The organism is Plantactinospora sp. KLBMP9567, assembly GCF_033446045.1.
In the GTDB taxonomy this organism is placed as follows: Bacteria; Actinomycetota; Actinomycetes; order Mycobacteriales; family Micromonosporaceae; genus Plantactinospora.
Map to the genome: position 1 here is coordinate 1 of NZ_JAWQRR010000039.1, position 114,747 is coordinate 114,747.

The following is a 114,747-nucleotide window of genomic DNA, read 5'->3' on the forward strand; positions in this document are numbered from 1 at the left end:
TGTTCAGTCCCATGACATCTGTCGCAGGTTGTGTCCCGGTACATGTGTCACATGATCGGTCTGGTGGGCGGTATGACTGCTGGGCATGGCGAATCGACGTCAGGTCATGACCGCGATGGACGCCCTGCTCGCGGCGGGCGTGCGGATCGACAACGTGCAGCAGTGGTGCGATGACAACAACGTCAACCCACGCACCTTCTACCGGCACCGCGCCCGGGTACAGGCCGAGGGTGTCTGGCGGGAGCGATCCCGCCGGCCGCATCACAGTCCTGGTATCACCCCGCCGGAGCTCGACGCGTGGATCTGCAAACTCCGCAACGATCTTGGTGTCGACAACGGCGCGGACCAGATCCGTGACGAGCTGTTGCTGATCCACGCGTTCACCGACCCTGGCTGGAGGGTGCCGTCACGGTCGACGATCAACCGGGTCCTGTCCCGCCACGACCTGCTCGACCGCAACCCCGCGAAACGACCCCGCGGCACCTGGCGCCGCTTCGCCTACGCCCAGCCCCGCGACTGCTACCAGATCGACGCCACCAGGATCCGCCTCGCCAACGGCCAACTCGTCGCGGTCTTCGACGTCCTCGACGACTGCACCCGCATGCTCGTCGCCTGCCGGGCCGCGCCGGCCGAGACCAGCACCGCCGCGATCGCCGCCATCGGCAGGGCCTTCACCGACCACGGCCCACCCGCGATCGTCCTGTCCGACAACGGCACGATCTTCACCCACCGACTCCTCAAGGACAACGCCGGCCCGTCCCCGTTCGCCGAAACCGTCCACCATCACGGCACCCGACTCATCCACTCCAGCCCCTACCACCCACAAACCTGCGGCAAAGTCGAACGCCACCACCAAACCCTCAAAAGATGGCTCACCGCCCAACCCCACCAACCCCACACCCTGCGACAACTCCAACGCCTACTCGACACCTACCGCCACCACTACAACCACCACCGCCGACACAGCGCCCTACCCGGCCGCGTCACCCCACACCACGCCTGGACCACCGCACCCCACCACGGCGGACCACAAGCCCTACCCATCCAAACCGACGCCACCGTCCACCACCCCACCGTCTCCGACACCGGCGCAATCAACGTCGGCTACACCCGCATCGGTCTCGGCTGCATCTGGCGCGGCCACACCGTCACCGCCATCCGCGACGGCAACCACATCACCGTCTACGCCAGCAACGGCCACCCCATCGGCCACACCACCGCCCCACGAGACAAGAAGACCTACACACGCCTCACCCCAATATCGAACATCATCAACTGACACATGTCCCGGGACACACCCTTGACACATCTACCGGGACATGACAGCGTGTGACGAACCGCAACTCGCCAAGGATCTTGACGTACGGGGGTGCTTGCCGGTCGGCGTTTCAGCGGAGGGTGAGTTGGCGGCCGAGCAGCCCCTGCTTCGCCCGGCGACCGGCGGCGTCCAGCGGAGCCGGGTCGGCCAGGGCAGCGGCGTACCGCTTCGCGAAGTCCGCCAGCGGGGCCCCCCAGGACTCCGGCGTGGCGTCCCGGGGGATGTCCCAGACCGGTACGAGCCGGCCGTGCGCCCGAAACATCCCGGCGAACTTGGTCTGCGGGCCGAGCGGCAGCTCACCGGCGGCGGAGAGCCGGGAGAGGGCGTCCAGCGCGGCGTCCTCGTCGTCGGGCAGTACCCAGCGGACATGGCTCTTGTCGGTGACCTGGCACCAGTACGCGGCCGGCGCGGCAGCCAGCCGGACCGTCGGGTAGATCGAGGCGTTGGCCCGCTCCAGCGACGCCTTGACGTTGGGGTCGTCGCCCGCCCCCGGGTCGAGCCAGAACTCGAACCCCTCGTGCATGGTGATGTCGAGCGGCCCGTCGACCAGCACGTCCGGCAGCCGGGGACCCTCACCGGGCAGCGCCGGCACCGAGACCGTGCCGCCGGGCTCGGTACGCAGGGCGCAGAGCAGCGCCTCGGCCAGGTCCCGGGAGACATCGCCGGACTGCACGTGCCGCTGGAGACCGATCATGATCCGGCCGTCCGCCTTGGTGATCGCGGGCGTGGCCATCGGCAGCACGGTGGCCAGAGTGACCGAACGGTCCCCGAACTCCTCGACCAGGTGGGGCGCGAGGGTCAGCGGGGCGGAGGCCGCCGGCACCAGCTCACGGAGGGCGATCCACTCCGCCTCGTCGGTCAGCCCCTCGAAGGGTCGGGGCACGAAGATGTCCCGTACCTTCTGCCGCTTCTCGGCCCGGTTCTCCCCGCTCGCGGAGCTGCTGGCGTCCGCTGCGGCGGACCGGGAACTCTTTCGACGCTTGCCCACGGCGAGACAGCCTAGGCGCAACCGGGCGGGCACGGACACCCGGCGGCACTACCGGCGGGTCACCTGCGGCTGACCGTCGGCGGCTCGCCTGTCGCCGGCCGGCCGGCGCGTCACGGGACGGCGACGGTGTGCCGGACCGGATGCACCAGCCGGGCCCAGACGCTCTGCCCCAGCCCGTCGCGCTCGACCCCCCAGTCGGTGGCGAGCGCGGCCACCAGGAGGAGTCCCCGACCGTCCGTCGCCTCCGGCCCGACCTGGCGCACCCGGGGCGGGCCGGAGGCGCCGCCGTCGGTCACCCGGATCTCCACGGTGTGCGCGGTCGGGCTGGTACGCAGCAGCCAGGTCAGCCGGATCATCCCGCCGGGCAGCGGCGGCGCGTGCCGTACGGCGTTGCCGAGCAGTTCGGCCGCCACCATCTCGGCGTCGGCGAGCAGCGCCGCCGGGACCGCACCGTCGAGTTCGGCGCCGAGCCGGTGCCGGGCGGTACGCGCCCCCTGGGCGTGCTGCGGCACCAGCAGGCACCACGATCGTTCTGTCGAGACGCTCGGCATTGAACCTTTTTCCACCTCCCCTTGCCGTCCGACGGACCGCAAGGTCGGACGCGGTGCGTGAGCGCCGCGCGGTCCAGGTGGGAAAAGGTTCACTCCAGGCGCCTCCTCGACGGACCACCGGGGCACGGCGCCACCGGGCGACCTCGGTTCAGCCTCGGGGCAGCCGTACCTCTGCGACCGTACCGCCCCCGTCGCGCGGGCGGAGGGAAACCCACCCATTCTGTCGCTCGACGATTCGGCGTACGAGGTAGAGCCCCAGGCCAGCGCCGGGATAGCGGCGTCGGTCGCCGGACTCCCCCTGCCAGAACCGTTCAAATGCGCGCTCGACATGCTCCGGACGTACCCCGATTCCCCGGTCGCTCACCCGGAACGCCACCGTCCGCCGGTCGGCCTCGGCGGTCAGCAGCACAGGCGAGCCGTCCGGCGAGTACTTGCCGGCGTTGGTGGTGAGCTCGGTCAGTACCGTCGCCAGGCTGGCCCGGTCGCCGAGTGCCTTCGGCAGGTTCTCCGGAAGCTGGATGACCAGCCGGTGGCGCAGCTCGGCCGGGAGGTCGGCGGCGGCCGCCCGGAGCGTGTCGAGCAGGTCGAAGGGGATCGGCGGGGAGCCGCCGACCGGGCCGGCCTCGTTGGTGGTGGCGAGCAGCCGGTCCACCAGTCGGGCCAGTTCGCCGGCCCGCTGGCCGATCACCCCGGCCGCCTGCCGGCGATCCGAGTCCGAGAGCGACTCCCAGTGCGTGCCGAGCGTGTCGGCGTACCCCTTGATGACCGTGACCGGAGTACGGAGTTCGTGGCTGGTCACCGCGACGAAGAGGTCCCGGTCGTGGTCGCGGATGTGCTGGTCGCTGCTGTCCCGGAAGGTCACCACCCGGGACGCCGCCGTGCCCGGCAGCTCGCCAGAGGTGATCTTGAGCCAGCGCCCGTCCGGCAGCCGGTGGTCGAGCACCTGCCCCGGTGGCGGCACCGGAAACGGCAGCGGCCGGTCCAGCAGTTCGGCGGCGCGCAGCCCGGTGACCTTCTCGGCGGCCGGGTTCCAGAGCTGCACCGTGGCGTCGCGGGTGACGATCGCCAGCCCGTCGGCCAGCGCCGCGACCACCGTGCCGTCGCCGTGCACCGGCAGTCCGGCCTGGTCGCCGTACATGTGCGCGGCGGTGGCGGCCAGGAAGCCGAGCGCCGAGCGGTGTTCGGGATCGTCGGGGGACTCGGCGTCCCGATAGAGCGCGTACAGGTTGCCGATGGTCAGTCCGCCGATCTCGACCTGGGCGGCGAGCATGTGTCGCAGCCCGCGCCCGTCCAACTCCTCGGCGAGGTCGGGCGGGAGGACGTCGACGCTTATCGCGCGTACCCCCGGACCGCAGAGCAACTCGTCGGCCGGGTGCTCGACGATCGGGATCGGTCGGCCGACCGCCCAGTCCAACTCCCCGTTGCCGGAGACCACCCGGCCGCCGTTCGGGCCGAACTCGACGAACGCGACGCCGGGCGCGCGGAGCGCCCGGGCGGCGACCCGTAACAGCCGGTTGAGCACCGGAAGACCTACCTCGCCCGTGTTCAGCATCTCCATCACCTCGGCGTGGCCGGCGATGAGGCAGGGGTAATCGGGGCGTTCCGGCATGCCCCGAGTCTGCCCGTTCGGCGGGGCTTTCGGCAGTACCGTCATCCGGCCGGCGTGCTCCGGCCGAGGCCCTGCCCGGCGGTCGCCCGGGTCCGGCCCAGCGGTCGGACCCCGGCTCGGTTCAGCGATCCGACCCGGCTCGGCCCAGCCGGTCGAGGACCATGGCGGGCCGGTCGGTGATGATGCCGTCCACCCCGTAGGCCAGCGCCAGGTCCAGCTCCGGGGTGTCGTTGACGGTCCAGACGTAGACCCGGTTGCCCGCCCCGTGCAGGGCCGGGACGAGCTGCGGGCGGGTGCGGAGCAGCTTGAGGCTCGGGCCGGCGATCCGGGCGCCGAACGGCAGCCGCCCCCGGCGCAGCCCGGGAGGCGCGAGCTCCAGCAGCAGTACCGTCGACAGTTGCGGCGCCAGCCGGTGGATCTGGCGTACGGCCAGTGGGGAGAAGGACATCACGGTCGCCCGTACCGGATCGTCCGGCCTGGGATCGGCCAGCCCGTGCCGGTCCAGCAGCGCGATCAGGCGGCGCTCGACGCCGGAGCCGTACCGGACCGGGTGTTTCGTCTCGATCAGCAGCTCGACCTCGCGGTCGGCGGCCCGGACCGCCCGGAGCAACGTGTCGAGGGTGAGCAGCCGGGTCCGTTCCGGATCCGGCGGCAGATCGCCGCCGGGTGCGGCCCCGCTGTGCCACGAGCCGTAGTCGAGCCGTTCCAGCTCGGCCAGGGTGTACGCCCCGACCGGCCCCCGGCCGTTGCTGGTCCGATCCAACCGCCGGTCGTGTACGCAGACCAGGTGCCCGTCCCGGCTCAGCCGTACGTCGCACTCCAGCCCGTCCGCGCCCTCGGCCAACGCCCGGAGGTACGCCGCCAGGGTGTGCTCCGGCATCGCCGCCGAGGAGCCGCGGTGCGCGAAGACCAGCGGGCGCGTCCGGGGTTCCGGCGCCCCGCCCGCCCCCCGGGGCCGCAGGACCCCCAACCCCGGCTCGCGCTGCGGGGCTCGCGACCCCGGCTCACTCCTCGCGCTCACGGTGCTGCCTTCTTGTTCGCGCTGCGGGGCTCGCGACCCCGGCTCACTCCTCGCGCTCACGGTGCTGCCTTCGGTCGTGTTAGATGACCCGGGGCGGCTGCCCGTCCTCGCTGGCCAGCGGACGGCCGGCGGCGGCCCACTGGCGCATCCCGCCGTCGAGGTTGCGGACGTTGTCCCAGCCGTTCTTCATCAGGTAGCCGACCACCTGGCCGGAGCGGCCGCCGGAGCGGCAGACCACCACCACGTCGGCGTCGGTCGGGATCTCGGACATCCGCGCGGGGACCTCCATCATCGGCAGGTGGTGGGCGTCGGGCGCGTGCCCGGCCGTCCACTCGTCCGGCTCCCGTACGTCGAGCAGGTAGGCGTCGGCGGGTACCTCGGCGGCGGTCACGGCGGGAATGTTGGCTGCGAACACGGTTACCAAGAGTAGAGCCTGTCCGGGACATCGCCGGAAGGCTAGAGCTTGTTGACCCACTTCGGGTGCTGCTGTGCCCAGTTGTCCAGGTCCGCGGCGTGCATCGAGTCGAACAGGGTGTTCGCCGGCTCGTCCAGCAGGACGTACGAGACCTCGTCGATCATCTCGGAGTGGGACGGAAGCTGGATGCCGCGCAGCACGTCGGAGCGGATCCGGCGCAGACCGAAGATCAGGTCCTCCAGCGGTACGCCGTTGGTGTCGACGGTGAACGAGGAGCCGATGGCCCGGATCACCTGGTCCAGCCGGAGCGGGTTGCGGAGCATGTCCGTGGTGGTGGCCTTGTCCATCATCGCCCGTAGCAGTTGTTGCTGGTGTCGCTGCCGGTCGAAGTCGCCGTTCGGCAGGTCGTACCGCTGGCGGGCGTAGTCCAGTGCCTGTGCGCCGCTCATCTGATGGCAGCCGGCCTCGAAGACGTGCCGGGTGTGTATCGACCGGACCGGGGTGTCGACGCACATCCGCACCCCGCCCAGCAGGTCGATGGCGCGCTGGAAGCCGGCGAAGTTCACCAGGGCGGCGCCGTCGAAGCGGATTCCGGTGAGCCGGCTCAGAGTCGCGGAGAGCAGTCGGGTGCCGCCCTGGCCACCGCCGCCGTACTGGAACGCGGAGTTGATCTTGTCAGAGCCGCCGGGCCAGCCGGCCGCCGGTGCGGGCGGGATCTCGACGAGCAGGTCCCGGGGGACCGAGATCAGGTAGGCCCGGTCCAGCCCGGCGGGCAGGTGGGCGATCATGATCGTGTCCGATCGGTGGTCGTCGCCGGGGCTGGCGGCGGGGCGCTCGTCGGAGCCGACCAGCAGGTAGTTGAGCGGGCCGTCGACGTCGCCCTGCTCCCCCCGGGCGGCCGGATCGAGGAGTAGTTGCTTGACCACGCTGCTGTCGTAGCGGTTGGCCAGAATGTGCAGGCCGGCACCGCCGGCTGCGGAGACCAGCAGCAGGACCAGGCCGAGTCCCAGCGCCACCTTCGCCCAGACGGGCGCCTTGCGCCGGTGCCGTCGCGCACGTACCGGTCTACCGATACGTGCGGTGCCGAAGACGCGCCCAGGCTGCCCGGGTTGGCCCGGAACTGCCCGCTTCGGTGTGAACGTGACCCCTCCCCGGACCCGGCTGAGTGAAGCTTCCTCACCTCAGGCTAGGGGCCCGGTTTGAGCGTCTAGTGGCTTTTGGGATTTTCGCTGGCGATGTCCGCCGTCGCCTACTTGCTCGGTGCGAGCACGGTCGGATTGTTGATGATGAACTCGTCCAGCCTGTCGTTCTTGACCGCCGTGAACATCTGCTGGCTGATCGGCTTGAGGGTCTCCCGACCGTTGTCGTTGCCGGCGAAGTTGCCGCCGTTGGTACGCAGCAGCACCAGGTCGTTGGCGGCCACGCCGCGCATCGTGAAGATGAAGTTGGCGATCGGGGTGCCGCCGGTGTCCAGGATCAGCGCCTCGCCGGCCGCCTTCATCAACTGGTTCAGCTTGCCGATGTCGGTCATCACGCCGTCGCTCATGGCCTTCTTGGCCATCGCCTTGATCAGCTGTTGCTGGTTCTGCTGGCGGTCGTAGTCGCCGTGGGTGAGTCCGTAGCGCTGGCGCGAGTAGTCCAGCGCCTCCCAGCCCTGCATCTGCCGGCAGCCCTTCTTGTGCACCACCGGCTTCTTGACGCCGTTGGCCTTTTCGGCCTCGTGATTCCACATCGGCTTGCCGTCGACCAGCTTCATGTGGTGCGACTTGACCTCCTGGCGTACGCACATCGGGATGGTGCCGAGGGCGTCGATGATCTTCTTGAATCCGCTGAAGTTGATGATCGCCGCGCCGTCGAAGCTGATCCCGGTCAGCTTGTTGATGGTCAGCGCCATCAACTGCGCGCCGCCGGAGAGCCCGCCGCCGTTCTGCGCGCCGTGGTAGAACGCCTCGGTCGCCTTGGCGGTGCCGCCGCCGTACCTGCTCTTCTTGAACGCCGGCACCTGCACCTCGGTGTCGCGCGGGATGGAGAGGAGATAGGCCTGGTCGTGGGTGGCCGGGATGTGCAGCACGATGATGGTGTCGGCCCGGACGTTGTCGGCGTCCAGCCGGGCCCGCGCGTCGATGCCGAGCAGCAGCAGGTCGATCGGGCCCTCGAGGTCCTTGCCGCCCTCGGCGTCGGACTTGCTCGCGGCGCCGAGCAGGTTCTCCTGCTGGATGGTGCTGGTCGCCTGGCCGATCACGACCTGCATGCCGACGATGGCCACCCCGCTGGAGAGCATCAGCACGGCGCCGAAGACCAGCGTGAGGCGAGCCCAGAGCGGGGTCTTGCGGCGCCGGGCGCTCTTGCCGCCCTTGCCCGCACTCCCCTTGCCCTTTCCGCCGGTGCCGTTCGGCGCCTCCGCCCAGTCGTCGAGAGCCGCACCGGACCCGACCGACGCGGCCGTGCGGGAGGGCGGGATCGTCGCGGCGGGCCGTGGGGGACGTCGGCGGGATTGCACCGGCATGCCTGCTCCAGGGTCAGGGGGTGAGGAGCGGGACGCCGTGACATGGTGCGGACACCCGCCAGTCGCCCCGAATTCAACTACGTTACCTGCTCCTGTTCATCTACGGGTGAGCGCGCGGATCGGTTCAACCGCCGTTGGCCGGCGTGGACTTCGGGGCGACGTTCGCCGCGACCCAGTCGTCCATTGTGTCCGCCGCCATCGCGCGGTACATGGCCAGCGCCTTCTCCCGGTTCGACACCACCACCGACTCGCCGTTGATGGTCTCGCTGCCGTTGTGCGGGCTGGTGATGAACTGGAGGTTCTCGCCGCGCAGGTTGCGGAACTGGATCGCCATATCGACCAGGGAGAAGCCCTCGTCGACGGTGACCGCGCTGGTGACCGACTTGAGAAAGGCGTTCAGCTTGCCCGGGTTGGTCAGCGTGTCGGTGCTGGCCGCCTTGTCCATCAGCGCCCGCAGGAACTCCTGCTGGTGGCGCATCCGGGCGAAGTCGCCGTCCGGGAACTGCTTGCGCTGGCGGATCCAGTCCAGCGCCTCGGCGCCGTCCATGTGGTTGACGCCCTTCTTGAACTTCCGGTACGGCTTGTGGATCGAGGTGGTGTCGCGTTCCACCTTCAGGTCGACCCCGCCGAGTGCGTCGGTGACCTCCTTGAAGCCGGCGAAGTCGATCGCCATCACGTGGTCGATCCGGACGTCGGTGAAGCACTCCACGGTGCGTACCGCCAGGGGCAGGCCGCCGAACGCGAAGGCTGCGTTGATCTTGCCGCGTTCGCCGCTGCCGCACTCCGCCTTGGCGTTCTCCGGAATCGGCACGTAGAGGTCCCGGGGTACCGAGACCAGGTAGGCCTTGTCGTGACTGGCCGGGATGTGCATCACGATGATGGTGTCGGCCCGCCACTTGCTGGCCTGGTCGATCGGGGCGTCCGGATCGCGGGAGTCGCTGCCGACCAGCAGGATGTTCAAGGCGCCGCTGACCGACTTGGGCCGGCCGTCGGCCAGCTCGGCGAACGGGTCGGTCCGGGCCAGGTCGTTGTCGAGCCCTCTGACGTAGAGCCAGAAGCCACCGCCGGCGAGCAGGCCCAGCACCAGCACGGCGACGCCGACGACCAGGGCGATCCGACCCCACCGGGGCCGTGGGCCGCTTCGGCCGGGGCCGCCGGGCAGGCCCGGACCGCCGGGACCGCCGGGGCCACCGCCGCCGGGACCGGGCGGTGAGTCGTAGGGACGGGCCTGACCTGGTACGCCGGAGACGTGCGCCCGGCCGGAGATCCGGCTCGAACCGGTCGCCTGGCCCGGGCCGGGCACCGAGGCCCGGCCGGCGGATCCGCCGGCCGTCATCCGGTACGAACTGCTGGCCGCGTTCGGTGCAGGGCTCTCGAACATGCCCTCAGGGTACGTAGCGGAACCAAGAAACCGCCGTGTGCCACGGCCGGGCTGGCACGGACCCGGTATCCTCCGCTACCCCGCCAACCGCTGGCTGAAGTGCTCGATCGTCCGGCGCAGCCCCTCGGCCGGAGTCACCTCGGGTTCGTAACCGAGCCGCTCGCGGGCCAGGGTGAGATCCGGCCGGCGCATCTCCGGGTCGTCGGCGGTCCGGGTGATATAGGTCACCTGGGAGCGGCTCCCGGTCAGCTCGGCGATCGTCTCGGCCAGTTCGCGCATCGACACCTCGTGCTCGGTGCCGCAGTTGATCGGGCCGGTCTCGGTGGAGTCGAGCAGCAGCAGAATGCCGCGGACCAGGTCGCTGACATAGCAGATGGACCGGGTCTGCGCGCCGGTGCCGTGCACGGTCAGCGGCTCGCCGCGCAGTGCCTGGGTGATGAAGGTGGGAATCGCCCGCCCGTCGTCCGGCCGCATCCGGGGACCGTACGTGTTGAAGATCCGTACGATGCCGACGTCGAGCCCGTGGTAGCGGTGGTACGCCATCGTGCTCGCCTCGGCGAACCGCTTGGCCTCGTCGTAGACGCTACGTACGCCGATCGGGTTGACGTTGCCCCAGTACGTCTCGACCTGCGGGTGCACCTGCGGGTCGCCGTACGCCTCGGAGGTGGAGGCCAGGATGAACCGGGCCCGGTCGGCGACCGCCCGGTCGAGCAGGTGCAGGGTGGCGAGCGAGCCGACCCGGAGGATCTCGATCGGCAGCGCGGCGAAGTCGGTGGGGCTGGCCGGCGAGGCCAGGTGCATGATGGCGTCGAACCGCTCGGTCATCGCCGGGTGGTGCCCGGGGAGTCCCTCCGAGACGTCGGCCTCGACCAGGGTGAACCGGGGATGGTCGGCCAGCTGGGCGACGTTCTCCTTGGATCCGGTGACGAAGTTGTCCACCGCGACCACCGTGCAGCCCCGCGCGATGAGCGCGTCGACCAGGTGGGATGGGACGAATCCGGCACCGCCGGTGACGAGGACGCGGTGTTCCGCTCCGAAACGCTGGGCTACCACCATATGGTCAGCGTACCCAGAAAGCTGATCACCGGCTGGCCGAGGGACCTATCCGGGACGGTCGGATCGGGACAGCGGGACGGGTGGTGCCGGGTCACCTTCGTGCCCGACACCACCCGTTGCGCAGATCTGACTATTGGTGATCGTCGAAAAGCGTTGACGGTACGCCGGTCAGTGCGCCCCGGCGCCGGTGAGGGCACGTACCTCCAGTTCGGCGTACTTCTCCGCGTCCGTCTCCTTGGAGATGATCGTGCCGATCCAGCCACAGAGGAAGCCGATCGGGATGGAGATGATGCCCGGGTTCGACAGCGGGAACCACTGCCAGTCCTGCTCCGGGAACATTGCGCTGGGCGCCCCGGAGACCACCGGGGAGAAGAACACCAACCCGACGGCGCTGATCAGGCCGCCGTAGATCGCCCAGACCGCGCCGGAGGTGTTGAACCTCTTCCAGAACAGGCTGTAGAGGATCGCCGGCAGGTTGCCGGAGGCCGCCACCGCGAAGGCCAGGGCCACCAGGAACGCCACGTTCAGGTTCTGCGCGAAGATCGAGAGCACGATCGAGATCGCGCCGATGATCAGTGCCGAGATCCGGGCGACGTTGACCTCCTGCCGCTCCGACGCCTGGCCGCCCTTGACCACGTTGGCGTAGAAGTCGTGCGCCAGGCTGGACGAGGAGGCCAGGGTGAGCCCGGCGACCACCGCGAGGATGGTGGCGAAGGCCACCGCCGCGATGACGGCGAGCATTGCGGCCCCGCCGACGTCGCCGCCGAAGAAGTCGACCCCGAGCGCCTCGGCGAGCTGCGGTGCCGCGGTGTTGCCCGCCGCGTCCTGCGCGGTGATCGCCTCCCGCCCCACCAGGGCCGCCGCGCCGAAGCCGAGGGCCAGGGTGAACAGGTAGAACGTGCCGATGATGCCGATCGCCCAGAGCACGCTCTTCCGGGCCGCCCTGGCGGTCGGCACGGTGTAGAAGCGGATCAGGATGTGCGGCAGGCCCGCGGTACCGAGCACCAGGGCGATGCCGAGGGAGAGCAGGTCGACCTTGTTGTAGAAGGTCTTCGTCGCGTCCCCGGCGACCTCGACGCCGTAGCGAAGCCCTGGTTCGAGGAACGCCTGGCCCTTGCCGGAGGCGTTCGCCGCGTCGCCGAGCAGGGTGGAGAGGTTGAACTTGTAGTGCGCCAGCACCAGGATCGTCATCACCAGGGCGCCGCTCATCAACAGGAACGCCTTGACGATCTGCACGTAGGTGGTGCCCTTCATGCCACCCACCGTGACGTAGATGATCATCAGGGCGCCCACCATGATGATGGTGGCGATCTTCGCCGCTTCCGCGTCCATGCCGAGGAACGTGGTACCCGGCCGGATGCCCAGCAGCAGCGCGACCAGCGCGCCCGCGCCGACCATCTGGGCCAGCAGGTAGAAGATCGAGACGGTGATCGTGGAGACCGCCGCCGCGGTCCGGACCGGCTTCTGCCGCATCCGGAACGCCAGCACGTCGGCCATGGTGTAACGGCCGGAGTTCCGCAGCAGCTCCGCCACCAGCAGCAGGGCGACCAGCCAGGCGACCAGGAAGCCGATCGAGTAGAGGAAGCCGTCGTAGCCGTACAGCGCGATGATGCCGGCGATGCCGAGGAACGAGGCGGCGGACATGTAGTCGCCGCCGATCGCCATGCCGTTCTGGAAGCCGGAGAACGAGCGACCACCGGCGTAGTAGTCGGTGGCCGTCTTGGTCTGCCGGCTGGCCCAGATCGTGATGCCCAGGGTCACCGCGACGAAGACTAGGAAGAGCGTGATGGTCAGGGTACGGGCGGTGCTGCTCCCCGCCTCGGCGGCCAGGGTGAACCCGGCCAGGACGTCTCGACTCATGACGTCGCCTCCTTCTGCTCGTCCGTCGCGCCGTTGAGCTCCTCACGGATCTTGTCGGCGATCGGGTCCAGCTTCCGCTCCGCGTGCCGGGAGTAGAGCCAGGCGATCAGGAAGGTGGAGACGAACTGCAACAGGCCGAAGACGAGGGCCACGTTGATGTTGCCGACGAGCTTGGTACCCATGAAACCGCGCGCGTACGCGGAGAGGATCACGTAGAGCGCGTACCAGAGGAAGAACGCCACGGTCATCGGAAAGACGAAGCCGCGTAGCGCCTTGCGCAACCCGGCGAACTCGTCCGATTGCTGTACGGCGACGTACCGGTCCGGCGGTGCGCTGGCCGGTGCGGGAGTATCCGTAGACATGCTGGTCTCACCACCTTCGCAGGGGCAGGGGAGTTTCCGCGCACCGTATGGAGCAGTCCGGATATCGGAAAGCAGTGATCCGGAGCCCGGTCGCCGGCTGCGCCGAACGGGCCGGTGGCTGCGCCCAGTGACCCCGGTCACGCCGCTTGGCGACAGCGGCCGATCCTGGCGACGGCCGGCCGCTCGCCCCTGTCCCCGCCGGGGCGAGCGTCGCTAGTCGGCCAGCTCGCGGTAGCGCCCGCGGTGGTGCAGCAGCGGTGCCGCCGTACCCGCCAACTCGACCGTCTCGATGGTGGCCTCGACCAGCAGCGCCCAGCCGTACTCCCGGGCGCCGTCCAGCCGGCAGCCGGCCCAGCCGCCGATCCCGGCCCCGCCCGGCACCGGCCCGTACGGCGAGGGCGTCCACTCGCCGGTGGCGAAGAGCCCGCCCGGGGCCGGGAACAGCCCGGCGAACCGGTCGGCGAGCTGCCGGTGCGCCGGGCCGAGCAGGGTGACCGCGAACCGCCCGCTGGCGGACGCCGCCGCCCACAGCTCCGACTCCTCATCGACCAGTCCGAGCAGCCGACCCGGTTCGCCGTCCGCGACCAGCGTGGACGAGACGGTCAGCCCGGCCGGGCCGCCATCCGTCGACGCGTACGCCGTCCAGAGCGTCACCGGCGCGGGTAGCCGGCCGCGCAGCCGGCGCACCGGGGAGCGGTCCCGCTCCGGGGTGGCGAACGGGTCGGTGTGGTGGATCTGCCCGCCCGGCGGCTCGGCTCGGCTCACCGCACCATTGTGCCGGCCCGGATCGGGTTGGCGGTCGGCACCGGGACCTTCCGGCAAGCGGACATACAGGTTCAGAGGCGGAGCGCCTCCGGGGCGTGCAGCCGCAGCATCGTCGCGGCGACGTCGGTCGGGGCCCGGCGCCGGGTGGCCCAGGAGACGGTGACCATCACGGTGAAGGCCAGCGGCACGGTCCAGGCGGCCGGCTGGGCGATCAGGACGGCCGGCCAGCCGGCCAATTCCGGCCCGACCACGGTGAAGAGCACCGCACCGACCGCCGCACCCCCGCCGGCCAGGATCCCGGCCGCCGCCCCGGCGTCGGTCAGGCCGCGCCACCAGATGCCGAGCACCAGCAGCGGGCAGAAGCTCGACGCGGCGACCGCGAAGGCCAGCCCGACGACCTGGGACACGTCCAACCCGGAGACGTTCAGCGCCAGCACCATCGGCACCAGCCCGCCGACCACCGTGGCCAGCCGGAAGTCGCGTACCGAGCCGCGGCCGAGCACGTCGGTGGAGAGCACCCCGGCCACGCTGGTGAGCAGGCCGGAGGAGGTGGAGAGGAAGGCGGCGAACGCTCCGGCGGCGACCAGCGCGGCCAGCAACTGCCCGGTCAGGCCGTCGCCGAGCGCCGCACCGGGCAGCAGTACCACCGCCGCGTCGGTCCGCCCGGTCAGCAACAGTTGCGGGGTGTAGATCCGGCCGAGCACGCCGTACAGGGTGGGGAACAGGTAGAAGGCGCCGACCAGGGCCAGCACCACCAGGGTGGTACGCCGGGCCGCCGCGCCGTCCGGATTCGTGTAGAACCGCACGAGTACGTGCGGCAGCCCCATCGTGCCGAGGAAGGTCGCCAGGATCAGCGAGTAGGTGGCGAAGAGCCCCCGGTCGTCGTTGCCGGCCATGCTCGGCAGCAGCCAGTCCGCCCCCCGGGCGGCGGCCACGCTGGAGATCTCCGGCACCGGGTCGCCGGCCGCGAACGACAGCTCCTCGCCGGGGCGTACCTCCCGGGAGGAGCCGTCCGGCAGGGTGAGCTTCGCCGGCTCCTCGACCACGACGGTGGTCGCGGCCGCGAAGACCGGACCACCGACCGGGGTGACCGGCGGTCGGGCGTCCGCCTGCCACTGCAACACCAGGAAGATCGCGGGTACGGCCAGCGCGGTCAGCTTGAGCCAGTACTGGAACGCCTGCACGAAGGTGACCGCCCGCATCCCGCCCAACGCGACGTTGGCGGTGACCACCGCACCGACCAGCAGCGCACCCAGCTCGTACGGTCCACCGGCGACCGTGGTCAGGGTCAGCCCGGCCCCCTGCAACTGCGGCACCAGGTAGAGCCACCCGATGAAGACGACGAAGGCGGTGGCGAGTTTGCGCAGCCGTCGCGAGCCGAGCCGCAGCTCGCAGAAGTCGGGCAGGGTGAACGCTCCGGAGCGGCGCAGCGGCGCGGCCACGAAGAGCAGCAGCGCCAGATAGCCGGCGGCGAAACCGACCGGATACCAGAGCACGTCCACGCCGTACTTGAGGATCAGGCCGGCGATGCCGAGGAACGAGGCGGCGGAGAGGTATTCCCCACCGATCGCCGCCGCGTTCCAGGTCGGGCTGACCATCCGGGACGCCACCAGGAAGTCCGAGGTGGTCCGGGCCAGGGTCAGCCCGTAGAAGCCGATCGCGACCGTGACCAGGGTGACCACGATGATCGCCGGCACGGTGTAGACGTTGCCCACCTCAGCGCTCCGGCCGCTGGACCACGTCGGTGAAGTCCTGCTCGTTGCGCTCGGCCAGGTGCACGTACGCCCAGCCGACCGCGACCAGGAACGGGAAGGCGGCCACCCCGAGCAGCAGCCAGGGCAGGTTGACCCCGAACAGCTTCGCCGCGCCGATCTCCGGGGCGATCGCGAAGAGCAGCGGCAGGCCGCCGAGCCCGATCCCGACCACCAGCGACAGCCGCAGCGCGAGGGCGAGCTGGGCGCGGATCAGTCCCCGGAGCAGGGCCTCGCCGACCTGGGTCTGCTGGGTCAGCTCGGCCCTGGTCCGCTCGGCGCCGTTGCCGCCGCGGACCACCTCGGCCAGCACCACCCGGGTCCGGCGGGGCGCTCCGGGCGGCCCCGGCTCCGGTTGCCGATCGATGGGGATGGCCACCCCGGCAGTCTCACCGGCTGGCCGGGAATGTCAAGTCACCTTCGGGGCTGCGCCGGGCAGACCGTCTGGTTGGCCGGCGGTCGGTCGGCCTGGATCCGCCGGTACACCTTCAGCTCGTCGAAGCAAGGGCCCGGCACGACGCCGAAAGCCCTGTGGGGTGCTGCGGTCAGTGCTGCCTGGCGAGGCTGACGAACGCCTGCCAAGCGGCTGGCTCGAAGGTCAGCGTGCCGCCGTCCCGGTCCTTGGTGTCCCGGACCAGCACCCGGCCGGGAAGATTGTCGGCCACTTCGACGCAAGCACCCTGGTTGGACCCACTGCGGGTGCTCTTGCGCCACCGGGGCGTGAGGTCAGTCATGGTCATTGATCGCTTTCGCTATAAGGTCTATCGACGGCTGCACCGGCAGAGCAAGGCCGGCGACGATCTCCCACGATACTTCCAACTGGTCCAAGTCTCCCCCATCCGTCACCACCCGCCCCCGAAGCTGGTCGTCCACGTAGCCGGCGCGGCCCCTTGCCGGGAGCGAGGCCAGCACGAACGCACCTTGCAAGCCACCATGTAGACCGGCGGACCGGGGCACGACCAGCACCTGCACTCTCGGTCGGTGGCTGATTTCGAGCAAGTGCTTTAGCTGCTCACGGCCTATTTCGGGCGGTGCACACATCAGGGCAAACTCGCCGATGATGGCCGTCAGGGCCGGAGGTACGGGCCTGTTAACGGTTGCGGCCTGCCTGTCGTGGCGAACCTGAATGGTCCGGTCAACCGCGTCGTCTACCACCCAGCCACCGCGTAGGACGGCCCGCGCGTACTCTTCGATCTGGAGCAAGCCCGGCATTAGCAGCGGCTCCCACCACCTGAGCAGGGTCGCACGCTGCTCATGATCCGTCCAGGGGCGCAGCCACGGCGGCCGGGAGTCTTCTCGGGCCTCGTTGACGGCCCGCCGGACTTTCTCGCCGGTCTTGAACAGCTCGTCCAGGAGCCTCGCCGTGTCCGGCTGGGGAATCATCCGGCCCTGCTCGAATGACGCGATTGAGGCGCCGCTGAGACCGACGGCCGCGCCGACCTGGTCACGGGTCAGAGCAGCCTGTGCCCGCTGTTCTCTGAGGATTTTCCGTAGATCGCTCATGTAGTCCACCCGACTCCAGATCGGCTAGCAAAGCTCCATTAGGACTCTCGTTCATTCATCTTCCGCTCCACCCGGGTCCTAGTCCACGGTGGATTTCAAGCACCCCGTCCGGGCGTCCCGCAGGATTCACACTTGACCGGGTGGGGTGCCAAAACGGGGGCGTTGCCTGTGTGTCGGAGCCTGGCAGCGCCCCCGTCCCATTCCGCCGACGGGAGGCACCATCGTGAAACTGTTTCGCAGACCGCGTCCGGCACATCGCCGGGACTGGCGTCGTCTCTGGCGCTATTGCCGGTGCGGCTGGCGCTGGACATGCCCGGACGCGGTCGAGCTGGTGCCGATGCCCTACCAGCCGGCGCCCGTACCGTCGCTGTCCCGCGCCGAGTTCCGCCGGACCGTCCGCGCCGCAGTCACCGACACGGTGATTGCCCAGGCCAACTCTGCCCGCAACCACACACCCGCCCGGCCGACCAACCGGCGTCCGATGTGGAACGCGCCCACTCGTGTGTACCTCTTCAACGGCCGCGCGGGAAGCCTGACGCCCGCCCAGGAACACCGTTCCCGGCACAGCGAGCGGGTCTGACCAGTGATCGGGCCGTGGGCGCGTTGGGATCGGCACATCGCCCGGCGGCGCCGGCTTGAGCGCCAGATCGGCCAGCATCTCCCCGGAGCCACGTATGCCTGTGTGGAGTGCGAGCAGGACTGGCCCTGCCCACACGCCCGCCTGTCACTGCTGATCGGCTTCGACGGTAACCGGGTGGGGCTGATGATGTACCTCGCCGCGCACCTTCCCCGCGCACTGGAGGCGTTACCCGACCGGCATCCCGCGCTGATCGTCGGCCAGATCCTCTACTGGGTACCGCGCCAGCGATGACGAACGTGCCTCATCACCCAACACCTGCCCCGGGCCGCCAGTTCGTCCCCCATAACGGTGGCGGCCCGGGGTGGGCATCCTGCGCGGGAAAGTGAAGTCGTTGTCAGGGCTGGGTCAGGTCACCATCCGGATCGGGTTGGGCAGAACCTTCGGCTGGTCGCCGGGCGTTCGGCCAGAATCCGCCGGGCCTCGATCCGGGCGAGATTGGTCTCCCGCCAGTCGTCTGGTCGGGAACCGGCCGCCAGGCTCCACAGCGCGCAGTCGCGCAGCGAATCCGGCAGCCGGTCGAGCGCCGGTACCGCGTCGGCGGAGAGCCCGGACAGGTAGGCGACGTCGATCTGGCCGCTCTGCCAGTACCGGTCGACGTTGTGCTCGGCGATCAGCCGGTCCGGGTTCGCCACCGCCAGGGCGAGCAGCGCGACCACCGCCGTACCGATCGCCATCCCGGGCAGCCAGCGGGCGGCCAGCCGTACCCCGGCCACCGCGATCAACACGAAGACCAGCCCCAGCCACCCCTCGCAGACGGCGACCAGCAGCCGGAGCCGGGTCGCGCCGTACGCGTCGGCGTAGACCTGCATCCGGAACAGCGCCGAGGCCACCACCACCAGGCTGAGCAGGGTGAGCCCGCCGAGCAGGATTCGGATCAGGGCTCGGTCGGCCCGGCTCTCCCGGGGCGCCCAGCGGGCGGCAGCACCGATCACCAGCAGGGTGAGCAGGGAGACGGCGAGCAGTTGCCAGAAGCCGCGCCGGGCATACTCGGCGTAGGTGAGGCCGGCGGTCCGCAGTACGTGGTCGGAGCCGCCGAAGAGGGTGGTGACCTGGACTGCCACGAAGCCGGTGAAGAGCACGTCGAGCAGCCCGACCGGCAGGATCCACTCGGCCCGGCGCAGACGTCGCCGGCTCGGGCCGGACGACAGACCGGTCAGGTCCGGCGGCGCCGCGAGCACGTACGCGGCGCCGAGCAGCGCCGCGCCGACCGTCCCGAACACGAACACCCAGCGGAGTCCGGTGGAAACCGACAGCTCGGGAAGGAGCCGGTCCACCAGCCCGGCGAAGGCCGCGTCGGCGGAGGAGAACAGCAGGCCGAAGACCAGCAGCAGGCCGACCGAGACCAGGACGCTGACCAGGGTACGGCCGACCGCCGGTCCCCGGCCTGAGCGCGGCGACCGGGCCAGCCCCTTGACCAGCCACGGCACCGACCGGACCAGGGCTGCCGGTGGTACCAGGGCGGAGAGCAGCATCGCGCGTACCGACCGGCCGTCGGCGAGGGTCAGCGTCGCGGTGACCGCCGCGGTGAGCACGCAGAGGACGAAGAGCCAGCCCGCCGCCCGGATCGTGCCGACGCCGAGCAGCGCGACGGTGGTGGCGGCCCAGAACGGCCGGGCCCACCCGATCCGTCGCCATCCACCGACCGGCCGACCCGCCGCCCCGGCCGGTGCCGCCGTCCCGTCGAACCGTGCCGCCGTTTCTGCTGGGGGCGGTGTGGCGGTGGCTGGTGGGGGCGGTGCGGCTGTTGCTGCTTGGGGCGGGGTGGACGCCGGGTGGGTGGGGCCGTTGCTCGCCGGGGCGGCGGACCCGGGGGTGTTCGCCGGTCGGCCGGGGGCGGGGTGGCTGGTCGGGTGAACGGCGTCGGAGGTGCTCGCGGTACCCGCGACGGGCCAGGCGGCGGTGACCAGCGCCGCCGCTCCGGCGACTCCGGCGACCAGCCAGCCGATCCCGGGCCGGGTCAGCGGGAGGCTCACCGCGGCGACGGCCGCCGACGCGGCAACTCCGACCAGTACCGGCCGGGTCGGACCGCCGGCCGGTCCGGGCCAGCGGGTCGCGATCCAGGAGGGCGGGGGCGGTGGGGGCGCCCACCCCGGCGCTGCCCAGGTACCGGGCGCGGGCGACCCCGGTGAAGGGACCGCCCTCTGCCTCGGAGCCGGTGCCGTCGTCCTGCCCGGGGTCGGTCCGGGCGTCGATGCGGTCGTTGTCGTGGCCGGGGTCGGTTCGGGCGCCGCCGCCATGGTCGGAGTAGCCGTCGGTGTAGGTGTCGGTGCTGTGCCGGTGCTGGCCGCCGCCACGTCCGGCTGCCCCTGCCGGGTCGGTGCGTTCGTGGGCCCGGTCGGCTGGTCGTTCATCCTCGGTTCCACCTCGTTCAGCGCTGTTCTACCAGGACGGCGGAGTGGTCGCCGGCAGCGGGCGCCACCACCGGCAGGCTGACCCGGATCTGGCAGCCGACCGGACGGTTCGCGCGGTTTGCCGGACCGGGCTCGACCAGGGGACGGTCGGCGACGGCGATGCTGCCGCCGTGCAGATCCACCACCCAGTGCGCGATCGCCAGGCCGAGCCCGGTGCCGCCGTCGCTGGTCCGCTCGCCCCGGGTGAAGCGCTCGAACACCTCCGGCCGAAGCCGGGCCGGAATTCCCTCGCCCTCGTCGGTCACCTCGAACCGCAGCTCGTCGCCGACCCGCTGCGCGGCGACCAGTACGGTGCCGGCGGGCGGACTGTGCCGGGCGGCGTTGTCCAGCAGGTTGGCGAAGACCTGGTGCAGCCGTCGGGGATCCGCCTGCACGGTCAGCTCCGCGGACTGCTGGCGTACCTCGAACCGGACGTCGCGCCCGGCGCCGGCCGCGGTGACCCTGGCCTGTTGGACCACCTCGTCCAGGAACTCCGCCACGTCGATGTTCTGCCGGCGCAGCGGCAGCACCCCCGCGTCCAGCCGGGAGAGGTCGAGCAGGTCGGCGACCAGGTGCCCGAGCCGCTCGGTCTGGGCCAGCGCGACCCGCAGCGTCGGCAGGTCCGGCTCCGCCACCCCGTCGACGATGTTCTCCAGCAAGCCCTGTAGGGCGGTGATCGGGGTACGCAGCTCGTGCGACACGTTCGCGATCAGCTCCCGGCGGCGCCGGTCGGCCTCGGCCAGGTCTCCGGCCATCTGGTTGAACGCGGCGGCCAGCGTGCCGACCTCGTCCCGGGAACTGGCCCGGACCTGCCGGGTGTAGTCGCCCCTGGCCATCGCCCGGGCCGCCGCCGTCATCTCGCGCAGCGGCGAGGTCATCCCGTGGGCCAGCACCTGCGAGGTGAGCAGCGCCAGCCCGATGGCCGTCCCGGTGGTCCAGGGCGGCAACCAGCCGATGCCGAGGATGAACACGGTCATCCCGGCGGCACCCGAACCGACGATCAGGATGCCGAGCTTCAGCTTGATCGACCAGATCGGGTCCAGCGGTCGGGGCAGTACGTCCATCGTCCGGTTGACGGTGGTCCAGAAGCTCGTCACGGCCGTACCTCCAACGCGTAGCCGACACCGTGCACGGTGCGGATCAGATCGGCGCCGAGTTTGCGGCGCAGGGCTTTGACGTGGCTGTCGACGGTGCGGGTACCCGAGCTGTCGGCCCAGCCCCAGACGTCGGCGAGCAGCCGTTCCCGGGGCAGTACCATCCGGGGCCGGTTGGCGAAGTGCGTCAGCAGGTCGAACTCGGTCGGGGTCAGGTGCGCCTCGACCCCGTCGCGGCGGACCCGCCGCTCGGCCTGGTTGATTTCGAGGCTCCCGATCCGGAGGATCTCCACGCCGTTGCGCGCCGCGGCCGTGGCGCGGTCGACCCGGCGCAGCAGCGCGTGCACCCGGGCGGCGAGTTCGCGCAGCGAGAACGGCTTGGTGAGGTAGTCGTCGGCACCGACGGCGAGCCCGACCAGCAGGTCCGTCTCGTCGTCCCGGGCCGTCAGCATCAGCACCGGGACGGGCCGGTCGGCCTGGATCCGCCGGCACACCTCCAGGCCGTCGAAGCCGGGCAGCATCACGTCGAGGACTACCAGCTCCGGCCGGCCGCTCCGGAACGCCTCGACGGCGCCCGGCCCGTCCCGCGCGATCTCCACTACGAAGCCCTCGGCACGCAGCCGGGCGGCCACCGACTCGGCGATGGTGCGCTCGTCCTCCACGACCAGGATCCGGCGTTCCGTCATCAAGAGCCGCCCGAGAAACCCCTGGCTTTAGCCATGGGGAGGAAAGGGCGGTCCGGCGTTGTGTTGGTTTTCGGCATGGCGTCGACTCCTCTGCGGGGCCAAAACTGTCGGATGCGGCCGAGATGGTTGCCGATGTGGGCGAGACGGTGCGGTACACCTACCGGTTGCGTCCCGGCGCGACCGCGAAGGCCGCGCTGCTGGCCGAGTGGGGGCGGTGTCGCTGGCTGTGGAACGAGGCCGTCCACCAGCACAGGACCGGCCGTAAACCCACCTTCTGCAAGCTGTCGAAGTTGTTGACCGAGGCGCGGGCCCGGTCGTCGTGGTTGCGGGACGGGTCCCAGGTCGTCCAGCAGCAGACGTTGCGTACCTACGCTCTGGCCCTCCAGCACTCCTTCAACGTGAAGGGTCGAGGGAGGCCGAGACCGAAGCGGCGTAAGGACGCCCTGCCCAGCCTGGAATACACCAGGCGTGGGTTCTCGATCCGCGACCGTCGGCTGCGGCTGCCCGGCGGCGTCACCATTCCGGTCGTCTGGTCCCGTGAGCTGCCGTCCGATCCGACCAGCGTCCGCGTCTACCAGGACACGATCGGGCACTGGTACGCCTCCTTCGTCGTGCGCCGCGACACCACGCCCGCGCCCGACGTCGAAGGTGCGATCGGTGTCGACTGGGGTGTCATCACGACCGCCACGACCACCGACCCGGCCTACGACTTGCCGTATCTCGCCCACCGGAAACGGTGTGCCGCCGAACTCGCCAAACTCCAGCGCCGGATGGCCCGCCCTCGGCGCCCAAGGGGTGTGAAGTCGTCGAGCGGCTACCTGCGGGCCAAGCGGCAGGCGGCGAAGCTGGCCAGGAAGGCGGCGCGGCAGAACATCCACGACGCCCGCGTCTGGGCGAAGAAGATCGTCGACAACCACGCGACGATCGCCGTTGAGGATTTCAAGCCGACGTTCCTGGCCAGGTCCCGGATGGCGGGTAAGGCTGCTGATGCGGCGATCGGGGCGGCGAAGCGGGAACTGGTTGACCGTGGCTTGCGGGCGGGCCGGAGGGTGGTGTTGGTGCCGCCCGCCTTTACCACGATGACCTGCTCGCAGTGCGGTACGAGAGCCAAGTACCGCCTCGGGCTGGGTGTCGGAGTCTTCCGGTGCGACATCTGCGGGTACACCGCGTGTCGGGACCGGAACGCCGCGAGGACGATCCTCGCCACGGCAGAACGCGGCCGTGCTGGTGCCGACGACGTGAGACATGCGATCACCTCCTTCCGCGATGGTGGTCGGGTGCGGTCCGAGCCAGAAATCCCCCGGCTTCCAGCCACGGGGAAGCGTTAAGCCCTGACTGTAGAAAGCCTGCGTGCGGGAACGTGGATCACGTTGTGAACAACCTGTGCAGAACAGCGCCGCCCTGTGGATAACCGTCCGACCAGGGGAAAACGGTGGCCGGAAGGTACGTCCCGGGGATGGCACGGCTGCGATAGGTTGGGCCGCCTTGAGGACGCCCGGACGGGAGGTGGGCATGCCGGACCGGGAACTGAAGCTCAACTCGGTGTCGAGGTACGCCAAGGAGTCCCCGCTGTTCATCCTGGAGGAGCACGGGCACTGCGAGGTGCCGGCCGGCTGCGGTGGCGTGGTGCTCCGCTGGCGTGACCCGCTCGCCGGGTTGCCGCTGCGGATCCAGCTCTACGCCGCCGGGGAACACCGGCTGCTGCTCGACGGCGCGGAACCGCCCTCGGCCCGTCCCGTCGTCCCGTACGGCGAACACGTCCTGGCCTGTACCGTCACCGAGGTCGACCCCGCGTACATCGCGCTGATGTTCGCCGCGGTGCACCGTCCGGCCGGCGACCCGTACGTCGGATCGACCCCGGAGCAGGCCGGTGAGACCTCGGTTCTGTCCAGTGTGGATGACACGTGGCGGTGGTCGCCGACCGAGCCGGCGGACGACGGCTGGACCCGGCCGGGCTTCGACGACACCGGCTGGGCACCGATGGAACTCCGTGCCGAGCATCGCCCGCCGGAGGGGACCGGCTGGGACCAGGCCGGCTACCAGGTCCGGCGGCTCGGTGAGCTGGGCGCGGTGGGGCTGGGCGTGCCCGTCGGCCCCGGACCGATCTGGATACGCAAGACCTTCCGGCTCTCCCCGGACGGCGTGACTGACGCCTCCGTCGACGGCGTGACTGACGGTTCCGTCGACGGCGGGGTGGCACGGTGACGGACGGAGGAGGTCGGGTGCCCCCGCTGGTGCTGATTCCCGAGTACTTCGGCAGCCTGGTCTTCGACCGCCGCACCTCGCGGTACCTGCCGTTCGACGCCGAGGCGACCGCCCTGCTGCGTCGGCTGATCGGCCGGTCGATCGGCGAGATCCTGTCGGAGGTCACCGACGACGGGCAGCGGATGCGGATGCTCCGCTTCTACGAGCACTTCTACGAGCTGGGCTTCTTCACGGTGCGGCACCGGTTCGCCGGGGTCGTACTCGACGGTCCGGAGCCGCCGGCCGACCATCTGGCCGGGCCGCTCGCGGTACACCTGGAGGTCGTCTCGGCCTGCAACCTGAGCTGTACGCACTGCTTCGCCGGTGACCTGCCCCGCCGGGAGCAGCGGTTGAGCCTGGCCGAGATCGACCGGCTCTTCGCCGAGATGGCCAGCCTCGGCAGCTTCCGGCTCGGGCTGACCGGTGGCGAGCCGCTGCTCCGCAAGGATCTCTTCCAGATCATCGACCTCGCCACCGCACACGGGCTCGCGCCCTGCGTCACCACCAACGGGCTGCTGGTCACCGAGGAGATCGCCCGGGAGTTCGGCCGGCGGGAACTGGTCTGGCTCAACGTCAGCCTGGAGGGCGCCACGGCCGAGACCAACGACCGGGTACGCGGTGCCGGTACCTTCGCGAAGGTGCTCGACCGGCTGGCGGTGCTCCGCCGGTACGCCCGGTTCACGCTGGCCTTCACCATCATGCGGTCGAACGTCGAGGAGGTCGAGGCGTGCGCCCGGCTCGCCCGCGAGGTGGGCGCGGACACGGCGGTGTTCCGGCCGCTCTACCCGGTCGGGGTGGCACAGCGGCACCTGGAGCTGATGCCGAGCTTCGCGGAGTACAACACCGCGTTGAACACCCTGGCCCGGATGGACGACGACCGGATGGAGCTGCGCCAGATCGACCCGTTCGGCCCCCAGACCCGGCGGGAGGCGCAGTCGGTGATCCAGCAGAACTACGGCTGCGGGGCCGGCAACCTGGTCTGCTCGGTCTCCGTATCCGGCGACGTCAACCCGTGCAGCTTCCTCGGCCCCCGGTTCGTCGCGGCGAACGTCCGGGACCGGTCGCTGGCCGACATCTGGCGGCACAGCACCGGTTTCCGGGCGATCCGGGCGCTGCCGCACACCGAGCCGGCCAGTACGCGGGGCGGGACCGCCACCTTCGGCGGCGGCTGCCGGGCCCGGGCCCTGGTGCTGAACGGCTCGGTGAACGCACCGGACCCGTGGATCGAGGGCCAGGTGGCGCTGGAACGGCGGTCGCCGGATCGGGTCCGCAACCCGCTGGTCGTACTGGACGTGTCGGCGGGGGCCGGTCGGAGCCGTCCGGGCTGCGGGGGGTGACCGCCGTGGGTGCGACCGAGGAGTGGCTGCGCGCCGAGCGGGCGGCGACCGGCGGTCCGGTCCGGCTGTGCCGGCTGGCCCGCAAGCTGGTCCGGGTCGGCGAGTTGCGGGCCGCGGCGGCGGTCTACGACCGGGCGTACGCGCTGGACCCGGGTGACGCCGACCTGGCCGGGGCGCGCCGCGAGCTGCTGGACCGGTTGGCCGTCGAGGAGCACGGCCTGACCTTCCGGTACGTCCCGGCCGGCACCTTCCTGATGGGCTCGGACACGGCCGACCCGGACGAGTGGCCGGTGCACCGGGTGCGGCTGGACGGCTACTGGCTCTCCGAGACTCCGGTGAGCTGGTCGGCGTACTGCCGGTTGATGGGTTGGCGGCCGCCGCCGGACGGACGCCCGCCGGAGGACGGTGCCGAGGCTGCCACGATCGACCGGGGCGGGTGGTTCGTGCTGGACGGGGCGAACCGGATCCGCCTGCAATATTGCGAGGACGAGACCACCCGGGCGATCGACTGGCACGCGCACCATCCCCGGATGGCGCTGACCCGGGGCGGCGAGCCGGTCGACCCGGCGTCTGTCTTCGGCGTACCGCCCCGGGCGGACCCGGGCCGGCCGTGGGGGTACGACCACAAGCCGATGGTCTGCGTCGCCGCGCAGGAGGCCGAGGAGCTCGGCGAGCGGATCTCGACGGCGGCGATCCGTTACCGGCTGCCCACCGAGGCCGAGTGGGAGCGGGCGGCCCGGGGTGGCCTGGTCGGCCGCCGCTATCCGTGGGGGGACGAGCCGCCGACGCCGCAGCGGTGCGACTTCGACCGGTTCGACGAGTTGTCGATCCTGCCGACGCGCCGGCTCCCGCCCAACGGCTACGGCCTGTACGGAATGGCCGGCTCGGTCTGGGAGTGGACCGCCGACTGGTACGACGCCGAGTACTACCTGCAGAGCCCGGTGGACAATCCGACCGGACCGGTCGACGGGGAGCAGCGGGTGCTGCGCGGCGGTTCCTGGGCGGACTGTGCCGGCGCGGTCAGCGTCTCGTTCCGGATGTCCCGCGCCTCGACGAGCTGGCGGGACGGCGACTGGGGTGACCACTTCGCCCCGAACATCGGCTTCCGGCTCTGCCGCACGGAACGCCCGGCACCCGACGCCTGACAGCTGCGCCGGCCGGGACCGCAGGTGCGGGACGTCGTCGCTGCCGGCGGACGGTCGACGCCGAAAGCGGGCGGGGCGGTCAGGGGTCGAGGTCGGCCGGGGTCAGCAGGCTGTCGAGCCGGAGTTCCGCCACCACCTCCGGTGCGGCCTCGGCGACCAGGCACGTCGTGCCGAGGACGGTGGCTCCGCGCCGGGCGGCGATCTCGTGCAGGGCGCGTACCTGGGCGCCGCTGGCCACCCAGTCGTCCACCACCAGTACCCGGTCCCCGGGCCCCAGGTGCCGGTCCCGTACCCCGAGAGCCAGCCGGCGGCCCCGGTAGTCGGAACCGGTCCACGCCCAGGTGGTCGGCTCCGCGATCCGCCGCTCGCCGGTGTTCTTGTACGCCGGGACGAAGCCGGCGCCCAGCGTGGTCGCCACCAGCGGCCCGAGCAGCAGACCGGTGACCTCGGGCGCGACCACGACGGTGGGCGGGTCCGCCCGGAACGGCTCGGCCAGGGCCGGACCCAGCCCGGCGAGGATCGCCGGGTCCCGCCACCAGCCGGACACGTCGCTGACCAGGTGCGTGCTCTCCGGCCCCGGGTCGGTCCACCGGAACGCCCCGACCAGCCGCCTGCTCAGCTCCGCCCGCACGGAGACCATCTTGCGGCATCTCCGGCCCGCCCCGGGTACGGGCACGTCCGACCCACCCAGGGTCGGATGATCGGCTACACGTTTCACCCCATACCCGGGCGAAAGCAGATGATCACATTGACTTCCGAAGTACCCCCCTCGTTACGGTCCGACCCGATCTCTGTTGTTCCTGGGAGAGGACGGTGTGGTGGCTGGGAAGCATGCCCGAGTTCGGATTCCGCACTGGTCAACCGGCATGGTGGCGGCCGGTGCGGTTGCCGTTGCGCTGGTCGGCGCGGGTGCGGCCGGTGTGGTGAAGCTCGGTACGGAGCCGGCCGCCAACTCCACCTCGGTGCCCGCCCTGGTCGACGCGACCACCCCGGCCACCCCGAGCGGGCCGGTGACGACGTCGCCCACCCCGGACGCGGTCACTCCCACCCCGGACCGGTCGCCCGAGCGCGCCTCGCGGGCCAGTTCCCGTCCCTCGCCGAGCCAGACCCGGACCACCACCGCGAAGAAGCCCGCCACGAAGCGCCCGGCGACCAGCCCACCGGCCCGGGTGGTGCAGAGCGGCTCCTGCGGCGCCTCCTACTACGACCAGGGGCAGGTCACCGCGAACGGTGAGGCCTTCGACCCGAACGCGCTGACCGCCGCGCACAAGACCCTGCCCTTCGACACCCGGGTCCGGGTGACGAACCCGGACAACGGCCGGTCGGTGGTGGTCCGGATCAACGACCGGGGCCCGTTCATCGAGGGCCGCTGCATCGACCTGTCCCGGGCCTCCTTCGAGGCGATCGCCTCGCTGAGCCTCGGCGCCATCGACGTCCGGTACGAGGTCCTCGGCTGAGCGGCGGGCACGGAGTACCGGTGGCAGGTGGCGCGGGTCCGGTGACGGTGGCGCCGGTCCCGGTCGAGATGCGGCGGTGCGACCGGGCGGGTGCGCGACGTGAGATAGGTGATCTAAGAATGTTCATTCGACTTGCAACGGTTGGCTGACCCGTCGACAAGATCCGGCGGGTCCGGACCGCTGGGATGCGCCAGGTGGCCAGAACCCGATCGGACGAGGAGTCAACTTCGTACAATCGCGGTCGTCGATCAGGCATGCTGTTCCGCGTACCCATGCGACTGATGCCACCGGGCCGTCGCCCGCTGAGCCAAGGTTCCCGCGCCGGTCTCGGCGCGGCCCTCGTGCTGCTCGCGCTCGTCTCCGTGGTGGAGTTCGCGGACGAATCCAAGGTTAACTATGTCGGCCTGGTCGCGGCGGCCCCGTTCCTGGCCGCCGCGTTCGCCTCCTGGCGGGTGGTACTCGCGGTCGGCGTGATCGCCACCGTGCTGGCCGGCTCGCTGGCCTGGGGCGGCCGCGTGGTGCCGCTGGCCACCACGGTCAATCTGATCGGCGTGGTGCTGGCCACGGCGATCGCGGCGCTCTTCGCGGTGATCCGGCAGCGGCAGGCGGAGCGGATCGCCGAGCTGTCCAAGCTCGCCTCGGTGGCCCAGCAGGCGGTGCTGCGGCCGGTCGGACCGCAGGTCGGCAGCCTGGCGGTGGCCGGGCACTACATCTCGTCGACCGCCGCCGCCGACATCGGCGGCGACCTGTACGAGGCGATCGACACCCCGTACGGAGTGCGGATCATCATCGGCGACGTCCGGGGCAAGGGGCTGGACGCGGTCCGGCTGGCCAGCATCGTGCTCGGCTCGTACCGGCACGTGGCGTACGAGCGGGCCGACCTGCGGGCCATCGTGGCCGACCTGGACCGGGCGGTGGCCCGCAACGTCGGCGACGAGGACTTCGTCACCGCTGCCCTGGTCGAGGAGCGCGGCGGCACGCTCACGATCGTCAACTGTGGTCATCCGGCACCCCTGCTGCTCCGTCGCGGCCAGGTGATTCCGATGGAGCCGCCGGCTCCCGCGCCGCCACTCGGGTTCATGCCGGTGGTCCGGCCCCGGGTCGAGCGGCTCGAACCGGGCGACCGGCTGCTGCTCTTCACCGACGGGCTCGGCGAGGCACGCCGGGACGGGGAGTTCTTCCCGACCGTGGACCGGGCCTGGCGGCTGCTCGGGCACGGCACGGTCGCCGACGGCCTGGCCTCGCTGGAGACGGCCCTGGTCGAGTGGGTACGCGGCCGGCTCGACGACGACATCGCGCTGGTCCTGATGGAGTACCCGGGACCGCACTCGGCAACCGCGTCGGCGGTGCCGAGCTGGGAGGTCGGCGCCGCCGACAGCTGACCGGCCCGGCCCGGTGAGCGGACGCGGCCGCACGTCCGGTCCGGCACCGGTCGTCAGGTTGCCGTCACTGTGGTGCGGGTCACTGAAGTCGGCGCTTCGCGGTGACTTACCCACGAGTAATATAACCACTGTTACTGCCGGGTAACCTGTGTTCGCGAGTCCGGGGGGCAGAGGCGTATGAGCCACTACAGGAGCAATCGGCGAGACCTCGAGTTCAACCTCTTCGAGGTCTTCGGCGCGGATCAGGCGTTCGGCGTCGGCCCGTACGCCGAACTTGACGCCGACACCGCGCGGAGCGTGCTCGCGGAGGTGGAGCGGCTGGCCCGGGAGGACCTGGCGGCCAGCTACTCCTCCAGCGACCGCAACCCGCCGGTCTTCGACCCGGCCACGCACAGCGCGCCGCTGCCCGAGCCGTTCAAGAAGTCCTACCAGGCGATGATGGACTCCGAGTTCTGGCGGATGGACCTGCCGGCCGAACTGGACGGCACGATGGCGCCCCGGGCGCTCTGGTGGTCGGCCGCCGAACTGATCCTCGGGGCCAACGCGCCACTGTGGATGTACGCTGGCGGCCCCTCCTTCGCGCACACCCTCTACCGAGAGGGCACCGAGCGGCAGAAGAAGTGGGCCAAGCTCTTCGTCGAGAAGCAGTGGGCCGCGACCATGGTGCTCACCGAGCCGGACGCCGGTTCGGACGTGGGCGCCGGCCGTGCCCGGGCGATCCCGCAGCCGGACGGCTCCTGGCACATCGAGGGCGTCAAGCGGTTCATCACCAGTGGTGAGCACGACCTGACGGAGAACATCATCCACTATGTCCTGGCCCGGCCGGTCGGGGTGGAGGGTGCCGGCGGCCCGGGCACCAAGGGGCTGTCGCTGTTCGTGGTCCCCAAGTTCCACTTCGACTCCGAGACCGGCGAGTTGGGCGAGCGCAACGGCGTCTACGCGACCAACCTCGAGCACAAGATGGGGTTGAAGGTCTCGAACACCTGCGAGATGACCTTCGGCGAGCACGGCGTACCGGCCAAGGGCTGGCTGCTGGGCGACGTGCACGACGGCATCCGGCAGATGTTCCTGATCATCGAGTACGCCCGGATGATGGTCGGTACCAAGGCGATCGCCACCCTCTCCACCGGCTACCTCAACGCACTGGAATACGCGAAGAGCCGGGTACAGGGCGCCGACCTGCTCCGCTCGACGGACAAGAACGCGCCCCGGGTGACCATCACGCACCACCCGGACGTGCGCCGTTCGCTGATGCTCCAGAAGGCGTACGCCGAGGGCCTGCGAGCGCTGGTCTGCTACACCGCGACCTGGCAGGACCGGATCAACATCGCCGAGGCGAACGGCGACGAGTCGGCCGCCAAGCTGGCCAAGGGCGTCAACGACCTGTTGCTGCCGTTGGTCAAGGGTGTCGGCTCCGAACGCGCCTACGAACTGCTCGGCCACGAGTCGTTGCAGACGTTCGGCGGCTCCGGTTTCCTCCAGGACTACCCGCTGGAGCAGTACGTCCGGGACGCGAAGATCGACACTCTCTACGAGGGTACGACCGCGATCCAGAGCCTCGACCTGTTCTTCCGGAAGATCGTCCGGGATCGCGGTACCAGCCTGATGGCGGTGGCCGGCGAGATCGCGGCGTTCGTGGAGTCCGGGGGTGGAGAGCCGGCCGGCGCGGACTCGACCGAGCCGGGCGACGGGCAGCTCAAGGAGGAGCGGGCCGCGCTGGGCCGGGCGCTCGGCGAGGTGCAGGCGATGCTCGGCACCATGACCGGGTGGCTCGGCGACGCGCAGGGCGGCGAGGCCCGGGCGCTCTACAAGGTCGGGCTGAGCAGCCGGCGCTTCCTGCTCGCCGTCGGCGACCTGGTGGTCGGCTGGCTGCTGCAACGGCAGGCCGAGGTCGCGCTGCGGGCGCTGGGCGGCGAGGTGAGCGCGGCCGACAAGGCGTTCTACACCGGCAAGCTGGCCGCCGCGCGGTTCTTCGCCCGGGAGGTACTGCCCCGGATCGGTGCCGACCGGCGGATCGTGCAGGGCGCCGACCTGGAGCTGATGGAGCTGCCCGAGGAAGCCTTCTAGCCGGGCCGCAGCGAGCGTTCTTTCGGCGGCCGGTGGAGCTGTTGCTCCCCGGCCGCCGCGCTATTGTTGAGGCGGTGCTAGGAGCAGTTTGACCTGATTTGTCATGAAAGCCCACGACCCATCGCACGGGGGAGTGCAGCGGACATGGGCATCGGTACGGGAATTTTCCTCATCACCCTGGGAGCCATCCTGACGTTCGCGGTCAGAGCGAATGTCTGGTGGCTCGATCTTCGGGCGGTCGGCTGGGTCTTCATCCTGGCCGGGGTCGCGGTGCTGGCCACCACGATGTGGTACTGGCAGGACCGCAAGAAGCGGGCGCGGACCCTGATCGTCGAGGAGAACCGGCTGTCGCATCCGACGGCGATGATGCCGCCGCCGCCGGATCCGCCGCCGCCGAGCGCGCCACCCACCTGACAGTCCCCGGTGCCCGGCCTGGTGGCGATGTCACCGGTCGGGCACCGACCCGTCCCGGTACGCGATTCGATCGTCGGTCCAGCCCCGGGCGGTGTGCCACTTCACGATCGGTCCCGCCTGGGCGCGCATGTCCGTCCACTCGCCGGCGATCCGGTGGATGACGATTCCGCTGGTACGCAGCCCCTCCGGGTCGGCGTGCACCGGATCGAGCAGAGTGGACAGTTCCGAGATGGCCGGGTTGTGCCCGATCAGCAGCAGGGTGCTCGCCTCCGGATCCGTGGCACGGACGAGTTCGAGCAGGTCCGCCGCGTGCCCGTGGTAGATCCGCTGGTCGTACCGGACCGACGGCACGTCGCTGCGGCCGGACGGGCTGGCGGCGGCGGTCTCGGCGGTCTGTCCGGCCGGGACGCCGAGCGGGCGGATCGGCGGTGCGGCCATGCCCAGCGCCACGTCGTGCCAGGTCTGCCGGGTGCGCTTGGCGGGCGAGCAGACGACCACCGTCGGCAGGTAACCGCCGTGGCCCAGCCAGGCACCCGCGGCGGCGGCGTCCGCGTGCCCACGAGCGGTGAGCGGGCGGTCGGCGTCCGGCGCGGTCGTGGGCCGCTCGGCCTTGGCATGCCGGAGCAGCACCAGGCTCCGCCCGGGTACGTCCGGCCGCCCCGCGCCGCCCGGGTCGCTGTGTCCGCCGGTCCGGCCGGCCGCGCTGGTATCCGTCACGTTGGTCTCCCTGGGTCGCGTGGCGTGTGCGTCCCGTCGGCCCGGTTCCGGCGGCCCGGCCCGGCCCGTCCGGTCCGGCCGCCGTCCTGCCGGTTCGGTACCGACAGCGACGCTCTTTCCAGCTTGCCGGATTCGGATTTGAAACGCCTGGGTATGTCGATGGGTGCCGCGACCGTAGCCGGGACCGGCACGACCGGTACCAGTGAACCTTTTTCAACCTGAACCGCGTTGCGCTCGGGCACCGCGTCCGAGCCTGCGGTCCGCCGAACCCCCATGGGGAGGTTCAAGAAGGTTCAGTCGACAGCCTAGGAGGGCGGCACAGTGGGCATCGGTGGAAGCATCTTTCTCATTGCTCTCGGCGCGATCCTCGCCTTCGCGGTGCGCGTCGAGACGGGCTGGCTCAACCTGAACGTCGTCGGCTGGGTACTGATGCTCGCCGGCCTGGTCGGGCTGATCATGACCAGCTACCTCTGGCGCAATCGCCGCCGTACCGTCGTCACCCCGGTGGTCGACCCGCGCGTGCCGGGGCGGGAGGAGCAGATCGTCGAGGAGTACCACGAGGTGCGGCGTCCCGGCCCCCCGCTCTGACCCGCGGACCGCCCACCGCCCGGCGCGGCTGTGCCGTCCCCATCGCACTGCGCCGGCTGGCGGCCGGTCCGGGCCGTTCCGCCGACGGGTCGGCCGGACCCGGGGACGGTCAGGCGAACAGGGCGAAGTAGATCGCGACGTGGTGGCAGATCGCCGCGACCAGCGTGCAGGCGTGGAACAGTTCGTGGTGCCCGAAGACGGTCGGCCACGGGTTGGGGCGGCGTAGCGCGTAGCAGACGGCGCCGACGCTGTAGGCCGCGCCTCCGGCGACCAGCAGCGCGAGCACGGTGACCCCACCCCGGTCGAGGATGTCCGGCAGGACCGCGACCGCCACCCAGCCCAGTGCGAGATACAGCGGCGCGGAGACCCAGCGGGGCGCGTGCGGCCAGACCAGCTTCAACGCCACCCCGGCCACCGCGCCGCACCAGACGATCAGCAGCAGTACGGCCGCGCTCGTCGCCGAGAGCACCAGCAGGCAGAACGGGGTGTACGTACCGGCGATGAACACGAAGATCATCGAGTGGTCGAGCCGGCGCATCACCCGGTAACCGCGTTCGGACCAGACCCTCCGGTGGTAGAGCGCGCTGGTGCCGAAGAGGCCGCAGACCGTCACGCTGTAGACGACGCAACTGACCAGGGGCGTCCAGCCCGGCCGGGTGGCGGCGATCGCGCAGAGCACGACACCGGCCACCACCGCGACGAAGAAGGCGTACGCGTGCAGCCAGCCTCGCATCCGGGGCTTGCCCAGGTCGACGGGGCGCAGCCGGATCGGGGCGGAGGTACTCACCCGATCAGGTTACGGCACCGTAGGTTACTCGGAGGTAGTGATTCGGGCAGTGGTTCCGGTCACGTACCTGGTCGACGGTCAGCCGTCCAGGCCCCGCAGGATGAGCGGCAGCCGGCGTACTCCGTCCGGGGTGATGCGGACCGGCACGCCCCAGTCCTGGCGGCTCAGGTGGCAGGCGGCGTGCTCGGCCTCGGCGTCGCAGGTGGCGGCCTGCGCGACGACTTGGAGCACACCCGAGCCGACCCGGTCGTTCAGCACCAGCCGACGGGACAGCTCGGTGCCCACCCCGGCACCGTCGAGCAGCAACTCGGGCGGGGAGGCGGAGACCTCCAGCCGGGTGGAGGGGCCGAACGACTCATCCAGCTTCTGCCCGGGCGGCGGCTCGAAGATGACCTCCAGGCTCAGCTCACCTGCGGCGAGATCGGTCGGCGGGCGCTCCGTACGGTGTCGACTTCCGGCGATCGTGCTTGCCCCGGCGGCGGAGAGCGCGCCCGGCGCCAGCCGGCTCAGCCGGTGTCCGGCGGACTCGACCACCAGCACCTCGCCGTCCGGGGTCAGCACCACGTCGCTCGGCTCGGCCAGCCCGGAGGCGACCGTCGAGACGGTCCCGGTCTCCGGGTCGAACCGCCGGACCGCGCCGTTGTAGGTGTCGGCCACCAGCACCGAGCCGTCCGGCAGCGCGCCGACCCCCAGCGGATGCTGGAACAGCGCCTGCTCGGCCGGGCCGTCGACGTGGCCGAAGTCGAAGAGCCCCTGCCCGACGGCGGTGCTCAGCACCCCGTCGGAGACGAACCGCAGCGCGCTGGTCTCACTGTCGGCGACCCACAGCCGACGACCGTCGGCAGAGGTCGAGAGTCCGGACGGCTGGGCCATCCAGACGTCCGGCAGCGGCCCGTCCCGCAGCGCCTCCACGGTGGTGCCGGCGTAGACGCCGACGGTCCGCTTGATGGGGTCGAACCACCAGAGCTGGTGGATGCCGGCCATCGCCACGATGACCCGGTCGTCGTACCAGGCCAGGTCCCAGGGGGAGGAGAGGTCGGCGGCGAGCGCGTCGTGCGCGTGGTCGTCCACCGTGGAGCGCCACTGCCGGCCGGTACCGGCCACGGTGATCACCTCGCCGGTCGCCAGCCGTACGCCCCGGAGCATGTGGTTGACGGTGTCCGCGACCACGATGTCGTAGCCGGCAACCTCGGCGGCGTGCTCGGGCAACCGGCACAGGCCCTGCGGCTCGGCGAACCGGGCCACCTCGGCCGGGCCGTCCGACCGGCCCCGCTCGGCGGAGCCGATCCGGCGTAGCACCGTCTCACCGTCCGGGGCCAGCTCGACCACGGAGTGCCGGGCCGAGTCCGAGACCAGCAGGTTTCCGCCGTCCAGCACGATCGCCTTGCCGGGGAACCGCAGCGCGGTCTCCGGCTCGGCCGGCGGCACGTACGGCCCGTCGCCCCGGTGCAGCGTGCCCTTGGCCTCGTGCGTGGCGATCAACTCGTCGAGCAGCCGGGAGAGCCCCTCGGCGTGCCCCTCGCCGGCCATCGAGGCGACGACGTAGCCCTCCGGGTCGATCACGTTCAGCGTCGGCCACGCCTTCGCGGCGTACTGCTGCCAGACGGCCATCTCCGCGTCGTCGAGTACGGGGTGGGCGACGCCGTACCGCTCGACGGCGGCGGCCAGGGCGTCCGGATCGCGCTCGTGCTCGAACTTCGGCGAGTGCACCCCGATCACCACCAGGGTGTCGCCGTACTTCTCCTCCAGCGGGCGCAGCTCGTCCAGTACATGCAGGCAGTTGATGCAGCAGAAGGTCCAGAAGTCCAGAATGACTATTTTGCCGCGAAGGTCCGGCAATGTCAGATCCGTCCCGCCGGTGTTGAGCCACCGGCGGCCCCTCAGCTCGGGCGCACGGACGCGGGGCGAAGTAGCCATACGGCCACCCTGCCATGTCGTCGCCGAGAACGTTCCCGGGCCCCGCGCAATGTGGTACGCCGAACCGGCCGCGCCCCGGCCCCCGCCCACCGGGACCGGCCGTACCGCCGGACCAGCGGACCGGCCGGGGGCTACGACGACGAGTTGACCCGTGGCCGTGCCCCGGTGGACAGGACGGTGCCGGCGCGGCGGAGCATGTCGGTCAGCGCCTCCGCCAGGGCACCGCCCTGCTCGACGGTGATGTGGAAGACCTGCCGGTCCTCGAAGTCGGTCCGGGCGAACCGGATGAAGGGTCGCGGCTGGGGGTCGTCGACGTACTGCACGAGCTGAGCCCTGACCTCGACCGCCTGCCGGTCATCCTGCGGATTGCAGTCGTACCACCGGCTGGCGTGGGTCGGTGGTGAGGAATCGGGGTGGATGCCGCGAAAGTTCGCGGTGCATTCGCCCGGGTCACACCAGCCCGGATGAGGATCGGTGGCCATCGGCGGCTCCTTGCGAAACTGTCAGGGTCTCGGACGCGGAAGTGCGTGGCTGTCGTGGCGAGGTCCCCGCACGGACGGACTCCAGACGCCACGTCGTGCCGGTCCGCTGCCGTAGTGGGCGTTACGCTGCGTGACTCGATGGCGTCGGTCGGCAGCGCCGGATAGACCCTATCCAATGTGTGCTGCCACCACTCGGTCAGGTGTCGGGCAGGTTGCCGGTATTCGGGGTGATTGTCTCCTCGTCGATTCCGCCCCGACGATTTCCGGTCCCAGCCGGTCCGTGCTCAACGCGGGCGCCGCCCGATGGTGGACAGCGCGAGATTGCTCTTGACCCTCAGCTCGGGGACGAGGAGCAGTTGCCGGAAGGCGTCGAGGTCCGCCGGCGACATACCCGCGTCGATCAGCTTCTGGCGGATGGCACCGGCGGTCCCCCACGGGAGCAGGCATCCATGGCTGCCGCCGGCCCAGGTTCCGGTGTACCCGACCGTGTCGCACTCCGTCAGGCCGAGGTCGAGCATCGCACCGTGCACCCGGCGGCTCCACTTCGCGCGGTTCCCGGCGTCCTGCAACGCGGTCTGGAACGCGTCGTGATAGGCGCCGAACAGCCGGTCGGCCTCGTCGGGGTCCGGCGCGGCCAACACACTCGTACGCCAGGTCGGCTCGAACTCCTCGACGGCCAGGATGCCGTGCGGGTTGAGGGCGTCGACGAGTTTCCTGAGGACGTCGAGCCGCTGCGGCAGGTGTCCGAGTAGGAGCCGGACGTGGATGAGGTCGAACATCCCGGGCAGGGGCTCGGTCACGACATTGTGCTCGCGCAGGTCGACCCGGGGATCCCGCTGACAGGGGCGCAGGTCGACATCGGTGGCGATCACCTCGCCGCGCGGAGCCAGCCCGGCGATCGTGGCGGCGATGCTGCTCGCGCCCACCGCGACGACCAGACAGCGGGCGTCCTGGGCGATTCCCGCATCGCGGAGCCGGCGCTCGCTGAACGGGTCGTACATGCCCGCCAAAGCCCGGAGCATCACGTCGTTGTCGGTTTCGGCGTCCTGGAAGATGTACGTGGTCGTCACGGTGTCTCCTCGTTGCTGTCAGGCGGTGGTGTGCCGGATCCAGGGGGCGAGCGCCCGCAGGGTGGCGGTGAGTGCGTAGAAGAGGTTGATGCTCATCGCGGCGAGCACGACGATGGCCGCCCAGGCCAGGGCCGCGTTGGTGCCGGCGTTCTGGATGACGACGCCGAGCCCCTCGGTCGCGCCGAACAACTCGGCGACGGTCGCGCCGATGAGCGCGAGCGGTAGGGCGATCCGGAGGCCGCCGAAGATGTGCGGGAGCGCGGCGGGCACCCGGAACTTCAGAAAGGTGGTCCACCGCGAGGCGTTGAGGGACTTGGCCAACTCCACGAACTCCGCGGAGGTGGCGGTCAGCCCGGTACTGGTGGCCAGGGCGATGGGGAAGAAACACATCAGCCAGACCAGCACCACCTTCGGTCCTGCCCCGAACCCGCCGATGGTGATGAGCAGCGGCGCGAAGACCGGCTTCGGCGTGCTGCTGAGGGTCAGCAGCATCGGGTACAGGGCCCGTTCGAGTCGCCGTGACGCCGCGAGGACGGTCCCGAGCAGCACGGCGGAGGCGATCGCGAGAGTAAATCCCGCCATCGCCTCGCCGAGGGTGACGGCTGCGTTCCGCAGCAGATAGCCCGGCTCGTCCCGGATCGCCGCGGCCACCGCCGGTGGCCCCGGCACGATGTACGGCGCGACGTCCAGGGCGACAACCGCCGCCCACCAGGCGGCGACGAACCCGGCAATGCCCACCAGCGGCGTTCCGACGGTGGTCAGCGCGGTCCGCCAGCGGGGGAGACGCGCGGAGCCTGCGCGGCTTGGCATGCCGAGCCGGCCTACCCGACCAGGTCGGACGCGATGATGTCCTTCGGGGTGAGGCCCACCGGAATCGTGCCGGCAGCCTGGAGGATCGCGATGTTCTTGGCCATCCGCGTCTCGCTGAAGTGGCCGAGCGGGCCGTCCGAGATGCCCTCGACGTACGCCCGCAGGGCCTTGACCTCGGCGACCGCCGCCGCGGGCGGCTGTCCCTGCGTCTCCTTCTCCGACGCGTAGATCTGGCCCGCCTCTTCGGGATGGTTGATCGCGTACTCCAGTCCCCGCAGCAGCGCCCGGTTGAAGCGGCGGACCAGGTCCGGCTTCTTCTGCGCGGTCTCCGTGGTGACACCGATGGCGGAACCGTGCAGGTCGCCGATGTAGTCCGTGAAGGGCAGGGTCACGAGATCCTGTTTCGCCACTGTCCGGACCGACTCCACCGCCGGGACGAACTGGCTGATCGCGTCGACCTTCTTCTGGGCCAGCATCGCCGCGTGCTGGGTCGCGATCGGGTTGCTCACCCACTTGACCTTGGAGGGGTCGAAGCCGGCCAGTCGGGCATAGGTACTGAAGAGGAGGTAGTTGATCCCGCCGGGTAGGTAGGAGAGCGTTCTGCCGGCGAGGTCGCGCGGCGTGGCGATGCCGCTCGACTTGAGCGCGACGAAGCATGCCAGGTTCCGCTGATGCAGCACGGACGTCAGCCTGAAGTTCTTGATGCCACCGCCACGGGTGAACTCGATCATCGCGCCGTTCACGTCCACCGTCGCGAAGGTGGCCTGACCGCCGGCCAGGGTCTGTAGGTTGCTCGTGGTGCCCTTGCCCGGAAGGACCTGCACCTCCAGCCCGACCTCGGTGAACCAGCCCTTGGCCCGGGCCACGAAGATCGGGGCTTCGCGTCCCTGGAAGCCTGCCCCGCTCAGGATCGAAACCTTCTCCACCGGCAGTTCGCTACCGCCGCTCCCGTCGCCGTCGCCGTCGTTGCAGGCCGCTATCGCCGCGGTGGCGGTAACCGCCGCACCGGCCAGCAGGCGGCGGCGGGTCAGTACGAGCGTCATCTGATCTCCTCACACTTGTAAAGCTTGGTAAACCAAGTCGGTGGTCGGGATCCTCCGGCCAAGGGGGCGCCGCCCGCGGGTTGGGCGCGGATGGCATGCGATGCGGGTCATGGTCGGGCCGTTGTGGTGGCACGACGGAGGAGCGGGTGCGGACGGACTCGGAGGAGCCGCCTGCCGTGGAGATCACCCGGACCTGCCCAGCCAACTTAGATTGCCAGGTAAGCCAAGTCAACGTCGATGTCTAGGCTTGCTTGTGTCGCCAGGTCAGTCGTGGTCCGATCTTGGTTGACTACACAAGGGGACCTCATATGCCTGCACCTGCCTCGCCGGCCGAGCCGGTGTACCGCCGCGTCATGCGAGACGTAGAGGCCAAGATCGCGAGTGGCGAGCTTCGGCCGGGCGACCAGCTACCCTCGATCAGCCAGCTCCGGGAGCAGTACAAGTGCTCGGCGCCGACCATCAAGCAGGCGTTGGCACGGTTACAGGAGCGGGGTGTGCTCCAGGGGCATCAGGGCAGGGGCGTGTACGTGACCCCCGCTCCCGACTGACCCCGGCGACCGGGGGCGCCGGATCGGCACAGCGACGAGCAGCGCCCCGCCTGGAAGCCAGGCGGGGCGCTGAACCGGGTCAACCGTTCCCGGGCTGCTATCCGCCGGCCGGAGCCGCCGCCGGTTGCAGGCAGAGCACTTCCCTGCGGTCCGGTACGACGATCGTCTGCGGGGTGTCCGCCGGGCACTCGTTCTTGTCGGTCACCTTCGAGGCGACCTTGAAGACGCCCTGCTCGGCGCAGTCCGCGATCACCGGCGTGCCGCCGGAGTCCTTGACACAGGCGCCCACCGCCGGGTTGAACGGTGGTGCCGCGTCGTCGCCGATCTTGCCGAGCAGCCAGAGCGTGCCCAGCGGGATCGCCAGCAGCAGTACCGCCACGACCAGCACCATGAACAGCACCTTGCCGTTGCGTACCTGCGGCGTCGGCGGCTCGGTCTTCGTCTCCGACTCCGCCGCCTCCGGCTTGAACGAGTCGAACCGGCCCTGCTCGCCCTCGTTCGCACCGCCCCAGCCCGGGCCGGCGGACGCGGGTGACCCGTACGGAGGCGCGCCGCCAGGCGCCCCGTACGTCCCCGGTCCCGCCCCGGGTGCTCCGTACGCCGTCGGTGCCGCACCCCCGGTACCGGACCGGCCGAATCCGGGGCCGTCCCCGGCCGGCGGCGGACCGAAGCCCGGTTGCCCGGGCGGTGGTCCGAAGTCGGGTTGCCCAGGGGGTGGCCCGAAGTCGGGCTGCCCGGGCGGTCCGCCGAACCGGTCGGTGCCGGGCGGGGCGGACGCGCCGAACTGGCCGGCCGCGGCCGGGCCGGGGCCACCGAAGCGGTCCCCGTCGAAGGGGGCAGGGCCGGCACCGGCCGGTCCAGGGCCGAACTGGCCACCACCGGCCGGTCCAGGGCCGCCGAACCGGTCGGGCTCGCCCTGGCCGGGGCCACCGAACCGATCCCCGTCGAACGGGGCCGGGCTACCGAACCGGTCCTGTCCAGCCTGGCTCGGGCCACCGAACCGGTCCTGCCCAGCCGGGCCGGGGCCACCGAAGCGGTCCTGATCAGTTTGGCCTGGGCCGCCGAACCGGTCTCCGTCGAACGGGGCCGGCCCATTCGGACCGCCGGATCCGTCCACCCCGACCCCGCCCTGGCCGGGCATGCCACCGGGACCGATCAGATCGGCGAAGGGCGACCCGCCCGACGGGTGGTTCGGGGCGTCGGATTGCGGCGTCCGGGCGCCGGGAACCGCTATCCGGGTCGCCGGTGGGTCGTCGGGGAAGCCGTCGCCGCGCTCGCCCTGCCCTGGTTGGGCCGGTGGCGCACCGTAGACCGTTGGCCCGGCCCGACGCGCGTCGGCACCACCTGGCCGGTCGCCGTCCCAGCCACCGCCGGGTGCACCACCTGGCCGGTCGCCGTCCCAGCCACCGCCGGGTGCACCACCTGGCCGGTCGCCGTCCCAGCCACCGCCGGGTGCACCACCTGGCCGCTCGCCGTCCCAGCCGCCAGGACCGGCTGGCGACCCCGGTTGGTTGGCGTCCCAGCCGCCAGGACCGCCGGTCGGCGCCGGCTGCTGGTCAGGCTCGTCCGCGCCGGCCGGGCGGCCGTACACCCGAGGCTTGGGCGCCGGTACCGAGGCCGCGGCGGCGAGGTCGGCGGGGGGCAGTACCCGGCTCGCCGCGGGTACGGCCGCACTCCCGGCCACGGCGCGGCCGGTCGGCCGGTCGGGTGAACCCGCCGACTCCGGCTGCCCCGGTACGCCGGGTACGGAGACCCGGCCGGCCACCGCCGAATCGGTCGGAACCCGCGGCTGCGGTACGACCGGTGCGGCGCCGGGTGTGGGCACGGGCGACTGCGGTGCGGCGCCGGGTACCTCGGGCGCCCAGCCACCCTGTTCCCGGGCCGGCGAGCCGTACTCGCCCGGCGTCTGGCGACCGGCGGACGGGGGAAAGTCGGCCGGTGGTGACGCCGCCAGGCTGGCCCCGGGGATCCGGGTCTCCTGCGGCGGCAGCGGTACGGCGTTTCCTGGCGAGATCCCCGGCGCAGGGCGCGGCTGGTACGCCGGTCCGTCCGGCTCGCGCCGGTCGAGGTCGGGCTCGCGCCGCTCGAAGTCCGGCTCGCGCCGCTCGAAGTCCGGCTCGCGCCGGTCGAGGTCGGGCTCCTGACGGTCGAACTCGGGTCGGGACGGCTCGAACGGGCCGGGCCGGCCGTCGCTGGGTCCCGTCGACCAGGTCGGCGGCTGGGGTGCCCAGGCGGAGGATTGCGGTGCACCGCCGTGCGGCGCGTCCGGCTCGGCGGGGTGGGGGCGGTCGGCGGGGTGTTGTGGATAGTCGCTCGGCGGTCCGCCGGAGTCCGGGCGGGACCCGGAATCCGCGCGGGACGCTGCGGCACCCCATACCTCGGATGCCGGCCACGGCTCACCCTCCGGAATGGCCGGGCGGTTGACCGGCGGATAGCTCGGCGGCTCGGCCGGCTGGGCGGGGCTGCCCGGTGCCGCCGACGGATAGGCGGGGCTGCCAGGCGCCGCCGCCGGGTACGCCGGTCCGTACTGCTGGCCGGGGTAGCTCGGGGCGCCGCCGGCCGACGGGTCCGGATAGCCGGGCGGTCCGGCGGGCGAGCCGGGCTGGTCGGGGTAGCCCTGCGGGCCGGACACGGGCGGATATCCGGGCGGGCCACTCGACGGCTCGGCGGGCTGGCCGGCCCCGGCCCAGCGCGGCGGGCCGGACTGGTTCGGCGGGCTTCCCCACTCCGGCGGGAAACCCGAGCCCTCCGAGGGCGTCGGCGGTGGGCCGGCGGACTCCGGGGGCGGACCCCACGGGCCGTCCGGGCGGGGGCCGGGCGTACCCGGGTCGTCGCCCGGCGCCGCCCAGCCGGCCGGGCCGGGGTGGCCCGGGGCACCGCCGGGTGGTTCGTTCCAGGCCACCGGCGTACTGGCCCGCCCGGCGGGCGGCGGCGGAGCCCAGCCGAAATCGGCCGGTGGCGTACCAGCGGAACCCTGGGGTGGGAACCGGTCGTCGTGGTGTGGTGCGGGGTTGCCGTACGGGGCTGGGCCTGCGGCGCCCGGCGCAGCCTCGTCCGGCCACCGGCCGGGTTGCTGCGGATCCTCGGACGTCATGCGCGCGCCTCCTCCATCACATGTAGGCCGCGCCGGTCTCACGCGCCGATCGCCAGCCAGGTTGCCGGCGACTCCGGCGTGACACCGGGCTGGGCAAGCTCCCCGCACGGTAGCCGGTCCAGGCCGGCACCGCCCGGGCAGCGCGGGTCGCCAGGCCCGGTCGTTCAGGGCGAGCCGAACTCACATCTGCTCGGCGCACGTCCTACCGGCCGGTCGGGGCGGCGACCGAGCCCCACCGTACCGGGCGGTGCAGTGGGGGCGGTACTCCGGTGGCGTGCGGGTGGAAAACACCGACGGCCCGTCCGGAGCGCTCCGGACGGGCCGTCGGTGTGGTGCGGAGGAGGTGAGGAGTCTGTCGAGGTCAGCCGTAGTAACGCTGCGCGGCGATCAGGATCTCGTCCCGGACGGCCGGCGAGCTCGTCGCCCGCAGCGCCCGCTCGATCGCCCGCGCGCGACGCGCGCTGTCCCGGCGGTTACGAAGTCGGTTGAGCATGCTCATGGTGTTGCGCCCCCTGGCTATTCGGTTGTGCCCGCGTCTGTTGAGTCCATTGAACCTCGCCAGCACGGCATCTGCCACCGATTATAAGGTGAGCTGAGACACCAGCCGAAGAATCAAAGGTCTGAGGGCCATCATGGCGATGGTTCTTCGTAACCTTACGGAAACAGCCGGTGTGCCCGGGAGTAACCCGGGGCACACCGGCCGCCTGTGACAGGTGCTGCCGTGTGGTGGAGGTCAGGTCCAGCCGAGCAGCGCCGCCTCCGGATCGGCCAGGAAGTCACCCACGTCGCGCAGGAACTTCGACCCCAACTCGCCGTCGATGATCCGGTGGTCGAAGGAGAGCCCGAGCGTGGTCACCCGACGGACCTTGATCCTGCCCTTGTGCACCCAGGGCATCTCCCGGATCGCGCCGAACGCCAGGATCGCCGACTCGCCCGGGGGCAGGATCGGCGTACCGGTGTCGACGCCGAAGACGCCGACGTTGGTGATGGTCAGGGTGCCGCCGGACATGTCCGCCGGAGCCGTCTTCCCCGCCTTGGCGGTCTGCACCAGTGCCGTCATCGCGTCGGCCAGCTCGCGCAGACTGAGCCGGCCGGCGTCCTTGATGTTCGGCACGATCAGGCCGCGCTCGGTCGCCGCCGCGATGCCCAGGTTGACGTACTCCTTGACGACGATCTCCTCACCGGCCCAGGTCGAGTTGACCATCGGGTGCCGGCCGACCGCGAGCAGCACGGCTTTGGCGACCAGCAGCAGCGGGGAGACCCGGACGTCCTGCCACTCCCGGCGCTTGCGCAGCCGGTCGAGCGCCTTCACCGAGCGGGTCACGTCGACCGTCAGGAACTCGGTGACGTGCGGCGCGGTGAACGCCGACGCGGCCATGTTCTGCGCGGTGAGCTTGCGAACGCCCTTGACCGGGATCCGCTGCTCCCGATCCGGCCCGAAGGCCGGCGCCGTCCCGGTGCCGGTCGCCGACGCCGGTTCGGCCGCCGTTGCCGTGCCCGCCGCCGCCAGGTGTACGTCGTCCCGGGTGATCGAGCCGAGCGGCCCCGACCCGGTCAGGGTACGCAGGTCGACCCCGAGATCCTTGGCGAGTTTGCGCACCGGCGGCTTCGCCAACACCAGTCCACCCGGTGCGGCGGCACTCCCGCCGGTCCGGGGTGCCGGGGCGGCAGCCGCCGGATGCACCGGCTCGGCTGCGGCCGGGCGTACCGGCTCGGGCGCCGGAGTCGCCACCGGAGCCGGCGCCGAAGCTGCCACCGGCACACCGTTCGAGGCGGGTACCCCGGCGCCCTTGCGTGGGCGGCGCTTCGCGGCACCGGTGCGCGGGCCGTACCCGACCAGCACCGCCGTCCGGCCACCCGGCGCGGGTCCGCCGATCAGGCCGGGCTCGACGGCGCCCTCGGCGGGCGCGATCTCGACGGCGGCCAGCGAGGCCGCCGACGGCTCCGGCAGGTCACCGGCGCCCGGGTCGGTGTCCACGGCGAAGATCGGCGAGCCGACGTCGACCACCGTGCCCTCGTCGTGGAAGATCGCGGTGATCTTGCCGGCCCACTTGGCCGGGATCTCGACGGCCGCCTTCGCGGTCTCGACCTCGACGACCGGCTGGTTCAGCTCGACGATGTCGCCGACTGCGACCAGCCACTTGAGGATCTCGCCCTCGGTCAACCCCTCGCCGAGATCGGGCAGGGGGAACTCCCTGACGCGCGACATTCCGCTCACCACCCGAAGGTGCGGTCGACGCCGTCGAGCACCCGGTCGAGGTTGGGCAGGTAGTCCTCCTCCAGCCGGGCGGCCGGATAGGGCGTGTCGAAGCCGGTCACCCGGAGTACCGGGGCCTCCAGGGAGTAGAAGCACTCCTCGGTGATCCGGGCCGCGATCTCGGAACCGAGGCCGAGGTTGGCGGGGGCTTCGTGCACCACCACGCACCGCCCGGTGCGCTTCACCGACTCGTAGACCGGGCCGAGGTCCAGCGGGGAGAGGGTACGCAAATCGATCACCTCAAGGTCCCGACCGTCCTCCTCGGCGGCGGTGGCCGCCTCCATCGCGGTACGCACCATCGGCCCGTACGCCAGCAGCGTGGCGTCCCGGCCCGGCCGGACCACCCGGGCGGCGTGCAGCGGGTACGCGTCGCCGAGCGGGGCGTCCAGGTCCACCTGACCCTTCTCGTGGTAACGCCGCTTCGGCTCGAAGAAGACGATCGGGTCGTCCGAGGCGACCGCCTGCTGGATCATCGTGTACGCGTCCTGCGGCGACGAGCAGGCGACCACCTTCAGCCCGGCGGTGTGCGCGAAGTACGCCTCCGGGGACTCCGAGTGGTGCTCGACCGCGCCGATGCCGCCGCCGAACGGGATGCGGATGACCATCGGCACTCTGACCTTGCCCTGCGAGCGGTAGTGCATCTTCGCCACCTGCGACACGATCTGGTCGTACGCCGGGTAGACGAAGCCGTCGAACTGGATCTCGCAGATCGGCCGGTACCCCCGGATGGAGAGCCCGACCGCGGTGCCGATGATGCCGGACTCGGCGAGCGGGGTGTCGATCACCCGGTTCTCGCCGAAGTCCTTCTGCAGCCCGTCGGTGATCCGGAAGACGCCGCCGAGCTTGCCGACGTCCTCGCCCATGATCACGACCTTGGGGTCGTGCTCCAGCGCGCGACGCAGTCCGCGGTTGATCGCCTTGCCCAGGGTGAGGGTCTCGGTGGCCATCAGTGCACGCTCCCCTCGAACGAGTCCAGGTAACGGGCGGTGAACTCGCGCTGCGCGTCCACCTCGGGCGAGCCGTTCGGATAGACGTGGTCGAAGAGGGTCAGCGGCTCGGGGTCGGGCATCTCCAGCACCCGTTCCCGTAGCCGCAGCGCCTCCTGCTTGGCCTGTTCCTCCACCTCGGCGAGGAAGGTGTCGTCCGCGATGCCCTGCTTGGTGAGGAATGCCCGTACCCGCGCGATCGGATCCTTCGCCTGCCACGCCTCGACCTCGCTGGCGATCCGGTAGCGCGTCGGGTCGTCCGTGGTGGTGTGCGCGCCCATCCGGTAGGTGTACGCCTCGATCAGGGTGGGGCCCTGACCGTGACGCGCGTTGTCCAGCGCCGCCCGGGTCACCGCGTACGTGGCCAGCACGTCGTTGCCGTCCACCCGTACGCCGGGGAAGCCGAAGCCGGCGGCCCGCTGGTAGAGCGGGATCCGGGTCTGCCGTTCGAGGGGTTCGGAGATGGCGTACTGGTTGTTCTGGCAGAAGAAGACGATCGGGGCGTTGAAGACGGCCGACCAGATGAAGGCCTCGTTCACGTCGCCCTGCGCGGAGGCGCCGTCGCCGAAGTAGGCGATCACCGCCTCGCCGTCGTCGGTGCCGGTCCGGCCGTCCATGTTCACGCCCATCGCGTAGCCGGTGGCGTGCAGCGTCTGCGCCCCGATGACGATCGTGTACATGTTGAACTTGAACTCGTTCGGGTCCCAGCCGCCCAGGTCGACGCCGCGGAACAGGCCCAGCGGCATGATCGGGTCGATGCCCCGGCAGTAGAGCACGCCGTGTTCCCGGTAGGTCGGGAAGGCCATGTCCTGCGGCCGCAGCGCCCGACCCGAGCCGACCTGCGCCGCCTCCTGGCCGAGCAGGCTGGCCCAGATGCCCAGCTCGCCCTGCCGTTGCAACGCGGTCGCCTCGGCGTCCAACCGGCGGACCAGCACCAGGTCCCGGTAGAGGCCGCGGTACTCCTCGTCGGTGAAGTCGACGCGGTACTCCGTGCCGTCGGACCAGGTGACCTTGTCGATGCGGTCGCCCTCGGGCGTGAGTAGTTGCACCAGGTCACCGGTGCCGGGGGATTTCCCGCCAGACCGTGCGGACCGGGGTGTGGCTCGCCTGCCGCGGGCCGTACCCGCGGGATCGCCCTTCGCCATCCCTATCTCCCTGTCGTTCGTGCGTCGGCACCGGGGGTGTCCCGACCGCGCAGCTGGTGCGCCCGTCCGGCTGCTGCCGGACCGGGGGTGGCTGCCGCGCCTGTCCCCGGTAGGGGTAGCCACGCGGCATGGACCAGATTCTGGCCGAGCCTGGTCCATCGAGCGCCGGCACCACGTCCTGCCTGCCGCGGGGGTGCGCGAAGGTCGCGGCCGCGTTGCCGTCGGCTCCATATTCGCAGAGCAGGTCGGTACCGCTACAGTTCGGCCTCCGTCGGATCCGGGCCGCCGCCGGCTTCGCACCACATCAACCGATTTGATCGGGTACGAACATCGAGTCGACCGAAACTCGATCGCTGACACGCTGTGTAACGCTGGCCAACGCAGGGTTACTCGGCCACTGTAGGTAGCGGCGGCGTCACCCTCGCCGCGATCCGTACCACCCGGCCGACGCCTGCCCCGCGCCGCCGACGACGAGGAGTTTTCCGTGCCCAACCACGGTTACGAGCCCCCGGCTCCCGTGCTGCTGGCCCGGCACCGCCGGTCCGGCGGCGCGCACGTCGGGTATCGGAGGGTGACCGGGGTGCATCGGGCGGAAGGGCTCGGACGCCCGGCCCGCCGGTACCTGTTCACGGTCGCACTGCTGGCCGGCACCTCCTCGTTGCCGATCCTGGCTGCCATCGGCAGCGGCTCGGCGACCGTCTCCGACGGGATGCGCCCGGCCGACGCGACCCCGTTCGCCCCACCCTCGCCGGGTGCACTGCCGGGCTACCCGACCGTCCCGCCGCTGGTGGAACCGGGACCGGCCGGTACGGGCGCCAGATCCGGGCGGACCGGCTGGCTGCCGTTCCTCGTCCCGACGAGCGCCGTGCCCGACCGCCCCAGCCCGACCGGAAGCGAACCCGGCCGGGTGCCGTCGCAGCTCGACCCACCCGCCGGGAACGAGCCCGGCACACCGCCGTCTCCGACCGTCCGGCCGCCGACCCAGTCGCCCACCCCGGCCCCACCGCCGGTGACGTCGCCGTCTCCGGTGCCGTCGGCGTCGCCCGGGTACCCGACCGGGGCGCCCTCCGCCGGGCCGACCAGCTCACCCGCGCCGACGGACGCCCCGTCCGCCCCCGCCGCGCCGGTGCCGACCAGCACCGTGCCGACACCCGGCACTACGGCCTCGGCCGGACCGGTCGCCACCCCCGGGCCGACCGGCCATCCGGCCACCCCCGCTCCGACCCCCGCACCGGTACCCAGCACCCCGCCCGCCGCAGCGCCGTCCTGAGCCGGCGCCTCCCGGGGTGGCGTGCCGGACCGCCCTCTCGCGGTGCCCCCGGCCGGCGCTGGCAAGGCATTCGGAAAACGGCAGAACACCGCCGCCGCCTGACTCACGACCAGCTCTGCGCGTTTCTCCAGGTCAGATACTCATCGAAGATCTTAGCCAGGCCACCATGCTCTGCCCGTCGCTGCAGAAACTCGTCAAGCAGCAGAAACAGCGTTTCAACGGCGGCCTTGTTGAGCTCAGGATCCGCCTGAAGCTCCTCGGGTTGCGGCAGCCTGTCCGGGAACGCCTGCCACAACACCAGCGCCTCCCAGATCAGATTGTCGCCGTGCCCACACCGGGCCACGAGCCACTCCCGGAACCCGGCAAGCAACTGCCGGTCGTTGCCGGCCTCGCAACCTCGGATGAAGACCGTGAAATCGTGGAACGAGCCGTCCAGCGTGAACGGGCCCGGACGTCGGTGCACGTCCGCGAAGAGCTTCCGGTAGTCCATCCCGCCATCCAACCAACCCCCGCCACTTGACCCCTGAGAAGATCGGAGGTCTTTTGGTCGTCCCCAGCCGGGCCCCGTCCGTGCCTTCGCCCGGGTGGTGGCCGACGACGGATGCGGCAAGGGAGAGGCACGGCTCAGTTCCGGCTGACCGACGGACGGAGCATCGGCGGGTGCAGCAGTCCGGCCGGACCGCGCCGGAAGAGCTGGGCGGGCCGGCCCCGGTCGCCCTCGGTGACCCGGCCGGCCGGCTCCACGAAGCCGGGGGTACTGGTGACCTTGCGGTGGAAGTTGCGCGGGTCCAACCGGCCGCCCCAGACGGTCTCGTAGACCGTACGCAGCCGGGCGATGGTGAACTCCGGCGGACAGAACGCGGTGGCCAGCGGGGTGTACTCGAGCTTCGCCCGGGCCCGTTCGAGACCGTCGGCCAGGATGACGTCGTGGTCGAAGGCGAGTCGGGCGTCGGCGACCCGGGACACCGGCAGCCAGTCCGCCGCTGCCGCATCCGTGCCGGCCACCGGAGGCGGTAGGTCCGGCAGCAGCGCCAGGTACGCCACGGTGACCACCCGACCCCGGGGGTCCCGCTTCGGCGACCCGTACGTGCCCAACTGTTCGAGATGGCCGATCGGCTCGGGAACTCCGGTCTCCTCGGTCAGTTCCCGGGCGGCGGCGTCCGGCAGGTCCTCGTCGAAACCGACGAACCCGCCGGGCAGCGCCCAGCGATCGTGGTACGGCGGCACGCCCCGGCGTACCAGCAGGATGCAGAGCTCGTCCGCCCGCACGGTGAGCACCACCAGGTCGACGGTCACGGCGAACGGCGGAAATTCGGCCATCTGAATTATCACCACCTTGACGAGAAGCTATCACAGCGGTTATCGTCAGTAGGACGAGAAAGGATTCGGTCCCGCACTCACCGGCCGGACCGAACTACCGGGACAAGGTCGTCGACCGGCAACGACGGCCTTCGGCGGCGCTGGCCTCCGGGCCAGCGCCGCCGCCCGGATCGGCTGGCGGGGGGGCCAGGCCGCTCACCGGTGGTGTCGGCGGGCCCGGCCTGCTCTCCCAGGTCGTGGCCCGCCGGCCATCGATGGCCGATCATTCGCCGCGGTCCCGCACTACCGGGCGGTAAGCACACTCGTGCGGACTATTCACCGGCCAGTGACGCGTAGCTATGCTGACCTCCCTCGATAAGACCGGTAACCCCGGTGACCCGACAGGAGGCAGCGTGGGTCGCACCAGCAAACGGTGGAGTCGTGGTCTACTCGCCACCACGCTCGTGACAGCGCTCGCGGTGGTGGCGGCGCCCGCGCCGGCACAGGCCAGTTCCGGCCTCGGGAGCCTCGGCTCCTGGGTGCTGCGCAAGGCCGTCACGGCCAAGGGCGTACACAAGCATCTCAAAGAGCTACAGAAAGTCGCGGACCGCAACAACGGCAACCGAGCCTCGGGCGCGCCCGGATATGACAAGTCGGTCGACTACGCGGAAAAGGTGTTCCGGAAAGCCGGATACCGGGTCACCCGGCAGGCGTTCGACTTCCAGACCTTCCTGATCAACACTCCGTCCGAACTGGACCGGGTCTCGGCGCCCGCCGGCGACCTGCCACATCGGATCATGAGCTACTCGGGCAGCGCCGACGTGACCGCCCCGGCCAGCGTGCCGGCCGGTGACTCCCAGGGCTGCGAACCGGGCGACTTCGGACCGGCCAACGTCGGCACCATCGTCGTGATCAGCCGGGGCACCTGCCCGTTCGGGCAGAAGGCCAGTACGGCGGCGGCGGCCGGCGCGGCGGCGGTGGTCATCTACAACAACATCCCGGGCGACCTCTCCGGGACCCTCGGCAACGACTACACCCTGGACTTCGCCGCCGTCGGCGTCTCGCAGGCGCTCGGCCAGGAGCTGGTCGGCCAGGTCGCCGCCGGTCTGACCCTGCGGGTCTTCACCGACACCTTCCGGGGCCAGGCCACCACCGAGAACATCTTCGCCGAGTCGCGCTGGGGCGACCCGGGCAACGTGGTGATGGCGGGTGCGCACCTCGACTCGGTACCGGAGGGTCCGGGCATCAACGACAACGGCAGCGGCAGCGGGGCCCTGCTGGAGATCGCCGAGCAGCTGCGCTGGTTCCCCACCAGGAACAAGGTCCGGTTCGCGCTCTGGGGCGCCGAGGAGGCCAACCTGGTCGGCTCGACGTACTACATCGCCAACCTGCCGCAGGCGGAGCGGGACAAGATCGCCCTCTACCTGAACTTCGACATGGTCGGCTCGCCGAACTACGTCCGGTTCGTCTACGACGGCGACAACTCGGCCTTCCCGCCCGGCACCGGGTCCGCGGCCGGCCCGCCCGGCTCGGGAGCGATCGAGAAGCTCTTCCACGACTACTTCCGGTCGCAGCGGCTGGCCTCGGCCGAGACGCCGTTCTCCGGGCGCAGTGACTACGGACCGTTCATCGCGGCCGGGGTGGACATCCCGTCCGGCGGCCTCTTCACCGGGGCCGAGCTGGTCAAGACGGCCGAGGAGGCCCAGGTCTACGGCGGCACCGCCGGTGCCCCCTACGACTCGTGCTACCACCAGGCCTGCGACGACATCGACAACATCAGCCTGAAGGCGATCGACGAGATGTCCGACGCGGTCGCGCACGCGCTCATCACGTACGCCTACGACACCCGCAGCCTCCACACCCCGCTGACCGGACCGACCCGCGGCACCACCGCGCCGGCCGGTGGCGGTGGCGGCCTGCACGACGACCACGAGGTCGCGATCTGATTTTCGGTACCGGACGACGGGGCGGCGCACTCGCGCCGCCCCGTCGCCGTTACGTGAAACTGTCGGTGCTCCGGAGTTGGCGTGGCGCTCGTGAACGTCCCACCCGTAGCCTTGACCTCGTGGCTTCTCCGACCGATCCCGGAGGTCCGATGACCGCCGCCCCGATCGCCCTCGACCGGCCCGGCCCGCACGGCTACACCACGGCAAACCGCCGGTCCGGATGGACCTGCCCGCGCTGACCGCCCGCCGGGCAAAGTTGCTGGGTCAGCCGGTCAGGGAAGGCTGACCGGCGGCTACGCCGGCTCGTCGTCCATGCGCTGCCGGTTCGCCTCGATCCAGGCGTCCAGCGCCGCCGGGTCGTTCGGGTCGACGCCGTCGGCGATGAGCTGGGCCACCGCCGCCGTCGCCGGGCTTCGCCGCTCCCCGGTGGTGTAGAGCCGGACGAACTCCGGCACCATCTCCTCGATCGAGGTGTCGGTCTGGGACGCCGCCTCGCCCGGCAGTCCCCGCAGCCGGGCGGCGTACGCGGCCCAGCTCCGGACGACCCGGGGCAGCATCGCCGCGTCGTCCATGTCGAGTACCGCCCGCCGGTGCACCCAGTCGAGCAGGAACAACCCGGCCACCGCCGGGCTCCACCGCAGCGGGTCCGGGTCGGAGAAGGTCGCCGAGTGGTCCAACACCAGGCTGAGGCAGAAGTGCAGCGAGGCGAGGTCGGCCTCGGGCACCTCGGGCAGCCCGAACCGGGCGGCCTCGGGCGAGGCGAGGAAGGACCGGACCAGCCGGTCCCGCTCGGCCGTGGAGAGCGGTTCCGGCTCGTCGTCGACGGTGGCGGCCGGTGAGGGCCGGGGCAGCAGCGCCAGCCGGGCGCCGACCAGGGTCCGGTCGGTGGCCAGCGAGCCCTCGTCGGGCAGGTCCCCCAGCTCGTCGGTGATGACCAGATGCCGGGCCACCTCGCCGCGCAGCCGGGCCGGATCCTCCTCCCGGAACCAGGTCAGCGCGTCGCCGGCACACATCTCCCGGACCTGACCGAGGATCCGCTCGGCGGGACCGCCGACGAAGACGTCCTTGGTGATGCCGATGTTGTGGTCCACCAGGGCCACCACGGCGTGCTCCGGCCCGCCCGACGTGCTGTCGTCGTAGGCGAAGGTGGCGAGGTAGGAGGTCTGGTCGCCGTACACGTCGCCGTAGGCGTAGCTGCCGGTCAGGCGTACCTTGCCGAGCTGGCCCGACCAGGACGGCGCCTGCGCGCCGGGCTTGACCGAGGCGGCGCCAGCGGCGTCCGGCACCAGGGCCGCGAAGACGGTCCGGATCGTGGTCGCGGCGGCGGTACGCCGACGGGACGTCGCGGAGAGGAAGTCGCCCACGAAATCCCGGACGGCATTGTTGCGATCTTCCTCCGCGATCGCGTAGACGCTGCCCAGCAGTGCGGTGCCGAGCATCTCGGCGTCGAGTGCGCAGTCGAGCTTGGTCACGTCGCGGGCGGCATGCAGCACGGCTTCAAAGGGGGTCCGAGGCGAGGCCATGGACCGACCCTACGCCCGAGGACGCCGGTGCAGCACGAGCAGCGCGCCGGGGCCGAGCACGCCGAGCAACAGCGTGCCCCGGCTGGCGAGCAGATCGGCACTGCTCAGCGTGCCGATGTGCGCCAGGTGGAAGACCAGGTGCACGGTACTGAAGATCAGCAGCCCGCTCAGCACCACGACGGTGACCCGCCGGTCGTCGAACCAGGCGGCGGCCAGCAGCATCGCGCCCAGGGTCAGGAACGCCGCCCCGACGTCGGTCATCAGGTGTGAGTTGTACGGCGGGTAGCCGGCCGTCCAGGAGAGCCCGAAGCCGGGGAAGTTGTCGAAGAACCAGCGCGGTGCCAGCACGGCGGGCACCCCCCAGGAGATGTGCAGCACGCCGAGCAGCACCAGCCCGCCCCGGACGAGTATCGCCCGCCACCTGCCCGTGGTCGTCCCGCTGTGCCGCTCGCCGAGGACGCGGCGGCTCATCGGCGCCCGGCGGCGACGCCCAGCGCGGAGCGTGCCTCGGCGTACGCCCGCAGCACCTCGCGGACCGGGGTCACCACGTAGCCCCGGGCGGCCTCGGCCACCGCGTCGTGCATCCGGCCCTCGGCCCGCCACCGGGCCCGCCGGGCGGCCCACCTGATCACGGGCTTGACCAGCAGCGAGAGCAGTGCACCGCAGAGCAGGCCGCCGAGCAGCGCGACGGTGGGCAGCGGCGCCACCCCGACCATCGGATAGTCCAGCTCCGGCAGCCCGAGGGCGCGTACCGCGTAGCCGAGAAGCAGCCAGCCCAGGCCGACGACCGCGGTGACCGTGACCAGCCACTGCACCGCGTTGACCAGCCGCCACCAGACCGGCTGGCGGTCCATCCCGAGATCGGTGGTGGCGACGGCCCGGTCGAGCGCGTCGGGCAGGTCGGCCAGCCGGGACCGGGCCGCTGCGGTCACCGCCGCCGGCCAGGGGCTCGGCAGCGTCGCCCCGGCCCGGTCGGCGACCGCCCGGACGGCGAGTCCGACGGCGGAGCGCTGTGCCGCGCTCGGTTCGGGTACCGATGTCGCCCCGACCGACGGGCGCTCGATGATGCCCAGCAGCCCGCCGGGCTCCGCGGGACGTTCCGGCTCGGCGGGCGCCCCGGCCAGGTGCAGCCGGCGCAGCGGGTCGGGACGGAGCCGTCGCAGGCCCCGGGCCAGCGGCCAGCCGGTCGCGGCCACCGCCCGGTGCCGGTACGCCTGCTCGGTCGCCTCGGCCACCGCCGGTACGCCGGCCGCGGCGGCCAGCGCGTCGATCAGCCGGCGGATCGTCGGCCGGTCCACGTCGTCGTCGGCCCGTCCGGGGTCGACCAGTCCGGCGAGCCCCTCGATGACCGTGTCCACGTCTCCGGAGAGCCGCCGCAGCGCCGCCTGCCGCTGCGCGACCGCCTGCTCCAGGGCGCCCCGCAGCGGTGCCGTGCCGGCGTCGCCGAGCGCCGAGGTGGCGAGCACCGGTACCCCGGTGAGCTGGTCGGCGTCGACCAGCCGGCGCAGGTCGGCGAGCACCCGGGGCAGTTCGTCCGGGGACAGCCGGTCGGCCTGGTTGAGCACCACCACGGTGACGTCCCGGTGCCGGTGGAACTCGCGCAGGTAGCTGCGGTGCAGCACCTTGTCGGCGTACTTCTGCGGGTCGACCACCCAGACGACCAGGTCGACCAGGCCGAGCAGCCGGTCCACCTCGGAGCGGTGCGACCACTCCACCGAGTCGAAGTCGGGCAGGTCGAGCAGGACCAGGCCGTGCAGCGCCGCTTCGTCCGCACCGTCCAGCGCGCTCTCCCGGACGAACCGGTGCCGGGGCAGTACGCCGACCCAGTCGAGCAGCCGGGTCGCGCCGTCCAGCGGCCCCCAGACGCAGGCATGGGTGACCCCGGTGGTCGGCCGGCGTACCCCGACCGGCGACATCTCGAACCGGGCCAGGGAGTTGAAGAGGCTGGACTTGCCGCTGCCGGTGGCACCGGCCAGTGCCACCACGGTGTGGTTGAGCGAGAGTGCCAGCCGGGTGCCGGCCCGCTCGATCAGGGTGTGCGCCGCGACCAGCCGCTCGTCGGGCAGGTGGCCGTCGACGGCGCCGAGGAACCGGTTGACCGCGTGCAGGCGTTCGACCAGCCGATCCGGGTCGGCCCGCTGGTCGGGGCGGAACGCGTCCCGAACCCTGCCCAGGATGTCGGTCATCGGGCCTCCGCTCCGACCGTCCCGGCGGCGCCGGCCCGCGCGGCGTGGACCAGCCGGGCCGCCTCGCGGAGCTGGTCGCCGTGGCCGGCGTCGACGCCGGCCGTCGCGGTGCGGGCCAGGTAGCGGGCCGCCTCCTCGTCGAACAGCCGGTCGACCATCCCGAGCAGCTCGGCCCGGGCCCGGGTGGCCAGGCTGCGGGTCGCCTGGTCGCCGAAGATCGCTTCCAGTACCTTCTGCGCGGCGACCGTGGTGCCGCCGGCCGCCGCCACCTCCAGCCCGGTCGGGATGAACGCGGTGGAGGCGAAGGCGGCGATCATCACCGCCAGTCCGGTGGCGTTCACCGCGTACGCCGCGCTGCGGGCCACGAAACGCTTGTCGCCGCCCTGGGCGCGGACCAGCTCCAACACGCCGCGCTGCCAGTCCCGGACCAGCCGCTCGGCCCGTTCCGGCAGGTCCTCGCCCGGTCGGGACAGCTCGCTGGTGAGCAGCGCGGCGCCGGCCGGATGGGTCTGCCAGGCCGTGGCGGTCTGCTCGGCGGCCGTGGCGGCGGACTCCCGCAGCAGCGTGACGAGCTGCGACTCGATCGCGCTCCGGAGCTGGGCGTTGGGGGCGGGGCGACCGGTCACCGCGGCGACGAGCCGGTCACGGAGCTGGCCGACCCGGGCCTCCAGGGTGCGGAAGAGTTCACCGGTGCCGACGAACTCCTGCCAGCGGGCCAGCACCTCGCCGCGGAGCAGCCGGCCGTCCCGGAGCGCCTCCTCCACCGAGCGGCGGGCGCCCCGGTAGCCGCTCCGGACCCGTTCGTCCAGCGTCTGTGCGGCGTTCGCCTGCTGGTCGGCGGCGGTGGCCAGGCTGCCGACGGCCGGGCCGAGTGCGGCGACGGCACCGTCCAGGGTCTGCCGGATCACCGCCGCCCGGGCCTCCGAGTCGGCGGCGAGCCGACCGAACCAGGAGCGCAGCGGCTCGGTCAGCCGCCCCGGCAGCAGCCCCTGCCCGTCGACCACCGTCTCCGGGAGTACGAACAGCGGCGCGGCGCCGAGCTGGTGTTCGGCCAGCATCTCGGCCAGGTGCGCGGTCACCTCGTCGGTGGCGGCCGGTGGCACCCGGTCGAGGACCAGCGCGATCGCCGTACCGCGGAGTCGGGCGGTGTGCAGGAGTTCCCAGGGCACCGCGTCGGCGTACCGGGCGGCGGTGGTGACGAAGAGCCACAGGTCGGCGGCGGCGAGCAGTTGGGCGGCGAGCGCCCGGTTGGCGTCCACCACCGAGTCGATGTCCGGGGCGTCCAGGAAGGCCAGCCCGGCGGGCAGGGCGGGTGCGGTGACCAGGTGCAGGGTGTCCGGCAGGTCGCCGGGGGTGGTGGTCCGGGTCAGCCCGGGCAGCAGTTCGCCCTGCCGGAACCAGGCCGCGTCGAGCGGGCTACAGACCAGCACCGGCGAGCGGGTGGTCGGCCGGAGCACGCCGACACTGCTGACCCGGGCCTGCACCAGGCTGTTGACCAGGGTTGACTTGCCGGCGCCGGTCGAGCCGCCGACGACCACCAGCAGCGGCGCGTCGAGCCGGGCGAGTCGGGGTAGCAGGTAGTCGGCGAGCTGGGCCCGCAGCGCCGAGCCGAGCTGGCGGGCCTCGTCCGCTCCCGGCAGGGTCAGTGGATAGGCGGTGACGTCGATCGCGGTCCGCAGCCGGGTGAGCGCCCAGCGCAGGTCAGAGGCAGCGTCGCCGGCCGGGGGCCGGCCCTCCACGGCGGCGGGGACGGTCTCGGGCGGCGTGGGGACGGCCGGGGGCACCCGGTCCGCCGGACCGGCCGGGTCGCCGGCCGGTGGGTCCTGGAGGGTGGTATCGGCCTGCTCGCGATCCGCGTCGGCGATGGGGTTTTCCGGGCCGACCAGGGGCGTGCCGAGGCCGGTGGCCGGTTCGCCGTGGGTCGTCACGGGGTAAAGACTGCCCGATCCCTGCAACACAGACAACAGGCACCGTTGCTCGCGGATCAACGCACTGCCCGCCGTCGGTTTCCTGGCCGGCTGTCCGGATCCCCACGACCACTGTCGATGCCCGGCCGTGTCGAGGCATTCGCGGTGGTGGAAGCCGTGGTACGGGTTGCGTCGATGTGACTCAAGTCCGACTTTGCGCGTACGGCGGATCGTGGCACTATTGAGTCCGGTCCACTCAACTTGCGGTGGGTGTGCTGCGGGCGGTGCCCGTCACCTGCCTTGTAACGAAGCGAGGAAGCGAAGATGGCACGTGCGGTCGGAATCGACCTCGGCACGACGAATTCCTGCGTCAGCGTTCTCGAAGGCGGTGAGCCCACCGTCATCGCGAACGCCGAGGGCTCGCGGACGACTCCTTCGATCGTCGCGTTCGCCCGCAACGGCGAGGTGCTCGTCGGTGAGGTCGCCAAGCGTCAGGCGGTGACCAACCCGGACCGGACCATCCGGTCGGTCAAGCGGGAGATGGGCACCAACTGGTCCGTCGACATCGACGGTAAGAAGTACACCTCACAGGAGATCTCCGCCCGGACGCTGATGAAGCTCAAGCGGGACGCCGAGGCGTACCTGGGTGAGCGGATCACCGACGCCGTGATCACCGTTCCGGCGTACTTCAGCGACGCCCAGCGGACCGCCACCAAGGAGGCCGGGGAGATCGCCGGCTTCAACGTGCTGCGGATCGTGAACGAGCCGACCGCGGCGGCGCTGGCGTACGGGCTGGACAAGGGCTCCAAGGAGCAGACCGTCCTGGTCTTCGACCTCGGCGGCGGCACCTTCGACGTGTCGCTGCTGGAGCTGGCCGAGGGGGTCATCGAGGTCAAGTCGACCAGCGGTGACAACCACCTCGGTGGCGACGACTGGGACGAGCGGATCATCGACCACCTGGTGAAGACCTTCCGGGGCCAGCACGGGGTCGACCTGTCCCAGGACAAGATGGCGATGCAGCGGCTGCGCGAGGCGGCCGAGAAGGCCAAGATCGAGCTTTCCGCCGCCACCACCACCAGCATCAACCTGCCGTACATCACCGCCGGCCCGGCGGCTGGCGACGGTGCCCCGTCGGCGCCGCTGCACCTCGACGTGACGCTGACCCGGGCGGAGTTCCAGCGGATGACGCAGGATCTGCTCGACCGCTGCAAGGGTCCGTTCGACCAGGCCATCAAGGACGCCGGGGTCAAGGTCTCCGACGTCGACCACGTGATCCTGGTCGGCGGCTCGACCCGGATGCCGGCCGTCTCCGAGCTGGTCAAGCAGCTCACTGGCCGGGAGCCCAACAAGGGCGTCAACCCGGACGAGGTCGTCGCGGTCGGTGCCGCGCTCCAGGCCGGTGTGCTCAAGGGCGAGGTGAAGGACGTCCTGCTGCTGGACGTGACCCCGCTGTCGCTGGGCATCGAGACCAAGGGCGGCATCTTCACCAAGCTGATCGAGCGCAACACGACCATCCCGACCAAGCGCTCCGAGGTCTTCACCACGGCCGACGACAACCAGCCGTCGGTGCTGATCCAGGTCTTCCAGGGCGAGCGGGACATCGCGGCGTACAACAAGAAGCTCGGCACCTTCGAGCTGACCGGCCTGCCGCCGGCACCGCGCGGTGTGCCGCAGATCGAGGTCACCTTCGACATCGACGCGAACGGCATCGTGCACGTCAACGCGAAGGACCTCGGCACCGGCAAGGAGCAGTCGATGACGATCACCGGCGGCTCGGCGCTGCCGAAGGACGACATCGAGCGGATGATGCGGGACGCCCAGGACCACGCCGACGAGGACAAGCGGCGCCGGGACGAGGCGGAGACCCGCAACCAGGCCGAGCAGCTCCAGTGGCAGACCGAGAAGTTCCTCGCCGAGAGCGGGGACAAGCTGCCGGCCGAGCCGCGCGACAAGATCAACGAGGCGCTCGGTGACCTGCGCTCCGCGCTCGGCGGGACCGACCTGGAGAACGTCAAGTCGGCCCACGAGAAGCTGCTCAAGGTCTCCCAGGAGGCCGGCTCGCTGCTCTACGCGCAGCAGCAGGCCGAGCAGCCGGGGCAGCCGGGTGCCGCCGACGCGGGCCCGGAGGCCGGGCCGACCGGCGCCAAGAGCGGCGCCGACGACGTGGTGGACGCGGAGATCGTCGACGAGGACGACAAGAAGTGAACCCTTTTCCACCTGGACCGCGCGGCGCTCACGCACCGTATCCGACCCTACGGTCCATCGGACCGCAAGGGGAGGTTGAAGAAGGTTCGGTGATGACGCGTTCCCCGCGTACCCGGGCTGGCCGTAAGCACAACGGATCGAGGTAGCTGAATGACGGACAAGCCACGAGCCGCCGAGCCGGAGTCCACCGGATCGGCGCCGGGTGGCTCCGCGCCCGCCGGCCCTGCCTCGGGCACGGACGGCGAGGGCGTCGTCATCCGGAACAACCGGAAGATCAACCCGACCGGCGACCAGCCGGGCTCGGGCGGTACGACCGACGGGACCACCCTGGCGGCGAAGGATCCGAACCCGGATCCGGAGCCGCCGGGTGACACCGAGCCGGTGGTGGCCGCCGGAGAGGTGGACGACACCGCGTCAACCGGTGCCGCGGCTTCGGTCGACGACGCGAAGTCGGCCGAGGGCGGGTCAGAGGTGGCGGACGACGCGACCACCGGTCCGGGCGACGTGACCGTCGACGACTCCGGGGCGGCGACCACCGACCCGGCCACCCCGGTGGTCGACGACACCGAGCTCGCCGAGGTGCTGGCGGCGGAGCGACCGTCCGGCGCCGACGGACCGGTGGTGGACGCCCCGGCCACGCCGGTCACCGAGGCCACCGCCGACGTCGACGGTCCGGGCCCGCTCGGCGCCGAACTCGCCGCGCTGCGGGCCGAGCTGGACGAGCGGACCAGGGACCTCCAGCGGGTGACCGCGGAGTTCGCCAACTACCGCAAGCGGATGGACCGGGAGCGGGCCAGGGACGCGGACCGGGCCACCCGGGTCGTACTGGCCGCGCTGCTGCCCGTACTCGACGACCTGGATCGGGCCCGCGAGCACGGTGACCTGGTCGGGCCGTTCGGCACGGTGGCGGAGCAGTTGAACACCGCCCTGGCCAAGTTCGGGCTGACCCCGTTCGGCGAGAAGGGCGACCCGTTCGACCCGAACCAGCACGAGGCGGTCGCGCACCAGACCTCGGCCGAGGTCACCGAGCCGACCTGTGTCGAGGTGTTGCGGCGGGGCTACCAGGTCAACGATTCGCTGCTGCGGCCCGCGCTGGTCGCGGTGGCCGATCCGGAGCCGGAGTGAGCGCTCCGGCGGTCGAGGAAACCGGGTCGAAGCGAGGTTGAGCCGGTGCGCCGCGGGGGGGGGGGGGGCGCCCCCCCCCCCCCCCCCCGCCACAGGGGAAGGAGGTGGACGACCGATGAGTTCCAAAGACTGGCTGGAGAAGGACTTCTACGCCGTACTGGGGGTGGACAGGTCCGCCTCTCCTGACGAGATCAAGAAGGCCTACCGCAAGCTGGCCAGGGAATCGCACCCGGACCACAACCCGGGTGACGCCCAGGCCGAGGAGCGGTTCAAGGCCGTCTCCGAGGCGTACGACGTGCTCGCCGACGCGCGCAAGCGCAAGGAGTACGACGAGATGCGCTCGCTCTTCGGGTCGGGCGCGTTCCGCCGCAACGCCCGGTCGGGCGGGCCCGGCGGATATCCGTTCGACGTGTCGGACCTCTTCGGCGGTGTTGGCCAGCCGGGCGGTGCGGCCGGCGGGGACCGTCGGTTCGGTGGGGCGGGCTTCTCCGACCTGTTCAGCTCGATCTTCTCCGGCGGGGGTCCCACCCGGACCCGTGGCCCGGCCCGGGGCCGGGACGTGGAGGCCGAGGTCATGCTCGACTTCGACGACGCCGTACGCGGGGTGACGGTGCCGTTGACGCTGCGCGCTCCCGGTGTCTGCGACACCTGCCACGGTGACGGCGCCAAGCCGGGTACGCTGCCCCGGACCTGCCCGCAGTGCCGGGGCGCCGGAGTCGTCACCCGCAACCAGGGCTCGTTCAGCTTCTCTGAGCCGTGCCGGGAGTGCCAGGGCGTCGGCACGATCGTGGACGAGAAGTGCCCGGAGTGCCGGGGCACCGGCGGGGTGACCAAGTCCCGCACGCTCAACGTGCGGTTTCCGGCCGGGGTCGCGGACGGCCAGCGGATCCGGCTCGCCGGCCGGGGTGAGCCCGGTGACCGGGGCGGCCCGCCCGGCGACCTGTACGTCCTGGTCAAGGTCCGCGAGGACGACCTCTTCGGGCGCAGCGGCGACGACCTGACCCTGACCGTGCCGATCACCATCGCGGAGGCGGTGCTCGGAACGGACCTGCGGGTGCCCACGCTGGACTCGGCGGTGACCCTGCGGGTGCCGCCGGGCACCCCGAGCGGCCGTACGCTGCGGGCCCGGGGCAGGGGTGTGGTGAGGCGGGACGGCCAGGCCGGTGACCTGCTGGTGACCGTGGAGATCGTGGTCCCCGAGCAGCTCTCCCCGGAGGCCAGGAAGGCGCTGGAGGAGTTCGCCGCGCAGACTCCGGCGGCGGCACGGGAACATCTCGACGTCCGGGTGCGTCGTTTCAACTGAGCTGTTGGCAACGCGGAGGTGATCAAGGTGGCCGAGGAGTATGTCGTCGTCTCGATCGAGCAGGCGTCCGACGCCAAGGTTTTGATGATCTCGGTCGCGGCCCGGATGGCCGGCATGCACCCGCAGACCCTGCGCCAGTACGACCGGATGGGGCTGGTGCAGCCCGGTCGCGCCCCGGGCGGCGGTCGCCGGTACAGCGCCCGGGACGTCGCACTCCTCCGTGAGGTGCAGCGGCTCAGCCAGGACGACGGTGTCAACCTGGCCGGCATCAAGCGGATCATCGTGCTGGAGCAGATGGTCGACGAACTCCAGCAGCGGATCGCCGGCCTACAGGCCGAGCTGGAGGCCGCCTATCGCCGGGTGGCCGAGCTGGAGGCGCTCGGCGGGCTGCCCCGCCGGGACCTGGTGCCGACCAGCCGGCCCTCGACCGCGCTGGTGGTCTGGCGCCCCCGCCGCACCTCGGGCCCGTCGGCCTGACCTCTCCGGCTGCTCCGAAAGCACTACGCCGGGTGTTTCGGGAACATTACGCCCGATTCTCGGAATCCGTTAGCCAGAAGGCTCGGAAACCATTACCCCGGGGAGCCCGGGAGGCTTCACCGTACATAGCGGTGGCGTCGGAGTCCGCTGTACCGCCGGTCTCCGGCATCTTTCTCCGTACGCTCCCGGTGAAGGTCATGAAGCGTCTTGTCCATCCGGCCCGGTCCGGGTAAGGGGTGGCGGGCCGCCGAGTCGTGTCTTGGTGCCGCGCTATGACGCGGCTCTGCGGATGCTTGTGACCCGAGCGAAGGAACTGATCAACAGTTTCCGGAATGTGCACGGTTACAAGATTGTTTAATTGACGGCTATCAATGTTCTGACTATGGTGGGCTGCGGGCGCGACCGCATCGCGACGACCGGAAGGGAACTACCATGTCCAACGTGATGGCTGTCGGCGGCGTACTCGCGGCATTGTTTGCCTCGACGGTAGCTACCGAGCCTTTGGTGACTCCTGCCGAAAGGGTCACCATCAGCGTGGAGACCGTCAATGGATCGGGCTGCCCGGCGGGGACGGCCGAGGTGAGCACCGCAGCCGACAACACGGCCTTCACGGTGAGCTACAGCGACTACTTCGTGCTGGCCGGTGCCGGGGCGAAGCCGACCGAGTTCAGGAAGAACTGCCAGCTCAATCTGCGGGTCAACATCCCACAGGGGCTCACCTTCGCGGTGGCCCAGGTGGACCTGCAGGGCTTCGCGTACCTCCAGCGGGGAGCCAGCGGCTCGCAGCACTCGCACTACTACTGGATGGGCAGTTCGTCGACCGCGCAGACCAGCCACGAGTTCACCGGGCCGTACAGCGGCGGCTGGCGCACCTCCGACCGGGCGGCTGCCCTGGTCTACGCACCCTGCGGCGAGGCGCGCAACCTCAACGTCAACACCGAACTGCGGGTCGATGGCGGCAGCGCCGACAACGGCACGAGCTTCATGACCATGGATTCGAGCCGGGGCAGTGTGCGCAGTGTCTACCACCTCAGCTGGAAAGAGTGCTGACCGCGCCGCCGTAAACGCGTCCCCCGGCGGCAGTTTGTCGGGTTAGCGCGAATCAGGGCCCCCGGGCCGGCCGATGGAATTGTGAATGTCCATCGAGCCTGGCCCGGGGGCCCTGTGTATTCGGTTGCGGGTCGTAGTACCACCCTTTCGGTCAATACGCATTCAACTTTAAGACATTGACGCAGTTCAATAAATAGAGTTAAGGTGTGCCTGCGCGCGCGACATTATCGCCACGATCGGGAGGGAACCCATGATCAGTGTGCTGGCCATTGGCAGTCTCGTTGCCTCGATGCTCGGCGGGATTGTCATCCCGACGGATCCGCCCGTGGAGCCTCCGGACGAGAAGATTGTCATCGAGGTTATTACCATCAATGGTTCGGGTTGCCCGGCCGGGACCGCGGCCGTCGCGGTCGCCCCCGACAACACCGCCTTCACGGTGACCTACAGCGACTATCTCGCCCAGGTCGGCGTGGGGGCGCGGCCGACCGACGCCCGGAAGAACTGCCAGTTGGCCTTGCAGGTGCACGTCCCGGAGGGCTTCACCTACGCCATTCTCCAGGCCGACTACCGCGGCTACGCCTACCTGGCGAACGGTGCAACCGCGGTGTCGCGGGCCAACTACTACTTCCAGGGCTCCTCGCCGACGACGTACAAGAACCACAACTTCAGCGGCCCGCTGGACGACAGTTGGCAGACGACCGACACCTCCGAGCTCACTTCGGTGAGCTACGCGCCCTGCGGCGAGATGCGCTTCCTCAACATCAACACCGAGCTGCGGGTGAACGTCGGGACGTCCAACCCGGCGACCACTACCAGCTTCATGGCGATGGACTCGACCGATGGTGGCATCAACACCATCTACCACTTCGCATGGAAGAAGTGCGAAGAGTCCTGACGTGAAGCCTCCGGGTTGGGATGCGGGAATCTGCTCCGGCATCCCGGCCCTGGGGACGGGGCCCGCCCGGTCGGCGTTGTCCGGGCCGTGCGGGCACCGGCGAAGAGGGTCATCCGATCGTTGGATGACGTTTGATACATCGCGCGGGCAACGGCTCGCGCGACGGTGACCGAAGGGAGCCCCGGAAATGTTGCACACATTAGTCATCGGCAGCCTGGCGGCGTCGTTAATGGGTCTGCCGGTACTCGCCGATCCCGTACCGACCACGAATCCGCCGGCAGAGCGCATCACGATCGAGATCGTGACGGTCAACGGGTCGGGTTGCCGGCTCGGCACGGCGGCGGTCGCCACGGCGCCGGACAACACCGCCTTCACGGTGACCTACAGCGACTATCTCGCCCAGGCCGGCGCGGGTGCCCTGCCGACCGACTTCCGGAAGAACTGCCAACTGGTCCTCAAGGTGGACGTCCCGGGTGGCTTCACGTACGCGATCGGGCAGGCCGACTACCGCGGCTTCGCCCATCTCGAACGCGGTGCCAGCGGCATGCAGCGGGCGAGTTACTACATCCAGGGCACGTCGCCGACGGCGGCCCGGACGCACAACTTCGCCGGCCCGGTCAGTGACAGTTGGCAGACGACCGACACCACGGACGTAGCCTCGCTGGTCTACGCCCCCTGTGGCGAGGTGCGGCTGTTCAACATCAACACGGAGCTGCGGGTGAGTCGGGGTACGTCGGACCCGAAGTCGACCAGCTTCATGATGATGGATTCCACCGACGGCGGAGTCAGCACGACGTACCACTTCAACTGGATGCGGTGCGAGTAGACCTCGCCGGGACCGGGTCCCGGCGTGCCCGAGCCAGGGCAACATCCACGCGCACCGGTACGGCAGCCGCCGTCCGGCGTCGCGACGGCTCAAGCGAAGAACTCGGCTGGCGCTCGTCGAGAGGTGCTTCGAGCGCCAGCTCTTCCTGCCGGACCTCCGGGCCAGTGACCCCGAAGGGTCCTCTCCCGGCCCGCTGCCCGGTTTCCGGCACACGGGACCGGTGAGATCAGTAACCTGACCCGTGGTGCGGCTTCCGCAGTTCGCGGTCCTCCGGTATGCAGGTCAGGTCCCGTGCTCCGCACCGGCACCAGAGGTGGCCGGTGGTCCGGGGTCCACGGGGGGTCCCGGCCCACCGCTCGTCCGGCCGACCCGGGTCAGCTCAGCCGGCGGGACTGCCGGACCAGGCCGCCCTCGCACCAGTCGCGGTAGTCGAACAGTTCCGGCCTGGCCTGGAGCATCCGGGTGTTGTGCGCCCAGATGACCATCGGCTCGTCGCCGAGCCGCTCGGCCTGCTCGACCAGCTTCCGCAACCGCCGCTTCGGATGGGCCTGGAACTTGGTCCGGATGCCGTCCGCGGCATAGATGTAGAGGCAGTGCAGCGCGAACCGGCGGGCCGGACACGACCGGTCCATCGCCAGCTCGAACAGCGTGCCGATCAGCCGGTCGCCGGAGACCAGCAGGTCCCAGTCCTTCGGCATCGTATGCAGCGGGACCGAGTCCGGTTCGTAGGCCCAGGCACGAAGCTCGGTGGGGGACGGGTCTACCGGGTTGGCAAAGCCCCGGAACGCAGAGTCCTGCACGCTCAACGGGCCGCCTTTCCGCTCGCGCGGCTGCCGGGCACCCCGGCCCCCGCAAGACCTGTGGCTACTGCGGCGACACGGTAACGCGCTGTTGCCAACCTGCGAAAGGGCCGCCAAGTGCTATTTCATCAACCCGTTACGCGTTGGTGGAACCGACCGAACGGTGATCCCGACATGTGGAGCGCGGCACCCGCCGCGCCCCAGCTCACTCCGCCGCCGGAGCCGGTGTCGGCGCGGCGGCGGCGGCGGACCGCCGCAGCCACCGCTTGAACCAGCCGAAGTCGGGCAGCCGGGCCAACATCGGACCGGTGATCACCGTGATCAACACGTACGCGGTCGCCAGCGGACCGAGTTGCGGATTGACCACACTGGTGGTGACGGCCAGCCCGGCGATGACGATGGAGAACTCGCCGCGCGGCGACAGCGCCAGTCCGGTCCGCCAGCGGCCCGGGCGCCCGATGCCGACCCGTTTCGCCGCCAGGTAACCGGTCAGCACCTTGGTGGCCATGGTGACCACGGCCAGCGCGAGCGCCGGCAGCAGCACCGGCGGGATGGCCCGGGGGTCGGTGTTCAGGCCGAAGAAGACGAAGAAGACGGCGGCGAAGAGATCGCGCAGCGGCGAAAGCAACTCCGTCGCGTTGTGTGCGACCGGACCGGAAAGCGCGATGCCGACCAGGAAGGCGCCGACCGCCGCCGACACCTGGAGCCCGGCCGCGAGTCCGGCGACCAGCAGGGTCAGCCCGAATACGCCGAGCAGCAGCGCCTCCGGGTCCCGGGCGGAGAGCATCCGGGAGAGGAAGTTGCCGTACCGGATCGCCACCACCAGCACCACGACCACGGTGAAGACCGCGATGGCCAGCGCGATACCCCCGCCGAGCAGGCTCTGACCGCTGAGGATCGCGGTGACCAGCGGCAGGTAGAGCGCCATCGCGAGGTCCTCGATGACCAGCACCGACAGGATGACCGGAGTCTCCCGGTTACCGAGTCGGCCGAGGTCGGCCAGTACCTTGGCGATGACGCCGGACGAGGAGACCCAGGTGACCCCGGCCAGCACTACCGCACCGACCCAGCCCCAGCCGAGCAGCAGCCCGAAAGCCGCCCCCGGCAGCGCGTTGAGCACGCCGTCGACCAGTCCGGCCGGCGCCGCGGCGCGCAGGTTGCCGACCAGTTCGCCGGCGGAGTATTCCAGGCCCAGCATGACCAGCAGCAGGATCACACCGATCTCGGCGCCGACCTCGAAGAATTCCTCGCTGGCCGAGAGCGGCACCAGCCCGCCGTGCCCGAAGGCGAGCCCGGCGAGCAGATAGAGCGTGATCGGTGAGAGCCCGATCCGCCGGCTGAGTCGGCTGAGCAGTCCGAGGACGAACAGCAGCGCACCGACCTCGATGAGCAGGACAGTGGTGTGATGCATTTCCCGTCAGCCGTCCGGGTCGGTCTCGGCGAGGATCGCGGTGACACCGTCTAGTCCCTGGCGGGTGCCGACCACGACCACGACATCGCCGGCCTCGAACCGGAAGGTCGGATCGGGTGAGGCGATCACCTCGCGTTCCCGGAGGACAGCGACGATGGATGCGCCGGTACGGGTGCGGGTCTGCGTGTCACCCAGCCGCCGGCCGACGTACCGCGAGCCGGCCGGGATGGCGATCTGCTCGGTGAGCAGCCCGGCGGCCTGCTGGCGCAGCCCGGAGAGCTGGCCGAGCATCAGCGAGGCGCCGAGAATGTCGGCCAGCGCCTCCGCCTCGTCGTCGGTGAGGGGGACATCGGCGGTGCAGGCGTCCGGATCGTCGGGGTCGTACAGCACCAGATCCCGTCGGCCGTTGCGATGCGTGACCACACCGAGCCGGCGTCCGGAGGCGGTGACCACGTCGTGGCGTACGCCGATCCCGGGCAACGCCGTCTGCTCCACACGTACTCGCACGTAACCAACCGTACCCGTCCGTCGATCGAGGGCTGCATGGGCCGGGCCCGCCCCGGTGGCGGATCGGTCCGGAACCGTACCGTCGGTCGGGGGTCGGTGCTCTGTGGAGGTGACCGATGCGCGTTTCCGAAGGACGTACCGGGTCGGTGCCGGCGGCGGTCCTCACCGTCGCACTCGTCGCCGGCTGCGCCGCCGGCCCGATCGGGGACGCGTCGGTCTCGCCGGACGGCGGGTGGATCTGGCGGACGACGGCGCTGCCCGAGGTCGACGGCGACCTCGGGGACGTGCTGCCGGTGTTGGCGGCCGACGGCGACGCCTGGCTGGTCGGGTACCACGCCGAGGACCGGACCCGGGCGCATCCGCCCGGCGGCGGGGTGTGGCTCGGGCTCGGCTCCGGTACCGAGCGGCGGTGGGTCGAGGTGCGGTTGGCTCGAATGTGACCGACGTCACGACATTGGAGTTGAGTGGAATAGACTCAACTCTGGTTGTGTCGTTCGTACTGGAGGTGGTGTCGCCGGGCGGCGGCGTCACCGCCCGCCACGCTGCCGATGCCGGCCCGTGCCACGGCCGGCGAACCGTATTGGGAGCCCATGAACGCCGAACGTCTCACCACGAAGAGCCGCGAAGTCATCACCGGCGCCGTCGCGACGGCGAACCAGCGCGGCCACGCCACCGTCGAACCGTGGCACCTGCTGCTGTCCCTGCTGGACACCGGCGGGTCCACCGCCGCCGGGCTGCTGCGGGCGGTCGGGGCGAATCCGGCCGACATCCGGCGGGCCGCCGCCCGGGCCGTGGAGAACCAGCCGGCCGCCCGGGGATCCAGTGTCGCCGAGCCGAGCCTGTCCCGCGAGTTCGTCAACGCGATCGGCGCGGCCGAACAGATCGCCCGGCCGCTCGGCGACGAGTACACCTCGACCGAGCACCTGCTGGCCGGGCTGGCCCGGGTCGGCGGCGCGGTCGCGAACACCCTCAAGCAGGCCGGCGCCACCGAGGAGAACCTGGTCGCCGCCTTCCCCACGGTACGCGGCGGCGACCGCCGCGTCACCACCGCCGACCCCGAGCAGACCTACCAGGCGCTGGAGAAGTACGGCGTCGACCTGACCGCGAGCGCCCGGGACGGGAAGATCGACCCGGTGATCGGCCGGGACGCCGAGATCCGCCGGGTGGTCCAGGTGCTCTCCCGGCGTACCAAGAACAACCCGGTGCTGATCGGCGAGCCGGGCGTCGGCAAGACCGCGATCGTCGAGGGGCTGGCCCAGCGGATCGTCGCCGGTGACGTCCCCGAGTCGCTCCGGGACAAGAAGCTGGTCTCGCTCGACCTCGGCGCGATGGTCGCCGGTGCGCAGTACCGGGGGCAGTTCGAGGAGCGGCTGAAGTCGGTGCTGGAGGAGATCAAGAACTCCGACGGCCAGGTCATCACGTTCCTCGACGAACTGCACACCGTGGTCGGCGCCGGCCGGGGCGAGGGCTCGATGGACGCCGGCAACATGCTCAAGCCGATGCTGGCCCGGGGTGAGCTGCGGATGGTCGGCGCGACCACCCTCGACGAGTACCGCGAGCACATCGAGAAGGATCCGGCGCTGGAGCGGCGTTTCCAGCCGGTGCTGGTCGGTGAGCCGACCATCGAGGACACCATCGGCATCCTGCGTGGACTCAAGGAGCGCTACGAGGTGCACCACGGCGTACGCATCACCGACGCCGCGCTGGTCGCCGCCGCCAGCCTCTCCGACCGGTACATCACCGAACGGTTCCTGCCGGACAAGGCGATCGACCTGGTCGACGAGTCCGCCTCCCGGCTCCGGATGGAGATCGACTCCCGGCCCACCGAGGTGGACGAGATCGAGCGGGCGGTACGCCGGCTGGAGATCGAGGAGATGGCGCTCGCCAAGGAGCCCGACCCGGCCTCGGCCGAGCGGCTCGAACGCCTCCGCAAGGAGCTGGCCGACAAGCGCGAGCAGCTCACCGCGCTCAGCGAGCGCTGGCGGCTGGAGAAGGAGCACATCACCCGGATCTCCACCGCCAAGGAAGAGCTGGAGCGGCTCGGCGGGGAGGCCGAGCGGGCCGAGCGGGACGGCGAGCTGGAACGCGCCGCCGAGCTGCGCTACGGCCGGATCCCCGAGCTGAAGGCCGCGCTGACCCGGGCCGAGGGCGAACTCGCCGGGTTGCAGACCGACGGGGCGATGCTCAAGGAGGAGGTCGGCGCCGACGACATCGCCGCGGTGGTCGCCTCCTGGACCGGCATCCCGGCCGGCCGGCTGATGGAGGGCGAGACCGCCAAACTGCTCCGGATGGAGTCGTCGCTCGGCGCCCGGGTGGTCGGCCAGGCCGAGGCGGTCGCCGCGGTCTCCGACGCGGTACGCCGGGCCCGCGCCGGGGTCGCCGACCCGGACCGGCCCACCGGCAGCTTCCTCTTCCTCGGCCCCACCGGCGTCGGCAAGACCGAGCTGGGCAAGGCGCTCGCCGAGTTCCTCTTCGACGACGAGCGGGCCATGGTCCGGATCGACATGAGCGAGTACGCCGAGAAGCACTCGGTGGCCCGGCTCGTCGGTGCCCCGCCCGGCTACGTCGGCTACGAGGAGGGCGGACAGCTCACCGAGGCGGTGCGTCGCCGGCCGTACTCGGTGATCCTGCTGGACGAGGTGGAGAAGGCGCATCCGGACGTCTTCGACGTACTGCTCCAGGTGCTCGACGACGGCCGGCTCACCGACGGCCAGGGGCGTACCGTCGACTTCCGCAACGCCATCCTGATCCTCACCTCCAACCTCGGCTCGGCGGTCGTCTCCGACCTGACCCTGGGTGAGGAGGAGCGCCGGGAGGCGGTGCTGGCGGTGGTCCGCTCGCACTTCAAGCCGGAGTTCCTCAACCGGCTCGATGACATCGTGGTCTTCGCCTCGCTCACCGGGCAGGAACTGCGCGGGATCGTGGACATCCAGCTCGACCGGCTGCGGCGGCGGCTCGCCGACCGGCGGCTCGGCCTGGACGTCACCGACGCGGCCCGGAGCTGGCTGGCCGAGCACGGGTACGACCCGATCTACGGTGCCCGGCCGCTGCGCCGGCTGGTGCAGTCGGCGATCGGCGACCGGTTGGCCAGGGCGCTGCTGGCCGGCGAGGTGCGCGACGGCGACACCGTCCGGGTCGACCTGGCGGACACCAAGGAGTCGCTGACCGTCGTCCGGGTCTGAGCACACCGCCGGCGGGGCCGGCCCGACCCCATGGCGGACCGGGCCGGCTCCGCCGTCCGTCGGTGAGCCTGAGCGCTCCAGCGCCCCGCCCGGCGAGCGCTCCGGGCCGGGCCGGGTCACCATTGGTGGCATGACCGAGTTTCCGGGACAGGTCGACGACCTGACGACGGCGGTACGCGAACTCGCCGGTGCCGACGTCGTCGCGTTCGGCGGAGTGGGCCTCGCCGGCCAGGTGCTGGTGCCGACCGAGGCGTACCGGACCGTCGAGGCGGCACTGCCCGACCGGGCCGAGGAGATCCGTCCCCGGCTGACGTGGTTGCTGGCGAACGGCTCGGCCGCCGGCAAGGCGTACGCGGCGACGCTGCTCGACCGGGTGGACCCGGCGGCCGCCCGGGAAGCCTGGCGGGGACTGCTCGGTGACCGGGCCGAGCTGACCACCTTCAGCGGCTGCCTGATGGACCGGACCACCCTGGGCGAGTACGCCGCCGCCCGGCTCGACCAGGACTGACGCCGGTCCGGCCGGCTCCCCGCCGCACGGGCGGCGGTTCACCCCCGGTCGACGGGACCGATACCGATACGGTGGTCCGGAATCTGGGAGTTTCGATCCGGGAACACTCGACCCGCACAAACCGGTCCCGGGACCCCGAGCCGGGGACCCGAGCCAGGAAAGGAGAGCCGTGTCGGAACCAGCCAATCCCGCGCCGACCGCGAGGCCGCGCCCGGGCACCGTCACCAACGCCAGCTATCTGCTCTATCTGGCGGCCGCCCTGATCGCCGTCTCGGCGGCGGTCAGCCTCGCCACGCTCGCCACCGTCTCGACCATCTTCCGCGAGGAGTACGCCGGCACCTCCGCCGAGGGCGCCGAGGGCTTCGCCGTCGGCGCCACCGTGTTCAGCGCCGTGCTGCAACTGCTGATCGCCATCGGCCTGGTGGTGCTGGCTCTGCTGAACAACCAGGGCCGCAACGGCGCCCGGATCGCCACCTGGGTGGTCGCCGGGATCGGAGTCTGCTGCACCGGGTTCGGTGCCGCTGGCACGGCGCTCTCCGGGATGGGCGCCGGCGGCGGCTCCACAGGGGACCTTCCGGACGGGGCCGAGATCCAGCGCCGGCTCGAGGCGGAATTGCCCTCGTGGAGCGAGCCGCTCACGCTGATCTGCTCGATCGTCGCGCTGCTGGCGCTGATCGCCGCGATCATCCTGCTCGCACTGCCCGCGTCGAACGAGTTCTTCCGCAAGCAGCCGGCCGGCTGGGAGCCGCCGGTGCCGGGCGCGGCGTACCCGGGCCAGCCGCCCTACCCGGGCCAGGGGCCGACCTCCGGCACCGACCCCGGGTACCCGCAGTATCCGCCGGCCGGACCGCCGTCGAACCCGCCCGGCAACCCGCCGTCGAACCCGCCCGGCAACCCGCCGTCGAACCCGCCCCCCAACCCACCGGCGAGCTGAATTCCCGCACCACGGATCCCCCGGTCGGCACCGGCTGCCGGGGGATCCGGCACGTCCGGCCGTCGGCGGCGACCGGGGGGGGGTGCGGCGGGTGCGGCGGTCGGCCTCCGATCGCGCCGGCGGAGCCTCTCCTCGCCCGGTGACGGTCTTTTCCGATTCGGGGCGCTCCGCTACGTTGTGGGAGCGGTACCGCCGCTGCGGTGGGCCCCGCAGGTGCGGCCGTACGGTGCGCCTCGCGTCGCGGTCCGCCCCGACCGGTGCCCGGTCCCGCCGTACGCCAGCGAAGTCGTCGAGGTGAGGAAGCCAGTGGCAGAAGCCGTTTCCCCGTCGGGCGCCGGTTCCGGGGCCGGTCAGCGTCCCGGGGCGGGCCGGAGCGGAACCCGCCGCGCCCTGATCACCGGCGCCACGGCCGGGATCGGTGCCGCGTTCGCCCGGCGGCTCGCCGCCGACAGGTACGACCTGCTGCTGGTGGCCCGGGACGGCGAACGGCTCGCCGAGTCCGCCGCCGAGCTGACCGCCCGGCACGGCAACACGGTCGAGGTCCTCTCCGCCGACCTGGCCACCGACCAGGGGTGCGGCTCGGTCGAGGAGCGGCTCTCCGACGCGTCGGCGCCGGTCGACATGCTCGTCAACAGCGCGGGGATCAGTCTCAACCGCTCCTTCCTGCACTCGACGGTCTCCGACGAGTCCCGGCTGCTCCGGCTGAACGTGCACGCCGTGCTCCGGCTGACCCTCGCCGCCCTGCCCGGGATGACCGAGCGGCGCCACGGGGCAGTGATAAATGTCTCTTCCGTCGCGGGCTTCGGGCCGGTCATGCCCGGGTCGACGTACCCGGCCAGCAAGGCGTGGGTGACCAACTTCAGCGAGTCGGTGGCCCAGTCGGTCCGGCCGATGGGCGTACGGGTGATGGCGCTCTGCCCCGGCTACACGCGTACCGAGTTCCACGACCGGGCCGGCATCAACATGTCGAAGACGCCGGACTGGATGTGGCTACGCGCCGACGACGTGGTGCGGGACGCCCTTCGTGACCTGGATCGGGACCGCATGGTCAGCGTCCCGGACTGGCGGTACAAGGTGGCGGTCTTCGGCCTGCGGCACGCCCCGGGCCGGATCTGGCGGGCGGTGGCCAAGGACGCCCGGGGCCGGACCGGTCGCGGAGAGTTGTGATCCGGCCGCACGACGCGGTTCCGGCGTTCCTACGGCTGCGATGACGACGGCGCGCGTAGGCAAGATTCAGTGCGGAGAGTAGCCGATTTTTCGGCCCATCGGCCACCGTCAGACCGACGCGAACGGCCCTCCCGCCGGGTCGGCCATTCGGCTCTCACCTTGGCGCAGTACCCTTACCGGCCATGGGGGACCACGACGACCTGCGTAAATTCATCACTGACCTTGCCGTCGTGCACGGTCGGGTGGTGCTGTCCTCTGGTCGTGAGGCGGACTGGTACGTCGATCTGCGGCGCGTGACCCTGCATCACGCGGCGGCACCGTTGGTCGGCCGGATCATGCTCAGCCTCACGGCGGACTGGGATTACGACGCGGTTGGCGGCCTGACGTTGGGTGCGGACCCGATCGCCGTCTCGATGCTGCACGCCGCCTCGGCGACGTCGCGTCGACTCGACGCTTTCGTGGTGCGCAAGGCCGGCAAGACGCACGGGTTGCAGCGCCGGATCGAGGGTCCGGAGGTGAGTGGTCGCCGGGTGTTGGCGGTGGAGGACACCTCCACCACGGGAAGCAGCGTGCTGACCGCAGTGGAGGCGTTACGGGAGGCCGGAGCCGAGGTCGTGGGCGTGGCGGTTATTGTTGATCGTGGTGCGGGCGACGCCGTACGAGCCGCCGGATTGCCATACCGGGCAGCCTATACGTTGGCTGACCTCGGCCTAGTGGCCTAAAAGTTTGCCGATTCGGATCTGCTGATATGCAGGCGGGTCGATGCTGCTGGTGGAAGGATGGAATACGTGGGAACTGCGTTGGCCGAAATGACTATGCCTCAGATCTCGCCGCTTGCCGGCGAGCCGATCGAGCGCGCCGACGCTGAGCGGCTGGCGGGGGTCCTCAAGGCCCTTGCCGACCCCGCTCGGCTTCGGCTGCTCAGCCTGATCCAGTCGGCACCGGAGGGCGAAGCGTGCGTGTGTGACCTCACCGCGCCGCTTGGTCTCTCCCAGCCGACGGTCAGCCATCACCTCCGTATCCTCACCGAAGCCGGCTTGCTGGAGCGGGAGAAGCGGGGCGTGTGGGCTTACTACCGCCTGGTGCCGACGGCGATCGCCACGATCGCCGATCTGCTGACCCCGCCGCGTAAGCGGGCCACCAAGAAGGCCCGCTGAATCAGTGGCCGGCCCGTCTGGTGTCCGCCCTGTGCAGGACGGCGCCAGACGGTCCAACCGCTGCTGACGCGGTGGGGCGGAGCGGGCTTCCGGCGTGAACTATCTCCAGGGAGACCTGCGAGATCAGCTCGCGTACGTCGGGCAGGACGTCGTCCGGACCGGTCTCGTGGTCGGTTCCGGCGGCAACCTGTCCGCCCGGTTGCCCGACGGCGATTCCTGCTGGGTGACCGCTGGCGGCACCTGGCTGGATCGGCTTGACCGTCCATCCTTCGTCCGAGTGCGCATCCCGGATGGTTCCGTCCTTACGGACTATCCGGCTCACTCAGACGTTTCGCTCCGCCCTGGGGAGCCGGCCGCCGACGGTGGCTCGGCGCAGCCGAGCCGGCCCGCCGGACAGGCCCGCCAGGACGGTGCCGCCCTCCCGGACGGTACGACGCTGCCCGTACCCCGGGGCCCGGACGCCGTAGCCTCGGTTGCCGGTGGTGCCTCCGCGTCCGTCGGTGTGCCCGCTTCCGGCATCGGTGCTACTCCGACGCGGCATTCCGTGCTCCCGCACGCCCGGGGCGCGGGTGGCCCGTCGATGCCGGCGGTCGTGCCGACCAGCGAGGTCGAGCTGCACCTCGCCACCTATCGGGCCCGGCCGGACGTGAACGCGATCGTGCACCTGCACCCGCAGACCGTGTTGCTGCTCGATGCCCTCGGCGAAGAGATCCAGCTGGTCACCACCGACCACGGCTTCTATCTGCGCCGGGTCACCCGGGTGCCGTTCCGGCTGCCCGGCACCACCGAACTGGCCGAGTTGGCCGCCGACGCGACCCGGGACGGCACCAACTGTCTTGTGTTGAGCCGGCACGGCTGCTCGGTGCTGGCCGACAGTGTGGAGCTGGCGCACAAGCGGGCCGCCAACCTGGAGGAGGCGGCCCGGCTGACGTACCGGGCGCTCGCCGCCGGCCGGCTCGCCGAGCTGCCGGAGCTGCCCGCCGAGTTTCTGGCCCGGATCGATGGCGGCGCCACCAGCGTCTGAGCCGGATTCCTGGCCCGTTGGGTCGGGCGTGTGAGCAACGTTCCGGGCGCTCCGGACAGGGGGCGGCGCGGGCGGCGTGTGCCGGCCGCGCCGCTGCGGGCTTCCGTCGGGACTGCCGCCAGGCTCCGCTGATCTCGTTGGCCTAGTAGCCCTGGCGGTGCCGCTGCGCCTCCTGGGCCGCGTGTTCCAGCTCGGCCCGCTCGGCCGGGGTGGTGCCGCGCCGGGCGGCCATCCGGGCCCGGAGCAGCTCGATGATGATCGGGACAACCGAGACGAAGACGATGGCGATCAGGATCAGCTCGATGTTCGTCTTGACGAACGGGATCTGGCCGAGGAAGAAGCCGAGCACCGTGACCCCGGTGCCCCAGAGGATGCCGCCGATCACGTTGTAGACCACGAACGTGCGGTACCGCATCCCGCTGACCCCGGCGACGATCGGGGTGAAGGTACGGACGATCGGCACGAACCGGGCCAGCACCACCGATCGGGCGCCGTACTTCTCGAAGAACTCATGCGCCTTGATCAGGTTTTCCTGCTTGAACAGCCGCGAGTTGGGGCGGCGGAACAGCGCGGGACCGACCTTCTTGCCGAACGCGTACCCGACCTGGTCACCGGCGATCGCCGCGATCGTGATCAGCAGGCAGACCAGCCACAACGGGTAGGTGATGTATTCACCGTCGGCGGTCAGCAGGCCGGCGGTGAACAGCAGCGAGTCGCCGGGCAGGAAGAAGCCGATCAGCAGCCCGGACTCGGCGAAGACGATGGCCAGGATGCCGAGCAGCCCGAAGGTGGAGATCAACCACTCCGGATCCAGCCAATCCGGACCCAGGGCCAGCGTGGTGGTGGGCGTCGGCACGAGGAGACCTCCGGAACTCTCGGCATGGCGCGGTGAAGGGTCCGCCAGCAAGGTGGCGGGTACCACCGCAGTCTAGGCGGACGTTCCCGACTGCCGCCGCGCGATGCCGCCCGCCGGGCCGTACCGGACCGGACGCTGACGGCGGTTTCTGGACGAGCGCCCTGGTCGGCGCCGGAATGACCGGCCGCCGACCAGGGCGGGGACGGACCTAGAGTCTCGGATCGACCGGTTCCGACTCGCAGGCGAGGATCGCGAAGACCAGCTCGTGCCGCCGCCAGAGCGGGGCGCCGTCGGCCAGCCGGTCCAGCGCGGCCAGGCCGAGCCCGTGCTCGCGCAGGGCGAGCCCGCGCTTGCGGCCCAGCGACCGCTGCCGGAGAACGGCCAACTGGTCCGGTTCGGCGTACTCCGGGCCGTAGATGATCCGCAGGTACTCCCGGCCCCGGCACTTCAGGCCCGGCTGGAGTAGCCGGCCCTCGGCGTCCCGGGCACCGAGCCCGGCGTACGGCTTCACCACCATCCCCTCGCCGCCGGCCCCGGTCAGCTCCAGCCACCAGTCCGTCGCCGCCTTCTCCGCGGCGGAGTCGCCGAGGTCCACCACCCGGCGCCGGGTCGGGGTGAACAGCTCCGGATCGGCGCCGTGCAGCCGGTCGGCCAGGGCCAGGTGCCAGCCGTGGTCCCGGCCGGCGTGCGAGGCGCCCTCGCTGGCGAGTACGGCGAACGGCGCCAGGGTCACCCCGGCGAGGCCGTCGGTCGGTCGCACGTAGCTCCGGTACGCCTCGGTGTAGCGGTCGAGGTCGGTCGCGCGGCGGGCCATCCGGGCCCGCAGGTCGGCGACCGGCAGGTCCCGGCCGGCAGCCCTCTCCAGCGTGTCCAGCACGGCTGGCAGCGCGGCCCGGCCCGCCGCACCGACCGGGGCGTACTGCTCCCGGATCAGCGCGCCGGCCTTGGCCGACCAGGGCAGCAGTTCACAGTCGAGCAACAGCCAGTCGGTGTCGAGTTCCGCCCACAGCCCGGCACCGCCGACGGCGGCGCGTACCCGGGCCAGCAGCGCCCGGTCGAGCCCGCCGCCGAAGAACGGCCGCCCGGTGCGGGTGTAGATCACCCCGTCGCCCGGACCGAACCGGCCCGGACCGAACCGGCCGGCGCCGGCCGGTGCCGCCGGATCGACCTCGTCCCGGCAGACCAGCACCACCGCCCGGGACCCCATGTGCTTCTCCTCGCAGACCACCCGGTCGACCCCGGCCCGCCGGTAGTCCGTGAACGCCTGCGCGGGATGCTCCAGGAAGCCCTCGACGGCCGAGGTGGAGCAGGGTGCCATGGTCGGCGGCAGCCAGGGCAGCCAGCGCGGGTCGACGGCGAACCGGCTCATCACCTCCAGCGCCGCGGCGGCGTTCTCGGCCGGTACGGTCAGCGTGCCGTAGCCGTAGTCGAGGTGCCGGCGCCCGGTGACGTCCCGCAGGTCCAGCCCGAGGTCGTCCCGCTCGCCGGCGCCCAGCCGGCCGGTGGAGCCGGACGAAGCCGCCGCCCCGGACGCCAGCGCAGCCGGCCGCCCGGTGAACGGCCGGGCCGGCGGGTAGTACTCCTTCGCCGCCGGCACCGAGACGAGTTCCCGGCTCGGGTAACGCAGTGCCGTCAACGTGCCGCCGAAGACGCAGCCGGTGTCGATGCAGATGGTGTTGTTGACCCACTCGGGGGCCGGGGTGGGGGTGTGGCCGTAGACGACCATCGCCGAACCGCGGTAGTCCCGGGCCCACGGGTAGCGCACCGGCAGGCCGTACTCGTCGGTCTCGCCGGTGGTTTCGCCGAAGAGCGCGAACGCCCGGACCCGGCCGGACGCCCGACCCTGGTATTCGGCCTTGAGGCCGGCGTGCGCGACCACCAGCCGGCCGCCGTCCAGTACGTAGTGGCTGACCAGGCCGTCGACGAACGCGGCGATCTCGGCGACGAACCCGGGTTCCTCGCCGTCGAGCTGGGCCAGCGTCTCGGCCAGGCCGTGCGAGACCGTGACGTTGCGGCCGCGCAGCTTGCGCAGCAGCTTCTGCTCGTGGTTGCCGGGCACGCAGAGCGCGGTGCCGGCACCGACCATCCCCATCACCAGCCGGAGTACGCCGGGCGAGTCCGGCCCGCGGTCGACCAGGTCACCCACGAAGATCGCGGTACGACCCTCCGGGTGCGTCGCGTTCACCGGCCGCCCGCTCCCGTCGCGGTGCAGCGTCCAGCCGAGCCGGAGCAGCAGCGCCGCCAACTCGGCCCGGCAGCCGTGCACGTCGCCGATGATGTCGAACGGTCCGGTCAGCTCCCTGCGGTCGTTGAACAGCTTCTCGTAGCGGATCTCGGCGGTCTCGATCTCCTCGACGCCGCGCAGCACGTGCACCTTGCGGAAGCCCTCCCGCTCCAGCCGCCCGACACTGCGCCGCAGGTCCCGCTGCATCCGCCCGAGCACCTGCCGGCCGAACGACCGCTCGGACCGGGCCTGCGTACGCTCCCAGCAGAGCGGCTCGGGCACGTCCAGCACGATCGCCACCGGCAGTACGTCGTGTTCCCGGGCGACGGTGACCAGCCCGGCCCGGGCGTGCTGCTGGAGGTTGGTGGCGTCCACCACGGTCAGCCGACCGGCGCGCAGCCGCTTTCCGGCGACGTGGTGCAGGACCTCGAACGCGTCGCCCGAGGCGGACTGGTCGTTCTCGTCGTCGGCCACCATCGCCCGGAAGGTGTCCGAGGAGAGCACCTGGGTCGGCGCGAAGTGCCGGCGGGCAAAGGTCGACTTGCCCGAACCGGAGACGCCGACCAGGGCCACCAGGGCCAGTTCGGGAATGTCCAGCGTGCTCATCGGGCGTCTCCTCCGTCACCAACGGTGCTGTCACCGGTCGTACTCGTGCTGGTCGTGCGGTCGGTGCCGGCCGTCGGCGGTGCCGTGCCGGGCGGAGAGGTCGGTGTACCTCCCGATGGCGCGGTGCGGGCGAAGACCGCGAGCTGGGTCGGGCTGCCCACCTCCGGGTCGTCGGCGCCGACGCCGCTGATCGTGACCGCGTAGCCGTAGCTGGCGCCGACCGCGTCGGCCCAGGCCGCGAACTCGGCCCGGGTCCACTCGAACCGGTGGTCGGTGTGCCGGAACGCACCGGTGGCCAGGCCCGGGTACCGCACGTTGTACTCGACGTTCGGGGTGGTCACGACCACCGTCTCCGGTCCGGCGTGCCCGAAGACGGCTGCCTCCAGCGCCGGTAGGCGCGGCGGGTCGAGGTGCTCGACCACCTCCATCAGCACGGCGGCCTCGTACCCGCGCAGCCGGTCGTCCCGGTAGGTCAGCGCGGACTGCCACAGCTTGATCCGGTCGCGCTGCCGGGGCGGCAGCCGGTCCAGCCGCAGCCGCCGCTGCGCGATCGCCAGCGTCCGGGAGGAGACGTCGGTGCCGACGATCTCGGTGTACCGGCGATTCTTCACCAGCTCGGTCAGGAGCGCGCCGCCACCGCAGCCGAGGTCGAGCACCCGGGTGGCGCCGGAGCGGTCCAGCGCGTCGAGTACGGCGGCCCGGCGCAGCGCCGCGAGCGGCTGTCGGTCGACGGTGGCCGGCAGCCCGGCCTCCTCGTCGGCACCGCCGTCGGGCGCCTCCACGATGGTGTCCGGATCGCCCGGCTCGTCCGCGAGCCGCTGCTCCGCCAGCCGGGCCAGCGCGGCGCCGGCCAGGGCCCGCCGGTGGGCCAGGTAGCGGCGGGTGATCAGCCCTCGCTCCGGATGTTCCGCCAGCCAGCCGGCGCCGGCCCGGAGCAGCTTGTCGATCTCGTCCGGCGCGACCCAGTAGTGCTTGGCGTCGTCCAGCACCGGCAGCAGCACGTACAGGTGGTTGAGGGCGTCGGCGAGCCGCAGCGTGCCGGTCAGGGTGAGGTCGACGTACCGGCTGTCGCCCCAGTCGGGGTGGGTCGGGTCCAGCGGGATCGGGGCGGCGTTCACCGTCCAGCCCAGCGGGGCGAAGAGCCTGCCGGCCAGTTCGGCCCCGCCCCGGCAACGCAGTGCGGGTACCCGCAGCTCCAGCGGGATCGGGGTGGCGGCCAGCTCGGGCCGGTCCTTCGAATTCCCGCGCAGCGCCGAGCGGAACACAGTGGACAGCGCCGAGGAGAGCAGGCTGGAGGCGGCGTACCCGCGGTCGTTGACGTACTGGCCGAGGGTGAAGCCGTCCGGCGTCGGGTTGCCGCCCCGGCCGCCCTTTCCCCGCCGCCCCCGGCCGCCCTGCAGCGCCAGCGGGTCGATGTCGAGCAGCAGGGCGGCGGTGCAACGTTCGGCGCCGGCTTCCGGGTACACCACGTACGCCGTACCGGTGGGCACCTCGAAGGTGTGCACCCGGTCGGGGTGCTTCACGAGCAGGTAGCCCAGGTCGGTGGCTGGCTGGTGGGTGGTGGTCACGGTGATCAACACGTCGACCATGCTGACAGTTCCCGGACCACCCCGTCGCGTCGATTACCACCGCCGGCACCGACCGCGACACGCCGACCCGAGGTCCCGAGGTCCCGATGGCTGGAACGGCGGCCACGCGCCACCGCACTGGAACCGCCCGACACGGCGACACCCCGCCGACCCGTACCGGGGCCGACGGGGTGTCGGTGGTGCTGGTGTCCGTGGACGTCAGGCGACGAACCGGGTCCGGCGGCGCCGGGCCAGGACGAAGCCGAAGACGCCCGCCGCGAGCAGCAGGAGACCGGCCGCGGCGACGATGCCGGTGGACGCGCCGGTAACCGGCAGACCTCCGCCGCCGCCACCTTCCTCGGTCGCGTTCACCAGGATCTTCGCCTCGTCGTTGGACCCGTCGAGGTCACTGTGCCGGCCCTCGCACGGGCAGTCGATGTTGATTTCGATGCTGCCGGTGGCGTTCGGCACGACCTTGTCGATGCGCAGCTTGAACTCGAACGCGTGCTGGTCACCCACCTTGATGAAGGACTCCGAGTAGCAGTGGTACGCCGGGGCACCGGTCTTGCCGAACTGCTCCCAGTCGCCGCTGCCGTCGCTGTCGCGCGGGCTGCAGTTCTCCGGTACGCCGACCGCGGTGGTCCCGGTCGGGATCGTGACGTGCACGTTGGTGAAGGAGCCGCCACCCCGGGTCGCGTCGATGGTGGCCGGACCCTCGTTGCGGAGCCCGAGCTTGGCGGTCACCACGTCGCCGGCCTCGCCGGTCAGGGTGGCGCCGATCGCGGAGAGGTCGGCACCGTTCTTGCCGGTGACCTCGAGCGCGACGCTCGACCAGTTGTTCTCCGGGTTGGTGTCGGCCTGCTGGCCCCGGGCCTGAACGCCACCCGCCTGGGTCAGGTCCAGCTCACCGTCAGTGCCGGGCTTGCCCAGGTCGGTGACGCCCCGGTCGGCCAGGTAGGCGACGTAGTCCTCGAACTCGGCGGTGGTCATCCAGACGATCTCGCCGTACGCGCCGCCGGGCGCCTCGGTGTCCGCGCCGATGGTGTACGGCAGCGTGGCGCTGTAGGAGCCGCCCGGTGCGAGCGCCTCGTCGAACTTGCAGGTGAGCAGGTCCTCGTCGGCGTACGTGCAGTTGCTGAACCGGGTCGTCGAGCGGAAGGCGTAGTCGTTGTAGAAGACCGCGACCGCACCCTGGATGGTGGACTCGCCGTTGTTGGCCACGGTCAGCGGCGTGCTGACCTTGCCGCCCGGTTTGCCGCTCCTGGTCAGCTCGTCGCCCGCGGCCAGGTCGACACCCTCGCCGACCCGGATCTTCGCGGTGTGCGTGACGGTGTCGATGCCGGCCGCGCTGACCGAGACCTTCAGGTTGCCCTCGTCACCGTCCTCGGCCTCCTTGGTCGGCGCGAGGACCACCCAGGCCACCCCGGCGAGGCCCTGCTCGTCGATGTCGATGGGGTACGGAATCGTACAGGTCAGCGCGGTGGCGCCCGAGGGGGTACAGTCGCCGAACTCCTCGTCCTCCTCGGCGACCTTCACCTTGCCGGCCAGATCGGCGAAGTCGTACCGAATGGTCAGCTCGTGCAGGGTCAGCGGTCCGGAGGTGGAGTACAGCACCGGCGATTCGATCTTGCCGGCGCTGCCGGCCGCGATCGTCGTGTCGGCGAAGAAGACGTCCAGCTTTCCGGCCGGTGCGCCGGCGGTGGCCGGAGCGGCGGCGGTGGCGACGAGCGCACCGGCCACGCCGACCCCGGCCAGCCAGCGCCGCGCGGTCGTGAATCGCATTGAGGGGTTCCTCCCGTGAAGAGCGGGTGCAGCCTGCCGTAACGGGTCAGGCGCAGCCTGCGGAGCTTAAGGGCTCCTCAACTGCCGGCGCTGTCCTGGATGGAGAGATTCGGCCGAACGGCTGAGTTGTAAGTCAGGCAATCTTCCTGTCCCACGCTTCCGTCTATAGGGGAGGAGAGGCCCGGAGGTGCCCGTGACGTACGAGGAGTTCGCCGACTCCAGACTCACCGCGCTGCTGCGCTACGCGGTGATGCTGACCGGCGATCCCCATCTCGCCCAGGATCTCGTGCAGGAGACGATGGTGCGGGTTCAGCTCAACTGGCGGCGGGTGGCCCGGGCCGACGCACCCGAACGGTACGTGCGCCGGATGCTGACCAACCAGTACCTCGACTGGCAGCGCGGCTCCTGGGTACGGCGGGTGCTACTGCGCGCGGAGCCCGACGAGGCCCTCGCCGTACGCGTCGACCACGCCGAGACCACCGTGGAACGGGACCAGGTGTGGAACTGGCTGTCCCGGCTGCCGCGCCGGCAGCGGGCCGCACTGGTGCTCCGCTACTACGAGGACCTGCCGGACGCCGAGATCGCCGAGGTGCTCGGCTGCGCGGTCGGGACCGTCCGGTCGGCCATCTCGCGCGCCCTTGCCACCCTACGTGCCGAATTCGTGGAGGCCTGAGAATGAGCGACGACGACATCCTGGTGTTCGACGACTCGCCGGGGCCGGACGAGTCGGGTGCCGGCCCGGATCCACGGCTGGTCGAGGAGGAGTTGCGGGCGGCGTTCGTCCGGTACGAGTCGCTGACCCCGGAGGCCGGGCCGCTGCGCGCGGCGATCGACCGTCGGGTGGTAGGCCGACGGCGCCGCCGGCGCGCCGCCCAGGTCGCCGGGGTCGCCCTCGCCATGCTCGGCGTGCTCGCGGTGCCGACGTTCGGCCGTACCGTGGGGCCGCCGCCGATGCCGGAGGTCGCCGCGCCGCCGCTCGCGGCCCGGCCGACCGGCCCGGCCGAGCCGCTGAACTTCCTCGTCCTCGGCGTCGACGGCGGGGACGGCCGGAGCAACGGCCACCGCGCGGACACCGTGCTGCTGGTGCACGTGCCGGCGGACCGGAGCCGGCTCTATCTCGTCTCGGTGCCCCGGGACCTCGGCGTCGAGGTGCCCGGGCACGGCTTCGGAAAGCTCAGTGCCGCGTTCTACCTCGGCAGTCACCGGCCGGGAAGCCGGCCCGACCTGGCGGCCGGCGCCGCGCTGACCGAGCGGACGGTCAGCGCGCTGACCGGGATCCGGTTCGACGCGACCGCGACGCTGACCTACGCCGGACTGCGCCAGCTCACCGACGCGGTCGGCGGGGTCCGGGTGTGCCTGCCGCGGCAGGTGCGGTCCCACCACACCGCCCGGGTCTTCCCGGCCGGCTGCCAGCAGCTCGACGGCGTCGCCGCGCAGGACCTGCTGCGCCAGCGGTACCGGCTGGACCAGGGGGCGCACGACCGGGACCGCAACGGCCAGCGGTTCGCCGAGGCGCTGCTGCACGAGGTCACCGATCCGGCCGACGGGCTCAATCCGGTCCGGGTCGCGGAGATCGTCCGGGCGCTCGGCCGGAACCTCACCCTCGACCTTGACGGGATGACCCCGCAGGGGCTGTTCGGTGCGCTGCGGACGGTGGCCGCGGCGGATGCGGTGGGGATCGGCTGGACGTACCACCCGGACCGTGGACCGGTGGGCGAGGTCGAGAGCCTGGACCCGGCCCAGAGCCGCAGCCTGTTCGACGCGTTCCGTCGGGACGCCCTGGCCGAATGGGTCGGCAAGCACCCGGAACGGGTCACTCGGTGAAACCCTTTCACCTCGGTGAGGCTTTTCAACCCTGAACTGCGCGGCGCCCGTGCGATCGCGCCGGACCGCAGCGGAAGGTGGAAAGGTTCACCGACCCGACCCGCCTGGTTCCTGTCGCGCGCTGTTCACCTCCGCGTCATGTGGCTCCGCCCTGGTCGCCGAGGTTGGCCCGTACACTCGCCGGGTCCGTGGGGCGGTGCGTGGGACGGAGCCGAGATGACGCCTGACGATGCCGGGGCAGGCCGCCACTCGCCGGGCCGGATCGTCATGCTGGTCGACAACGGCGTCAACGGGGACTCCCGGGTGCAGAAGCAGGCCCGGTCGGCGGCGGACGCCGGCTGGGAGGTGATCCTGCTCGGCCGGTCGCCGACCATGGCGCCGCAGAGCTGGCAGCTCGGTCGGGCTCAGGTCCGGCTGCTGCCGATGCCGGAGCCGCTGTTCCGCAAGCGTCACCAGTACCGGCGCGCCTGGCTGCGCTGGCCGCTCGGCTACCCGCCGAACGGGATCGCCGAACACCAGGCCCAGCAGGTCGCCGCCTGGCGGGCGGACCTGCGGTTCCGGGGCGCCCAGCTCGAACTGGCCGCCCGGGCGGGCCGGCGCCGCCGCGCGGCGGAACTCTGGCTCCGGCTCCGGCTGGTGCTGGCGGCCCTGGCCGGCCGCTGGGTCTGGATCCGGACGAAGATGCACAACCGGGGCCTCTACGGCCGTCGCTACCGCAACCCGTGGGACCGCGCGTACACGCTGTTCTGGCAGTTGACCATGGGCGACAGGGCCTGGCGTCGGCTCGAACCGGGGCTCTGGGACTACGAGCTGGCGTACGGGCCGGTGGTCGACGAGCTGGCGCCGGACCTGATCCACGCCAACGACTTCCGGATGCTCGGGGTGGGTGCCCGGGCCAAGACCAGGGCGCAGGCCGCCGGCCGGCCGGTCAAGCTGGTCTGGGACGCCCACGAGTTCCTGCCGGGCATCCGGCCGTGGCAGCCACACATCCGCTGGCTGCCCGCCATGCGGGCGCACGAGCGCGAGTACGCCCCGTACGCCGACGCCGTGGTCACCGTCTCCGACGCGCTCGCCGACCTGCTCCGCGCGGAGCACCACCTCGACGAGCAGCCGGCAGTGGTGCTGAACGCGCCCGCCGCCGAGCACGCCCCGGACGGGGCGGACGGGGGCGTTCCGGACCTGCGGCACCGCTGCGGGATCGGGCCCGACGTTCCGCTGGTGGTCTACAGCGGCAGCGCCGCCGAGCAGCGTGGCCTGCGTACCATGGTCGACGCCCTGCCCGAGCTGCCCGGGGTGCACACCGCGCTGGTGGTGAACCCCGACCTCCAGTACGTGCGCAAGCTCGTCGCGCGCGCCCACCGGATCGGTGTCGCCGACCGGGTGCACGTGCTGCCGTACGTCGAGCACTGGCAGGTGGTGCCGTTCCTGTCCGGCGCGGACGTCGGGGCGATCCCGATCCACCACTGGCCCAACCACGAGATCGCGCTGATCACCAAGTTCTTCGAGTACGCGCACGCCCGGCTGCCGCTGGTGGTCAGCGATGTGAAGACGATGGCCGGGACGGTCCGGTCGACCGGGCAGGGCGAGGTCTTCCGGGCCCGGGACGTCGCCGACTACGCCCGGGCGGTCCGGACGGTACTGGCGGACCGGGAGCGGTACCGGGCCGCATACGACCGGCCGGGACTGTTGGAAGGCTGGACCTGGGCGGCCCAGGCCGAGATCCTCACCGGGATCTACCGCCGGCTGCTCTCCGGTGCGCCCGAACCGGCGGGAACTCCCGCCCGGCCGTTGACGGTGGCGGGACGTCCGGACGGGCTACCGGTGCCGGCGGCTCAGCGGTAGTCGTCGTCCTCGGTGCCGACGACCTGGGCCTGCTCCAGGGCGTCCCAGTCGTTGACCTCCAGCCCGGTCTGCACGGCCGGCTGCTCCTCGTTGTTCGGGTTCGCGACCGTCGCCTGCTCCACGGCGTCCGCGGCCGGCGCCTCCGGGTCGCGCTCGTCCGGGGTCAGGTGGTCGCCGGGAGCGAAGTCCTCGTCGGGCTGGCCCATGTCTACTCCTGCCGATTGGTGCCGCTGGTTCCACCGTACGGGCTGATCGGGTGGCCCGTACCCGGAGCACCGTGCCCGGTCCCGGAGCGGGCTAAACCGCCCGTCCGGCTCCGGGACGCGTGCCACGATGAGGCGGTGGGCTTCCTGATCAGGCTGGTGATCGGTGCGTTGGCACTGTGGATCACCAGCCTGGTGGTGCCCGGTATCGAGCTGACCGGGCGGTCCGCCGGAGAAGACGCGCTCACCGTACTCGTCGTGGCGTTCATCTTCGGGGTGGTCAACGCGGTGCTCAAGCCGATCATCCACCTCGTCGGCTGCGTCTTCTACGTGCTGACCCTGGGACTCTTCGCGCTGGTCGTCAACGCGCTGCTCTTCCTGCTCACGGACTGGATCGCGCACGTGTTCGACCTGCCGTTCGAAATCGACGGCTTCTGGCCCGCCTTCTACGGGGCGATCGTGATGGCCGTGGTGAGCTGGCTGATCGGTGTCGTGTGGCCGGGCCGGTCCGAACGCTGAGCCGGGGCCGGGTGGGTTGAATTGGCGCGAGCGGACTACGGGATACTTCGGGGCGGAGGACAGCGCGGTCCGGGCGCACCCATCGAGTCTTTTCCCACCTGAACCGCGCGGCGCCCGCGCATCGACCCTCACCCGCGACCACCGGCCGCGAGGGGAGGTGGGAATAGATCATCCAGACAGCGGCCGAGCAGGCCGAGAGCGGTTAGTAAGGAGCGTTTCACATGCCCATCGCTTCCCCCGAGGTCTACGCCGAGATGCTGGACCGCGCCAAGGCGGGCCGGTATGCGTACCCGGCGATCAACGTGACGTCCTCGCAGACGCTGAACGCGGCGCTGCGCGGCTTCGCCGACGCGGAGAGCGACGGCATCATCCAGGTTTCCACCGGCGGCGCGGAATACCTCTCCGGCCCGACGGTGAAGAACATGGTGACCGGCGCGGTGGCCTTCGCCGCGTACGCCCGCGAGGTGGCCAAGAACTACCCGGTCAACATCGCGCTGCACACCGACCACTGCCCGAAGGACAAGCTCGACAAGTTCGTCCGCCCGCTGATGGCGATCTCCAAGGAGCGGGTGGCCCGGGGCGAGGAGCCGCTGTTCCAGTCGCACATGTGGGACGGCTCCGCCGTACCGGTCGGGGAGAATCTGGAGATCGCGTCGCAGTTGCTCGACGACGCGGCGGCCGGGCACATCGTGCTGGAGATCGAGGTCGGCGTGGTCGGCGGCGAGGAGGACGGTGTCGAGAACGCGATCAACGAGAAGCTCTACACCACCGTCGAGGACGGCATCGCCATGGTCGACGCGCTCGGCCTCGGCGAGAAGGGCCGCTACATGGCGGCGCTGACCTTCGGCAACGTGCACGGCGTCTACAAGCCCGGCAACGTCAAGCTCCGCCCGGAGATCCTGGGCGAGATCCAGCAGGCGGTCGGCGCCAAGTACAACAAGGGCGACAAGCCGCTCAGCCTGGTCTTCCACGGCGGCTCCGGCTCGTTGCTGGAGGAGATCCGCGAGGCGCTCGACTACGGCGTGGTGAAGATGAACATCGACACCGACACGCAGTACACCTTCACCCGGCCGGTGGCGGACCACATGTTCCGCAACTACGACGGCGTGCTCAAGGTCGACGGCGAGGTCGGCAACAAGAAGATGTACGACCCCCGGGTCTGGGGCAAGGCGGCCGAGGCGGGCATGGCGCAGCGGGTCGTCGAGGCGTGCGAGCACCTGCGCTCGACCGGTACGACGCTGGCCAAGTAGTTCCGGCAGTCCAACCCGGTGGCGGGTGGGGCCACGGTCGCCGATCCCGGCACCGGCCAGGCCCACCCGCCCCGGGCGGGGTCGCCCCCGTTACGGCGTGGCGGTGAGCAGCCGGACGGCCTCGTGCACGTCGTCGGTGATGTGCACCGAACGGGCCAGGTCACCGGCGGGCGCGAGGGCCAGCAGCGGGCGCAGCAGCGCCTCGATCGGCAGGGTCCGGGTCCAGAACGCGCTGTCCAGGAAGACGTACGGCCCGCTGTCGCCGTCGGTGCCGTAGAACGTCTTGGTGGCCGCCTGGAACACCTCCTGCACGGTGCCCGCCCGACCGGCGGCGAACACGATCCCGCCCCGGGCCAGCCGGAGGATGGTGTCCTCCCGGATCGCGTTGGAGAAATACTTGGCGATCCGGCCGGCGAAGAGGTTCGCCGGCTCGTGCCCGTACAGCCAGGTGGGGATGGCGAGCCCACCGCGCCGGGCCCAGCCGTCCGGGTCCGCGCCCCGCTGGCCGTTGCCGTTGCCGCTGGCGCTGCCGTTGCGGGGCTGCGGTATCGCCGGCTCGAACCGGGTCCGCACCCGGAGCGCGACCGCCGTGTAGGGGTCGTGGTCGGTGAAGTCCGGCGCGGTGGCCAGCAGGTCGATCGCCGAACTGAGGTCGGCCGCCGACCGCTCGGACAGGTAGGCGCCCAGGTTCGCCGCCTCCATCACCCCCGGGCCGCCGCCGGTCACCACCAGCCGGCCGGCCCGGGCCAGTTCCCAGCCGAGCGTCGCGGCCAGCCGGTACGCCGAGGTGCCGCGCGGCACCGCGTGCCCGCCCATCACCCCGACCACGGAACCCGGGCCGTGCCGGGCCAGCCAGGCGCGGGTGGCGTCGGCCAGCGCGTTGTCGACGGCGTGGTCGTGCAACCGCTGGGCCAGTGCCTCCCGCAGCTCCGGCAGCGCACCGCCATGGCTGCGGAAGTGCTCGTAGACCACGGTGTCGTACATCCCGGCGAAGCCGCCGGTGTCGAACCCGGCGGCCAGCTCCTCGGCGGTGTAGAGCCGGGACGGGTGCGTCGGGTACGGCAGCGCCGCGAAGTCGGGTACCACGGTCGCGCCGCGCCGGACCAACTCCGCCTCCACCTCCCGGGAGACGAACCGGCACCCCGCGAAGAGGGTCCCGGTCAGGTCGACCGCGGTCAGGGCCGGCACCGGATCGAGATCCAGCCGGAGACCCTGCACGGTCAGCCCGGCGAGGCTGCCGCTCCGGAGGTGGAGATCCAGTTCAGCGCGCGACTCGATTTCGTCGGCGGTGTCGTCGTGCGGTTCGAGCACGTCGGCGGGGGGCGGGGTGGGCACCCCGCCATCTTGCCCCGACCCGGCAACGGGCCTACGCCGGACCCCACGGCGGGCTCGTGGCGGGACTCATGGCGGGCCGAAAACGGTAAGCCGGGCACAGGACGGCAGGAAATCGGCGAGAGCCCGGCGACACCAGGCCGCCGGGCTCCCTGTTACCGGGTCCTGGGGAGGCTCCGGATCTCTATTTGTAGTCCAGTGCCGCCCGAACCGCACCGGCCGCACGCGTGACGGATCCCTCAGCCGTTCAGCCATCCGACGTGGCACACCCCGCTCGCCGGAGCCGGTGGCGGCCGGGTTGAATGGTCCGATGCAGAACCTCTTGCCCGAACCGCCGGCCACCCTGCTGCCCGCAGACGACGCCGCCGAGGCGGCGCTCGCCGCCGCGCGGGCGGCGGACACCGACGAGGCGTACGCCTCGGCCGCCGCGCAGCACCCGACGTTCAGCGCGGCCTGGGCGGCCCTGGCCGCGCGGGCGCTCGGCTCCGGCCAGGTCGTCGCCGCCTACGCGTACGCGCGCACCGGCTATCACCGGGGTCTGGACCAGCTCCGCCGCAGTGGCTGGAAGGGCCACGGTCCGGTGCCGTGGGGCCACGTGCCGAACCAGGGTTTCCTGCGCTGCCTGCACGTGCTGTCCCGGGCGGCCGGCGAGATCGGCGAGTCCGACGAGGCGGCCCGCTGCGCGCAGTTCCTCCGCGACTGTGATCCGGCGGCCGGCGACGCCCTCTCCGGCACCTGACCCGCAACCGGGGCGGTCCGGCGGGCGGTGGACGCTGCGGAGCGGCTACGACCAGCCGTCGAGCCGGAAGGTGTCACCGGCCCGATAAGCAGCCACCGCCGTGCGGCTGTGGCTCTAGGGGTCGCTTGCTCGGTAGAAGTTCCGCCGGCGTCGGCCGGCTCCGGTGGCTCGACCAGATCCGGTGAACCGGGTGGCCTGGGATCTGCCGGACCGTGTCGGCGGCCGACCCGTGCTCGGGTACGGGCACCGCCGCCCGCTGATCCTGTTGGCGTCCAGGCTGGTCAAAGCCCTTCGGCCACCGACGCCGCGATCTTGAGCCAGGCGTCCCGGGTCGCGGACGAGAGCTGGGCGTACCGGATCGGCTCACCGGTGTCGATCAACCGCTCGTACGGGGCCAGCAGCACCGCCCGGGTACGGGCGGCGAAGTGCCGCTGGATCGCAGGCAGGTCGATCTCCTTGCGGGACGGTGGCATGGAGACCACCGTGACCGCCTGGCGGACCAGCCGTTGCCGGCCGCTCTGCTCCAGGTGGTCGAGCATCCGGGCGGCCGTCTCGGCGGAGTCGTTCCGGGCCGACATGGTCACCACGAGTTGGTCGGTGGCGTCGATCGCCGCCTGCCAGTTCTGGGCCCGGACGTTGTTCCCGGTGTCCACGAAGATCAACTTGTAGAACCGGCTGACCACCTCGCGGATCTCCGCGAAGGCGGCGGCGGTGAGCATCTCGCCGCCGGTCGCCGACTCGTCCGAGGCGAGGACGTCGAACATGCCCTCGCTCTGCGACCGTACGTACTGCGACAGGTCACCGACCCGGCCGCCGTGCGCCCCCTTGAACTGGTAGAGGTCGCGCAGCATGTCCCGCACCGTGCGGGAGTGGAAGTCCTGCTGGGCCCGCATCCCCAGGGTGCCCTGGGTCTCGTTGTTGTCCCAGGCCAGCACGTACCCGCCGCGCTTCTGCCCGAAGGTCATCGCCAGCAGCAGGATCGCCACCGTCTTGCCGGCACCGCCCTTGGGGTTGACGACCGTCACCTGCCGGAGCCCGCCGAAGTTGCGGCGGATCATCTCGATGTCCTGCTTGATCTCCTGCTCGTGCCGCCCCGGAGCGAGCTTCACCAGCCCCAGGGTGGTCTTGTTGACCGCGGCGCGTACCCCCATCTGTGCGATCGGGTCGGCGGGGCGTACCGCCCGGCGCCGGGCGAAGTCCTCGGCGGTGGGCGTGCCGGAATCCGGCGTCCAGAGCGGGTCGGGGTAGGCGTTCGCCGGTTGTGGCGGCACCCGCTGCACCCCGGCCGACTCGGCGTACGGCTGCTGCGGCACCTCGGTCACCCCGGGGTGCGGCGGGACCGGGGGCACCGGCGGCGGCGCCCAGCCGGACTGCGGGCCGGGTACCGGCGGGGGCGGATAGCTCGGATAGCCGGGCTGGCTCGGATAACCGGGCGGACCGGGCTGGTCCGCCGGCTGCGGCGGGTACGCGGGGTGCCCCGCCACCGGAGGCGGCGGCTGCGGGGGGCCCGGCGGCGGATAGGCCGACACCGGACGCGCCGCCGCCGAGTACGGGCCCGGCGTGATCGTGGGCGGATACGGCCCGACCGGCGGAGCCGATCCGGTCGCCGGGTCGGGACCGGGGCCGGAGACCGGCTGCACCGGGATTGGCTGCGGAGGCACCGGCGGTGGCGGGACCGGTTGTGCTGCCACCGGTGCCGTCGCGCCATGCTGCGGGCCGAGCGGCCGCTGCGGCGGCTGCGCCCACGGTGACTCGGCGGGCGGCCGGGCTGGGCCGCCGTCCGGCTGGGGCCGGCTGGTGGCCGGCAGCGTCGCCCGGCCCCGGGCCGGTTCGGCGGACCGGGCGGATTCCCGCTGCTCGGCCGGCTCGGCCTCCGGCTGCGCCACGCCGGCCTCGGCCACCCCGTCACCGGTGCCCTGGCTGGTCGCCGACCCGCTCTGCGCGGGACCGGACGAGGACTGGGCCGGCCGGGCGCCTCCGCCCGCCGCCCCGCTCACCGGAATCGCGCCGCTGGTCGAAGCTACTCCGCTGGTCGGGGTTGCGCCGCTGGCCGAAGCCGCCCCGCTGGTCGTAGTGGATCCGTTCGTCGGCATGGCGCCGCTGGTCGAGTTCGCCCCGCCGCCCGGGGCGGCGCCGCTGGTCGGGATGGTCGGGTGCGCCCCGCTCGCCGGCCCGACCGTCGCCTTGCCCGTGGTCGGGCTCACCGTCGCCTTGCCGGCGGTCGGAGAGACGGACGCCTTGCCGGCGGTGGGGCTGACGCTCGCCTTGCCGGCGGCCCGAGGGTCGGCCGTACCGGTGCCGCCGGTGCGCTCCTCGCCGGCCGCCGGCCCGTCCGGGGATCCCGGCCGGGCCCGGCCGGGCGCCTCCGGGTCACCGGTGTTCTCCGGCGGGCCGGCGGTGTCGGGGCGGCGGATGTCACCGGTACCCACCGAGACCCGGCCCTGGTTGCCCGGGACGACCGTGGGCCAGACCCGGGTCGGTGAGTGCACCGAATCCTCCGCCGGGCCGGTGCTCGGGACCGGACCGGGCGGTGGCGGCGCCGGCACGGGCGGTGTCGGCGGGTGCACGGGCGGTGCCGGCGGGTGCACCGGTACGGCGGTCACCGGCGGGACCGGCGGCGGCTGCGGAACGGGTGGCCCGGGCGGGATCGGCACCGGGGAGAAGGTGGGCGGCACGGCCGGGGCCGGGGGCATCGGGATCGGGGGTGGCGGAGCGGGAACCGCAGGTGGCGGAGTGCCCTGGTAGGGCTGGTGCGCGACGGGCTGCGGCACCCCGGCCATCGGGCCCGGTGGGGTCGCGTCCGGAGGCGGCGGTGGCGTCGGCGCCCAACTGATCGGATTGGACTCGTCACGGGGCTCGGCGACGATCTCGTCCGGCGGCCACAGCGGCTCGGCCTCCTGCGGCGCTGCCGGCACCTGGCCCGGCACGTAAACCCGGTCTCCATGATTGTTCACCACGGCCTAGCTACCTCCCTCCCACACCCGAGGATATGCCCGCCGATCGGCCTCGGGCCGGGCACGGAGGTCCCCACGTACAGCCTTCCACAACAGATCAGTGGTCGTACACCGCCCATGCCCCCGGCTCGATCCACCACGACCGCTTGCGGGTCAGCGTGCCTGTTACCCCGTCGTCCAGGAACGGAACCTCCGGATCGCGGGGCGTGACCGCGACGGCACGACCCCGGGCCCGGCGCACCTCGAGGCGTACCGTCCGGCGGCCCCAGCGGGTCCGGGCGGCCACCGGTACGGCCACCGCGACCTCGACCGCGCCGTCGGCCGGGTCCGCTGTGGACAGCAGGCGTACCCCGCCGAGTTCGGCGTAGCCGCCCGCGTTGCCGATCGCACAGGCGAACAGCGGATCGTCGCCGGCCGACAGCACGGTGTCGTCGACCTCCACCCGGCCATGCCAGGCCAACGGGGTACCGGCGTCGTTGGCGGCACCGAGCAGCGCCCCGTCCAGGGTGACCGAGCCGCCGTCGTTGCGGAGCAGGTCGAGGCGCCGTACCCGACCGTCGAGTACGGCCGCGGCGACCGCCGCCGGTTCGCGGGGCAGGCCGAGCTGACCGGCGAGGTCCCGGGGCGGCTCGGACGCCGTCGACCGGCTCGGGTCCAGCGGCAGTACGCCGATCGCCGGCAGGTCCGGCACGGTCCGGTTGTCGGCGAGGTCGGCCGGACGACGGCTGGGCGGCGGGGCGTACCGGCGGACCAGCCGACGCGTGACGGCGCGTAACTGTGCGTCACTCGCTGTAGCGACCACGAGTCGGGTCTTGCCGTCCGGATCGGGCCAGTCGAGCCCGTCCGCTCGGGGCGGACCGTCCAGCCGGGCCAGCACCGCGTCGATCTCCCGATCCGACCGGGCGGTCACGGTCTCGACCCGGGCGCCGCGCTCGGTGATCGCGTCCGCGCAGGCCAGTACGGGTACCCGTGGGGTGTCCGCGCAGTCCGCCCGGTCGGGTGCCGCACCGGACGAACAGCAGTCGCCGCCCGCGCCACAGCCCGCCGGGTCGTCCTCACCCGGGGCGAGGGTGAGCAGTACCACGTCGTACACCGGGAGTCGCCTCCTGCCGCCAGCCGGCCTCTGCCGGCCGGGTCGTCACTTTTTGTTAGCCTGACACCTCGGGCTCGCCACGCGGTCGCCACCTGGCACCCGAGCCCCCTGGAGGCGGGTTTAGAGATGCCGGCGATCGTGCTCATCGGGGCGCAGTGGGGCGACGAGGGCAAGGGCAAGGTTACCGACCTGCTGGGTGACCGGGTCGACTACGTCGTCCGTTACTCCGGCGGCAACAACGCCGGGCACACGGTGGTGACCCCGGACGGGCAGAAGTACGCGCTGCACCTGATGCCGTCGGGCGCGCTCTCGCCGAGCGCGGTGATCGTGATCGGCAACGGCGTGGTGGTCGACCCGAAGGTGCTGATCTCCGAGATCGACGGGCTGGCCGAGCGGGGCGTGGACGTCTCCCGGCTGCGGATCTCCGGCGACGCGCACCTGATCATGCCGCACCACCGGGCGCTGGACCGGGTGGTCGAGCGCTACCTCGGCTCGTCCCGGATCGGCACCACCGGCCGGGGCATCGGCCCGGCGTACGGCGACAAGGTGGCCCGGATGGGCATCCGGGTGCAGGACCTGCTCGACCCGGGCATCCTGCGCAAGAAGCTGGAACTCGCGCTGCGGGAGAAGAACCAGATCCTGTTCAAGGTCTACAACCGCAAGGCGCTGGACGTGGAGGCGGTGACCGAGGAGTACCTCGGCTACGCGGAGCGGCTGCGGCCGTACATCGCGGAGACCCGGGTGATCCTCTGGGACGCCCTGGACCGGGGCGAGACGGTGCTGCTGGAGGGTGCCCAGGCCACCATGCTCGACATGGACCACGGCACGTACCCCTTCGTCACCTCGTCCAACCCGACGGTCGGCGGCGCCTGTGTCGGGGCCGGCATCCCGCCGATGGCGATCAACCAGGTGATCGGGGTGACGAAGGCGTACACCACCCGGGTCGGTTCGGGGCCGTTCCCGACCGAGCTCTTCGACGACAACGGCGCGCACCTGCGCAAGGTCGGCGCCGAGTACGGCACCACCACCGGCCGGGAGCGCCGGTGCGGCTGGTTCGACGCGGTGATCGGCCGGTACGCCGTCCGGCTCAACGGCATCACCGACCTGGTCGTCACCAAGCTCGACGTCCTCTCCGGAATGGAGAAGGTACCGATCTGCGTCGGTTACGAGATCGACGGCGAGCGGTACGACGACATGCCGATGACGCAGACCGCGATCCACCACGCCAAGCCGATTTACGAGGAGCTGGACGGCTGGTGGGAGGACATCTCCAAGGCGCGCTCCGAAGCGGAGCTGCCGGAGAACGCCCGTCGCTACCTGGCCCGGATCGAGGAGCTGTGCCGGACCCGGGTCAGCGTGGTCGGCGTCGGCCCCGGCCGGGAGGAGAACATCGTCCGGCACGAGCTGATCCCGGCCAGAAGCTGAGCGAGCCCCGTCCGGGACCAGGTCGATCCCGTCGGGGACCCGGTCGCCCCCGTCCGGGACGTCACCGGCACCATCACGCAGACCGCCCGGGGCGCGGCCCCGACAATCTTGGCCGGGAGCGAGCCGAGCGTGGCCGGGAGCGAGCGGCTCCGGGTCGGACCCGTAGGATCGGCGGTCGTGCGCGTACTACTCATCGGTGGCGGCGGGCGAGAGCATGCTCTGGCGCTCGGCCTGGCCGCCGACCCGGCCGTCGACCAGTTGATCGCCGCACCGGGCAACCCCGGCATCGCCGCGGTCGCGGAACTGCGTCCGGTGCAGGCCACCGATCCGGCATCGGTCGCGGCGCTCGCCGTCGAGGTCCAGGCCGACCTGGTGGTCGTCGGTCCGGAGGCGCCGCTGGTCGCCGGGGTCGCCGACGCGGTACGCGCCAAGGGCATCGCCTGCTTCGGCCCGTCCGGCGCGGCGGCCCGGATCGAGGGCTCCAAGGCGTTCGCCAAGGACGTGATGGCGGCGGCCGGTGTGCCGACGGCCCGGGCGCGGACCGTCGACAACCCCGGTACCGGCGTCGGGTCCGCCCTGGTGGCCCAGGCGCTCGACGAGTTCGGCCCGCCGTACGTGGTCAAGGACGACGGACTCGCCGCCGGCAAGGGCGTGGTGGTCACCGAGGACCGGTCGGCCGCGCTCGACCATGCCGCCGCATGCGGCCGGGTCGTCGTCGAGGAATACCTGGCCGGCCCCGAGGTCTCGCTCTTCGTCGTCACCGACGGCGAGACCGCGCTGCCGCTGCTCCCGGCCCAGGACTTCAAGCGGGTCGGCGACGGCGACACCGGCCCGAACACCGGCGGCATGGGGGCGTACGCGCCACTGCCGTGGCTGCCCCCGGGCACCGTCGACGAGGTGATGGCCACGGTGGTCGAGCCGACCCTGGCCGAGATGCGACGCCGGGGCACCCCGTTCGGCGGGCTGCTCTACGTCGGGCTGGCCATCACCCGGCACGGGCCACGGGTGATCGAGTTCAACGCGCGGTTCGGCGACCCGGAGACGCAGGTCGTACTCGCGCTGCTGGAGACGCCGCTCGCCGGCCTGCTGCACGCGGCGGCCACCAGCACGCTGGCCGCGCATCCGCCGCTGCGCTGGCGGGTCGGTGCGGCGGTCACCGTCGTGCTCGCCTCGGCAGGCTATCCGGACACCCCCAGGACCGGTGAGGTGATCACCGGCGCCGAGCGCGCCGGGATCGTGCACGCCGGCACCGCGCGCCGCGCCTCGGACGGCGCGCTGGTCTCCGCCGGGGGCCGGGTCCTCTCCGGTACCGGCCTCGGTGCCGACGTCGGCGCCGCCCGGCTGGCCGCCTACGAGCTGGTCTCCGGGATCGGCCTGCCGGGAGCGCACCACCGGACCGACATCGCGGCGCTCGCCGCGGCGGGTCGGCTCGCCGCCCCCGACCGGGTGGAGCCCCCGGCCGGCTGAGCCACCCCCGGCGTCCGCCCGCGGATGCGCCGCCCCGCCCGGCACCCGCCCGCCCGTGCTGGCACGAAACCGTGATTCGCCGATCGCACCGGGTTTCCTACCGTGAGATCACCCCCAGCCGTCGGTCTCGGGGGATCCCAGTGGCGGAGGAGCGACCATGCACAGGTACCTGACCCGGGCGGCCCTGGTCGCCCTCGGTGGCGCGATCGCGGTCGCGGCGACCGGTTGCGTGACGATCGAGACCGGTGGGTCCGCACCGGCCAGCTCGGCGCCGGCCACCGGCGACGCGGGCCTGGGCAGCGCCCCGCCGGACGTGACGGCCGCGACGCCGGCACCGACCGGCAGCCCGGCGGGCCAGGGCGACCAGCCCGGCGGTGGCAACACCGGTGGCGGCCACACCGGCGGTGGCAACGACAACAGCGGTACGACGGGCAAGAAGCCGAGCGGCCCGACGATCGTCTACTACCGGATCAAGCAGAAGCCGCAGTGCGACCAGGGCACGAACGTCAACCGCATCCCCGGGGTACCGGTGACCCTGGAGTGGAAGGTGACCGGCACCGACAAGGTGACCCTCTCCGTCGACGGGCCCGGGATCTACGACACCTATCCGGCGGTCGGCACCGCGACCATCGACTTCCCGTGCGGGGGCGTCCCGGGCGAGTACGTCAAGCACACCTACCAGCTCCGGACCGTCGGCGGCGGCGAGGTGCGGTCGAAGACCCTGACCGCCTCGGCACTGGTGCACGAGATTCCGATGGTCTAGTCAGGCGCGGTGGTAGCGGCGCAGTTCCCGGGTCAGCACCTTGCCGGTCGCGTTGCGCGGCAGGGCCGGTACGAAGAGCACGTCCCGGGGCACCGAGAACCGGGCGCGGTAGCGGCGGACGTACTCGCGTACCGCGTCCGGGTCGAGCGTCTCGCCCGGGTGCAGCACCAGGTACGCCGCCAGCCGCTGCCCGTACGTCCGGTCCGGGACGCCGATCACCGCCACCTCGCGTACCTGGGGCAGCTCGGCGAGCAGGTTCTCCACCTCGGACGGATGGACGTTCTCGCCACCGGAGACGATCATGTCGTCGGCGCGGCCGTCCACGTAGAGCAGCCCGTCGGCGTCCAGGTGGCCGAGGTCGCCGGTGTCCAGCAGGCGCCCGTCCACCGGACCACCCCGACCCTCCTGCTCCGGGCCGCCCGCCGTGTACCCCTCGAAGAGCAGCTCGTTGCCGACCAGGATCCGGCCGACCTGGCCGGTCGGGGTCGGCTCGCCGCGCCGGTCGACGATCACCAGCCGGGTGCCGTGCGGCGGCCGCCCGGCGGTGGTCGGCGCCCGGCGCAGCTCGGCCGGGGTGGCGATGGCGGCCCAGGAGACCTCGGTGGAGCCGTACAGGTTGTAGAGCACGTCGCCGTAACGATCCATGAACCGGGTGGCCAGCCCGCCGGGCAGCGCCGAACCGCTCACCGCGACCACCTCCAGCGGTGGTCGGTTGGCCGGCGGCGGTACCTCCAGCAGCCGCTGTACCATCACCGGCACGGCGAACAGCGCCGTGCAGGAGTGCCGTTCCACCGCCGCCAGCGCGGCCAGCGGCTCGAACCTGCGGTGCAGCACGACGGTGCCGCGCAGCGCGAAGGCCATCTGGAGCGCGGCGTACCCCCAGGTGTGGAAGAGCGGGGCGGCGATCATCATCCGTACCCCGTTGTGCAGCGGGATCCGGCCGATGATCGCTACGAGCGGGCCGAGGCCGTTCGGGGTGGGCCGGCGGGCGCCCTTCGGCGTACCGCTGGTGCCGGAGGTGAGCACGATGGTCCGGCCGTCCCGGCCCGGCGGGCGCAGCTCGCCCAGGGGTGCCCCGGCGACCAGGTCCCGGTACTCCCGGTCGTCGACCCGCTCCACCTCCGCCGGCACCCCGACCACCCGGTCGAGGAACTCGGCGTCGTGCACCAGCAGCCGGATCCGTTGCTCCTCGGCGACGGCCGCGAGCTGCGCCCCGGAGAGCCCGGTGTTCACCAGTACGATGTCGGCGCCGAGCAGCCCGCCGGCGAGGGCGGTCTCCACCAGACCGGCGTGGTTGCGGCAGAGCACCCCGATCCGGTCGCCCTCCGCGACGCCGTAGCGGGCCCGCAGCGACCGGGCCAGCCGTTCGGCCCGGTCCAGCAGCTCCCGGTAGCTGATCTCGCCGCGCTCCTCGTCGATCAGCGCGACCCGGTCCGGATCCCGGGCCGCCGCCTGGCGCAGTTCGCCGGCCAGGCTGAACCCCCAGTTCCGCAGCGCGCCGAGCTGCGCCGCGACCCGCCGGGGCGAGCCGGGCTTGAGCAGCCCGCGCCGGGTCAGCGTGGTGACGAGAAACGCGAGGTCCGAGGGCAAGGAGTGGCTCCGCTGGGTGTCGTTCTGCTTTCGGGGAAGAGGGGCTCGCCGGTCGGGACGGCACCGGGCCGGCTCGGCCGGGGCCGGCTGGCTCGGCCGTCGGCGGTCCGGCTCGATCGCCGCCGCGACCGGGCCGGTCAGCGGATCTGGCGCCCGGAGACGGCCCGGGAGATGACCAGCCGCTGGATCTCCGACGTCCCCTCGAAGATGGTGTAGATCTTGGCGTCCCGGTACCAGCGCTCGACCGGGTGCTCACGCAGGAAGCCGGCGCCGCCGAGGATCTGTACCGCCTTCTCGGTCACCGAGACCGCCACCTCGCCGGCCTTGAGCTTGGACATCGAGCCCTCACCCGCGCTGAACGGGCGGTTGTTGCGCCCCATCCAGGCGGCCCGCCAGACCAGCAGCCGGGCCGCGTCGATCTCCATCCGCATGTCCGCGAGCGGGAACGCGATCGCCTGGTTCTCGATGATCGGCCGGCCGAACTGGACCCGCTCCTGGGCGTACGCCAGGGAGTATTCGTACGCCGCCCGGGCCACCCCGATCGCCTGCGCGCCGACGGTGGGCCGGGAGAGTTCGAAGGTACGCATCGCCGCCTGGCTGTTGCCGCGCTGGCCGGAGCGGGCCCGGTCGAGCCGTTCGTGCAGTGCCTCACGCCCGCCGAGCAGGCAACGGCCCGGCACCCGTACCTCGTCCAGGAAGACGTCGGCGGTGTGCGAGGCGCGCAGGCCGAGCTTGCGTAGCTTCTTGGACGCGGTCAGTCCCTCGGTGCCGGGCGGCACCACGAACGCGGCCTGCCCCCGGGAGCCGAGTTCCGGCTCCACCGAGGCGGTCACCACGTGCACGGCGGCGATCCCGCCGTTGGTGGCGTACGCCTTCTGCCCGGTCAGCACCCACTCGTCGGTGGCCTCGTCGTAGCGGGCCCGGGTACGCATGGCGGAGACGTCCGACCCGGCCTCCGGCTCGGTGGTGCAGAACGCCGCCACCGCCGGCCGGTCGGTGTCGCCGTAGCACTGCGGCACCCATTCGACCAGTTGCTCGGGGGTGCCGGAGCCGTAGATCGCGGCGACCGCGAGGGTGGTGCCGAAGAGGGCCATGCCGATCCCGGCGTCCCCCCAGAAGAGTTCCTCGTTGGCGAGTGGCAGGGACAGCCCGGTCGGGTCGGCCCAGCAGTTCGCGATGAACTCGAAGCCGTAGAGGCCGACCTTCGCCGCCTCCTGGATGACCGGCCAGGGGGTCTCCTCGCGGGCGTCCCATTCGGCCGCGGCCGGGCGCACGATCTCGGCGGCGAATCCGTGCACCCAGTCGCGCAGGTCCTGTTGCTCTTCGTTCAGGTCGAGCGAGAACTCGGTCACGCCGTCCCCTCGTCGTCGGTCGTCGGGTCGGTCCCGGGTGCCGGTTCGGCCGGCCCGGTGTCGGGGTCAGGCCTTCGGGATGTCGAACAGGTTGGCGATGTTGGCCGCGAGCCCGAGGTCGCCCTTTGCCTTCAGCTTGCCGGTCATGAACATCATCACCGGGTTGGCGTCACCGGAAACGATCTTGAGGAACTCGACCGGGCCCATCGTGAGGGTGAGCTTGGGGTCCCGCTGCGGCGTCTCCGAGACCTGGCAGGCCCCGTTCTCGATGACGATCTCGTAGGTGTCGGAGCCGCCATCGGGCCGGCCGGTGATGGTCCAGTGCAGGACCGTGTTGGTGTTGCCGGCCCGATCGGCCCGGAACAGCGTCGGCATCCGGCCGAACACCGCGTCGAGGACCTTGCCGCGCAGGTCGCCGCTCATCACTTCGGCCAGCTTGTCGTCCGGGGTGGACTTGACGATCTGGGCGAACTGCTTGGGCTCGAGCGAGGCGAAGTTCGCCGGGTCGAAGTCGGTCATGCGAAGGCCCTCCGGGCTGCTGGTGATGGTTGCTCTCCGGTCAATATTATTGGTTACTCACGCGTAACCTTACGCACGAGTAGGTAAGCTCGCAAGGTGTCGACTCCGCCCGCCTTCCGGCGGCTGCCCCGGGCCGTACGGGAGCAGCAGATGCTCGACGCCGCGGTCAAGGTCTTCTCCCGGCGTGGCTTCCACGCGGCGAGCATGGACGAGATCGCCGACGAGGCGGGCATCTCCAAACCCATGGTTTACGCCTATCTCGGGTCCAAGGAGGAGCTTTTCACCGCCTGCCTGCACCGGGAGGGGACCCGGCTGGTGGAGGCGATCGTCGGCGCGGTCGTACCGGACGTGCCGTTCGAGGAGAGGCTCTGGCGCGGCCTGCGGGCGTTCTTCCGGTTCGTCGGGGCGCACCGGGACGGTTGGGCCGTCCTCTACCGGCAGGCCCGGGGCGAGCGGCCGTTCGCCGACGAACTGTCCGCGATGCGGAGCCGGATCATCGAGGTGGTCGCCGGGATGCTCGCCCGGGGCCTGGCCGACGACGGCCGCGAGGTCAGCGCGCCCGAGCTGGAGGTCATGGCGTACGCCCTGGTCGGTGCCGCAGAGTCGGTCGCGGACTGGCTGGCCGACCACCCCGAGGCCGACCCGGACGCGATGGCCGGCCGGATGATGGCCTTCGCCTGGACCGGCGCCGGGGACCTGCTCGCCGGGCGCCCCTGGCGACCGCCGGCCGCCCCGCCGGACTGAGCCCTCCGTCCTCGGGCCCGAGACTGCCCGTCCCCGTCTGACCGATCGCGCTCCCCGCCGAAGGCAGCGCCGGCCTGTCGCCGGAAACGGAGGTACGGGTGCTCCGGCCCGGTGGGACCGGAGCACCCGTCACGCCGCCGGTGGCGCGGGTCGGATCGGCCGACGCCGTGCCGACGGTCAGATCCGGCCGGTGCCGGCGCCGCCGGTGACGATGGACTTGACGTTGGCGGCCGGGTCGACGCTGACGCTGTACGGAAGACTCCGGACACTGCCGCCGGCCTGGCCGCTACCCGAGTTCACGAAGTGGTTGTTCCGGGCGACCAGGGTGCCGGGGCCGGAGCTGGCCTCGCCGAGGTGGTACGGGTCCTCGGTGTTCTCGAAGTAGTTGCCCTCGACGAGCACACCGGCGCCCTCGGTCGAGGCGACGCCGTAGCCGCCGACGTTGTTGTAGTAGTTGTTGAAGACGTGCACCGGGTTGCCGAACCGGACCCGGGGGTGCCGCTGCTCCGAGCCGTCGAACCAGTTGTGGTGGTACGTCACGCGCAGCTTGCCGGAGTCCTCGCCCGAGTTGTCGTCCGAGTGGCCGAGCAGGAACGACTTGTCGTGGCCGTAGACCCGGTTCCAGGAGACGGTGGCGCAGTCCGAAGCGCGCTTGATGTCGACCGCGCCGTCGTTGCCGTTGGTGAAGCTGTTGTGGTCGATCCAGACCCGGGTCGAGTACTGCACGTTGATCGCGTCGTCGCTCCAGTTCCGGAAGTTGATGTTCCGGATGATGACGTTGCTGACGCTGGCGACGTTGAGCCCGCCACCGGTGATGGCGGCACCGCTGCCCACCCCGATGATGGTCTTGTTGGCGGCGACCTTCTGCATGCCGCTGATCGACAGGCTGCCGGAGACTCGGATCACGCGCGCGCCGCTGGCCTGCATCTCGCTGACCAGTTGGCTACCGCTGGTGACCGTCACCGGGGAGGCGCTGCCGCCGCCGGTGGTGCCACCGCACTGGGTCGCCCAACCCTGCATGTTGAACGAGGCGGCCGACGCGCTGGGCATGGCGACGAGGGAGCTGCCCACGAGCGTGGCGGCGGTGGCCGCGGCGAGCAGCGGGAGCCGGGAGAGCCGCCGGGTACGGCGGGTGGTGGATTCGGTGCTGGACACAGGAAACCTCCGAGCGGAAGTGGTCCACCCCGACGGCCGGGTCGCGGGTGGGACGCGGACGCCGCCAGCGGTGGGTGGACGGTGCGGCCGGCGGGTCCGGACCGCACTGGGGACGGGTGCTGGAAAGCGCTTTCCAGCATCAAGCGAAGACTATCGATGCACATCGGCCATGTCAACGACAAATCTCGATGTTTGTTCCGTCCTGTCGGGCTTGGCCCGAGAGGGTGATCAGTCCGGATCACCCGGATCAGTCCCGGCTCGCGGCGACCCGGATCAGTCCTGGGGCGGGCCGTCCGGATCAGTCCCGGCTCGCGGCCACCTCGCCGAGCAGGTACGGGCGGCCGCGCGACGGGTCGTGCAGCCCGAAGTTCCAGCCCGGGGTCGCGGAGAACGCCACCGTGCCGGGCAGCGGCACGGGCAGCTTGAACGCCACATCCACGGTGTACGCGTCGGGCAGCCGTCCCTCCAGCGCGGCCAGGCACCGGGCCTTGCTCCACATGCCGTGCGCGATCGGCCGGGGGAAACCGAACAGCCGGGCGGCGATCCGCGAGGTGTGGATCGGGTTGTGGTCGCCGGAGACCCGGGCGTAGTCCCGGCCCACCCGGGAGTGCACCCGCCACAGCGCGGTCGGGGCCGGCGGAGCCGGTCGCTCCGTGGCGTCGCGTCGGCCGCCGTCGGCCCCGGTACGCTCCCGTCGCAGGTACGTCGCCACGGCACGCCACACCACCTCTCCACCGGTCGAGGCGGTGCAGACCATGTCGAACTGCCGGCCCCGGTCGTGCGGGCGCAGGTCGACGGCGCGTACCGCCAGGTCCAGCGGCTCCGCCGCGTCCACCCGGCGGTACGTGGTGATCCGGTTCGCCACGTGCACCAGGCCGACCAGGGGGAGCGGAAACTCCGGCGCGCTCATCAGGCGCAGGGCCAGCGGGAAGGCGAGTACGTGCGGATAGGTCGGCGGCAGCGCGTCGGCGAGCCGGAACCCGCACACCCGGTCGTACGCCGCCAGGTGCTCCCGGTCGACCGTGACCGCCCGGACCAGCAGTTCGGTCTCGGGGAGCCGGTCGGCACGCCGGGCCGGACCGAGCCCCGGGGCCAACCCGATCGCCGCTCGCCGGTAGAGCGGCCCGGCGGCCGGCAGCGCCGCCAACTCGACCCCGGATCCCTCCGGCGCGCTCCCGATCTGGTCGGGCACCCCCTCGGCGGCCCCCCGGCCGTGCGGCTCGGCCGGTGTGGTGCCCTCGGCGGTGTTCGGCAGCTCGGACATCAGGCCCCCAGCAGGCTCTGGCCGCAGACCCGCACCACGTTGCCGGTGACGCCGGCCGAGCCGGGCGAGGCGAACCAGGCGATCGTCTGTGCGACGTCGACCGGCAGGCCGCCCTGCGCCATGCTGTTCATCCGCCGGCCGGCCTCGCGGAGCACCAGCGGGATCCGGGCGGTCAGCCGGGTCTCGATGAAGCCCGGTGCGACCGCGTTGACGGTGATGCCGCGTTCGGCGAGCACCGGAGCCATCGAGTGCACCAGGCCGATCACCCCGGCCTTGGAGGTCGCATAGTTGGTCTGGCCCCGGTTGCCGGCGATCCCGGCGATCGAGGAGACCCCGATCAGTCGCCCGCCGCGCGGGATCAACTCGCGGTCCAGCAGTACGTCGTTGATCCGCTCCTGGCTGGTGAGGTTGACCTCCAGCACCGAGTCCCACCAGTCCGGGCTCATCCGGCCCAGCGTCCGGTCCCGGGTGATCCCGGCGTTGTGCACCACCACGTCCACCCGGCCGTGCCGGTCGGCCAGATGGTCGGCGAGCCGCAGCGGCGCGTCGGGCGCGGTCAGGTCGAGCTGTACCGCCGTACCGCCGACGGCGTTGGCGACCTCGGCGAGCGCGTCACCGGCCGCCGGTACGTCCAGCGCCACCACCTGGGCACCGTCGGCCGCCAGTACCTCGGCGACCTGCGCCCCGATTCCCCGGGCGGCCCCGGTGACCAGCGCGATCCGGCCGTCCAGCGGGCGGGCCCAGTCGACCTCCGGCACCTCGGCCGGACCGATCCGGACCACCTGCCCGGAGACGTACGCGGAGCGGCCGGAGAGCAGGAAGCGCAGGGTCGACGCGACGGCCCGTTCGGCACCCGACGCGACGTAGACGAGCTGTGCGGTCGTACCCCTGCCGAACTCCTTGCCGATGCTCCGGGTCAGCCCTTCCAGGGCGCGCTGCGCGGTCGCCTCCCGGGGTGTGCCGCAGGATTCCGGCGGGGTGCCGAAGACGACCACCCGGCCGGAGGGGTGCAGCGCCCGGGCCAGCGGGTGGAAGAAGTCGAAGAGCGCGCGCAGTCCGGACGAGTCGGTGATGCCGGTGGCGTCGTAGAGCAGGGCGGCCTGTGGCGGCACCCGGCCCGCACTGTCGCCCGGCTCGGTCGCACTGTCGCCCGGCTCGGTCGCGGTCGGGTCGGTGATTTTCACGCCGGCCGAGGTGAGCAGCTTGGCCAGCGGTTCGACCAGGCGGCCGCCGGAGGCGGCGTCGAGGCGTACCGGGCCGTGCGCCAGCGGGTCGCCGGGGCGGTAGCGGCGCAGCCTGGGCGGGTCGGGCAGGCCGAGGCGCTTGACCAGCGCCCGGCCGGGACCGGTGTGGGCGAAGCTCGCGTACCTGTCACTCATGACCGTAGCCTACTCGCGGGTAAGGTAGGAACAACCCTGCGTTCTGGAGGCGTCACCATGGAAGCCGTACGTCGCGTCGCGGTCCTCGGAGGCAACCGGATCCCCTTCGCCCGCTCCAACGGGCGGTACGCCAAGGCGTCCAACCAGGACATGTTGACCGCCGCCCTGGACGGGTTGATCGCCCGGTTCGGCCTGGCCGGCGAGCGGCTCGGCGAGGTGGCCGCCGGTGCGGTACTCAAGCACTCGAAGGACTTCAACCTCACCCGGGAGGTGGTGCTCGGCTCCCGGCTCGACCCGCGCACCCCGGCGTACGACCTCCAGCAGGCCTGCGGCACCGGGCTGGAGGCGGCGATCCTGGTCGCCAACAAGATCGCGCTCGGCCAGCTCGACGTCGGGATCGCCGGTGGCGTGGACACCACCTCGGACGCGCCGCTGGCGGTCAACGAGGACCTGCGGCGTACCCTGCTGGAGATCAACGCTGCCCGTACCCTCGGCGGGCGGCTGAAGGCCGCCACCCGGTTCCGTCCGGCCCAGCCGTTCCGGCCGGAGATCCCACGCAACGCGGAGCCGCGTACCGGACTGTCGATGGGGGAGCACGCGGCGGTCACCGCCCGGCGGTGGAACGTCGACCGGCAGGCTCAGGACGAACTCGCGGTCCGGTCGCACCAGCGGCTCGCCGCCGCGTACGACCGTGGGTTCTTCGACGACCTGGTCACGCCGTACCTCGGGCTGACCCGGGATGCGAACCTCCGCCCCGACACCAGTGTGGAGAAGCTCGGCACGCTCAAGCCGGTCTTCGGCACCCGGGGGCCGGACGCCGAGCATGCCAGCATGACCGCAGGCAACTCCTCCCCGCTCACCGACGGGGCGTCGACGGTGCTGCTCGCCTCCGAGGAGTGGGCCAAGGCGCACAACCTGCCGGTACTGGCCTGGTTCGGTGCGTCGACGACCGCCGCCGTCGACTTCGTACACGGCGACGAGGGACTGCTGATGGCCCCCGCGTACGCCGTGCCCCGGCTGCTCGCCCGGACCGGGCTGACCCTGGCCGACTTCGACTACTTCGAGATCCACGAGGCGTTCGCCTCGCAGGTGCTGGCCACCCTGGCCGCCTGGGAGTCGCCGGAGTTCTGCACGGAGAGGTTGGGCCTGGACGCCCCGCTGGGGTCGATCGACCCCGCGAAGCTGAACGTCAACGGCTCGTCGCTGGCCGCCGGCCACCCGTTCGCCGCTACCGGCGGCCGGATCGTGGCCACCCTGGCCAAGCTGCTCGCCGAGCGCGGCTCGGGACGCGGCCTGATCTCGATCTGCGCGGCCGGCGGTCAGGGCGTGGTGGCGATCCTGGAACGCTGAGCCGGCGCGTCCGTCTCGGCACCGCCCTGCTGGCGGCCTCAAGCCGATCCGCCAGGCCAGGCGAGGAAGCGGGTATGCAACTCCTCGGGCGAGAGGTCGGGCAGGTCGACGGCTGCGAGTGCCACGTACCGGCCGAGGTGGCTGAGCAGCGCCAGCCGGTTGTGCCGGTAGCGGATCAGGAGTCGTTCCCGCTGATCGGGGCACGGCCAGTCCTCGTCGCAGCCGGCACAGGTCCAGTCGGGTCGCCTCGGAAGGTGCGCCCGCCGAGGGCTGTTGTGCCGTCGAAGGGGCTCGGGTCGTCGCTGGTCGGCTCGTCGTTCGGGTCGATGCCGGCGCGACAGGGGACCCGGTCGGATCGCCACGGCGTCCAGCCGGACCAGTACGCGCCGCTGGCGCAGTCGTATTCCGTCGGAAGTTTGCAGTTCGACCCCGCGCGGGTGAAGCCAGAGGCCGTCGGTGTGTCGTTCCCGGCGTCCCAACTGGATGACCTCCAGGATCAGTCTGCCGAGGCCGAAGCAATAGTCGCCCTCGCCGACCTCCAGGATGTCGCCAACCCGGATGTCGGGCAGCCGGGCACTCACGTCTCCGCGGCGGTGGCTGTAGCGCCGAGGCGGCGTCGCCAGGCGCGGTCAGCAGTGGGGCGGTGCGCGGTAGGGATCTCCGGAGTGCACTGAGCCAGCGCGGGCAACCACCTGATCGGTGCTTCGCGGGTTCGGGAGTGAGGACCGGCCGGCCCAACTCGACGAGGCGGTTCGCCGCCGCGTTGGCCGGTCGGCACGGTCCGGGCGTCAGACAGACCGGGCAGAGCCCGGTCTCCCGGTCGAGTACGTGTGCGTCGAGCATGTCGTACGCGGCCTGCGCATCGGCCGTGTCCTGCTCGGCAAGGCTGCTGGACAGGTAGACGGTCATCGGCTCGCCTCTCGTCGCCTCGACGTGGACGTACGCCCCCCGCTGATTCGAACCGGATCGCGGCGCAGAGAGCCGTATTGCCGTACGGCCCGGATGGCGATGGCTCACAGTTCGGGGCGTCAGCAGGCCGGCCTGGCTGTCGGGGCAGCCTGTAAACGACCTACTTCGGCAACCTCACTGCTTTTCGAATAATGCAGCAAGGATCACTCTTGCTGAATGGACCGGAGGGACGGGAATGGGCCTAGTCGTGACGGGTGCCGGGCTGCGGTGGCGACATATCAGGCGGCAACTGCGACTGTTCAGCGCGCTCTCGGGGCGTTGAAGGCAGAGGGCTCCGTCTACAGCGAAACGGGCAGGGGCGTCTACGTGCGGGATCGACAGCCGCTCGTGGTGGAGGCCGCCGCCTACATCACGCCTACCCGGGGTGGCTACGAGTACCGCCTGATCGACGTTGCCGAGGTTGTGCCACCCGCCGGGGTCGCGCAGGCACTCGACTCGGGCGACGATTTGGCAGTCATGCGGCACCGGCTGCTGCTGCAAGGCAACGAGCCGGTGGAGCTTTCCTGGTCGTACTATCCGGTTGCGATCGCCAGGGGCACAGATCTGGCCAGGCGCCGGAGAATCGCTGGTGGCGCCGCTCGGGTGCTGGCGGACAACGGCCACCGGCAGCGGGATCTGCGCGACCGCATCTCGGCGAGGATGCCCACTACCGAAGAGGTCGAGGCACTGGCGCTGCCGCCGTACGTTCCGGTTATCCAGCAGTTTCGCGTCATCCGCGACGAGTCCGACCGTCCGGTCGAGGCGTCGATCCTGATCAAGGGCAGCCACCTTCAGGAGCTCCAGTACCGCCAGGACGTCCCGCCGGAGAGCTGACCGTCAACCTCTGTCTGTGGGTCGTCAGCGGATGTGGTTGTGGCGGGAGCACAAGTGGGGCAGCTCGACAGTCCCTGAGACCGGCGTGGCCGGCCCGCATCGCGCCGACGCCCATCCAGCTCTCGTCGGTACAACTCCCCAATAACTGTTTGATAGTTGGGTCGGCGCCTCCTGCACTCCCCAACATGTCTTTGGGAGTTGACGATCCAGAGCACGAACCGGGCGCCGGCGATGCGCCGGATCCCACCGCCCGGCTTCGGGCCCTGGCCCATCCGGTACGGATGCGGATCCTCTCCCTGCTCACCGCGTCGGCGCTGACCGCCGCCGAGATCGCCCGCGAACTGGACCTCACCCACGCCAACGCCAGCTACCACCTGCGGCACCTGCTGGCCGCCGGCCTGATCGAGGTGGCCGGCGAGGAGCGCATCCGGGGCGGTGCCGCCAAGCGCTACCGCTACGACCCGGCACGCCAGCCCGACCAACCCGCATCCACGCCGGCCGACAGCCGGGCCACTTCCGACCACCGCCTGCTCTACGACGCGCTCGCCGCCGAACTGCGCCGCCGCGCTCACCACCTGCGGCGCGGGCCAGGCAACTTCCTCACCGACGCCGAGTTCTGGATCGACCCGGAGACCTGGGACGAGATCCGGAACACGATCGCCGAGGCGTCGGCCCGGCTGCACCACGCCGCCCGACCGCCACACACCCCCGGCACCGCCCGGGTGAGCGCCACCGTCGCCCTCTTCCGGATGCAGGACTGATCGTGGGTACCCGGGACGGCGCGCTGGCGCCGCTGCGGCACCGGCCCTTCCGCTATCTGGCGACGGGTCGGGCCGCCACCATGCTCGGCAACGCGGTCGCACCGATCGCGCTGGCGTTCGCCGTACTCGATCTCACCGACAGCGTGCGCGACCTCGGCCTGGTGGTCGGCGCGCGGTCGCTGACCCACGTGGTGTTCCTGCTCTTCGGCGGCGTGCTGGCCGACCGGCTGCCCCGGCAGACGGTGATGGTGGTCTCCTGCACGCTCGCCGCGCTCACCCAGGGCGCGGTCGCGGCGCTGGTGCTGACCGGAACCGCGACGATCCCGGCGCTGGTCGCGCTCGCCGCCGCGAACGGCGTGGTGGCCGCCTTCGCCTGGCCGGCCGCCGCCGCGCTGGTCCCGCAGACCGTGCCGGCCGAGCTGCTCCAGTCGGCCAACGCGCTCAACCGGCTCGGCATCAACGCCGCCATGATCGGCGGCGCATCGCTCGGCGGCGTGCTGGTGGCCGGCGTCGGACCGGGCTGGGGCCTGCTGGTGGACGCCACGACCTTCGCGCTGGCCGGGCTGGCATTCGCCCGGGTACGCGTCCACGCGGTTGCCGGCCCGCGCCACGAGCGGGCCAACCCGATCCGCGAACTGCGCGAGGGTTGGACCGAGTTCGTCGCGCGCTCCTGGGTCTGGGTGGTGGTACTCGGCTTCCTGCTGATCAACTTTGCCTACGCCAGCTCGGTCAACGTCCTCGGCCCCGACGTGGCGGACGAGACGATCGGCCGGACCGCCTGGGGCGTGGTGCTCGCCGCCCAGACCGCCGGCATGGTCGCCGGGGCGCTGGTCGCGCTCCGGATCCGGGTACGCCGGCTGCTCCTGCTCGGCGTGTTCTGCATGTTCGCCGACGTACTGCTGCTGCTCGGGCTGGCCCGGGCGCCGTCCGTGGTGGTACTGGTTGCCGCCGCGTTCGTGGCCGGGCTGGCCGTCGAGCAGTTCTCGGTCGCCTGGGAAACGTCGATGCAGCAGAACATCCCCGCCGACAAGCTCGCCCGGGTCTACTCGTACGACGCGCTCGGCTCGTTCCTGGCGATCCCGCTCGGCCAGATCGCGATCGGTCCGGTGGCGGAGGAGATCGGCAACGACCCGACCCTGCTGGTCGCCGCCGGCATCGTGCTCGTCGCGGTGCTCGGCATGCTGGCCGATCCCGGCGTACGCCGCCTCTCCGCCGAGACTCCGGCTGCCGGTGCGGTGCCGGCTCCCGCTGACAGCCTGGCACCCGGCACGGCTCCGGTTCCGCGGCCACTGGCCGCCTCCGAACTGGACGAGCGGCCGACAGGTGCTGGCCGCGTCGCAGATAACGTGTGATCGACAAGCCGGTACCCTCCGCTTTGGCCTGGCGGACGATGCCCGGCTGGACCTGACCTGGATCCTCGCCGCGATGTCGTTCGGGCTGGTCGTCGCGGTCGCGGCCACGGCGTACCTGAGTGCGCTTGGGCGCTCGGCGTCGGGCCGTCGCCCCGGCCCAGCAGTGCTGACCGTCGGCGGCGTGCTGGCGCTCGGCGTGCTGGCCATGGCGCTCCAGGTGCACACCGTGCCGTCGATGATCGTCGGAGTCGCGCCCGGGGCCACCACCCGGACACCGCTGATGGGCGTACTGTCGCACTACTCGGTCGAGAGCCTCGGGCAGACCGCCGCGACTTCCGCACTGTTGCTCGCAGTGCTGGGGCTGCTCGGTCTCGGCGCGAGTGGGCTGCTGCTGGCGACCCAGGCGAGGATCGAGTTCGACGGCTGGCGGGACGGAGCGGTGCGGCCGGCGGAGCGGACACCGGCAACCCGTGGGTGGTGGCGGTACGCGCGAACGGGCCTCCTGGTCGTCGCGCTGGTTTCCTTCCTCGGCATCGTCGGCTGGGCCTGCGCGCCGTGGCTGACGAAGGTGTTCCCGGGCGACGGCGTACCCGGCAACCTCGACACGACCGAGCTGCTGGTTCGGTCCTGGCTGCCGCCGCTGATCGGGGCGGTGCTCTCGGTCGGGCTGGCCGCGATCGCCGGCTTCGGCATCGGGGCGGTGCGCCCGCTGGGCCGGTGGAGCGAGCTGCTCCTGCTGCCGTTCGCGCCGTGGCTCTTCGTCGGTTTGGCTCCGGTGATGCTGGACCGGGGCCCGCGCATCCTCCTGCTGCTCGGCTTCGACCGCGGCCTGCTGGGCCTGGTGCCGTTGACCGCGCTCTCCGTGCCCGCACTGTTCGCCTTCACCCTGCTCTTCCGGGCCCAGCATCCGCGATGGCGCGGCGAAGACAGCCTCGGCCGTGCCCTGCTGCTGCCGGCCCTGCCGATGCTGCTCCTGGCGGTCCTGCTGACCACGCTGGTCAACGCGCAACAGGCCAACTGGGGGTGGCTGACCGGCGCGATGCCCACCGACGCCGCGACAACCCTGGTCGAGTACACGGCACGCAGGACGGGGGAGCTGGACAGTGGTCTGCTCAGCCTGGTGCTGCCACTACCGATCTTCCTGGTCTTCCTGGTGGCGTTCGCCGCCATCCAGCTCGGCTACCTGGACCGGCTCGCGATCAGGGTCGGATCGTCCGACGGCGCAACGCCCGGTGCCACGTCGCCTGACGGCGCAACGCCCCGCGCTACGTCGTCGGAGGACACGACGTCGGTGGCGACGGATGCTGAACCGGCAACGCCGGCAGCCTTGCCGGCGGGCGGCCGGGCCGACTGACCCGGGATTGCCGGAATCGGCAACTCCTGCTCAGACGGCGCGGCGTTCTTCGCGCCCGTAACCGACGGCCGGTACGGTCGCGGTGGCCGGACAGGCGAGCGGCGGGGGCATGCGCGATGGGCTATCCAGGGCAACCATCCGGGACGGTGCCGCTTCCGCCGGCCGGGCATCATCCGGCTCCGCAGGCTGCAACGGGCTCGGCGGGGCGTGCGCTGCTCGGCCTGGCGCTGCTGCTGCCGGCACTGATCGCGCTCATCTGGTCGTACGTCGTACCGACCGCCTCCACCGTACTGACCAGCTTCCGGCACGAAAACCTCTTCCGAGAGCCGCGATCGGCCGGGATCGAGAACTATCAGGCGGTCTTCGAAGACGGGTTCCTGGGCCAGCTCGGGTTGGCGCTGCTGCTCGGTCTGCTGCCCCTCGCGTTCGCGTTGCTGGTCGCGCCGCTGCTGGCGGTGGTCGCCGACCGGGCCGGCCGGCTGGGTCGGCTGCTCACCCGGGCGGTACTGGCCGTGCCGATCGCCGGGTACGCCCCGGTCGCGGTCCTCCTCGGCTGGCGGCTGCGGCTGGCCGAGTCGGGCTCGCTCGGCGACGGCGCGCGGTTCGAGCTGACCTGGATACTCGCGGCGACCTCGTTCGGGCTGGTGGTGGCGGTCGCCGCGACGGCGTTCCTGAGCGCGCTGCGGCAGCGGGAACCGGGCCGCTGGTCGACGCCGGCCCTGCTCACCGTCGGTGGGCTGGTCGGCTTGGCCGTGCTCGCCCTGTCACTCCAGATCTTCACCGCGCCGGCGCTGCTCACCGGCGGCGGGCCGGCACGCTCGACCATGACACCGGTCCTCGGGACGATGCAGACGAGCTTCACCACCTTCCGGCTCGGCCTGGGTGCGGCCACCTCCACGCTGCTGCTGGTCGTACTCGGCGGGCTCGGGCTCGCGGCGACCGGGTTGCTGCTGGCCAGCCGTACCCGGATCGAGTTCGACGGTTGGCGGGACCGGCCCGGCGGCCCGCCGGCTCCGGTGCGTGGCCCCTCCACTGTCCACCTCGGAATCGTCATCGCCGGACTGGTCGTCGTGCTCGGTGTCTTCGGCTGGGCCTCCGCGCCCTGGCTGCGGCATGCCTTCAGCGGGGCCGACCTGCCCGGCGGGGTCAGCACGGTGGACGTACTCGTCAACACCTGGCTGCCACCGTTCGTCTCGGCGCTGGTGTCGGTCTTGCTGGCGGCGGTGGCCGGGTTCGGCATCGGGGCGCTGCGCCCGCTCGGCCGGTGGAGCGAGCTGCTCCTCCTGCCGTTCGCTCCGTGGCTCTTCGTGGGCATCGGTCCACTGGCCGTCGCCGGGTTCAAGCGGGTCAGCGAAAACGACCAGGTCAACACGTTTCTCGGGACGATCCCGCCGGTCTGGCTCTGCGTACCGGCGCTGTTCGTCTTCACCCTGCTGTTCCGGGGACAGCAGCCGAAGTGGCGGGCCGGCGGGGACGCCGTCCGTACCCTGCTACTGCCGGCACTGCCGATGCTGGCCGTCGCGTTCCTGCTGAGCTGGCTGTTCAGCGCCCAGCAGCCGCTGTGGGCCCGCCTGGTCACGTCCGACCCGGAGAACGCCTCGGCCCCGTTG

Annotated in this window: 101 protein-coding genes and 3 pseudogenes (1 of these 104 only partly in view); 47 read left to right on the plus strand and 57 right to left on the minus strand. The window is 71.8% G+C overall.

The genetic code is table 11. The annotated features are described in order from the left end of the window. Positions 1-85 precede the first annotated feature (85 nt). Positions 86-1,279, plus strand: coding sequence for a DDE-type integrase/transposase/recombinase (locus R6Y94_RS28360; RefSeq protein WP_318398518.1), 1,194 nt, complete (start codon positions 86-88; stop codon positions 1,277-1,279). A gap of 109 nt (positions 1,280-1,388) precedes the next feature. Here the strand turns inward: R6Y94_RS28360 and R6Y94_RS28365 are convergent, their stop codons facing one another. The 16 genes and pseudogenes from R6Y94_RS28365 to R6Y94_RS28440 form a co-directional block, all read right to left on the minus strand. Further along, complete coding sequence (locus tag R6Y94_RS28365; protein ID WP_318398911.1) at positions 1,389-2,306, minus strand: DUF5926 family protein; 918 nt, start codon at positions 2,304-2,306, stop codon at positions 1,389-1,391. Positions 2,307-2,416: 110 nt separating this feature from the next. Beyond that, a complete protein-coding gene (locus tag R6Y94_RS28370; RefSeq protein WP_412102914.1) occupies positions 2,417-2,824 on the minus strand; it encodes an ATP-binding protein in 408 nt (135 codons plus the stop codon). A gap of 181 nt (positions 2,825-3,005) precedes the next feature. Beyond that, on the minus strand, positions 3,006-4,466 hold the full coding sequence (locus R6Y94_RS28375) for a PAS domain-containing sensor histidine kinase (RefSeq protein WP_318398913.1): 1,461 nt from the start codon (positions 4,464-4,466) through the stop codon (positions 3,006-3,008). 121 nt (positions 4,467-4,587) lie between these two features. Beyond that, positions 4,588-5,427 carry a glycerophosphodiester phosphodiesterase gene (locus tag R6Y94_RS28380; protein WP_318399078.1) on the minus strand — a complete coding sequence of 280 codons (840 nt, stop codon included), beginning with the start codon at positions 5,425-5,427 and terminating at the stop codon, positions 4,588-4,590. Positions 5,428-5,566: 139 nt separating this feature from the next. Further along, positions 5,567-5,902: a rhodanese-like domain-containing protein gene (locus R6Y94_RS28385; protein ID WP_318398914.1), complete on the minus strand. Its 336-nt coding sequence runs from the start codon at positions 5,900-5,902 to the stop codon at positions 5,567-5,569. A 41-nt stretch (positions 5,903-5,943) separates the two neighbouring features. Further along, positions 5,944-6,891: an LCP family protein gene (locus R6Y94_RS28390; RefSeq protein ID WP_318399079.1), complete on the minus strand. Its 948-nt coding sequence runs from the start codon at positions 6,889-6,891 to the stop codon at positions 5,944-5,946. A gap of 260 nt (positions 6,892-7,151) precedes the next feature. Continuing rightward, the gene (locus tag R6Y94_RS28395) at positions 7,152-8,408 is read right to left on the minus strand and encodes an LCP family protein (protein WP_318398915.1); all 1,257 of its coding nucleotides are present in this window, start codon (positions 8,406-8,408) and stop codon (positions 7,152-7,154) included. Positions 8,409-8,532: 124 nt separating this feature from the next. Beyond that, complete coding sequence (locus R6Y94_RS28400; protein ID WP_318398916.1) at positions 8,533-9,789, minus strand: LCP family protein; 1,257 nt, start codon at positions 9,787-9,789, stop codon at positions 8,533-8,535. A 75-nt stretch (positions 9,790-9,864) separates the two neighbouring features. Next, positions 9,865-10,845, minus strand: a complete 981-nt coding sequence (locus tag R6Y94_RS28405; protein WP_318398917.1) for a GDP-mannose 4,6-dehydratase — start codon at positions 10,843-10,845, stop codon at positions 9,865-9,867. A gap of 168 nt (positions 10,846-11,013) precedes the next feature. Continuing rightward, complete coding sequence (locus R6Y94_RS28410; RefSeq protein ID WP_318398918.1) at positions 11,014-12,705, minus strand: cation acetate symporter; 1,692 nt, start codon at positions 12,703-12,705, stop codon at positions 11,014-11,016. Beyond that, positions 12,702-13,067 (minus strand): DUF485 domain-containing protein, encoded by a 366-nt coding sequence (locus tag R6Y94_RS28415; protein WP_318398919.1) that lies wholly within the window; start codon positions 13,065-13,067, stop codon positions 12,702-12,704. The genes R6Y94_RS28410 and R6Y94_RS28415 overlap by 4 nt, the downstream gene beginning before the upstream one ends. A 213-nt stretch (positions 13,068-13,280) precedes the next feature. Then, a pseudogene (locus tag R6Y94_RS28420) lies at positions 13,281-13,814 on the minus strand (flavin reductase family protein); the annotation flags it as partial. 89 nt (positions 13,815-13,903) lie between these two features. After that, on the minus strand, positions 13,904-15,547 hold the full coding sequence (locus tag R6Y94_RS28425) for a cation acetate symporter (RefSeq protein WP_318398920.1): 1,644 nt from the start codon (positions 15,545-15,547) through the stop codon (positions 13,904-13,906). 1 nt (position 15,548) lies between these two features. Beyond that, positions 15,549-15,956 carry a hypothetical protein gene (locus R6Y94_RS28430; protein WP_318399080.1) on the minus strand — a complete coding sequence of 136 codons (408 nt, stop codon included), beginning with the start codon at positions 15,954-15,956 and terminating at the stop codon, positions 15,549-15,551. Positions 15,957-16,128: 172 nt separating this feature from the next. Next, positions 16,129-16,323: a DUF397 domain-containing protein gene (locus R6Y94_RS28435; protein ID WP_318398921.1), complete on the minus strand. Its 195-nt coding sequence runs from the start codon at positions 16,321-16,323 to the stop codon at positions 16,129-16,131. Next, complete coding sequence (locus R6Y94_RS28440; RefSeq protein ID WP_318398922.1) at positions 16,310-17,086, minus strand: helix-turn-helix transcriptional regulator; 777 nt, start codon at positions 17,084-17,086, stop codon at positions 16,310-16,312. The genes R6Y94_RS28435 and R6Y94_RS28440 overlap by 14 nt, the downstream gene beginning before the upstream one ends. A 337-nt stretch (positions 17,087-17,423) precedes the next feature. Between R6Y94_RS28440 and R6Y94_RS28445 the strand changes: the two genes are divergently transcribed. Continuing rightward, positions 17,424-17,666, plus strand: a complete 243-nt coding sequence (locus R6Y94_RS28445) for a hypothetical protein (protein ID WP_318398923.1) — start codon at positions 17,424-17,426, stop codon at positions 17,664-17,666. 3 nt (positions 17,667-17,669) lie between these two features. Continuing rightward, on the plus strand, positions 17,670-17,957 hold the full coding sequence (locus R6Y94_RS28450) for a hypothetical protein (protein WP_318398924.1): 288 nt from the start codon (positions 17,670-17,672) through the stop codon (positions 17,955-17,957). A 119-nt stretch (positions 17,958-18,076) separates the two neighbouring features. Here the strand turns inward: R6Y94_RS28450 and R6Y94_RS28455 are convergent, their stop codons facing one another. The 3 genes from R6Y94_RS28455 to R6Y94_RS28465 form a co-directional block, all read right to left on the minus strand. Continuing rightward, positions 18,077-19,699, minus strand: a complete 1,623-nt coding sequence (locus R6Y94_RS28455) for a DUF4173 domain-containing protein (protein ID WP_318398925.1) — start codon at positions 19,697-19,699, stop codon at positions 18,077-18,079. Between the two features lie 395 nt (positions 19,700-20,094). Beyond that, positions 20,095-21,180: a HAMP domain-containing sensor histidine kinase gene (locus R6Y94_RS28460; protein ID WP_318399081.1), complete on the minus strand. Its 1,086-nt coding sequence runs from the start codon at positions 21,178-21,180 to the stop codon at positions 20,095-20,097. A gap of 29 nt (positions 21,181-21,209) precedes the next feature. Next, entirely contained in the window at positions 21,210-21,896 is a 687-nt protein-coding gene (locus tag R6Y94_RS28465) for a response regulator transcription factor (protein ID WP_318398926.1), read from the minus strand. A 122-nt stretch (positions 21,897-22,018) separates the two neighbouring features. Here R6Y94_RS28465 and R6Y94_RS28470 point away from each other — a divergent pair, with 122 nt between their 5' ends. From R6Y94_RS28470 to R6Y94_RS28485, 4 genes are all read left to right on the plus strand, one after another. After that, entirely contained in the window at positions 22,019-23,224 is a 1,206-nt protein-coding gene (locus R6Y94_RS28470; protein WP_318398927.1) for a transposase, read from the plus strand. 184 nt (positions 23,225-23,408) lie between these two features. Then, positions 23,409-24,101: a hypothetical protein gene (locus tag R6Y94_RS28475; protein WP_318398928.1), complete on the plus strand. Its 693-nt coding sequence runs from the start codon at positions 23,409-23,411 to the stop codon at positions 24,099-24,101. Between the two features lie 17 nt (positions 24,102-24,118). Continuing rightward, positions 24,119-25,477, plus strand: a complete 1,359-nt coding sequence (locus R6Y94_RS28480; RefSeq protein WP_318398929.1) for a radical SAM protein — start codon at positions 24,119-24,121, stop codon at positions 25,475-25,477. Between the two features lie 5 nt (positions 25,478-25,482). Further along, complete coding sequence (locus R6Y94_RS28485) at positions 25,483-26,622, plus strand: formylglycine-generating enzyme family protein (protein ID WP_318398930.1); 1,140 nt, start codon at positions 25,483-25,485, stop codon at positions 26,620-26,622. A 79-nt stretch (positions 26,623-26,701) separates the two neighbouring features. On the opposite strand, the gene R6Y94_RS28490 is transcribed toward R6Y94_RS28485, so the two are convergent. Next, positions 26,702-27,253 carry a phosphoribosyltransferase family protein gene (locus R6Y94_RS28490; protein ID WP_318398931.1) on the minus strand — a complete coding sequence of 184 codons (552 nt, stop codon included), beginning with the start codon at positions 27,251-27,253 and terminating at the stop codon, positions 26,702-26,704. Positions 27,254-27,440: 187 nt separating this feature from the next. On the opposite strand from R6Y94_RS28490, the gene R6Y94_RS28495 reads away from it, so the two are divergent. The 4 genes from R6Y94_RS28495 to R6Y94_RS28510 all read left to right on the plus strand — a co-directional run bounded on the left by R6Y94_RS28495 (position 27,441) and on the right by R6Y94_RS28510 (position 31,942). Next, positions 27,441-28,079, plus strand: coding sequence for a septal ring lytic transglycosylase RlpA family protein (locus tag R6Y94_RS28495; protein ID WP_318398932.1), 639 nt, complete (start codon positions 27,441-27,443; stop codon positions 28,077-28,079). A gap of 254 nt (positions 28,080-28,333) precedes the next feature. Next, positions 28,334-29,461: a PP2C family protein-serine/threonine phosphatase gene (locus R6Y94_RS28500; protein WP_318398933.1), complete on the plus strand. Its 1,128-nt coding sequence runs from the start codon at positions 28,334-28,336 to the stop codon at positions 29,459-29,461. A gap of 177 nt (positions 29,462-29,638) precedes the next feature. Next, on the plus strand, positions 29,639-31,528 hold the full coding sequence (locus R6Y94_RS28505; RefSeq protein WP_318398934.1) for an acyl-CoA dehydrogenase: 1,890 nt from the start codon (positions 29,639-29,641) through the stop codon (positions 31,526-31,528). A 144-nt stretch (positions 31,529-31,672) separates the two neighbouring features. Next, positions 31,673-31,942 (plus strand): DUF6458 family protein, encoded by a 270-nt coding sequence (locus R6Y94_RS28510; protein WP_203859392.1) that lies wholly within the window; start codon positions 31,673-31,675, stop codon positions 31,940-31,942. Positions 31,943-31,972: 30 nt separating this feature from the next. Here the strand turns inward: R6Y94_RS28510 and R6Y94_RS28515 are convergent, their stop codons facing one another. Next, positions 31,973-32,575, minus strand: a complete 603-nt coding sequence (locus R6Y94_RS28515; RefSeq protein WP_318399082.1) for a SixA phosphatase family protein — start codon at positions 32,573-32,575, stop codon at positions 31,973-31,975. A 405-nt stretch (positions 32,576-32,980) separates the two neighbouring features. Here R6Y94_RS28515 and R6Y94_RS28520 point away from each other — a divergent pair, with 405 nt between their 5' ends. Then, positions 32,981-33,247: a DUF6458 family protein gene (locus R6Y94_RS28520; RefSeq protein ID WP_318398935.1), complete on the plus strand. Its 267-nt coding sequence runs from the start codon at positions 32,981-32,983 to the stop codon at positions 33,245-33,247. Positions 33,248-33,356: 109 nt separating this feature from the next. Here R6Y94_RS28520 and trhA read toward each other — a convergent pair whose 3' ends face one another. The 6 genes from trhA to R6Y94_RS28550 all read right to left on the minus strand — a co-directional run bounded on the left by trhA (position 33,357) and on the right by R6Y94_RS28550 (position 39,356). Next, on the minus strand, positions 33,357-34,034 hold the full coding sequence (trhA, locus tag R6Y94_RS28525; RefSeq protein WP_318398936.1) for a PAQR family membrane homeostasis protein TrhA: 678 nt from the start codon (positions 34,032-34,034) through the stop codon (positions 33,357-33,359). Between the two features lie 78 nt (positions 34,035-34,112). Next, positions 34,113-35,951 carry an NHL domain-containing thioredoxin family protein gene (locus R6Y94_RS28530; protein WP_318398937.1) on the minus strand — a complete coding sequence of 613 codons (1,839 nt, stop codon included), beginning with the start codon at positions 35,949-35,951 and terminating at the stop codon, positions 34,113-34,115. A gap of 131 nt (positions 35,952-36,082) precedes the next feature. Further along, the gene (locus R6Y94_RS28535; protein ID WP_318398938.1) at positions 36,083-36,433 is read right to left on the minus strand and encodes a hypothetical protein; all 351 of its coding nucleotides are present in this window, start codon (positions 36,431-36,433) and stop codon (positions 36,083-36,085) included. 284 nt (positions 36,434-36,717) lie between these two features. Further along, positions 36,718-37,503, minus strand: a complete 786-nt coding sequence (locus tag R6Y94_RS28540) for a class I SAM-dependent methyltransferase (RefSeq protein WP_318398939.1) — start codon at positions 37,501-37,503, stop codon at positions 36,718-36,720. An 18-nt stretch (positions 37,504-37,521) separates the two neighbouring features. Continuing rightward, entirely contained in the window at positions 37,522-38,313 is a 792-nt protein-coding gene (locus tag R6Y94_RS28545; protein WP_318398940.1) for an ABC transporter permease, read from the minus strand. Positions 38,314-38,324: 11 nt separating this feature from the next. Next, complete coding sequence (locus tag R6Y94_RS28550) at positions 38,325-39,356, minus strand: ABC transporter substrate-binding protein (RefSeq protein WP_318398941.1); 1,032 nt, start codon at positions 39,354-39,356, stop codon at positions 38,325-38,327. A gap of 353 nt (positions 39,357-39,709) precedes the next feature. Between R6Y94_RS28550 and R6Y94_RS28555 the strand changes: the two genes are divergently transcribed. Then, positions 39,710-39,904: a winged helix-turn-helix domain-containing protein gene (locus tag R6Y94_RS28555; protein ID WP_239312855.1), complete on the plus strand. Its 195-nt coding sequence runs from the start codon at positions 39,710-39,712 to the stop codon at positions 39,902-39,904. A gap of 97 nt (positions 39,905-40,001) precedes the next feature. Here R6Y94_RS28555 and R6Y94_RS28560 read toward each other — a convergent pair whose 3' ends face one another. From R6Y94_RS28560 to pdhA, 5 genes are all read right to left on the minus strand, one after another. After that, a complete protein-coding gene (locus R6Y94_RS28560) occupies positions 40,002-42,998 on the minus strand; it encodes a hypothetical protein (protein ID WP_318398942.1) in 2,997 nt (998 codons plus the stop codon). 361 nt (positions 42,999-43,359) lie between these two features. Beyond that, a complete protein-coding gene (locus tag R6Y94_RS28565; RefSeq protein WP_203867450.1) occupies positions 43,360-43,497 on the minus strand; it encodes a hypothetical protein in 138 nt (45 codons plus the stop codon). A 234-nt stretch (positions 43,498-43,731) separates the two neighbouring features. Then, entirely contained in the window at positions 43,732-45,207 is a 1,476-nt protein-coding gene (locus tag R6Y94_RS28570) for a dihydrolipoamide acetyltransferase family protein (RefSeq protein ID WP_318398943.1), read from the minus strand. Between the two features lie 5 nt (positions 45,208-45,212). Beyond that, positions 45,213-46,202 (minus strand): alpha-ketoacid dehydrogenase subunit beta, encoded by a 990-nt coding sequence (locus R6Y94_RS28575; RefSeq protein WP_318398944.1) that lies wholly within the window; start codon positions 46,200-46,202, stop codon positions 45,213-45,215. Next, positions 46,202-47,386, minus strand: coding sequence for a pyruvate dehydrogenase (acetyl-transferring) E1 component subunit alpha (pdhA, locus tag R6Y94_RS28580; RefSeq protein ID WP_318398945.1), 1,185 nt, complete (start codon positions 47,384-47,386; stop codon positions 46,202-46,204). Before pdhA ends, R6Y94_RS28575 begins: the two co-directional genes overlap by 1 nt. Positions 47,387-47,870: 484 nt before the next feature. On the opposite strand from pdhA, the gene R6Y94_RS28585 reads away from it, so the two are divergent. Next, complete coding sequence (locus R6Y94_RS28585) at positions 47,871-48,656, plus strand: hypothetical protein (RefSeq protein ID WP_318398946.1); 786 nt, start codon at positions 47,871-47,873, stop codon at positions 48,654-48,656. A 103-nt stretch (positions 48,657-48,759) separates the two neighbouring features. On the opposite strand, the gene R6Y94_RS28590 is transcribed toward R6Y94_RS28585, so the two are convergent. Next, positions 48,760-49,146, minus strand: coding sequence for a hypothetical protein (locus tag R6Y94_RS28590; RefSeq protein ID WP_318398947.1), 387 nt, complete (start codon positions 49,144-49,146; stop codon positions 48,760-48,762). A 134-nt stretch (positions 49,147-49,280) separates the two neighbouring features. Then, on the minus strand, positions 49,281-49,976 hold the full coding sequence (locus R6Y94_RS28595) for an NUDIX hydrolase (protein ID WP_318398948.1): 696 nt from the start codon (positions 49,974-49,976) through the stop codon (positions 49,281-49,283). A 392-nt stretch (positions 49,977-50,368) separates the two neighbouring features. Here R6Y94_RS28595 and R6Y94_RS28600 point away from each other — a divergent pair, with 392 nt between their 5' ends. Beyond that, entirely contained in the window at positions 50,369-51,901 is a 1,533-nt protein-coding gene (locus tag R6Y94_RS28600; protein WP_318398949.1) for a M28 family metallopeptidase, read from the plus strand. Positions 51,902-52,194: 293 nt separating this feature from the next. Here R6Y94_RS28600 and R6Y94_RS28605 read toward each other — a convergent pair whose 3' ends face one another. The 4 genes from R6Y94_RS28605 to R6Y94_RS28620 are packed head-to-tail and all read right to left on the minus strand — an operon-like array spanning position 52,195 to position 57,538. Continuing rightward, complete coding sequence (locus R6Y94_RS28605; protein ID WP_318398950.1) at positions 52,195-53,424, minus strand: hypothetical protein; 1,230 nt, start codon at positions 53,422-53,424, stop codon at positions 52,195-52,197. 9 nt (positions 53,425-53,433) lie between these two features. Further along, entirely contained in the window at positions 53,434-53,895 is a 462-nt protein-coding gene (locus R6Y94_RS28610) for a hypothetical protein (RefSeq protein ID WP_318398951.1), read from the minus strand. After that, a complete protein-coding gene (locus R6Y94_RS28615) occupies positions 53,892-55,610 on the minus strand; it encodes a GTPase (protein WP_318398952.1) in 1,719 nt (572 codons plus the stop codon). The genes R6Y94_RS28610 and R6Y94_RS28615 overlap by 4 nt, the downstream gene beginning before the upstream one ends. Then, the gene (locus R6Y94_RS28620) at positions 55,607-57,538 is read right to left on the minus strand and encodes an ABC transporter (RefSeq protein ID WP_412102911.1); all 1,932 of its coding nucleotides are present in this window, start codon (positions 57,536-57,538) and stop codon (positions 55,607-55,609) included. The genes R6Y94_RS28615 and R6Y94_RS28620 overlap by 4 nt, the downstream gene beginning before the upstream one ends. A 303-nt stretch (positions 57,539-57,841) precedes the next feature. Here R6Y94_RS28620 and dnaK point away from each other — a divergent pair, with 303 nt between their 5' ends. The 7 genes from dnaK (at position 57,842) to R6Y94_RS28655 (ending at position 65,398) form a co-directional block, all read left to right on the plus strand. Then, positions 57,842-59,722: a molecular chaperone DnaK gene (gene dnaK / locus R6Y94_RS28625; RefSeq protein ID WP_318398953.1), complete on the plus strand. Its 1,881-nt coding sequence runs from the start codon at positions 57,842-57,844 to the stop codon at positions 59,720-59,722. A gap of 150 nt (positions 59,723-59,872) precedes the next feature. Beyond that, positions 59,873-60,847: a nucleotide exchange factor GrpE gene (grpE, locus tag R6Y94_RS28630; RefSeq protein ID WP_318398954.1), complete on the plus strand. Its 975-nt coding sequence runs from the start codon at positions 59,873-59,875 to the stop codon at positions 60,845-60,847. A gap of 115 nt (positions 60,848-60,962) precedes the next feature. After that, a complete protein-coding gene (gene dnaJ / locus R6Y94_RS28635) occupies positions 60,963-62,150 on the plus strand; it encodes a molecular chaperone DnaJ (RefSeq protein ID WP_318398955.1) in 1,188 nt (395 codons plus the stop codon). An 84-nt stretch (positions 62,151-62,234) separates the two neighbouring features. Continuing rightward, positions 62,235-62,627, plus strand: coding sequence for a heat shock protein transcriptional repressor HspR (locus tag R6Y94_RS28640; protein ID WP_318399084.1), 393 nt, complete (start codon positions 62,235-62,237; stop codon positions 62,625-62,627). A gap of 504 nt (positions 62,628-63,131) precedes the next feature. Further along, a complete protein-coding gene (locus R6Y94_RS28645) occupies positions 63,132-63,677 on the plus strand; it encodes a DUF4360 domain-containing protein (RefSeq protein ID WP_318398956.1) in 546 nt (181 codons plus the stop codon). Positions 63,678-63,927: 250 nt separating this feature from the next. Beyond that, positions 63,928-64,572 carry a DUF4360 domain-containing protein gene (locus tag R6Y94_RS28650; protein ID WP_318398957.1) on the plus strand — a complete coding sequence of 215 codons (645 nt, stop codon included), beginning with the start codon at positions 63,928-63,930 and terminating at the stop codon, positions 64,570-64,572. Between the two features lie 187 nt (positions 64,573-64,759). Next, positions 64,760-65,398 carry a DUF4360 domain-containing protein gene (locus R6Y94_RS28655; protein ID WP_318398958.1) on the plus strand — a complete coding sequence of 213 codons (639 nt, stop codon included), beginning with the start codon at positions 64,760-64,762 and terminating at the stop codon, positions 65,396-65,398. Between the two features lie 374 nt (positions 65,399-65,772). Here R6Y94_RS28655 and R6Y94_RS28660 read toward each other — a convergent pair whose 3' ends face one another. The 3 genes from R6Y94_RS28660 to R6Y94_RS28670 form a co-directional block, all read right to left on the minus strand. After that, positions 65,773-66,204 (minus strand): hypothetical protein, encoded by a 432-nt coding sequence (locus tag R6Y94_RS28660; protein ID WP_318398959.1) that lies wholly within the window; start codon positions 66,202-66,204, stop codon positions 65,773-65,775. A 199-nt stretch (positions 66,205-66,403) separates the two neighbouring features. After that, positions 66,404-67,609: a cation:proton antiporter gene (locus tag R6Y94_RS28665; RefSeq protein ID WP_318398960.1), complete on the minus strand. Its 1,206-nt coding sequence runs from the start codon at positions 67,607-67,609 to the stop codon at positions 66,404-66,406. Between the two features lie 6 nt (positions 67,610-67,615). After that, complete coding sequence (locus R6Y94_RS28670) at positions 67,616-68,116, minus strand: cation:proton antiporter regulatory subunit (protein ID WP_318398961.1); 501 nt, start codon at positions 68,114-68,116, stop codon at positions 67,616-67,618. A gap of 116 nt (positions 68,117-68,232) precedes the next feature. Between R6Y94_RS28670 and R6Y94_RS28675 the strand changes: the two genes are divergently transcribed. The 8 genes and pseudogenes from R6Y94_RS28675 to R6Y94_RS28710 all read left to right on the plus strand — a co-directional run. After that, positions 68,233-68,556 carry a hypothetical protein gene (locus tag R6Y94_RS28675; protein ID WP_318398962.1) on the plus strand — a complete coding sequence of 108 codons (324 nt, stop codon included), beginning with the start codon at positions 68,233-68,235 and terminating at the stop codon, positions 68,554-68,556. Positions 68,557-68,706: 150 nt separating this feature from the next. Beyond that, positions 68,707-71,298 (plus strand): ATP-dependent chaperone ClpB, encoded by a 2,592-nt coding sequence (clpB, locus tag R6Y94_RS28680; RefSeq protein WP_318398963.1) that lies wholly within the window; start codon positions 68,707-68,709, stop codon positions 71,296-71,298. Between the two features lie 130 nt (positions 71,299-71,428). After that, positions 71,429-71,806 carry a hypothetical protein gene (locus R6Y94_RS28685; RefSeq protein WP_318398964.1) on the plus strand — a complete coding sequence of 126 codons (378 nt, stop codon included), beginning with the start codon at positions 71,429-71,431 and terminating at the stop codon, positions 71,804-71,806. A 169-nt stretch (positions 71,807-71,975) separates the two neighbouring features. After that, entirely contained in the window at positions 71,976-72,740 is a 765-nt protein-coding gene (locus tag R6Y94_RS28690; RefSeq protein WP_318398965.1) for a hypothetical protein, read from the plus strand. Positions 72,741-73,130: 390 nt separating this feature from the next. Continuing rightward, positions 73,131-73,907, plus strand: a complete 777-nt coding sequence (locus tag R6Y94_RS28695; RefSeq protein ID WP_318399085.1) for an SDR family oxidoreductase — start codon at positions 73,131-73,133, stop codon at positions 73,905-73,907. Between the two features lie 182 nt (positions 73,908-74,089). Next, a complete protein-coding gene (gene pyrE, locus R6Y94_RS28700) occupies positions 74,090-74,629 on the plus strand; it encodes an orotate phosphoribosyltransferase (RefSeq protein WP_318398966.1) in 540 nt (179 codons plus the stop codon). 57 nt (positions 74,630-74,686) lie between these two features. Beyond that, a complete protein-coding gene (locus tag R6Y94_RS28705) occupies positions 74,687-75,064 on the plus strand; it encodes an ArsR/SmtB family transcription factor (protein ID WP_007073957.1) in 378 nt (125 codons plus the stop codon). 94 nt (positions 75,065-75,158) lie between these two features. Further along, a pseudogene (locus R6Y94_RS28710) lies at positions 75,159-75,362 on the plus strand (class II aldolase/adducin family protein); the annotation flags it as partial. Between the two features lie 24 nt (positions 75,363-75,386). Here the strand turns inward: R6Y94_RS28710 and R6Y94_RS28715 are convergent. Continuing rightward, on the minus strand, positions 75,387-75,605 hold the full coding sequence (locus R6Y94_RS28715; protein WP_318399101.1) for a hypothetical protein: 219 nt from the start codon (positions 75,603-75,605) through the stop codon (positions 75,387-75,389). A 39-nt stretch (positions 75,606-75,644) separates the two neighbouring features. On the opposite strand from R6Y94_RS28715, the gene R6Y94_RS28720 reads away from it, so the two are divergent. Continuing rightward, entirely contained in the window at positions 75,645-76,088 is a 444-nt protein-coding gene (locus tag R6Y94_RS28720; RefSeq protein WP_318399086.1) for a class II aldolase/adducin family protein, read from the plus strand. Positions 76,089-76,230: 142 nt separating this feature from the next. On the opposite strand, the gene R6Y94_RS28725 is transcribed toward R6Y94_RS28720, so the two are convergent. The 4 genes from R6Y94_RS28725 to R6Y94_RS28740 form a co-directional block, all read right to left on the minus strand. Next, entirely contained in the window at positions 76,231-76,944 is a 714-nt protein-coding gene (locus R6Y94_RS28725; protein ID WP_318398967.1) for a DedA family protein, read from the minus strand. Positions 76,945-77,152: 208 nt separating this feature from the next. Next, positions 77,153-79,774 carry a polynucleotide kinase-phosphatase gene (locus R6Y94_RS28730; RefSeq protein WP_318398968.1) on the minus strand — a complete coding sequence of 874 codons (2,622 nt, stop codon included), beginning with the start codon at positions 79,772-79,774 and terminating at the stop codon, positions 77,153-77,155. Then, a complete protein-coding gene (locus R6Y94_RS28735; protein WP_318398969.1) occupies positions 79,771-81,354 on the minus strand; it encodes a 3' terminal RNA ribose 2'-O-methyltransferase Hen1 in 1,584 nt (527 codons plus the stop codon). Before R6Y94_RS28735 ends, R6Y94_RS28730 begins: the two co-directional genes overlap by 4 nt. A 207-nt stretch (positions 81,355-81,561) precedes the next feature. Further along, entirely contained in the window at positions 81,562-83,124 is a 1,563-nt protein-coding gene (locus tag R6Y94_RS28740; protein WP_318398970.1) for an LPXTG cell wall anchor domain-containing protein, read from the minus strand. Positions 83,125-83,317: 193 nt separating this feature from the next. On the opposite strand from R6Y94_RS28740, the gene R6Y94_RS28745 reads away from it, so the two are divergent. The 3 genes from R6Y94_RS28745 to R6Y94_RS28755 all read left to right on the plus strand — a co-directional run bounded on the left by R6Y94_RS28745 (position 83,318) and on the right by R6Y94_RS28755 (position 86,790). Further along, a complete protein-coding gene (locus R6Y94_RS28745) occupies positions 83,318-83,797 on the plus strand; it encodes a SigE family RNA polymerase sigma factor (RefSeq protein WP_318399087.1) in 480 nt (159 codons plus the stop codon). 2 nt (positions 83,798-83,799) lie between these two features. After that, complete coding sequence (locus R6Y94_RS28750; RefSeq protein ID WP_318398971.1) at positions 83,800-84,948, plus strand: LCP family protein; 1,149 nt, start codon at positions 83,800-83,802, stop codon at positions 84,946-84,948. A gap of 267 nt (positions 84,949-85,215) precedes the next feature. Beyond that, positions 85,216-86,790 carry a glycosyltransferase family 4 protein gene (locus R6Y94_RS28755; protein ID WP_318399088.1) on the plus strand — a complete coding sequence of 525 codons (1,575 nt, stop codon included), beginning with the start codon at positions 85,216-85,218 and terminating at the stop codon, positions 86,788-86,790. On the opposite strand, the gene R6Y94_RS28760 is transcribed toward R6Y94_RS28755, so the two are convergent. Continuing rightward, positions 86,781-86,996 (minus strand): hypothetical protein, encoded by a 216-nt coding sequence (locus R6Y94_RS28760; protein ID WP_318398972.1) that lies wholly within the window; start codon positions 86,994-86,996, stop codon positions 86,781-86,783. The two genes, R6Y94_RS28755 and R6Y94_RS28760, sit on opposite strands and share 10 nt — an antisense overlap. Positions 86,997-87,131: 135 nt before the next feature. Here R6Y94_RS28760 and R6Y94_RS28765 point away from each other — a divergent pair, with 135 nt between their 5' ends. Next, complete coding sequence (locus R6Y94_RS28765; RefSeq protein ID WP_318398973.1) at positions 87,132-87,512, plus strand: phage holin family protein; 381 nt, start codon at positions 87,132-87,134, stop codon at positions 87,510-87,512. 221 nt (positions 87,513-87,733) lie between these two features. Continuing rightward, positions 87,734-88,762 (plus strand): class II fructose-bisphosphate aldolase, encoded by a 1,029-nt coding sequence (gene fbaA / locus R6Y94_RS28770; protein ID WP_318398974.1) that lies wholly within the window; start codon positions 87,734-87,736, stop codon positions 88,760-88,762. A 90-nt stretch (positions 88,763-88,852) separates the two neighbouring features. Here fbaA and R6Y94_RS28775 read toward each other — a convergent pair whose 3' ends face one another. After that, positions 88,853-90,097, minus strand: a complete 1,245-nt coding sequence (locus R6Y94_RS28775; protein ID WP_318398975.1) for a hypothetical protein — start codon at positions 90,095-90,097, stop codon at positions 88,853-88,855. Between the two features lie 307 nt (positions 90,098-90,404). Between R6Y94_RS28775 and R6Y94_RS28780 the strand changes: the two genes are divergently transcribed. Next, complete coding sequence (locus R6Y94_RS28780) at positions 90,405-90,833, plus strand: DUF3151 domain-containing protein (protein WP_318398976.1); 429 nt, start codon at positions 90,405-90,407, stop codon at positions 90,831-90,833. Positions 90,834-91,114: 281 nt separating this feature from the next. Here the strand turns inward: R6Y94_RS28780 and R6Y94_RS28785 are convergent. Together R6Y94_RS28785 and R6Y94_RS28790 are read right to left on the minus strand one after the other, a co-directional pair. After that, positions 91,115-92,536: pseudogene (locus tag R6Y94_RS28785) on the minus strand (chromosome partitioning protein); the annotation flags it as partial. 1,348 nt (positions 92,537-93,884) lie between these two features. Next, positions 93,885-94,880 (minus strand): hypothetical protein, encoded by a 996-nt coding sequence (locus tag R6Y94_RS28790; protein ID WP_318398977.1) that lies wholly within the window; start codon positions 94,878-94,880, stop codon positions 93,885-93,887. 126 nt (positions 94,881-95,006) lie between these two features. Here R6Y94_RS28790 and R6Y94_RS28795 point away from each other — a divergent pair, with 126 nt between their 5' ends. The 3 genes from R6Y94_RS28795 (at position 95,007) to R6Y94_RS28805 (ending at position 98,535) form a co-directional block, all read left to right on the plus strand. Beyond that, the gene (locus R6Y94_RS28795) at positions 95,007-96,305 is read left to right on the plus strand and encodes an adenylosuccinate synthase (protein ID WP_318398978.1); all 1,299 of its coding nucleotides are present in this window, start codon (positions 95,007-95,009) and stop codon (positions 96,303-96,305) included. 177 nt (positions 96,306-96,482) lie between these two features. Next, positions 96,483-97,772 carry a phosphoribosylamine--glycine ligase gene (gene purD / locus R6Y94_RS28800; RefSeq protein ID WP_318398979.1) on the plus strand — a complete coding sequence of 430 codons (1,290 nt, stop codon included), beginning with the start codon at positions 96,483-96,485 and terminating at the stop codon, positions 97,770-97,772. Between the two features lie 157 nt (positions 97,773-97,929). Beyond that, on the plus strand, positions 97,930-98,535 hold the full coding sequence (locus R6Y94_RS28805) for a hypothetical protein (protein ID WP_318398980.1): 606 nt from the start codon (positions 97,930-97,932) through the stop codon (positions 98,533-98,535). Here the strand turns inward: R6Y94_RS28805 and R6Y94_RS28810 are convergent, their stop codons facing one another. The 3 genes from R6Y94_RS28810 to R6Y94_RS28820 form a co-directional block, all read right to left on the minus strand. After that, a complete protein-coding gene (locus tag R6Y94_RS28810; protein WP_318398981.1) occupies positions 98,536-100,125 on the minus strand; it encodes an AMP-binding protein in 1,590 nt (529 codons plus the stop codon). A gap of 137 nt (positions 100,126-100,262) precedes the next feature. Next, complete coding sequence (locus R6Y94_RS28815) at positions 100,263-101,477, minus strand: acyl-CoA dehydrogenase family protein (RefSeq protein WP_318398982.1); 1,215 nt, start codon at positions 101,475-101,477, stop codon at positions 100,263-100,265. A 66-nt stretch (positions 101,478-101,543) separates the two neighbouring features. Then, on the minus strand, positions 101,544-101,996 hold the full coding sequence (locus R6Y94_RS28820) for an SCP2 sterol-binding domain-containing protein (protein ID WP_318398983.1): 453 nt from the start codon (positions 101,994-101,996) through the stop codon (positions 101,544-101,546). Positions 101,997-102,092: 96 nt separating this feature from the next. Here R6Y94_RS28820 and R6Y94_RS28825 point away from each other — a divergent pair, with 96 nt between their 5' ends. Further along, positions 102,093-102,740, plus strand: coding sequence for a TetR/AcrR family transcriptional regulator (locus R6Y94_RS28825; RefSeq protein WP_318398984.1), 648 nt, complete (start codon positions 102,093-102,095; stop codon positions 102,738-102,740). 177 nt (positions 102,741-102,917) lie between these two features. Here the strand turns inward: R6Y94_RS28825 and R6Y94_RS28830 are convergent, their stop codons facing one another. The 3 genes from R6Y94_RS28830 to R6Y94_RS28840 all read right to left on the minus strand — a co-directional run bounded on the left by R6Y94_RS28830 (position 102,918) and on the right by R6Y94_RS28840 (position 106,538). Further along, entirely contained in the window at positions 102,918-103,895 is a 978-nt protein-coding gene (locus R6Y94_RS28830; RefSeq protein ID WP_318398985.1) for a polysaccharide lyase family 1 protein, read from the minus strand. 298 nt (positions 103,896-104,193) lie between these two features. Beyond that, a complete protein-coding gene (locus R6Y94_RS28835; RefSeq protein WP_318398986.1) occupies positions 104,194-105,159 on the minus strand; it encodes a MaoC/PaaZ C-terminal domain-containing protein in 966 nt (321 codons plus the stop codon). Next, the gene (locus R6Y94_RS28840; RefSeq protein ID WP_318398987.1) at positions 105,159-106,538 is read right to left on the minus strand and encodes a 3-oxoacyl-ACP reductase; all 1,380 of its coding nucleotides are present in this window, start codon (positions 106,536-106,538) and stop codon (positions 105,159-105,161) included. Before R6Y94_RS28840 ends, R6Y94_RS28835 begins: the two co-directional genes overlap by 1 nt. Positions 106,539-106,595: 57 nt before the next feature. On the opposite strand from R6Y94_RS28840, the gene R6Y94_RS28845 reads away from it, so the two are divergent. Beyond that, a complete protein-coding gene (locus R6Y94_RS28845) occupies positions 106,596-107,888 on the plus strand; it encodes an acetyl-CoA C-acetyltransferase (protein ID WP_318398988.1) in 1,293 nt (430 codons plus the stop codon). 38 nt (positions 107,889-107,926) lie between these two features. On the opposite strand, the gene R6Y94_RS28850 is transcribed toward R6Y94_RS28845, so the two are convergent. Continuing rightward, positions 107,927-108,469 carry a hypothetical protein gene (locus tag R6Y94_RS28850; protein WP_318398989.1) on the minus strand — a complete coding sequence of 181 codons (543 nt, stop codon included), beginning with the start codon at positions 108,467-108,469 and terminating at the stop codon, positions 107,927-107,929. Between the two features lie 544 nt (positions 108,470-109,013). On the opposite strand from R6Y94_RS28850, the gene R6Y94_RS28855 reads away from it, so the two are divergent. The 5 genes from R6Y94_RS28855 to R6Y94_RS28875 all read left to right on the plus strand — a co-directional run. After that, entirely contained in the window at positions 109,014-109,670 is a 657-nt protein-coding gene (locus tag R6Y94_RS28855) for a UTRA domain-containing protein (protein ID WP_318398990.1), read from the plus strand. 185 nt (positions 109,671-109,855) lie between these two features. Then, the gene (locus R6Y94_RS28860; protein ID WP_318398991.1) at positions 109,856-110,431 is read left to right on the plus strand and encodes a helix-turn-helix domain-containing protein; all 576 of its coding nucleotides are present in this window, start codon (positions 109,856-109,858) and stop codon (positions 110,429-110,431) included. Positions 110,432-110,433: 2 nt separating this feature from the next. After that, positions 110,434-111,783, plus strand: a complete 1,350-nt coding sequence (locus R6Y94_RS28865; RefSeq protein WP_318398992.1) for an MFS transporter — start codon at positions 110,434-110,436, stop codon at positions 111,781-111,783. A gap of 73 nt (positions 111,784-111,856) precedes the next feature. Then, positions 111,857-113,137, plus strand: coding sequence for a hypothetical protein (locus R6Y94_RS28870; RefSeq protein ID WP_318398993.1), 1,281 nt, complete (start codon positions 111,857-111,859; stop codon positions 113,135-113,137). A 146-nt stretch (positions 113,138-113,283) separates the two neighbouring features. Then, positions 113,284-114,747, plus strand: partial view of a sugar ABC transporter permease gene (locus tag R6Y94_RS28875; RefSeq protein WP_318398994.1) — the 5' portion only. It continues 459 nt past the right edge of the window; only the first 1,464 of its 1,923 coding nucleotides appear in the window; its start codon is at positions 113,284-113,286; its stop codon lies beyond the right edge, outside the window.

What these genes read in the sequence shown, in the direction of transcription:
- R6Y94_RS28360 (WP_318398518.1), top strand. Translation starts at nt 86, where the DNA reads ATGGCGAATCGACGTCAGGTCATGACCGCGATGGACGCCCTGCTCGCG.
- R6Y94_RS28375 (WP_318398913.1), bottom strand. Translation starts at nt 4,466, where the DNA reads ATGCCGGAACGCCCCGATTACCCCTGCCTCATCGCCGGCCACGCCGAG.
- R6Y94_RS28395 (WP_318398915.1), bottom strand. Translation starts at nt 8,408, where the DNA reads ATGCCGGTGCAATCCCGCCGACGTCCCCCACGGCCCGCCGCGACGATC.
- R6Y94_RS28400 (WP_318398916.1), bottom strand. Translation starts at nt 9,789, where the DNA reads ATGTTCGAGAGCCCTGCACCGAACGCGGCCAGCAGTTCGTACCGGATG.
- R6Y94_RS28405 (WP_318398917.1), bottom strand. Translation starts at nt 10,845, where the DNA reads ATGGTGGTAGCCCAGCGTTTCGGAGCGGAACACCGCGTCCTCGTCACC.
- R6Y94_RS28410 (WP_318398918.1), bottom strand. Translation starts at nt 12,705, where the DNA reads ATGAGTCGAGACGTCCTGGCCGGGTTCACCCTGGCCGCCGAGGCGGGG.
- R6Y94_RS28415 (WP_318398919.1), bottom strand. Translation starts at nt 13,067, where the DNA reads ATGTCTACGGATACTCCCGCACCGGCCAGCGCACCGCCGGACCGGTAC.
- R6Y94_RS28435 (WP_318398921.1), bottom strand. Translation starts at nt 16,323, where the DNA reads ATGACCATGACTGACCTCACGCCCCGGTGGCGCAAGAGCACCCGCAGT.
- R6Y94_RS28440 (WP_318398922.1), bottom strand. Translation starts at nt 17,086, where the DNA reads ATGAGCGATCTACGGAAAATCCTCAGAGAACAGCGGGCACAGGCTGCT.
- R6Y94_RS28445 (WP_318398923.1), top strand. Translation starts at nt 17,424, where the DNA reads ATGCCCTACCAGCCGGCGCCCGTACCGTCGCTGTCCCGCGCCGAGTTC.
- R6Y94_RS28460 (WP_318399081.1), bottom strand. Translation starts at nt 21,180, where the DNA reads ATGGACGTACTGCCCCGACCGCTGGACCCGATCTGGTCGATCAAGCTG.
- R6Y94_RS28465 (WP_318398926.1), bottom strand. Translation starts at nt 21,896, where the DNA reads ATGACGGAACGCCGGATCCTGGTCGTGGAGGACGAGCGCACCATCGCC.
- R6Y94_RS28470 (WP_318398927.1), top strand. Translation starts at nt 22,019, where the DNA reads ATGGTTGCCGATGTGGGCGAGACGGTGCGGTACACCTACCGGTTGCGT.
- R6Y94_RS28475 (WP_318398928.1), top strand. Translation starts at nt 23,409, where the DNA reads ATGCCGGACCGGGAACTGAAGCTCAACTCGGTGTCGAGGTACGCCAAG.
- R6Y94_RS28500 (WP_318398933.1), top strand. Translation starts at nt 28,334, where the DNA reads ATGCTGTTCCGCGTACCCATGCGACTGATGCCACCGGGCCGTCGCCCG.
- R6Y94_RS28505 (WP_318398934.1), top strand. Translation starts at nt 29,639, where the DNA reads ATGAGCCACTACAGGAGCAATCGGCGAGACCTCGAGTTCAACCTCTTC.
- R6Y94_RS28510 (WP_203859392.1), top strand. Translation starts at nt 31,673, where the DNA reads ATGGGCATCGGTACGGGAATTTTCCTCATCACCCTGGGAGCCATCCTG.
- R6Y94_RS28530 (WP_318398937.1), bottom strand. Translation starts at nt 35,951, where the DNA reads ATGGCTACTTCGCCCCGCGTCCGTGCGCCCGAGCTGAGGGGCCGCCGG.
- R6Y94_RS28535 (WP_318398938.1), bottom strand. Translation starts at nt 36,433, where the DNA reads ATGGCCACCGATCCTCATCCGGGCTGGTGTGACCCGGGCGAATGCACC.
- R6Y94_RS28545 (WP_318398940.1), bottom strand. Translation starts at nt 38,313, where the DNA reads ATGCCAAGCCGCGCAGGCTCCGCGCGTCTCCCCCGCTGGCGGACCGCG.
- R6Y94_RS28550 (WP_318398941.1), bottom strand. Translation starts at nt 39,356, where the DNA reads ATGACGCTCGTACTGACCCGCCGCCGCCTGCTGGCCGGTGCGGCGGTT.
- R6Y94_RS28555 (WP_239312855.1), top strand. Translation starts at nt 39,710, where the DNA reads ATGCGAGACGTAGAGGCCAAGATCGCGAGTGGCGAGCTTCGGCCGGGC.
- R6Y94_RS28560 (WP_318398942.1), bottom strand. Translation starts at nt 42,998, where the DNA reads ATGACGTCCGAGGATCCGCAGCAACCCGGCCGGTGGCCGGACGAGGCT.
- R6Y94_RS28565 (WP_203867450.1), bottom strand. Translation starts at nt 43,497, where the DNA reads ATGAGCATGCTCAACCGACTTCGTAACCGCCGGGACAGCGCGCGTCGC.
- R6Y94_RS28570 (WP_318398943.1), bottom strand. Translation starts at nt 45,207, where the DNA reads ATGTCGCGCGTCAGGGAGTTCCCCCTGCCCGATCTCGGCGAGGGGTTG.
- R6Y94_RS28575 (WP_318398944.1), bottom strand. Translation starts at nt 46,202, where the DNA reads ATGGCCACCGAGACCCTCACCCTGGGCAAGGCGATCAACCGCGGACTG.
- pdhA (WP_318398945.1), bottom strand. Translation starts at nt 47,386, where the DNA reads ATGGCGAAGGGCGATCCCGCGGGTACGGCCCGCGGCAGGCGAGCCACA.
- R6Y94_RS28590 (WP_318398947.1), bottom strand. Translation starts at nt 49,146, where the DNA reads ATGGACTACCGGAAGCTCTTCGCGGACGTGCACCGACGTCCGGGCCCG.
- R6Y94_RS28595 (WP_318398948.1), bottom strand. Translation starts at nt 49,976, where the DNA reads ATGGCCGAATTTCCGCCGTTCGCCGTGACCGTCGACCTGGTGGTGCTC.
- R6Y94_RS28605 (WP_318398950.1), bottom strand. Translation starts at nt 53,424, where the DNA reads ATGGCCTCGCCTCGGACCCCCTTTGAAGCCGTGCTGCATGCCGCCCGC.
- R6Y94_RS28610 (WP_318398951.1), bottom strand. Translation starts at nt 53,895, where the DNA reads ATGAGCCGCCGCGTCCTCGGCGAGCGGCACAGCGGGACGACCACGGGC.
- R6Y94_RS28615 (WP_318398952.1), bottom strand. Translation starts at nt 55,610, where the DNA reads ATGACCGACATCCTGGGCAGGGTTCGGGACGCGTTCCGCCCCGACCAG.
- dnaK (WP_318398953.1), top strand. Translation starts at nt 57,842, where the DNA reads ATGGCACGTGCGGTCGGAATCGACCTCGGCACGACGAATTCCTGCGTC.
- grpE (WP_318398954.1), top strand. Translation starts at nt 59,873, where the DNA reads ATGACGGACAAGCCACGAGCCGCCGAGCCGGAGTCCACCGGATCGGCG.
- dnaJ (WP_318398955.1), top strand. Translation starts at nt 60,963, where the DNA reads ATGAGTTCCAAAGACTGGCTGGAGAAGGACTTCTACGCCGTACTGGGG.
- R6Y94_RS28640 (WP_318399084.1), top strand. Translation starts at nt 62,235, where the DNA reads ATGATCTCGGTCGCGGCCCGGATGGCCGGCATGCACCCGCAGACCCTG.
- R6Y94_RS28650 (WP_318398957.1), top strand. Translation starts at nt 63,928, where the DNA reads ATGATCAGTGTGCTGGCCATTGGCAGTCTCGTTGCCTCGATGCTCGGC.
- R6Y94_RS28655 (WP_318398958.1), top strand. Translation starts at nt 64,760, where the DNA reads ATGTTGCACACATTAGTCATCGGCAGCCTGGCGGCGTCGTTAATGGGT.
- R6Y94_RS28665 (WP_318398960.1), bottom strand. Translation starts at nt 67,609, where the DNA reads ATGCATCACACCACTGTCCTGCTCATCGAGGTCGGTGCGCTGCTGTTC.
- R6Y94_RS28675 (WP_318398962.1), top strand. Translation starts at nt 68,233, where the DNA reads ATGCGCGTTTCCGAAGGACGTACCGGGTCGGTGCCGGCGGCGGTCCTC.
- clpB (WP_318398963.1), top strand. Translation starts at nt 68,707, where the DNA reads ATGAACGCCGAACGTCTCACCACGAAGAGCCGCGAAGTCATCACCGGC.
- R6Y94_RS28685 (WP_318398964.1), top strand. Translation starts at nt 71,429, where the DNA reads ATGACCGAGTTTCCGGGACAGGTCGACGACCTGACGACGGCGGTACGC.
- pyrE (WP_318398966.1), top strand. Translation starts at nt 74,090, where the DNA reads ATGGGGGACCACGACGACCTGCGTAAATTCATCACTGACCTTGCCGTC.
- R6Y94_RS28705 (WP_007073957.1), top strand. Translation starts at nt 74,687, where the DNA reads ATGGAATACGTGGGAACTGCGTTGGCCGAAATGACTATGCCTCAGATC.
- R6Y94_RS28715 (WP_318399101.1), bottom strand. Translation starts at nt 75,605, where the DNA reads ATGCCGCGTCGGAGTAGCACCGATGCCGGAAGCGGGCACACCGACGGA.
- R6Y94_RS28720 (WP_318399086.1), top strand. Translation starts at nt 75,645, where the DNA reads ATGCCGGCGGTCGTGCCGACCAGCGAGGTCGAGCTGCACCTCGCCACC.
- R6Y94_RS28730 (WP_318398968.1), bottom strand. Translation starts at nt 79,774, where the DNA reads ATGAGCACGCTGGACATTCCCGAACTGGCCCTGGTGGCCCTGGTCGGC.
- R6Y94_RS28740 (WP_318398970.1), bottom strand. Translation starts at nt 83,124, where the DNA reads ATGCGATTCACGACCGCGCGGCGCTGGCTGGCCGGGGTCGGCGTGGCC.
- R6Y94_RS28750 (WP_318398971.1), top strand. Translation starts at nt 83,800, where the DNA reads ATGAGCGACGACGACATCCTGGTGTTCGACGACTCGCCGGGGCCGGAC.
- R6Y94_RS28755 (WP_318399088.1), top strand. Translation starts at nt 85,216, where the DNA reads ATGCTGGTCGACAACGGCGTCAACGGGGACTCCCGGGTGCAGAAGCAG.
- R6Y94_RS28760 (WP_318398972.1), bottom strand. Translation starts at nt 86,996, where the DNA reads ATGGGCCAGCCCGACGAGGACTTCGCTCCCGGCGACCACCTGACCCCG.
- fbaA (WP_318398974.1), top strand. Translation starts at nt 87,734, where the DNA reads ATGCCCATCGCTTCCCCCGAGGTCTACGCCGAGATGCTGGACCGCGCC.
- R6Y94_RS28780 (WP_318398976.1), top strand. Translation starts at nt 90,405, where the DNA reads ATGCAGAACCTCTTGCCCGAACCGCCGGCCACCCTGCTGCCCGCAGAC.
- R6Y94_RS28795 (WP_318398978.1), top strand. Translation starts at nt 95,007, where the DNA reads ATGCCGGCGATCGTGCTCATCGGGGCGCAGTGGGGCGACGAGGGCAAG.
- R6Y94_RS28805 (WP_318398980.1), top strand. Translation starts at nt 97,930, where the DNA reads ATGCACAGGTACCTGACCCGGGCGGCCCTGGTCGCCCTCGGTGGCGCG.
- R6Y94_RS28820 (WP_318398983.1), bottom strand. Translation starts at nt 101,996, where the DNA reads ATGACCGACTTCGACCCGGCGAACTTCGCCTCGCTCGAGCCCAAGCAG.
- R6Y94_RS28835 (WP_318398986.1), bottom strand. Translation starts at nt 105,159, where the DNA reads ATGTCCGAGCTGCCGAACACCGCCGAGGGCACCACACCGGCCGAGCCG.
- R6Y94_RS28840 (WP_318398987.1), bottom strand. Translation starts at nt 106,538, where the DNA reads ATGAGTGACAGGTACGCGAGCTTCGCCCACACCGGTCCCGGCCGGGCG.
- R6Y94_RS28845 (WP_318398988.1), top strand. Translation starts at nt 106,596, where the DNA reads ATGGAAGCCGTACGTCGCGTCGCGGTCCTCGGAGGCAACCGGATCCCC.
- R6Y94_RS28855 (WP_318398990.1), top strand. Translation starts at nt 109,014, where the DNA reads ATGGACCGGAGGGACGGGAATGGGCCTAGTCGTGACGGGTGCCGGGCT.
- R6Y94_RS28860 (WP_318398991.1), top strand. Translation starts at nt 109,856, where the DNA reads ATGTCTTTGGGAGTTGACGATCCAGAGCACGAACCGGGCGCCGGCGAT.
- R6Y94_RS28870 (WP_318398993.1), top strand. Translation starts at nt 111,857, where the DNA reads ATGTCGTTCGGGCTGGTCGTCGCGGTCGCGGCCACGGCGTACCTGAGT.